Origin of the sequence: Micromonospora sp. CA-248212, from assembly GCF_050948405.1 — a bacterium.
In the GTDB taxonomy this organism is placed as follows: Bacteria; Actinomycetota; Actinomycetes; order Mycobacteriales; family Micromonosporaceae; genus Micromonospora.
In genome coordinates, this window is the sequence record NZ_CP192023.1 from 4243570 (window position 1) to 4358912 (window position 115343).

General features: G+C 72.0%; 99 protein-coding genes and 3 pseudogenes (2 of these 102 only partly in view). 29 read left to right on the top strand and 73 right to left on the bottom strand.

Features of this window, described 5'->3' with window-relative positions; genetic code table 11:
• The 3 genes from ACQP03_RS20190 to ACQP03_RS20200 form a co-directional block, all read left to right on the top strand.
• A protein-coding gene (locus ACQP03_RS20190; protein ID WP_433457948.1) for a cellulose binding domain-containing protein crosses the window boundary here: on the top strand, positions 1-843 show its 3' end. 906 nt of this gene lie to the left of the window's left edge; 843 of the gene's 1749 nt are visible here — the last part of the coding sequence; its start codon lies beyond the left edge, outside the window; the stop codon is at positions 841-843.
• A gap of 102 nt (positions 844-945) precedes the next feature.
• Complete coding sequence (locus ACQP03_RS20195) at positions 946-1614, top strand: hypothetical protein (RefSeq protein WP_433457950.1); 669 nt, start codon at positions 946-948, stop codon at positions 1612-1614.
• The gene (locus ACQP03_RS20200) at positions 1550-1882 is read left to right on the top strand and encodes a hypothetical protein (protein ID WP_433457952.1); all 333 of its coding nucleotides are present in this window, start codon (positions 1550-1552) and stop codon (positions 1880-1882) included. Before ACQP03_RS20195 ends, ACQP03_RS20200 begins: the two co-directional genes overlap by 65 nt.
• Positions 1883-1904: 22 nt before the next feature.
• Here the strand turns inward: ACQP03_RS20200 and ACQP03_RS20205 are convergent, their stop codons facing one another.
• From ACQP03_RS20205 to ACQP03_RS20215, 3 genes are all read right to left on the bottom strand, one after another.
• On the bottom strand, positions 1905-2978 hold the full coding sequence (locus ACQP03_RS20205) for a glycosyltransferase family 2 protein (protein ID WP_357169177.1): 1074 nt from the start codon (positions 2976-2978) through the stop codon (positions 1905-1907).
• 39 nt (positions 2979-3017) lie between these two features.
• The gene (locus tag ACQP03_RS20210; protein WP_357169174.1) at positions 3018-4802 is read right to left on the bottom strand and encodes a hypothetical protein; all 1785 of its coding nucleotides are present in this window, start codon (positions 4800-4802) and stop codon (positions 3018-3020) included.
• Positions 4803-4969: 167 nt separating this feature from the next.
• Complete coding sequence (locus ACQP03_RS20215; protein ID WP_433457954.1) at positions 4970-6433, bottom strand: endo-1,4-beta-xylanase; 1464 nt, start codon at positions 6431-6433, stop codon at positions 4970-4972.
• Positions 6434-7028: 595 nt separating this feature from the next.
• Between ACQP03_RS20215 and ACQP03_RS20220 the strand changes: the two genes are divergently transcribed.
• Together ACQP03_RS20220 and ACQP03_RS20225 are read left to right on the top strand one after the other, a co-directional pair.
• Positions 7029-7844 carry a hypothetical protein gene (locus ACQP03_RS20220; protein ID WP_433457956.1) on the top strand — a complete coding sequence of 272 codons (816 nt, stop codon included), beginning with the start codon at positions 7029-7031 and terminating at the stop codon, positions 7842-7844.
• A gap of 12 nt (positions 7845-7856) precedes the next feature.
• The gene (locus ACQP03_RS20225) at positions 7857-8138 is read left to right on the top strand and encodes a hypothetical protein (protein ID WP_357125482.1); all 282 of its coding nucleotides are present in this window, start codon (positions 7857-7859) and stop codon (positions 8136-8138) included.
• Positions 8139-8247: 109 nt separating this feature from the next.
• Here ACQP03_RS20225 and ACQP03_RS20230 read toward each other — a convergent pair whose 3' ends face one another.
• From ACQP03_RS20230 to ACQP03_RS20300, 15 genes are all read right to left on the bottom strand, one after another.
• A complete protein-coding gene (locus ACQP03_RS20230) occupies positions 8248-8634 on the bottom strand; it encodes an AtzH-like domain-containing protein (RefSeq protein ID WP_433457958.1) in 387 nt (128 codons plus the stop codon).
• 40 nt (positions 8635-8674) lie between these two features.
• Positions 8675-10294, bottom strand: a complete 1620-nt coding sequence (locus tag ACQP03_RS20235; protein WP_433457960.1) for a regulator — start codon at positions 10292-10294, stop codon at positions 8675-8677.
• Positions 10295-10306: 12 nt separating this feature from the next.
• Positions 10307-10999 (bottom strand): cysteine hydrolase family protein, encoded by a 693-nt coding sequence (locus ACQP03_RS20240; RefSeq protein WP_357125469.1) that lies wholly within the window; start codon positions 10997-10999, stop codon positions 10307-10309.
• Between the two features lie 8 nt (positions 11000-11007).
• On the bottom strand, positions 11008-11697 hold the full coding sequence (biuH, locus tag ACQP03_RS20245; protein WP_357125466.1) for a biuret amidohydrolase: 690 nt from the start codon (positions 11695-11697) through the stop codon (positions 11008-11010).
• A 38-nt stretch (positions 11698-11735) separates the two neighbouring features.
• A complete protein-coding gene (gene atzF, locus ACQP03_RS20250) occupies positions 11736-13541 on the bottom strand; it encodes an allophanate hydrolase (RefSeq protein ID WP_433457963.1) in 1806 nt (601 codons plus the stop codon).
• Positions 13542-13736: 195 nt separating this feature from the next.
• Complete coding sequence (locus tag ACQP03_RS20255; RefSeq protein WP_357125460.1) at positions 13737-14525, bottom strand: Ig domain-containing protein; 789 nt, start codon at positions 14523-14525, stop codon at positions 13737-13739.
• A 48-nt stretch (positions 14526-14573) separates the two neighbouring features.
• Positions 14574-15230 carry a GntR family transcriptional regulator gene (locus ACQP03_RS20260; RefSeq protein WP_357170544.1) on the bottom strand — a complete coding sequence of 219 codons (657 nt, stop codon included), beginning with the start codon at positions 15228-15230 and terminating at the stop codon, positions 14574-14576.
• Between the two features lie 142 nt (positions 15231-15372).
• Positions 15373-16296 (bottom strand): SpoIID/LytB domain-containing protein, encoded by a 924-nt coding sequence (locus tag ACQP03_RS20265; RefSeq protein WP_433457965.1) that lies wholly within the window; start codon positions 16294-16296, stop codon positions 15373-15375.
• A gap of 6 nt (positions 16297-16302) precedes the next feature.
• On the bottom strand, positions 16303-17187 hold the full coding sequence (locus ACQP03_RS20270) for a peptidase inhibitor family I36 protein (RefSeq protein ID WP_355048036.1): 885 nt from the start codon (positions 17185-17187) through the stop codon (positions 16303-16305).
• Between the two features lie 34 nt (positions 17188-17221).
• Positions 17222-18079 carry a peptidoglycan-binding domain-containing protein gene (locus tag ACQP03_RS20275; protein WP_357394444.1) on the bottom strand — a complete coding sequence of 286 codons (858 nt, stop codon included), beginning with the start codon at positions 18077-18079 and terminating at the stop codon, positions 17222-17224.
• Between the two features lie 175 nt (positions 18080-18254).
• Positions 18255-19178 (bottom strand): NBR1-Ig-like domain-containing protein, encoded by a 924-nt coding sequence (locus ACQP03_RS20280; RefSeq protein WP_357125449.1) that lies wholly within the window; start codon positions 19176-19178, stop codon positions 18255-18257.
• Positions 19179-19255: 77 nt separating this feature from the next.
• Positions 19256-19834 (bottom strand): dihydrofolate reductase family protein, encoded by a 579-nt coding sequence (locus ACQP03_RS20285; RefSeq protein WP_357125447.1) that lies wholly within the window; start codon positions 19832-19834, stop codon positions 19256-19258.
• Positions 19831-21030: an RNA polymerase sigma factor gene (locus ACQP03_RS20290; RefSeq protein ID WP_357125444.1), complete on the bottom strand. Its 1200-nt coding sequence runs from the start codon at positions 21028-21030 to the stop codon at positions 19831-19833. The genes ACQP03_RS20285 and ACQP03_RS20290 overlap by 4 nt, the downstream gene beginning before the upstream one ends.
• Positions 21031-21050: 20 nt before the next feature.
• Positions 21051-21404 carry a YciI family protein gene (locus ACQP03_RS20295; RefSeq protein WP_363660865.1) on the bottom strand — a complete coding sequence of 118 codons (354 nt, stop codon included), beginning with the start codon at positions 21402-21404 and terminating at the stop codon, positions 21051-21053.
• A 45-nt stretch (positions 21405-21449) separates the two neighbouring features.
• Entirely contained in the window at positions 21450-21866 is a 417-nt protein-coding gene (locus ACQP03_RS20300; protein WP_433457969.1) for a DUF6069 family protein, read from the bottom strand.
• Between the two features lie 402 nt (positions 21867-22268).
• Here ACQP03_RS20300 and ACQP03_RS20305 point away from each other — a divergent pair, with 402 nt between their 5' ends.
• Both ACQP03_RS20305 and ACQP03_RS20310 read left to right on the top strand, forming a co-directional pair.
• Positions 22269-23783: a DUF1996 domain-containing protein gene (locus tag ACQP03_RS20305; RefSeq protein ID WP_357169145.1), complete on the top strand. Its 1515-nt coding sequence runs from the start codon at positions 22269-22271 to the stop codon at positions 23781-23783.
• Positions 23784-23937: 154 nt separating this feature from the next.
• Positions 23938-25023 (top strand): hypothetical protein, encoded by a 1086-nt coding sequence (locus ACQP03_RS20310; RefSeq protein WP_357125431.1) that lies wholly within the window; start codon positions 23938-23940, stop codon positions 25021-25023.
• A gap of 72 nt (positions 25024-25095) precedes the next feature.
• Here the strand turns inward: ACQP03_RS20310 and ACQP03_RS20315 are convergent, their stop codons facing one another.
• Positions 25096-26697, bottom strand: a complete 1602-nt coding sequence (locus ACQP03_RS20315; RefSeq protein ID WP_433457972.1) for a hypothetical protein — start codon at positions 26695-26697, stop codon at positions 25096-25098.
• Between the two features lie 296 nt (positions 26698-26993).
• Between ACQP03_RS20315 and ACQP03_RS20320 the strand changes: the two genes are divergently transcribed.
• Both ACQP03_RS20320 and ACQP03_RS20325 read left to right on the top strand, forming a co-directional pair.
• On the top strand, positions 26994-27410 hold the full coding sequence (locus ACQP03_RS20320) for a hypothetical protein (RefSeq protein WP_433457974.1): 417 nt from the start codon (positions 26994-26996) through the stop codon (positions 27408-27410).
• A 157-nt stretch (positions 27411-27567) separates the two neighbouring features.
• A complete protein-coding gene (locus tag ACQP03_RS20325) occupies positions 27568-28140 on the top strand; it encodes a TetR family transcriptional regulator (protein ID WP_357125422.1) in 573 nt (190 codons plus the stop codon).
• A 27-nt stretch (positions 28141-28167) separates the two neighbouring features.
• Here ACQP03_RS20325 and ACQP03_RS20330 read toward each other — a convergent pair whose 3' ends face one another.
• On the bottom strand, positions 28168-29565 hold the full coding sequence (locus ACQP03_RS20330; RefSeq protein WP_357392561.1) for an acyl-CoA synthetase: 1398 nt from the start codon (positions 29563-29565) through the stop codon (positions 28168-28170).
• A gap of 134 nt (positions 29566-29699) precedes the next feature.
• Positions 29700-30248, bottom strand: coding sequence for a glutaredoxin domain-containing protein (locus tag ACQP03_RS20335; RefSeq protein WP_357392562.1), 549 nt, complete (start codon positions 30246-30248; stop codon positions 29700-29702).
• Between the two features lie 72 nt (positions 30249-30320).
• Between ACQP03_RS20335 and ACQP03_RS20340 the strand changes: the two genes are divergently transcribed.
• The 3 genes from ACQP03_RS20340 to ACQP03_RS20350 all read left to right on the top strand — a co-directional run bounded on the left by ACQP03_RS20340 (position 30321) and on the right by ACQP03_RS20350 (position 33009).
• Positions 30321-31505 carry a hypothetical protein gene (locus tag ACQP03_RS20340; RefSeq protein WP_357392563.1) on the top strand — a complete coding sequence of 395 codons (1185 nt, stop codon included), beginning with the start codon at positions 30321-30323 and terminating at the stop codon, positions 31503-31505.
• Positions 31506-31708: 203 nt separating this feature from the next.
• Positions 31709-32314 carry a response regulator transcription factor gene (locus ACQP03_RS20345; protein WP_357125411.1) on the top strand — a complete coding sequence of 202 codons (606 nt, stop codon included), beginning with the start codon at positions 31709-31711 and terminating at the stop codon, positions 32312-32314.
• Positions 32315-32424: 110 nt separating this feature from the next.
• Positions 32425-33009, top strand: a complete 585-nt coding sequence (locus ACQP03_RS20350) for a response regulator transcription factor (RefSeq protein WP_357125408.1) — start codon at positions 32425-32427, stop codon at positions 33007-33009.
• A gap of 10 nt (positions 33010-33019) precedes the next feature.
• Here ACQP03_RS20350 and ACQP03_RS20355 read toward each other — a convergent pair whose 3' ends face one another.
• The 6 genes from ACQP03_RS20355 to ACQP03_RS20380 all read right to left on the bottom strand — a co-directional run bounded on the left by ACQP03_RS20355 (position 33020) and on the right by ACQP03_RS20380 (position 41778).
• Positions 33020-34426 (bottom strand): ATP-binding cassette domain-containing protein, encoded by a 1407-nt coding sequence (locus ACQP03_RS20355; RefSeq protein WP_433461193.1) that lies wholly within the window; start codon positions 34424-34426, stop codon positions 33020-33022.
• Between the two features lie 347 nt (positions 34427-34773).
• Positions 34774-36501 (bottom strand): ATP-binding cassette domain-containing protein, encoded by a 1728-nt coding sequence (locus tag ACQP03_RS20360; RefSeq protein ID WP_433457978.1) that lies wholly within the window; start codon positions 36499-36501, stop codon positions 34774-34776.
• 76 nt (positions 36502-36577) lie between these two features.
• Positions 36578-36697: a SapB/AmfS family lanthipeptide gene (locus tag ACQP03_RS20365; protein ID WP_013734295.1), complete on the bottom strand. Its 120-nt coding sequence runs from the start codon at positions 36695-36697 to the stop codon at positions 36578-36580.
• 5 nt (positions 36698-36702) lie between these two features.
• Positions 36703-39279 (bottom strand): class III lanthionine synthetase LanKC, encoded by a 2577-nt coding sequence (gene lanKC, locus ACQP03_RS20370; RefSeq protein ID WP_357125398.1) that lies wholly within the window; start codon positions 39277-39279, stop codon positions 36703-36705.
• A 215-nt stretch (positions 39280-39494) separates the two neighbouring features.
• Positions 39495-40949, bottom strand: coding sequence for an alkaline phosphatase PhoX (locus ACQP03_RS20375; RefSeq protein WP_357169121.1), 1455 nt, complete (start codon positions 40947-40949; stop codon positions 39495-39497).
• Positions 40950-41061: 112 nt separating this feature from the next.
• Positions 41062-41778, bottom strand: coding sequence for a TetR/AcrR family transcriptional regulator (locus ACQP03_RS20380; protein WP_357125392.1), 717 nt, complete (start codon positions 41776-41778; stop codon positions 41062-41064).
• A 103-nt stretch (positions 41779-41881) separates the two neighbouring features.
• On the opposite strand from ACQP03_RS20380, the gene ACQP03_RS20385 reads away from it, so the two are divergent.
• Complete coding sequence (locus ACQP03_RS20385; protein ID WP_357125389.1) at positions 41882-42865, top strand: NAD(P)-dependent alcohol dehydrogenase; 984 nt, start codon at positions 41882-41884, stop codon at positions 42863-42865.
• A 111-nt stretch (positions 42866-42976) separates the two neighbouring features.
• Here ACQP03_RS20385 and ACQP03_RS20390 read toward each other — a convergent pair.
• The 3 genes and pseudogenes from ACQP03_RS20390 to ACQP03_RS20400 form a co-directional block, all read right to left on the bottom strand.
• Positions 42977-43435: pseudogene (locus ACQP03_RS20390) on the bottom strand (VanZ family protein); the annotation flags it as partial.
• A 2-nt stretch (positions 43436-43437) separates the two neighbouring features.
• Positions 43438-44544 carry a Gfo/Idh/MocA family protein gene (locus ACQP03_RS20395; protein ID WP_357125386.1) on the bottom strand — a complete coding sequence of 369 codons (1107 nt, stop codon included), beginning with the start codon at positions 44542-44544 and terminating at the stop codon, positions 43438-43440.
• The gene (locus tag ACQP03_RS20400; RefSeq protein ID WP_357125382.1) at positions 44514-45224 is read right to left on the bottom strand and encodes a ThuA domain-containing protein; all 711 of its coding nucleotides are present in this window, start codon (positions 45222-45224) and stop codon (positions 44514-44516) included. The genes ACQP03_RS20395 and ACQP03_RS20400 overlap by 31 nt, the downstream gene beginning before the upstream one ends.
• Positions 45225-45394: 170 nt before the next feature.
• Between ACQP03_RS20400 and ACQP03_RS20405 the strand changes: the two genes are divergently transcribed.
• On the top strand, positions 45395-47632 hold the full coding sequence (locus ACQP03_RS20405) for an ATP-binding protein (protein ID WP_357169115.1): 2238 nt from the start codon (positions 45395-45397) through the stop codon (positions 47630-47632).
• 25 nt (positions 47633-47657) lie between these two features.
• On the opposite strand, the gene ACQP03_RS20410 is transcribed toward ACQP03_RS20405, so the two are convergent.
• Positions 47658-48611 (bottom strand): cyclase family protein, encoded by a 954-nt coding sequence (locus ACQP03_RS20410; RefSeq protein WP_433457982.1) that lies wholly within the window; start codon positions 48609-48611, stop codon positions 47658-47660.
• A 199-nt stretch (positions 48612-48810) separates the two neighbouring features.
• On the opposite strand from ACQP03_RS20410, the pseudogene ACQP03_RS20415 reads away from it, so the two are divergent.
• The 3 genes and pseudogenes from ACQP03_RS20415 to ACQP03_RS20425 all read left to right on the top strand — a co-directional run.
• Positions 48811-48927: pseudogene (locus ACQP03_RS20415) on the top strand (TetR family transcriptional regulator); the annotation flags it as partial.
• Between the two features lie 218 nt (positions 48928-49145).
• Complete coding sequence (locus ACQP03_RS20420; RefSeq protein WP_433457984.1) at positions 49146-49430, top strand: hypothetical protein; 285 nt, start codon at positions 49146-49148, stop codon at positions 49428-49430.
• Between the two features lie 122 nt (positions 49431-49552).
• The gene (locus tag ACQP03_RS20425) at positions 49553-51052 is read left to right on the top strand and encodes an FAD-dependent monooxygenase (protein WP_433457986.1); all 1500 of its coding nucleotides are present in this window, start codon (positions 49553-49555) and stop codon (positions 51050-51052) included.
• A gap of 57 nt (positions 51053-51109) precedes the next feature.
• Here ACQP03_RS20425 and ACQP03_RS20430 read toward each other — a convergent pair whose 3' ends face one another.
• The 5 genes from ACQP03_RS20430 to ACQP03_RS20450 all read right to left on the bottom strand — a co-directional run bounded on the left by ACQP03_RS20430 (position 51110) and on the right by ACQP03_RS20450 (position 54386).
• Positions 51110-51256, bottom strand: coding sequence for a hypothetical protein (locus tag ACQP03_RS20430; RefSeq protein ID WP_355048005.1), 147 nt, complete (start codon positions 51254-51256; stop codon positions 51110-51112).
• Positions 51257-51291: 35 nt separating this feature from the next.
• The gene (locus ACQP03_RS20435; protein ID WP_355048247.1) at positions 51292-51675 is read right to left on the bottom strand and encodes a hypothetical protein; all 384 of its coding nucleotides are present in this window, start codon (positions 51673-51675) and stop codon (positions 51292-51294) included.
• 103 nt (positions 51676-51778) lie between these two features.
• Positions 51779-52348: a GerMN domain-containing protein gene (locus ACQP03_RS20440; RefSeq protein WP_357125359.1), complete on the bottom strand. Its 570-nt coding sequence runs from the start codon at positions 52346-52348 to the stop codon at positions 51779-51781.
• Positions 52345-53700 carry a sensor histidine kinase gene (locus ACQP03_RS20445; protein WP_357125356.1) on the bottom strand — a complete coding sequence of 452 codons (1356 nt, stop codon included), beginning with the start codon at positions 53698-53700 and terminating at the stop codon, positions 52345-52347. The genes ACQP03_RS20440 and ACQP03_RS20445 overlap by 4 nt, the downstream gene beginning before the upstream one ends.
• Positions 53697-54386, bottom strand: a complete 690-nt coding sequence (locus tag ACQP03_RS20450) for a response regulator transcription factor (RefSeq protein WP_355048002.1) — start codon at positions 54384-54386, stop codon at positions 53697-53699. The genes ACQP03_RS20445 and ACQP03_RS20450 overlap by 4 nt, the downstream gene beginning before the upstream one ends.
• 150 nt (positions 54387-54536) lie before the next feature.
• On the opposite strand from ACQP03_RS20450, the gene ACQP03_RS20455 reads away from it, so the two are divergent.
• Both ACQP03_RS20455 and ACQP03_RS20460 read left to right on the top strand, forming a co-directional pair.
• Positions 54537-54950, top strand: coding sequence for an STAS domain-containing protein (locus ACQP03_RS20455; protein WP_357125352.1), 414 nt, complete (start codon positions 54537-54539; stop codon positions 54948-54950).
• Positions 54947-55549 (top strand): STAS domain-containing protein, encoded by a 603-nt coding sequence (locus ACQP03_RS20460; protein WP_433457990.1) that lies wholly within the window; start codon positions 54947-54949, stop codon positions 55547-55549. Before ACQP03_RS20455 ends, ACQP03_RS20460 begins: the two co-directional genes overlap by 4 nt.
• Positions 55550-55609: 60 nt before the next feature.
• Here ACQP03_RS20460 and alc read toward each other — a convergent pair whose 3' ends face one another.
• Genes alc through uraD form a run of 8 tightly spaced genes read right to left on the bottom strand, consistent with a single transcriptional unit; the run spans position 55610 to position 63752 of the window.
• A complete protein-coding gene (alc, locus tag ACQP03_RS20465; RefSeq protein WP_433457992.1) occupies positions 55610-56602 on the bottom strand; it encodes an allantoicase in 993 nt (330 codons plus the stop codon).
• A complete protein-coding gene (gene allB, locus ACQP03_RS20470) occupies positions 56599-57915 on the bottom strand; it encodes an allantoinase AllB (RefSeq protein ID WP_357125343.1) in 1317 nt (438 codons plus the stop codon). Before allB ends, alc begins: the two co-directional genes overlap by 4 nt.
• Positions 57912-59084, bottom strand: a complete 1173-nt coding sequence (locus ACQP03_RS20475; RefSeq protein ID WP_357125340.1) for a DUF6986 family protein — start codon at positions 59082-59084, stop codon at positions 57912-57914. The genes allB and ACQP03_RS20475 overlap by 4 nt, the downstream gene beginning before the upstream one ends.
• Positions 59084-60637, bottom strand: a complete 1554-nt coding sequence (gene aceB, locus ACQP03_RS20480; RefSeq protein ID WP_433457995.1) for a malate synthase A — start codon at positions 60635-60637, stop codon at positions 59084-59086. Before aceB ends, ACQP03_RS20475 begins: the two co-directional genes overlap by 1 nt.
• Before the next feature lie 41 nt (positions 60638-60678).
• Positions 60679-62058: an 8-oxoguanine deaminase gene (locus ACQP03_RS20485; RefSeq protein WP_433457997.1), complete on the bottom strand. Its 1380-nt coding sequence runs from the start codon at positions 62056-62058 to the stop codon at positions 60679-60681.
• On the bottom strand, positions 62055-62921 hold the full coding sequence (pucL, locus tag ACQP03_RS20490) for a factor-independent urate hydroxylase (protein WP_357125334.1): 867 nt from the start codon (positions 62919-62921) through the stop codon (positions 62055-62057). The genes ACQP03_RS20485 and pucL overlap by 4 nt, the downstream gene beginning before the upstream one ends.
• Before the next feature lie 4 nt (positions 62922-62925).
• On the bottom strand, positions 62926-63252 hold the full coding sequence (gene uraH / locus ACQP03_RS20495) for a hydroxyisourate hydrolase (RefSeq protein ID WP_355047963.1): 327 nt from the start codon (positions 63250-63252) through the stop codon (positions 62926-62928).
• Positions 63249-63752, bottom strand: a complete 504-nt coding sequence (uraD, locus tag ACQP03_RS20500) for a 2-oxo-4-hydroxy-4-carboxy-5-ureidoimidazoline decarboxylase (protein WP_357125330.1) — start codon at positions 63750-63752, stop codon at positions 63249-63251. Before uraD ends, uraH begins: the two co-directional genes overlap by 4 nt.
• A gap of 134 nt (positions 63753-63886) precedes the next feature.
• Between uraD and ACQP03_RS20505 the strand changes: the two genes are divergently transcribed.
• The 4 genes from ACQP03_RS20505 to ACQP03_RS20520 all read left to right on the top strand — a co-directional run bounded on the left by ACQP03_RS20505 (position 63887) and on the right by ACQP03_RS20520 (position 71351).
• Positions 63887-65440: a helix-turn-helix domain-containing protein gene (locus ACQP03_RS20505; RefSeq protein ID WP_357125327.1), complete on the top strand. Its 1554-nt coding sequence runs from the start codon at positions 63887-63889 to the stop codon at positions 65438-65440.
• Between the two features lie 385 nt (positions 65441-65825).
• A complete protein-coding gene (locus ACQP03_RS20510) occupies positions 65826-66644 on the top strand; it encodes an FAD binding domain-containing protein (RefSeq protein ID WP_433458000.1) in 819 nt (272 codons plus the stop codon).
• Positions 66641-69376: a molybdopterin-dependent oxidoreductase gene (locus ACQP03_RS20515; RefSeq protein ID WP_433458002.1), complete on the top strand. Its 2736-nt coding sequence runs from the start codon at positions 66641-66643 to the stop codon at positions 69374-69376. Before ACQP03_RS20510 ends, ACQP03_RS20515 begins: the two co-directional genes overlap by 4 nt.
• A 127-nt stretch (positions 69377-69503) precedes the next feature.
• Entirely contained in the window at positions 69504-71351 is a 1848-nt protein-coding gene (locus ACQP03_RS20520) for a bifunctional metallophosphatase/5'-nucleotidase (protein WP_433458004.1), read from the top strand.
• 66 nt (positions 71352-71417) lie between these two features.
• Here ACQP03_RS20520 and ACQP03_RS20525 read toward each other — a convergent pair whose 3' ends face one another.
• The 7 genes from ACQP03_RS20525 to ACQP03_RS20555 are packed head-to-tail and all read right to left on the bottom strand — an operon-like array spanning position 71418 to position 80309.
• Entirely contained in the window at positions 71418-72413 is a 996-nt protein-coding gene (locus tag ACQP03_RS20525; RefSeq protein ID WP_363661068.1) for a DUF2156 domain-containing protein, read from the bottom strand.
• Between the two features lie 18 nt (positions 72414-72431).
• On the bottom strand, positions 72432-75356 hold the full coding sequence (locus tag ACQP03_RS20530) for an FAD-dependent oxidoreductase (protein WP_433458007.1): 2925 nt from the start codon (positions 75354-75356) through the stop codon (positions 72432-72434).
• Entirely contained in the window at positions 75356-75871 is a 516-nt protein-coding gene (locus ACQP03_RS20535) for a hypothetical protein (protein WP_357125308.1), read from the bottom strand. The genes ACQP03_RS20530 and ACQP03_RS20535 overlap by 1 nt, the downstream gene beginning before the upstream one ends.
• 2 nt (positions 75872-75873) lie before the next feature.
• The gene (locus ACQP03_RS20540) at positions 75874-76362 is read right to left on the bottom strand and encodes an SRPBCC family protein (protein ID WP_357125305.1); all 489 of its coding nucleotides are present in this window, start codon (positions 76360-76362) and stop codon (positions 75874-75876) included.
• Position 76363: 1 nt separating this feature from the next.
• Positions 76364-77647, bottom strand: coding sequence for an aspartate aminotransferase family protein (locus tag ACQP03_RS20545; RefSeq protein WP_357125302.1), 1284 nt, complete (start codon positions 77645-77647; stop codon positions 76364-76366).
• 8 nt (positions 77648-77655) lie between these two features.
• The gene (locus tag ACQP03_RS20550) at positions 77656-78786 is read right to left on the bottom strand and encodes an acyl-CoA dehydrogenase family protein (RefSeq protein ID WP_357125299.1); all 1131 of its coding nucleotides are present in this window, start codon (positions 78784-78786) and stop codon (positions 77656-77658) included.
• A complete protein-coding gene (locus ACQP03_RS20555) occupies positions 78783-80309 on the bottom strand; it encodes an aldehyde dehydrogenase family protein (protein ID WP_357169077.1) in 1527 nt (508 codons plus the stop codon). Before ACQP03_RS20555 ends, ACQP03_RS20550 begins: the two co-directional genes overlap by 4 nt.
• 243 nt (positions 80310-80552) lie before the next feature.
• Here ACQP03_RS20555 and ACQP03_RS20560 point away from each other — a divergent pair, with 243 nt between their 5' ends.
• Entirely contained in the window at positions 80553-81002 is a 450-nt protein-coding gene (locus ACQP03_RS20560; protein ID WP_357169074.1) for a hypothetical protein, read from the top strand.
• A 38-nt stretch (positions 81003-81040) separates the two neighbouring features.
• On the opposite strand, the gene ACQP03_RS20565 is transcribed toward ACQP03_RS20560, so the two are convergent.
• The 5 genes from ACQP03_RS20565 to ACQP03_RS20585 form a co-directional block, all read right to left on the bottom strand.
• Positions 81041-81967, bottom strand: a complete 927-nt coding sequence (locus tag ACQP03_RS20565; protein ID WP_357125290.1) for a lysophospholipid acyltransferase family protein — start codon at positions 81965-81967, stop codon at positions 81041-81043.
• Positions 81968-81980: 13 nt separating this feature from the next.
• Positions 81981-83558, bottom strand: coding sequence for a lactate racemase domain-containing protein (locus tag ACQP03_RS20570; protein ID WP_357125287.1), 1578 nt, complete (start codon positions 83556-83558; stop codon positions 81981-81983).
• 50 nt (positions 83559-83608) lie between these two features.
• On the bottom strand, positions 83609-84862 hold the full coding sequence (locus tag ACQP03_RS20575) for a zinc-dependent alcohol dehydrogenase (RefSeq protein ID WP_433458012.1): 1254 nt from the start codon (positions 84860-84862) through the stop codon (positions 83609-83611).
• The gene (locus ACQP03_RS20580; RefSeq protein ID WP_357125281.1) at positions 84859-87183 is read right to left on the bottom strand and encodes an HAD-IB family hydrolase; all 2325 of its coding nucleotides are present in this window, start codon (positions 87181-87183) and stop codon (positions 84859-84861) included. Before ACQP03_RS20580 ends, ACQP03_RS20575 begins: the two co-directional genes overlap by 4 nt.
• Before the next feature lie 68 nt (positions 87184-87251).
• Positions 87252-88004, bottom strand: a complete 753-nt coding sequence (locus ACQP03_RS20585; protein ID WP_433458014.1) for an ATP-binding protein — start codon at positions 88002-88004, stop codon at positions 87252-87254.
• 121 nt (positions 88005-88125) lie between these two features.
• Between ACQP03_RS20585 and larB the strand changes: the two genes are divergently transcribed.
• From larB to ACQP03_RS20600, 3 genes are read left to right on the top strand one after another with little or no spacing between them, the layout of a single operon-like run.
• Complete coding sequence (larB, locus tag ACQP03_RS20590; protein WP_357392585.1) at positions 88126-88821, top strand: nickel pincer cofactor biosynthesis protein LarB; 696 nt, start codon at positions 88126-88128, stop codon at positions 88819-88821.
• Positions 88814-90160, top strand: coding sequence for a nickel pincer cofactor biosynthesis protein LarC (gene larC / locus ACQP03_RS20595; RefSeq protein ID WP_433458016.1), 1347 nt, complete (start codon positions 88814-88816; stop codon positions 90158-90160). The genes larB and larC overlap by 8 nt, the downstream gene beginning before the upstream one ends.
• On the top strand, positions 90157-91455 hold the full coding sequence (locus ACQP03_RS20600) for a glycosyltransferase (protein WP_433458018.1): 1299 nt from the start codon (positions 90157-90159) through the stop codon (positions 91453-91455). Before larC ends, ACQP03_RS20600 begins: the two co-directional genes overlap by 4 nt.
• Positions 91456-91472: 17 nt before the next feature.
• Here the strand turns inward: ACQP03_RS20600 and ACQP03_RS20605 are convergent, their stop codons facing one another.
• From ACQP03_RS20605 to ACQP03_RS20635, 7 genes and pseudogenes are all read right to left on the bottom strand, one after another.
• A complete protein-coding gene (locus ACQP03_RS20605; protein WP_357125263.1) occupies positions 91473-92825 on the bottom strand; it encodes a cation:proton antiporter in 1353 nt (450 codons plus the stop codon).
• A complete protein-coding gene (locus ACQP03_RS20610; protein ID WP_433458021.1) occupies positions 92822-94153 on the bottom strand; it encodes a PLP-dependent aminotransferase family protein in 1332 nt (443 codons plus the stop codon). Before ACQP03_RS20610 ends, ACQP03_RS20605 begins: the two co-directional genes overlap by 4 nt.
• Positions 94154-94233: 80 nt before the next feature.
• A pseudogene (locus tag ACQP03_RS20615) lies at positions 94234-95304 on the bottom strand (alpha-hydroxy acid oxidase); the annotation flags it as partial.
• Positions 95305-95309: 5 nt separating this feature from the next.
• Positions 95310-96389, bottom strand: a complete 1080-nt coding sequence (gene hppD, locus ACQP03_RS20620) for a 4-hydroxyphenylpyruvate dioxygenase (RefSeq protein ID WP_357125260.1) — start codon at positions 96387-96389, stop codon at positions 95310-95312.
• A 45-nt stretch (positions 96390-96434) separates the two neighbouring features.
• Positions 96435-97790, bottom strand: a complete 1356-nt coding sequence (locus ACQP03_RS20625; RefSeq protein WP_357125257.1) for an NAD(P)/FAD-dependent oxidoreductase — start codon at positions 97788-97790, stop codon at positions 96435-96437.
• Positions 97791-97811: 21 nt separating this feature from the next.
• Entirely contained in the window at positions 97812-98090 is a 279-nt protein-coding gene (locus tag ACQP03_RS20630) for a phosphopantetheine-binding protein (protein WP_355047938.1), read from the bottom strand.
• A gap of 208 nt (positions 98091-98298) precedes the next feature.
• Positions 98299-98853, bottom strand: a complete 555-nt coding sequence (locus ACQP03_RS20635; RefSeq protein ID WP_357125254.1) for a TetR family transcriptional regulator — start codon at positions 98851-98853, stop codon at positions 98299-98301.
• A gap of 332 nt (positions 98854-99185) precedes the next feature.
• On the opposite strand from ACQP03_RS20635, the gene ACQP03_RS20640 reads away from it, so the two are divergent.
• Positions 99186-99608, top strand: a complete 423-nt coding sequence (locus ACQP03_RS20640) for a methyltransferase family protein (protein WP_357125250.1) — start codon at positions 99186-99188, stop codon at positions 99606-99608.
• A gap of 125 nt (positions 99609-99733) precedes the next feature.
• Here the strand turns inward: ACQP03_RS20640 and ACQP03_RS20645 are convergent, their stop codons facing one another.
• The 5 genes from ACQP03_RS20645 to ACQP03_RS20665 form a co-directional block, all read right to left on the bottom strand.
• Complete coding sequence (locus tag ACQP03_RS20645) at positions 99734-99937, bottom strand: hypothetical protein (RefSeq protein ID WP_357125247.1); 204 nt, start codon at positions 99935-99937, stop codon at positions 99734-99736.
• Between the two features lie 722 nt (positions 99938-100659).
• Positions 100660-102096, bottom strand: a complete 1437-nt coding sequence (locus tag ACQP03_RS20650; protein ID WP_357125244.1) for an MFS transporter — start codon at positions 102094-102096, stop codon at positions 100660-100662.
• 9 nt (positions 102097-102105) lie between these two features.
• Entirely contained in the window at positions 102106-102651 is a 546-nt protein-coding gene (locus ACQP03_RS20655) for a flavin reductase family protein (protein WP_357125241.1), read from the bottom strand.
• A 5-nt stretch (positions 102652-102656) separates the two neighbouring features.
• Positions 102657-104216: an amino acid adenylation domain-containing protein gene (locus ACQP03_RS20660; protein WP_433458025.1), complete on the bottom strand. Its 1560-nt coding sequence runs from the start codon at positions 104214-104216 to the stop codon at positions 102657-102659.
• A gap of 31 nt (positions 104217-104247) precedes the next feature.
• Positions 104248-105384 (bottom strand): acyl-CoA dehydrogenase family protein, encoded by a 1137-nt coding sequence (locus tag ACQP03_RS20665; protein ID WP_357125234.1) that lies wholly within the window; start codon positions 105382-105384, stop codon positions 104248-104250.
• A 151-nt stretch (positions 105385-105535) separates the two neighbouring features.
• Here ACQP03_RS20665 and ACQP03_RS20670 point away from each other — a divergent pair, with 151 nt between their 5' ends.
• Positions 105536-106126 carry a TetR family transcriptional regulator gene (locus ACQP03_RS20670; RefSeq protein ID WP_357125231.1) on the top strand — a complete coding sequence of 197 codons (591 nt, stop codon included), beginning with the start codon at positions 105536-105538 and terminating at the stop codon, positions 106124-106126.
• On the opposite strand, the gene ACQP03_RS20675 is transcribed toward ACQP03_RS20670, so the two are convergent.
• The 5 genes in view from ACQP03_RS20675 to ACQP03_RS20695 are tightly spaced (at most 21 nt apart) and all read right to left on the bottom strand, a layout consistent with a single transcriptional unit that may run on beyond the window.
• On the bottom strand, positions 106104-107852 hold the full coding sequence (locus tag ACQP03_RS20675) for a hypothetical protein (RefSeq protein WP_433458028.1): 1749 nt from the start codon (positions 107850-107852) through the stop codon (positions 106104-106106). The genes ACQP03_RS20670 and ACQP03_RS20675 overlap by 23 nt on opposite strands.
• Before the next feature lie 8 nt (positions 107853-107860).
• Positions 107861-109528: an NAD(P)/FAD-dependent oxidoreductase gene (locus ACQP03_RS20680; protein ID WP_355047928.1), complete on the bottom strand. Its 1668-nt coding sequence runs from the start codon at positions 109526-109528 to the stop codon at positions 107861-107863.
• Between the two features lie 21 nt (positions 109529-109549).
• Positions 109550-111313, bottom strand: coding sequence for an NAD(P)/FAD-dependent oxidoreductase (locus tag ACQP03_RS20685; protein WP_433458030.1), 1764 nt, complete (start codon positions 111311-111313; stop codon positions 109550-109552).
• Between the two features lie 20 nt (positions 111314-111333).
• Positions 111334-113073: an NAD(P)/FAD-dependent oxidoreductase gene (locus ACQP03_RS20690; RefSeq protein ID WP_357392591.1), complete on the bottom strand. Its 1740-nt coding sequence runs from the start codon at positions 113071-113073 to the stop codon at positions 111334-111336.
• A gap of 5 nt (positions 113074-113078) precedes the next feature.
• A protein-coding gene (locus tag ACQP03_RS20695; RefSeq protein WP_433458032.1) for a thioester reductase domain-containing protein crosses the window boundary here: on the bottom strand, positions 113079-115343 show its 3' end. It continues 4413 nt past the right edge of the window; the window shows 2265 of its 6678 coding nt (coding positions 4414-6678); its start codon lies beyond the right edge, outside the window — the gene reads right to left on this strand; its stop codon occupies positions 113079-113081.

Genomic DNA, 115343 nt, shown 5'->3' on the forward strand with positions numbered 1-115343 from the left:
ATCGACGTCACGTCCGTGCAGAACGAGCCGGACTGGCACCCCGACTACGACTCGATGGACTGGAGCGGCACCGAACTGCGCACCTTCGTCCGCGACCAGGGTTCGAAGGTGCAGAACAGCAAGCTGATGGTCGCCGAGGCGGTCAACCTGAACTACGGCTACACCGACCCGACCCTGAACGACGCGACCGCTCGGAACAACATCGGTTACATCGGCGGGCACCTGTACGGCACCGAGTCCGCAGGACGGCTGGCGCCGTACAACCTGGCCGCCCAGTACAACAAGCCGGTGTGGATGACCGAGTGGAACCTGCACGCGGCGGACGGCGGCGGCTCGAACATCTGGGGCAACCCCAGCAACCTGGCCGTCTGGAACGAGACGCTCGACGACATCATGCGGACGGTGCACAGGTCGATGGAGGCCAACTGGGCCGCCTACATCTGGTGGTACGGCAAGCGCTACTACTCCTTCATCGGTGACGGCGAGGCGGCCTACGGCACCACGGCCGGCGCCCCGCTCAAGCGCGGGTACGCGTTTTCCCAGTACGCCAAGTACGTCCGGCCGGGCTACCAGCGGGTGGCCCTGACCAAGAGTTCCAAGGCGTCCCCGCTGGAGGTGACGGCCTACCAGGGGGACGGCAAGATCACGCTGGTCATCCTCAACCGGTCAAACAGCGCGGTCAACAACGCCGTGATCCAGGCCCCGCAGAACGTCAGCAGGGCGGAGTACTACCTGACCTCGCAGAACGCCAACGCGGCGAGCCAGCCGACAAGCGTGAACGGAGGCCAGGCCACCATCAACGTCGGCGCGCGGAGCATCTCGACCCTCGTGTTCACGCTCTGACCGCCGGGAGGCGGCGGGCGTGAGCCAGATCCCTCCGGTCGGGGAGCGCCATCCCTGGCCGGAGGGAAGCCCGGCGGCGGAGACGCCGCGAGGATCACAGGCATGACGACGACGGCACCCCGCACCCGTGGCAGCGGCCACGGCCTGACGTACGCCATGCTCGGCTGGGCCGTGGCCTACGGCGGCCTACGCCTGGTGTGGACGGTCGGCCCGCCGCCGGAATTCCCACCGTTCGGGTCCGACCTGCTCGGCTTCACGGGCTGGCGGTCGGTGGCGTTGTGCCTGGTCGCGGGCGCGGTGACGGTCGCCCTGGACCGCACGGCGACCTGGCGACCGGCGCTCGCGGGGCTGGCCTGGATCGTCGCCGGCGCGCTGGTCGCGGCGGCGGCGATCCTACTGCCGGAGCTGGTGAGCCTCCTGCTGTTCGCGCCCGGCCCGTCGTTCGACCCGGTGGCGTTCGCCAGCCGGCTCGGCTGCGCCACCGGAGCGGCGCTCCTCGGCCTGGCCGTCTTCGACTATCAGCGCCGCACCCGAGGCGACTGCCCCCGCCTGCTGCCGCACCGTCCGACCCGGCCACCGACGCTCGACGCCCGCGCCGTGGGCACGCTGGGCGGCGTACGTGGCGGTGGCCGGGCTCGTCACCCGCTTCGCCGCGCAGGCCGTGGTGGGCTTCGACAACGTGGCGCAGGACGCCTCCATCATCGGGTTGGAGATCGGTCTGGTGCTGGCCGGTGTGCTGTTGCCGCTGGCGCTGGTGCACCACTGGGGTGAGGTCTGGCCGGGATGGGTTCCCCTGCTCGCCGGTCGTCGGATTCCCCGCCGGCTGTTGCTGGTGCCGGGATTCGGGCTCGGGGCGGCCATCGTCGCCTACTTCGGCATGGGGATGGCGCAGGTGGCGTCCGGGTCGGCCAGCGAATTCTCCGACGCGTTCCTCTGGGTGGCCATGTCGGCGTACTGCCTCCTGGGGCTCGGCCTCCTCACCGCGTCCAGCGACTACCACCTCCGTACCCGCACAGCGTGCCGGGCCTGCGGGCGCTGACCGCCCGCAGGCCCCGCTCAGCTCAGCTCCGGTCGCGGTCGCCGACGTCGGGCCGCGCCGGCCGGGAGAGGGGATTCTCCCGGGCCAACGTCACCCGCTGGCCCCGTACCGGAGAGCGCGGCGCGGGCGGCACCGGCCGCCGCGACGCCTCGCCGGTCTCGGCCAGGAGGTACTCGGTCTCCTGCACCAGGTAGTGCGGTCGACGTTTGGTCTCGTAGTAGATCCGGCCGATGTACTCGCCGATCACGCCGAGGATGGTCATCTGGATGCCGCCGAGCCCGATCACACTGACGATGATCGTCGTGTACCCGGGGACGTCGATGCCCTTCTCGACGGCGTCGGCGACCACCCACGCCATGTAGGCCAGCGCGATGAGGGTGAGGAACAGGCCGCCGTAGATGGCCAGGCGCAGGGGCCGGTTGTTGAACGACAACAGACCGTCGAACGCGTAGTTGAAGAGCTTGCTGAGCGTCCACCTGCTCCGCCCGGCCTGCCTGGTCTCGTTGGGGTGGGCGACGACGGCCGTACGGAAGCCGATCCAGGAGAACAGGCCCTTGGAGAAGCGGTTGTACTCGGGCATCGCCAGTATCGCGTCCACCGCGAGCCGGGACAGCAGGCGGAAGTCGCCCGCGCCGTCCTGGAGGCGCACGTCGATCCACCAGTTGATCACCCGGTAGAAGGACCGGGAGGCGACCATGCGCACGAACCGGTCGCCGCGCCGGTCCCGCCGGGCGATCACCTGGTCGAAGCCCTGCTGGTACAGCGTCACCATCTCCGGCAGCAGCCGGGGCGGATGCTGCAGGTCGGCGTCCATGATGACGACCGCGTCACCGGTGGCGCGCTGCAACCCGGCGAGCATCGCCGCCTCCTTGCCGAAGTTGCGGCTCAGCGACGTGTAGCAGACGGTCGGATCGGCGGCGGCGAGCCGACGCAGCGCCTCGAGAGTGCCGTCCTCGCTGCCGTCGTCGACGTACACCACCTCGACCTCGACGTCGGGCAGCTCGGCGAGGGCGGCGCACACGGTCTCGTGCAGCCGCTCGACCGACGCCTCCTCGTTGAAGCAGGGCACCACGACGGACAGTCGCATGCTCGTCACCTCACCCCGCCCGCACCCGGGCATCCGCCGTTCACGCGGTCAGAGGTGGTAGACCAGCGTGCCATCGAGATCCTCCCGGGTGATGCCCAACCCGTCGATGGGTCGGGTCGCGATGCTCTCCCACGGCGTTCCCACGGCACGGCTCGGCACGACGACCACCGACCGCACGCCGATCCCCCGTAGGTGCGCGACGCTGACCGGATCGGGGAACGACGCCACCGCCGTCCGGGTCTGCGCCTGACTGACCGGCTCGAAGCCGGCGAGACCGTTCGTCACGCGGGGGAACCCGTCGGTCGTCCACAACATGTACGTCAGGTCGCCCACCCCGCCGGCCGGCAGCACGAGGATCGGGTCCTGCACCGTCCGCATCGCGGCCGGCGGCGGCGGCACGGTCAGGTGGGGCGTGGAGTTGACGCCTTCCAGGGTGACCACCGTCAGGGGAATCAACAGGACCAGCGGCGTGAGGGTCCGCGCCCACTGGCGGGGCGTGGACTGTCGCAGCGACTCGGCCAGTGCGGTCACCGCGCCGGCCGCCAGCACCGCGAGCAGCAGGCTCGTCCAGTGCATCATCCGGCCGGGCGTCCGCAACGCGTCCCAGCCCGGCAGGAGCGTGGACAGGGTCAGGTAGCCCGGGTCCCCGTCACCGCCGAGGGTGGCGCCCAGCCCCAACAGCACGGTGCCGACCACGCCGAGCCCCAGCGCGACCCGGTGCCGCAGCGGGTACGCCGAGAGGAACAGACCCGCCGCGGCCAGCCCGATCACCATCATGCCCGGCAGCAGCGCCATCTCCGGCGGCCAGGAGAGCTGCTCGCGCGCGCCGGCGTGCCGCTCCCCCCACAGCCACGAGTCGGCGGGCGCGGTGACGAACCCGATCAGCGGGGGCGAGAACATCTTCGTCCAGTCCAGCGTCCGCTCGGCCTGCGGGTTGAGGTCGACGACGCGCAGGTAGACCATGCCCAGCAGCAGGGTCACCAGGCCGAACACCCCGCCGCCGACGAGATCCGCGATCAGCAGCCGCCGGCCGAACGGGGGCCGTTCCCGCTTGCGCCACCAGGACCAGCCGTAGCAGCCGGCCGCCACCAGGACCGTGGCCAGCAGGAAGTAGACAAGCGGCAGGCCGATGCCGAACCCGAGGCTGACCTGCCAGGCGGCGACGAGCCACCCGGCCACCGCCCAGCCCGGCTTGCGCAGCTCGGGCCGGTACCCGTGGCGCAGCGACCAGCCGTGGCCACGGGCCAACATGGCCAGCGACAGCGCGATCGCCCCGCTGGACAGGATGTTCAGGTGCCCCGAGTGCGCCAGCCGCCAGGGCGCGTACGCCCAGGCGACGGCGGCGACCGCGCCGCCCCACCGGTTCGAGCCGAGCTGCCGTGCCAGGGCGTACGCCCCGAACGACGCCAGCGCGTGCAGCAGCACGTACAGCAGGTTGTAGTGGATCACGGCGGCCGTGAAACCGGAGCCCAGCATCCCCATCGGGGCGTACCCGAGCAGGGTGTCGCTGTAGGCGTACGTGTACGTCTCGGGGTAGAACGTGTTCGAGTTCCAGAGGTCACCCGGGCTGTTCAGCAGGGCATGCCCCGACCAGGCGACCTGCCACGCCTGCAACAGCGGATCACCCAGGTCGCCGGGGATCGTGGTCGCCGGGTGGCGCAGGGTCGGCCAGGTCAGCACCACCGCCAGCAGCAGGCTCGCCGCCACCGCCACGGTCCATTCGGAACGCGCCCAGTTCCAACGACCCCAGTCGGCCGGCGGCCGATCCTCGGGGATCTCCTCGGGGGGCACGTCTTCCGAGGTTGGTGGCGGGGTGGCGGACCGGATAATCATGAAATTGATGCTCTCCAATAGTGCCGGGCTTGTCCATCTGCTGTCCGAAGCGTGGCGTGTTCTCGCGCACGACGCAACGGCCGCATACCAATAGACGCTGCGGGGAGCGGAAACGGTGGCGCGGACGACGAGCGTCCGCGCCACCGCGCCGACTCGATCGACGGATGTCAGCCGATTTTGACCAACTGCCACTGCTGGTTGTTGCCGCCCCAGTCCGCGTACTGCACGACGTTGCCGCCGTCGGCGGTGGACGCGCCCTGCACCTCGACGGCCTTGCCGCTGTTGCGGTTGATGAGGCGCACGTAGCCCCCGGAATCGGCCAGCCGGAACTGCTGGTTGGTGCCGTTGCCGTCGGTCCACTGCACGACCGCTGCGGAGTCGGCGGTCGAGCGGTTGTAGACGTCCAGCACCTTGCCGGAGTTACGGGACTTCAGTCGGTAGTAGCCGCTACCCGAGTCGACGAACTGCCACTGCTGCCACGCGCCGTCGTTGCGGGTCCACTGGTCGATCCGGGCGCCGTCGGTGGTCGCCCGCTCGTACACGTCCAGGGCCTTGCCGCTGTTGCGGTTGATCAGGACGTACCAGGCGGTGGTGTCGACCCCGGAGCCCGGCGGCGGGGTGGTCGGGGTGCCGCTGCCCGCGTTGAGAGCGTTGAGGACGGAGGTGTACGCCGCCTTCTTGTTGCCCGACCGGTCGAACAGCAGGGCGTTGTCGGAGCCGCGCCAGGAGTCGCTGTCCCGCACGCCCCAGGTGGTGATGCCGGTGCAGCGTGCCACGGCGAGGCAGGCGCGGGTCACGGAGGCGTAGATGTTGGCCTGGTTTGAGCCGGTCATCACGTCCAGCTCGGTGATCTGCACGTCGACGCCCAGGTCGGCGAAGCGCTGCAGGTTGGCCTGGTAGTCGCTCGCCAGCGTGGTGCCGAGGTGGGACTGGAAGCCGACGCAGTCGATCGGGACGCCGCGGGACTTGAAGTCGCGGACCATGTTGTAGATGCCGGTGGACTTCGCGTTGATGCCGTCGGTGTTGTAGTCGTTGTAGCAGAGCTTGGCGCCCGGGTCGGCGGCGCGGGCGGCCCGGAACGCCACCTCGATCCAGTCGTTGCCGGTGCGCTGCAGGTTCGAGTCGCGTCGACCGCCGCTGCCGCCGTCGGCGAACGCCTCGTTCACCACGTCCCACGCGTAGATCTTGCCCCGGAAGTGGGTGGCGACCTGGGTGACGTGGTTGATGGCGGCGTTGCGCAGCGCGGTGCCGGACATGCCCTGCGCCCAACTCGGCTGCTGGGCGTGCCACAGCAGCGCGTGTCCGCGCACGCTCATGCCGTTGGCCTGGGCGTGGCTGACGAGACGGTCACCGCCTGTGTAGCTGAACCGACCCTGCTGGGGCTCGGTGGCGTCCCACTTCATCTCGTTCTCGGGGGTGACGCTGTTGAACTCGCCGTTCAGGATGCTGACGTACTGGCTGTCGGAGAGCTTGCCCGTCGCGACGGCGGCGCCGAAGTAGCGGCCCTTCTCGGCCGCCGACGCCTTCAACGTCGTTCCGGCGCTGGCCATGGGTGCCAGCGCGACCGTCATACCCGCGGTCAGCGCGACCGCGAGGGTCGCCGTCGCCAGCAGAGCTTTTCTAGGTCTCATGTCGATCCTTCTGTAGGTGCATCGGCGGTGGTGAGGTGCCACTTCGCTCAGGACGACCTGTTCCCGGCGGCGCGCGCCGGCTGGGCCAAGGAATCCGGGACGGTCATCCTGGGCCACCTCGCACCGGCACACGCGGAATCGGCCGGCGTTCGCCGGGAACCGCACGAGTCCTGAGACGGCGTCCGTTGCCCGGAGGGACGCCGCGCGTCGAGGCGCGACCACGGGACTCGCCCGGTGAGCCACCGACGCCGCGGACCTCTGCATCGAGGGTGAGCGATAACATGCTGTTCGTCAAGATGTAACGAGCCGGACATACGCCGCGGTGGCCGCAGTGACTCACGACGATGCTGCTACGGGGTCACAGCGGCCGGACCGTGCGGCGGTATCGATGGAAGCGATCCTTGTTATCGCTCACAGGGCCAGCCCGCCCCGCCCCTTCACCGCGCGCGACGTCGATCGGCCGGCGACAGGTGTAGCCCGCGTTCCCGAGGGGCAACAATCCGCCCATGGGTGGGACGCCGCGGGTCGACGAGCGACCGCTCGGGCGGCGGCGACGGGCCGGGGCCGATCCGACCCGGCGGTCGGCGGCAGCCGCGTGACGCCGCCGAAGCACTGCCCGCCGCCGGTAGCCCTCGGCGCGGTGGCACTCGGCGCGGCCGCGCTCGCGGCCGCCCTGGGCGCCGAGCCCGCCTCCGCCGAGCCGACGCCGATCCCGACGCCGACGACCAGCGGACCGGTGGAGACCGCCACCGCTGGCGGCATCGTCGGATCGCTGGCGCGGGACCTGCTCGACACTCCATCGCACCTCGACCTGCCCCTGCCGACGGCGCTCCCCCTGCCGACGGCAGTCCCGGTGCCGACGGCGCTCCCCCTGCCGACGGCAGTCCCGCTGCCGACCACCGGCTCCCTGCCGTTGCCGCTGGTGACCACGCCACCGGCGTCGACGGACGGACCTACCGCTCCCACGCCCACCCGGGCACCCCGTACCCGGCGATCGTCCCCGCCACCGGAGGCGGGGACGCCGCTCACCTCGTCGACAACGCGCGCCACCCCGCCGTCGTCGGCACCGGTGACGGTGCGGGCATCCCGCGCCGACGCCGCCGACCGTCGCAGGCCGGCGCGCGGGCGGGCGGCGATGACCGCCGAACCGTCACCACCGCCGATCCCGACCCCCCGTCCGCTACCGGCGCAACCCGCGCTGGCACTGGCATTCGTGTCCGCGCCCACCAGCACCGGTGCCGGGGGCGCCGACCTGACAGCATCGGCGACCGACACGCCGCCGTCCGTCGGGCCGCTGCGTCGAGGGGGCGCCGTCGGTCCCTTCGACAGTCGGGCCACCAGTCGACCCGTCCAGCGGGGTCCCCCGCCGCCCCGGCAGCTCCTGATCACCCATCCACGTCCACGACGTTGATCAGGAGAGATCATGGAGCTAGCCATCATCTGGGTACCCGCCGACATGGAGCCGTCGGAACACGCCATCGCGACGTGTCTGAACCACCTGCGCCGACATGACTACCGGCTGAACGGGATCATCCGCGCACCGTGGGAGACCGTCGAGCAGAAGATGGTCGACGGCGAGGTGGACGTGGTCGTCATCGCCGACCTCGCGCACCTTCCGCCGGACCGGTCACCCCGGATCGAGGTGGCCACGCCGCCGCCCCGTGGCGACGAGGACCGTCCGACGCCCGGCACGCCGTCCGGCTGACGCCACGAAGCGCCCCGTCCACGGCGGACGGGGCGCTTCGTCGTGCGGTCGACCGCCGGGCCGCACCGGGGCTGCGACCACGTCCGGCCGGTGCCGGCCCGTCGACCGGTCAGTCGAGGTTCGGCGCGGGCTCGGAGACGTGGGCGGTGACGATCCGCCAACCGACGGGCAGGCGTACCCAGGTCTGGGTCTGCCGTCCCGTGGCGGAGCTGTCGGCGTACCCGAATCGGGTCGTCACCACCGCGAGGTCCGCGCCGAACGTGCTGACCCTCGTCTCGACCAGCCGGCGGCCGGCCGGCAGCGGTGGCTGCGCGGCCCGCCACTTGCGCTGCTCCTCCAGCCCGTACTGATGGTCGGCGAGGCCGAACCGCACCGTCCGGTCGGAGTCCCAGAAGTACCCGCAGATCGCCTCGGCGTCACCGTCGACGAGCGCCCGTTCGTATCCGGCGAAGGCCGCCGCCACCTCGGCGACCACGTCCGCGCGATCGATCTCCATCCGGTCCGTCCTCTCCATCCGGTCGGGTCGGCCCGGCGGCTCAGCCACGCGCCGCCGCGGTCTGCTGCTCGTCGGCCGCCCGATCGGCGGCCGGCGCGGACGCCTCGTCCAACTCGGCCTCCTCCGGGTCCGGTTCGCGTGGCGTGGGACGACCGAGCGCGAAGACCGCGCAGATCACCGCGACGAAGAGGTAGCCGAGCGCCACCTGGCCGTTGGCGTTCCACTCGACCCGCTCGCCGTGGATCAGCCCGACGAACGACAGCACCGCGCCCGAGCCGGCGAAGATCGCGGCGCGGACGAACCGCTTGTCGATGACGAAGACCACCACCGCGCCGAGCACCAGCCCGGCAAGGATGGCGCCCTGCCCCAGCACCAGCAGCCCGTCGTACACGACACCGGCGCCGTTGAGCGCCTCGTCGCCCACCGCGGCGGCGCTGGTGCCGGCCGCCGCCAGCGCGTTGTCGATCTGCCCGGTCGCCCAGGCCGCGATGTTCGGCACCAGTGCGGCGACCACGGCCGCGGCGTGCGCCCGCGGCGTCGCCTGGAACGCCTGCGCCCCGATCAGCAGGCCGATGTAGAGCAGGATCGGCACGATGGCCGCCGTCGGGAAGATCGCCGCGAGCAGTCCGAACATGCCGAGGAAGCAGAGCACGGCGATCACCACGCCGGTCGCCATCGAGTAACCGCTGCGGCCACCCGCGGCCTTCCAGCCCGGGTGGCCGACGTAGACGGCGGGCGGGAACGGCGAGCCGAGCGCCGCGCCGATCACCGCGCCCGCGCCGTCGGCGAGCAGCACGCTGCGCAGGTTGTAGTTGTCCCCGGCGGTCGCCGCGCTCTCCACGTTCGTCATGCCCTCGGTGAAGTTGTAGACGCCGAGGGGGATGGCCGTCGCCAGCAGCGGCGCCATGTCGGACAGCCCGGTGAACAACAGGTCCAGCTTGAACGAGGGTACGGCGACCGCGATGTCCCGGGCGGCCGCCGTCACGTCCGGCACCGACATCGCCCCGCCGGCCCAGCCGATCGCGGTGCCCACCAGCAGGGCCGCGAGCCCGATCGGGAAGTTGAACGGCAGCTTGGTGTCGGTGAGCAGGCCGATCAGCAGCAGCGCGAAGACCGGCAGGGCGACCCAGGCCATCCGCCACATCTGCCCGGCCGGGTTCATCGAGATGAAGGTGATCGAGATCCCGGCGAGCGTGCCGAGCAGCGCCGCCCGGGGCGCGTACCGGCGGATGTAGGGGCCGACGAACGCGCCGATCAGCACGATCACGCCGATGATGAAGGCCCAGGCCAGCCCGGCCTCCCAGGCCCGGAGCGGGTCCTGGGTGCGCAGGTAGATCGGGAGCATGATGACGAAGATGACGATGAACATGTGCGGCACGCTCGGCCCGTACGGCAGGGCCGTCACGTCGGTGCGGTTCTCCCGACGGGCCAGGCGGCGGGCCAGGTAGGTGTAGTAGATGTTGCCGGCGACCAGGGCGATGCCGAGCGCCGGCAGGATGGTGCCGAACACCTCCCCCTCGGGCAGCTTCACCACCCCGATGCAGAGCCCGGTCAGAGTGAGCACGTTGACCAGGACGTTGACGCCGAAACCGAAGAACGCGTTGGTGTCACCACGCACCCAGAACGGGAGCGGGACGACGGTGGACTTCGAGGAGACCATGGCTGCTCCCGGTCAGGAGGAGGGTTGCAACGCGGACGTGGTGGGCAGCACGGCTCGGACCTGCGTCGAGTCGGCGACCCACCCGAAGATCCCGCCCTGGGCGGCGATCATGTCGAGCCCGACCCGGTGGAACTCGGGAAAGTAGGACCCGACGCAGTCGGCGAGTACGAGACACTCGTACCCCCGGTCGTTGGCCTCCCGGACGCTGGTGTGCACGCACACCTCGGTGGTGACTCCGGCGACCAGGAGGCTGCGGATGCCCCGCTCGGCGAGCAGGACGTCCAGGTCGGTGGCGTGGAACGCGCCCTTGCCGGGCTTGTCGACGACCGGCTCGCCGGGCAGTGGCGCGAGCTCGTCGATGATGTCGTGGCCGTACTCGCCACGGACCAGGATCCGGCCGGTGGGCCCGGGATCGCCGATCCGCTTGCTCGGGGCGCCCCGGTTCAGCTTGGCCGGCGGGCAGTCGGACAGGTCGGGCAGGTGCCCCTCGCGGGTGTGCACGACGGCCAGGCCGACGGCGCGGGCGTCGGCCAGCAGGGCCGCGAGCGGCGCGATGGTACGGCGGAGCTGGCTCACGTCGTTGCCGAGGCTCTCACCGAATCCGCCGGGCTCCAGGAAGTCCCGCTGCATGTCGATGACGAGCAGCGCGGTGGTCGAGATGTCGAAGGAGTAGGGGCCGGGTCGCGCGGTGGCGATGGTCGGCATGGCTCACCTCACTTCGCCGTGGCGGCGATGACGTCGTCGGATGTGGCGACGCAGCCGAAGACGCCGCCCTGCATGGTGACCATGTGCAGGGCGGCCTCGTGGTTGGCCTTGTCGGTGGCGCCGGTGCAGTCGGACAGGATCAGGCACTCGTAACCCCGGTCGTTCGCCTCGCGCATCGTCGTGTGCACGCAGACGTCGGTGGTGATGCCGGTGAGGATCAGGTGGGTGATGCCCCGGGTCCGGAGCACGAGGTCGAGGTTGGTGGCGTAGAAGGCGCCCTTGCCGGGCTTGTCGATGATCACCTCGCCGGGCAGCGCGGCGACCTCGGGCACGATCTCCCACCCGGGCTCGCCCCGGACCAGGATCCGGCCGGCCGGACCGGCCCCGCCGATCTCGGCGCCGATGCGGGCCGAACGCCAGCGCTTGTTCGCCGGCAGGTCGGACAGGTCGGGGTCGTGCCCCTCGCGGGTGTGCACGATCAGCATCCCGAGCGACCGGGCGTGCTCCAGCAGCCGGGCGGTGGCCGGCAGGCCGGCCCGGGTGAGGCCGATGTCGTAGCCCATGGCGTCGACGTAACCGCCCGGCCCGCAGAAATCGGTCTGCCAGTCGATGCAGAGCAGCGCGGTCCGCGCGGTGTCGACCACACCGTCGTACGGCCACGGGTAGGGGTTGGCCGGTACCGGCCCGATGCTTCCCATCCTCTCGCCTCCTGTCGTGATCGCTGGTGCGGCCCGCTTCACCGCCGGGTGGCGGCGGATTGGCGGTAGGCCCGCCACCCACCACTGGCGCTGATGTCCTCGGCCGGCGGGCTGGCGGCGTACGCCTCGCAGAGGAAGCCGAGCACGTCCCGCCCGTCGTGCAGCCGGATCCAACCGAGCGAGAGGGGCGCCGGCACGCCGGCCAGCAGCCCACCGAGGGCGGCGCTGGGCAGCCGCCACAGCTCGACCTCGATCGGGTGACCGGCCGAGGTGTCCGGCGCGACCCGGACCAGCCCCGGCAGCCCCTCTCCGTCGGCGGTGTCCATCCGGTAGAGCCGGTAGAGCGGCGCGGTACGGGCGGCGCCCGCGAAGGCCCCGCCGTAGCCGAGCAGCTCGCCGTTGCGGGACTCGCCCCTCAGGTGCCGGCCGACCACGGCGATCAGCACGTCCGTCGGCCGTGGAGCCGGCGGCGGAACGGGCTCGACGTCCGGGTTGGCCGCGCCGCCCGTGCTGAGGGTGGCGGCGAGCCGGGCCAGGGTGGTGTCGCTGAACGCCGGACCGAGCAGGGTGAGACTCGCCGGCCGGCCGGTGGCGGTGAAGCCGTTGGGCACGCTCACCGCGGCCAGGTCGAGCAGGTTCGCGAACTGGGTGTAGCGGCCCAGCATGGCGTTCCGCCCGATCGGGTCCTCGGCGATCTCGTCGAGCGTGAAGGTGGTGCCGACGGTGGGCACGACGAGCACGTCGACGTCCTGCCAGAGCGTGTCGACCTGGGCGCGCAGCTCACGCAGCCGGTGGTGCCCCCGGAAGGCGGCGACCGCGTCGTAGCGCCAGCCGGTCTCCAGCACGGCCCGGGTGACCGCCAACACCGACTCCGGGTTCGACCGCAGGAAGTCGCCCAGGCCGACGAGCCGCTCGGCCACCCAGGGACCCTGGTAGAGCAGGTCACCCGCCGCGAAGAAGGCGCCGAGCGGCACCGACCGCAGAGATCCGACGAGGGTACGCAGCAGTTGCACTCCGGCGGCGAAGCGGGCTTCCTGCCCGGTGTCACCGAAGAACTCGAGGTCTTCTGCCCAGGGCACCCCGAGGCGTAGCGTGCCCGGCATGCGGGCGACCACCCGCTCCGCCGGTAACGGACGGCCCCACGGGTCGGCCGCGGTGACACCACGGGCGGCGTGCAGCACGTCGACGGCGCCCGCCACGTCGGGCGTGAAGACCGACACGCAGTCGAGCGAGCGGCAGGCCGGCACCACGCCGGCAGTGCTGAGCAGGCCACGGGTGGGCTTGAGGCCGACGATCCCGTTGAGCGCCGCCGGCACCCGGCCGGAGCCCGCGGTGTCCGTACCGAGAGCGAAGCTGACCTGGCCGGCGGCCACCGCGACGGCGGATCCGGAGCTGGAGCCGCCGGAGATGAGGCCGCCGCCGAAGACGCTCTCGCAACTGCCGTATGGCGAGCGGGCGCCGGTCAGGCCGGTGGCGAACTGGTCCAGATTGGTCTTGCCGACGAGCAGCGCGCCGGCGTCGAGGAGCCGCCGCACGACCGGCGCGTCCTGCGCGGCCTCGTATCCGAAGTCGGGGCAGCCGGCCGTGGTGACCAGGCCGGCCACGTCGATGTTGTCCTTGACCGCGAACGGGATCCCGTACAGCGGGGAGGTGGGGTCACCGTGGCGGGTCAGCGACTCGGCACGGGCCCGTAGCTCGTCGGCCGGCACGGTGCTGATCCAGACCGGGCCCGCACCGCCTCCGGCCAGCCCGTCGAGGACGCGTTCGACCTGGTCCGCCGGCGTCAGACGACCGTCGCGGTACGCCGTCCGCAGGTCCGAGATGGATCCGACTGGCTCTGGCATACAGTCGATTGTCGACCGTTCTGTTACAGCGGGCGGCGCGTTCTGTAACGGGGACATGACGGCCGATTGGCCGCCGGCTGGGCCTGTTCCATGGGGGCGGCCGAGCCGAGGCGAAGTCGGGGCGGCGATCCGGCAAGGCGCGACGGCGCGGCCAGGTGGCGCCCGTCCGGGCCGGACGGGCGCCGCGGGCGTTGATCAGCAGCGCGGGCAGGGAGATTCCTTGCGGACGCTCCAGGTGAAGGTGGTGCTGCCCAGGCTGCCGAATCCGTCGTCGGCGGTGACGGTGACGTTGTAGGAGCCGATCTGGGTGAGCGTGCCGCTGATCCGGCCGGTCCCGGGTTCGATGGTCAGCCCGGGCGGTAGGTTGACCGCCGTCCAGGTGTACGAGTAACTGCCGCCGGTGGCCTGCATCTGCAGCCCTCCGTTGTCCCCCTTGAGCGAGCTCTGGGTGCCTGGGTTAGTGACCGTCACCGTGCTGGGACTCGGGCCGGTGGGCGGAATTTCCGGAAACGAGCAGTTCAGCGATACCTGCTGCGACGCGATCGATCTGGTGATGTACTCCGGTTCGCCCGAGCGGTACTGGACGGTGGCGGTCGCTCGACCCGAGTAGAAGCCCGAGTCGCAGAGCGTGTTCGGGGTGGTGACGCCGAGCGCGACCACGGGGATCGAGGTGCCGTCGGTCCACAGCGTCGTCCGGCCGTTCACGGTCGTGCCGGCACCCCCGCTCGTCCCGTGGTACAGCAACTCCACCGCGAGGTCGACGCGCCGCACCGCGCCGTCGCACGTGACCGTCGCGGTGTAGTTGACGATGTTGTTGGCCGGCTTCCACGGCACCTTGTCCGGCAGGACGTACCAGCAGTAGTGGCCGTCGGGGGTCGCGGCGGCGGCCGGCGTGCTGAGGCCCAGGGACGCGATGGACATGGCCGCCGCGGCCACGGTCAGCAACAGGCGGGACCTGTTGCGACGTAAGAGATTTACCCTCATCGATGCATGTTCGCACGGGCGAGTCGGGGGCGGCAATGGCTCGTACAGCTAGTCCAGGTAGGAGCGCGCGCCGTGCCCGGACAGCACGGCGAGGACCTCCTCCGGGTCTCCCCCGGCGACCGCCTCGAACAACCGCTCGTGCCGGTGGACCCCGTCCAAGGGCTGCGCCACCTCCGCCTCACGCCGCAGGTTGATCGCCATGTAGAGCTGCAACTTCACCAGGATCGAGCCGTACACGGCGGACAGCTGGCGGTTGCCGGCGAGCGCGACGAGCGCGACGTGGAACGCCCGGTGCGACTCGGCGACCGCCATCCGGTCGCCGGCCCGGGTCGCCTCCCGCATCTCGTCGAGCGTCGCCCGCAACCCCGCCAGGTCGCTCTCGCGGCCGACCGGGATCCCCGCCCGCACCGCGAATCGTTCGAGGACGTCCCGCAGCTCGTACAGCTCCCGCACGTCACGATCGGAGAGGGTGGCCACCCGTACGCCGCGCCGGGGCACGTGCTCGACCAGCCCCTGCTGGGCCAGCAACCGCAGCGCCTCCCGCAGCGGCGCCCGGCTGATCCCGAGCCGACGGGTGAGCTGCTCCTCGACGAGGCGTTCCCCCGGATCGCTCCTGCCGCTGAGGATCTCCCGGGTCAACCGGGCGACGGCGAGGTCCACCAGACTGACGCTCTCCAGCTCACCGTCCATCGTCGGTGCGGCCATGTCGTTCACTCCGCCGAGTCTGCCACCTGTCGCCGTGGGATCGACGTCGGCGCGTCCCCACGGCCCGGCGACCCGTCCGGGCTGCCCACGACAGTGCCGCCCGCCGCGGATGTGCGGCGGGCGGCACGGTTGACGCGGGACGTCAGGAGATGACCACGTCACGGTAGTAGTGACGCAGGATCGCCTGGTAGCTACTACCCGAGTTGGCGAGATCACGCGAGCCGTACTGGGACATCCAGTCGCCGTCCACCCAGCCACCGCACGCGGTGGTGGTCGCGCAGTAGTGCGCCCGCAGGATATTGCCGCTGCGGGTCAGCCGGTTCGACCAGGTCCGGTCCACCGCCGCCGACGTCGAGGTCTGCGCCGACGACGGCCGGTAGACCTGGTCGCCCGTGTCGTCCCGGACGTCATAGCACTGGCCGCCGGAGGTCTTCCGGGTCGAGTGCAGCGCCCAGTACCAGGCGTAGCTCTTCACGGCCATCGCACCGGCGTCCAGCGAGGCGGCCGGCCAGCTCGTCACCCACTCGTTCGGGAGGACGTTCTTGACGTACGTCTTGAAGTCGACCCGGTCGACGCGCCCGAGACCGACCCGGTAGACGAGGATGGTGCTCGGCAGCTTGCTGTTGGTGCCATCGGTGCTGCAGCCCGTCGGCCCGCTCAGCAGTTCGTGCGAGGCGTTGTTGTTCTTCAACGTGGCGTTGAGGTTGCCCTTCGCCCCGGCCGCGAAGTCCTGCGTCGTACCGGCGAAGTTGCTGTTGAAGTAGACCCGCACGGTCTTGCCGGTCCGGTTCCACACCGACGCCGCGTTGTTCTTGACGCACAGGCCCTTGCCGGCGCCCGCGCCCTTGAAGTCGTAGCAGGTCGGCTGGGTCGTGCCGTAGTCGTCCAGCGAGTCGGTGAAGTCGGAGACCGAGCCGGCCTGGTTGCTGTTGTAGTAGTAGCAGAACTCGCCGCTGTCGCAGGTCCCGTCCCGTTCGGCCGCCGCTGCCGGCGAGGCGACGCTCAGGACGGAGGTGGACATGGCCAGGACGGCACCGACGATGGCGAGGCCCTTGCGGATTCTCATGACGTCCTACTTCTCGTTGTAGCCCTGGGAGTTCCAGAACGCGGTCGGGTCGGCGTTGTCCAGGGTGGGGTCGCCGACGCTGACGGCCGCGTGGGTCTGCCGACCGGCCCGGACCTCGACGTGGGTGTGCGCGCCCGAGCTGGAGGACACCCCGTGCCACGACTCGTCGGCGATGACCTGGCCCTTGCTGATGGCGTCACCCACGCTCACCCCGGACCTCGGCGCGGTGTGCAGGTAGATCACGGTCTTGTTGGACGAGGAGTTGTAGACCGAGATCGTGGACAGGCCACCGCTGCCGGTGCTGCCCTGCGCGACGTAGGTGACCGTTCCGGAGACCAGGGCGCGCACGTCCGAACCGACGCTGCGGGCGATGTCGATGCCCTCGTGCCGGCCGGGCGTGGTGGTGTAACCGTCGAAGCCGCACGTGACACTGCCGCCACTGGCCTGGTACAGGGCGTACGACAGGTTCGTGCGCGTCGACGGCGAGAACTGGTGCGAGGCGTTGTTGTTCTTCAGCGTGGCGTTGAGGTTGGTCTTCGCACCGGCCGCGAAGTCCTGGTAGGAACCGGCGTAGCCGCTGTTGTAGTAGACGCGGACCGTCTTGGTGCTGCGGTTCCAGACCGAGGCGGCCTCGTTCTTGATGCACAGGCCCTTGCCGGCGCCAGCGCCCTTGAAGTCGTAGCAGGAGGGCTGCTCGGTGCCGTAGTCGTCGAGCGATCCGGTGAAGTCAGAGATCGATCCCGCGTTGTCGCTGTTGTAGTAGTAGCAGAACTCGCCGCTGTCGCAGATCCCGTCCCGGGCCGCCGCCGAGGCGGGCGATGCGACGCTGAGGATCGAGGTGGTCGCGGCCAGCGCGACGCCGACGGCGGCCAGGCTCTTCCGGATGTTCATGGGTGTCCTTTCGAGGGTGGTGAGGGGGTGCGGGTCACTGCCCGCGCTGGTACTGCTCCCAGGTCTTGATCGGGATCTGGGGTCCGTCGTCCGGGCCCTGGTTGGCCAGACCGTTCATACCGAGGTAGTAGTCGCCGACCTGGTGCTGCGCCTGGCTGGACAGGTCCGTGTCGCTGATCGCCACGGCGTGGATGTGCCACGGCCAGTCGCCCTGGTTCGGGTTGCGGACCCAGGCGGCGAAGCCCACCTGGCGCAGGGCACGGGCGACGGCGGTGCGCCGGGTCGCGGTCATGCCGGTGACCGCGATGTCGACCACACCCCCGCCGTCATGCGTGCCGGCCGAGGTCGGGTCACCCCCGGGGTTGTACGAGCCCTGTTCGAGCACCAGGGTCTGGCCCAGCAGACGCTGCGCCTCGGCCAGCATCGCCTGGGTCCGGGCGTTGACGACGTACCCGTCGCGCGAGACCTTCGCGCCCGGACCGATCGTGTTGGCGACCGTGTAGCGGTCCAGCCCGAGCTTCGTCAGCGACGTCGTGCCGGGCAGCCCGTTCGCGGCGAGCCCGGTGTAGCCGAGCGAGCGTTGGTACGCCGCGTACGCCGAGACGGTGACCGTGCCGAAATAGCCGTCGACCCACTGCGCGTTCAGCAGGCCCCGCGCCTGCAACGCCTGCTCCACGGCGAGCACCGAGCTCTTCGCACCGGGGGTCAGTGTGTTGTCCGCCCGACGGGGGTCGATCTGGGCGGCCAGGACGGTGGCCTCCATGTCCACGATCGGCCGCGCGGCCGCGGTGGCGGTCCGCTGCGGTGTGGCGCCGGATGCCGCCGCGTGGGCCGGGACGCCGACGGCCACGCAGAGCGCGGCGAGTCCGACGGTCAACCAGGGACGTCGCAAGATGGGTCCTCCTCGTAGCCGGTGAGTCGTTCTCGGTTCGACATCACCCTGCGAGAAGCGCCCTGCTGTTCGGTACCCCCGGCGGCCTGTCAGATCCGTCAGACCGTCACCGACCTCGATGAATGCGGTGTTGTCAGCTTGGCTTGGAGCCCGTGCCTGACATCGCGGCCGGACCTCAGGCGGTCACGGTGACCATGAAGTACACCGGCCGCCGGGTCGGGAAGTACTCCCGGCCGGCCTCGTCGACCATCTTCCAACTGACCCAGCACCTGCCCGGGCGGCTCGGCGCGGTGACCCGAACACGGATCATCACCTGTTCGCCGGGCGGCGTGTCGCCGATCGGCACCCGATCCGGTGTCCGGCAGCCGGCACCGTCGGCGGCGGGGTCCATCCGCGCCAGGTACCGGTTGTGCCAGTCGACCTTTCCCACGTTCGCGAGAGACCACACCTTGTCGAACTGGGCGTTCACCTTCACCTGGGTGCCGTCGGGGATGGTGACGTCGGCGACGAACCTGCTCGAGTCTCCGGGGATCAGGGAGTCCGAGAACGCCGTCGCGTTCGGTGACGCGGACGGTGACGGTGACGCCGTCGGTGCGCTGGAGCCGTCGGCGCCCGACCGGCCACGAACGGTCGCGCCCAGGACACCGGCCACCGCCACCACCAGCACCACCGCCGCGATGTTCAGCCACGGCAGACGGCGTCGCCGCGTCGTCACGACGCGATCCTCGGCCCCCGGATGCTCCACGACCTGCACCACGCCCTGTTCCGCCGGCGCGGACGCGGCGACGACCGGCGCGGGGTCACCGTCCCCGCTGGACCGGGCGGCCGTCACCGGGCGCTGCGCCTCCTCCCATCGACGCCGCCACAGGGCCTCGTCCGCCTCGCAGGCTCGGACGAACTCCCGCGTGGTCTCCCACGAGGGAAACCGGGTGCCGGCGGCGGCCTCGTGCAGGGTCGTGTGCGAGATCCGTCCTGATCGCCCCGCCATCTTGCGGAACGAGGGGTCTCCCGCGGCGCCGCGCAGCGCCCGTAACTGCTCGGCGAACCTCTGGGCGGGCCGTCCGTCCTGACCAGACTCCCCGGCACGCTGGTCCTTCATCAGTCCCCCATGTCAGACGACTTTGTCAGACGTTGTCAGAGCGTGTCAGAGGCTACCGAACGACCGACGGGGAGGGTTCAGGTGTGCGGGGTGGGTCGGTAGACGAGTTCCTGAGTCCGGCCGTCGAGCGTGCGACCCTCGACCAGCTCCAGGTCGAAGTCGGCCGCACCGTGGAAGATCGGCTCGGTCCCGGTCTGACCGGTGACCACCGGGAAGAGCGTCACCTGGATGAAGTCGACCAGGCCGGCGGCCAGCAGTGCCCGGTTCATCGAGAGGCTGCCGTGCGACCGCAGCGGCACCTCGGACTCCTCCTTGAGCCGGGCGACGACGTCGACGGCGTCACCGCGTACCAGGGTGGCGTCCGGCCAGTCGAGCGGTTCCTCGATGGTGTTCGACACGACGATGGCCGGAAGGCTGATCATGCGGGTGACCCAGGCGTCGCGGACGCCGGACTCCTCGACGCTGTCGGCCAGCATCTGTCGGAACAGCGCGAACGTGCGGGCGCCGAAGACCATGCGGTGGTCATCCGTGTACGTGGCAAGGCGACGTTCCAGCAGCTCGGGACCCTGCTTGCCCCAGTAGCCTCCCCAGTTGCCGGTGGTGCTTCCGAAGCCGTCGAGGCTGGTGAAGACGTCGAAGGTGTAGGTGGCGCTCACGCCGGTCTCCTCCTGTGGGTGAGTTCGCTACGCCGCGCCTTCAGGAAGGCGCGCTCAGTATCGTTGCCGGTCAGCGCGATGGCCTCGTCGTAGGCGGCGCGGGCCTGCGTGTCGCGTCCGAGCCGAGCCAGCAGCTCGGCCCGGGTGGCGGGCAGCCTGTGGTACCCGGGAAGCTCGACCGTCTCCAGCGCGGCGAGAGCCGCGTCGGGACCGTGCGCCTCGGCCACCGCGACCGCCCTGTTGAGGGCCACGACGGGGTTCGGCGTGAGTACGAGAAGCTGGTCGTACAGCGCCAGGACCTGCCGCCAGTCGGTGGCCACGCCGTCGGTGTGCACCGCGTTGATCGCGGCCTGGATCTGGTACGGGCCGGGCCGGTTGCGTCGCAGACACCGCCGGACCAGGTCGTGTCCCTCGGCGATCAACGTGTCGTTCCACAGTGACCGGTCCTGCTCGCCCAGGAGAACCAGCTCACCGTTCGGGCCGAGCCGGGCCGGGCGACGTGCCTCGATCAGCAGCAGCAGGGCGAGCAGGCCGAGCACCTCGGGCTCGTCGGGCATCAGCGCGGCCAGCTCGCGGGCGAGCCGGATCGCCTCGGCGCACAGGTCGGTCCTGATCAACGGTCCGGCGGTGGACGTGTAGCCCTCGTTGAACATCAGGTAGAGCACGGTGAGCACGGGCGGCAGCCGGTCCGGCAGCTCGTGGTCGGCGGGTACCCGGTAGGGAATGGCGGCTTCCCGGATCTTCTTCTTCGCGCGCACGATCCGCTGGGCGATGGTCGTCTCCCGGACCAGGTAGGCCCGGGCGATCTCGGGGACCTCGAGGCCACCGAGCAGGCGCAGCGTGAGGGCTGTGCGCGCCTGGAGGGCGAGCGCCGGGTGGCAGCAGGTGAAGATGAGTCGTAACTGGTCGTCCCGCACGGGTCCCACCTCCTGGGGCGCGTCCTGGTGCTGGAGCAGCAGGGCCTGGGCGTGCCGGGCCTCGCGGGTCGACTCGCGGCGGAGCCGGTCGATCGCCCGGTTGCGGGCGGTCGTCACGATCCAGCCACCCGGGTTGGGTGGCGGCGTCCGCCACTTCTCGAGCGCCGTGGCGAAGGCGTCCTGGACCGCCTCCTCGGCGAGGTTGATGTCGCCAAGGAGACGGGCCAGGGTGGCGACGCAGCGGCCGTACTCCGCGCGGTAGATGCTCGCCAGATCCATGTCGGCCGGCCGGCTCCGGGTCAGGCCTGGGACAGGTCGTCGAAGGGGCGTACCTCGATCGGTCCGCAGGCCGCCGCGCACTTCTCGGCCCAGGCGAGCGCCTGGTCCAGGTCGGCGCACTTGAGGACCCAGAAGCCGACGAGGTGCTCCTTCGTTTCGGCGAAGGGTCCGTCGCTCATGGTGCTGGACCCGTTCTCGATCCGCACGACGGTGGCACTCTCCGGAGACACGAGCCCGCCGCCGAAGACCCAGACGCCCGCCGCCCGCATCTCGTCGTTGATGCGGCCGGTCTCGGCGAACATGACCTCGGTCTCCTCGTCGGACATGGCGGGCGCGCCCTCGACGGCGTGCACGGACAGCAGATACTGCTTCATGACGATCCTTCCGGTAGCTCGACAGCGGGATGGGGTGGTGACGGCTCAGGCGGCCAGGCGGCGCGCGACGACGGGGATCACGATCGCGGCAGCGACCAGGTGGGTGAGCATCAGCAGCGCCTTGGTGGTCGTGTCGGCGTCGGCGATCACGTCCGGCACCAGGGACAGGACCGTCAGCGCCACCGTCGTACGGACGAACACGTGCCGCGGGCGTCGCGCGAACCGGGACAGCAGCACGGCCAGGACCACGCCGACCAGGGAGAAGACGGCCGTCAGCATCCCGAACCCGGCGACCGGGATCGGAGCGCCGCTCACGTCGAGGCTGACTCCCGCCGCGCGGCCGGCGGCGGCGACGACCATGGTGGCGGCGCTCGCGGCGACCGTGGCGACGGCACCGGCCCAGATCAGCGCGCCGCGCGTCGACGTGGTGGCGCGGGTGGTGTTCGCGGTGGTGGTCATCATGCCCTCCAGCGGGTGGGTGCCCGTCTCGATGCCGGGCTCTCACCATGGCTACGAACAGAGCCGGTCCCGATCGACAGCCCCACCCACGATATTTTGGCGGCCTCGCCGCCGGTGTGCGCCGAGCCGTTCTCCGGGCCGTCGGGTCGGGTTCAGTCGGGACGGTGCGCGGCCCCGGCTGACGCGCGAGCCGGAGAAGCCGGTCCGGGAAGACATGCCATCAGGATTAATAGAAACTTAAGGGTACGAGGGCAAAAAATTGTTATCCGGAGCCGGCTCGACGGCCACCAGGACAGTTCTCCACGGCCCTCCTTAATTCTTTTTCCGCAGATTGCCGCGCGCCTCCGACGTGCACATACTTCATCCGACAGAGCGTTATCGTCGACTCGAAGGAAATCACTGGTAATGCGGACTCCTCCCCCCGCGCACGTCGCACCGCCGGACCGGGCGCGCAAGCGCCGCCGCATCGCTCGCATCACGCTCGCCTCGGGGGTCGCCGCCGCCCTGGTGGGCAGTGGCATCTACATCGCCGGCGCCCAGGCCGAAGAGGTCGCCGTGTCGGGCCGGATCCAGGCTGAGGCCTTCGCGGCCCAGTCCGGCGCGCAGACCGAGAGCACCGGCGACGCCGACGGCGGCCGGAACGTCGGCTGGCTCGGCAACGGAGACTGGCTGCGGTACGACGGCGTCTCGATCACCGGCGCCGAGCTGAAGGCCCGGGTGGCGGCGAACAACACCGACGGCGGCGCCGTCGAGCTGCGCCTCGGTACGCAGACCGGCGCCCTGCTGGCCAGCTTCCCGATCGCCCACACCGGCGGCTGGCAGAAGTGGACGACGGTGACCGCCACGGCGGCCAGCGTGCCGTCCGGCCCGCAGACCGTCTTCGCCGTCATGAAGAGCAGCTCCCGGTCGGACTTCGTGAACCTGAACTGGTTCACGTTCGGCTCCGCGACGGGTACGACGCCGAGCGCGTCGACCACGCCGAGCGCCAGCCCGGCGACGCCGACCACCCCGGGCACCACCCCGACCACCCCGGGCGCCACGCCCACCACGCCGGGCACCGCGCCCGCGGCTGGCTGGGTACCGGTCGACCAGGCCAGGTGGGACCGGGAACTGGCTGCCTTCAACGCGATCACGCCGAAGCCGGTGACGCCGGGAACGACCCGCGTTCCCGAGTTCCACACGGACTGCGAGCTGGCCAACTCGGCGCCGGATGACCCGATCGTCGTCCCCGGCCTGCCGGGCGCGTCGCACATGCACACCTTCTTCGGCCCGAAGATCGACGCGTTCACCACGACCGACAAGCTGCTCTCCTCGACGACCACCTGCAACGCCCCCGGTGACCTGAGCGCCTACTGGACCCCGGAGCTGCGCAAGGACGGCAAGCCCGTACCGATGAAGAGTTTCCGGGTCTACTACGGCTCACGGGTGAAGGACCCGTCGACCGTCAAGCCCTTCCCGCCGGGCCTGCGGATGGTCGAGGGCGACGCCAAGAAGCAGGTCGACACGCCGAAGAACGCCGGTAGCAACCAGTTCTGGTGCGCCGGCAGCGCCGAGACCGGCCGCAGCGCCGACGGCAACTGGCCGGTCTGCGCCTCCGGCGGCAACCTCATCTTCCAGCTCGTCTTCAAGGACTGCTGGGACGGCAAGAACATCGACTCACCCGACCACAAGTCGCACATGGGCGACCCGGTCAACGGCGTCTGCACCGGCAAGTACCCGGTGGCGGTGCCGAACCTGTCCTTCATGGTCAACTACCAGTCGCTGGGTGGCAACGGCCTGAGCCTCTCCTCCGGCAAGCCGTCCTCCATGCACGGCGACTTCATGAACGCCTGGGACCCGGCCCACATCGGACCCCTGGTGAAGTCCTGCCTGAACCAGAAGGCCAAGTGCGGCACCGAGGTGACCTTCGCCGGCGGCTGACCCCACACGCAACCCGAGAGGCGGCCCCACGCGCAGGCGTGGGCCGCCTCTCGTTGGCCGACACCCGACACCAAAGCGTGCGGTAGCCGACTGTGACCAGGTCATCACGCAAAGCACACTCCTCCCCGACACGTCCCTGTCGAGTGGAGGAACCATGCGTCTCCGAACGTTCGTCACCGCCGCGCTGGCCGCCGTCCTGGCCGCCAGCGCGCTCGCACCACCGGCGCCGGCCGCCGCCGCCACCGCCGACCGCTGGGGCTTCGCGTACGTCAAGGACCCCACCGTGGCGGTCTGGACCGTGCTGGACACCAGCCGGCAGTGGGGTAGCTGGAAGACGGCGTTCCCGGCCGCCTGGGCCGACGGCGTCAAGCTCGCGCCCGGTCGCTTCCAGGTGCGCTTCCCGCAGGTGGGCGCCGGCGCGCGGGGCGTGCCCCACGTGACGCCGGTGAACCGGACCGGGCACTACTGCGAGGTGGTCCGCTGGTTCCAGTCCGGCACCGACGAGATCGTCGACGTGCAGTGCCACCGGCCCGGCGGCACCCGCGAGGACACCCCGTTCACCGTGCTCTGGACGACCAGCTCGGGCGTCGTGGCGGCCGGCACCTCCCACGCGTACGTGCAGTGGACCAGCGGCGTGCTGGCGCAGTCGTACAACTCGACGGGCGCGGTGAACACCGCCGGGCCGGTGGGCGTCGGGCAGTACCTGGTGCGGCTGCCCGCTGTCGGACTGGCCGGCGTGCTCGCCGGTGACGTGCAGGTCACCGCCGTACAGCCGAACGCCGGACCCCGCCGCTGCAAGGTCAACTCCTGGAGCGCGGTCGGGACCGGGGTGCAGGTCTACGTGTTCTGTTACGACCAGGCCGGGGCCGCCGTCAACACCGACTTCGTCCTCTCGTACCACCGTCGCCGGCCGGTGATCGGCTCCCTCGGCCCGCCGTCGTACTTCGGTTACCTGGGTACCGCCGTGGGCGGGCCCACCAACGACAACTCGGTGCTCGGCGTCGGTGCGAACACCGTCGCGGCGATCGCGCCCGCCGGCCGCTACCTCGCGACGTTTCCGCAGATCGGTCTCAAGGAGACGCACGCGCAGGTGGTGGCGCAGGGCGCCGGCAACAACTACTGCCACCTGACCCAACCGTGGACGTACACCACCAACGCCGACGTCGACGTGATCTGCTTCGACAACGCCGGCGTCGTCACCCCGCACCGCTTCCTGGCCACCTTCACCTCCCGGCTCTGACCGCACGCGGCAAGTCCCGCCCACGGTTCGATCTGGTGATCGGACCGTGGGCGGGACCAGGTGCCGCGGTGGTCAGCCGAAGCAGTTGGGTACGGGTGGTGCGCTGGGCGTGCAGTTGGTGGGTCGGTTGCCGCTGATGGCCGACTTGTCGTCCACGGTGACCTGACCACCGTCGTTGAACACCCCGCCCGGCGCCACGACGGAGACGTTCTCCGTCACCTTGGTCTGGGTGAGGGTGAGGGTGGCGTTGTTGTAGATTCCGCCGCCGCGCGAGTTCGTGCCGAAGGCCTTGTTGCGGGCCACGACGGTGCGACGCAGCACGACCACACCGCTGCCGTTGTAGACGCCGCCGCCGTTCTCGATGGTGCTTCTCGTGCTGGCGGCGTTCTCACTGATCTGGCTGTCCTCGGCCACGAACTGGCCGATCTGGTTGAACACACCGCCGCCGCGTTGGCCGGCGTCATTACGAACGATCTTGCCGTGCTGGAGCTGGAAGGTGCCGTCGGTGAAGATGCCGCCGCCCTCGCTACCGGCCGTGTTCTCGGTGACCTCGATGTTCCTGGCCGTGGTGGTGCCGTTGATCCCGGTGCGGATGCCACCGCCGCGGAAGCCGGCGCTGTTGTGGTGCACGCGGACGTCGTCGAGCACGGCGACGCTGGAGTTCGACAGGCCACCGCCCGCGCCGCCGATCGGCAGGATGACGACGGTCCCGATCGTGCTGTTGTCGCTGAGCCTGGTGTTCCGCACCGTGAGGTTGCCGTTGTTGTAGACGCCACCGCCGTCGAACAACGCGCCGTTGTCGCTGATCCGGCTCTCGTCGTCGCCGTACCGCTCCCGGTCCTTGCCGTCCTTGCCGTCCTTGCCGTCCTTGCCGTCCTTGCCGTCCTTGTCATTGCCACCGTGGTCGCCGCGGCCGAGGATCCTGGTGTCGCCGAAGTTGGCGATCCCACCGCCGGTGCCGTTGGAGTGGTTGAAGACGACGTCGATGTTCTCCAGGGTGGCCCGACCGCCGACGTCGACGCGGATGCCACCACCGCCACCGCCGATCCCGCTGGTGTCGTCGCCGCCCTTGATGGTGGCGTCGCGCAGTTTCAGGTCACCGCCGGCCCCCACCTCGAGGATCCGGAACGGCGTCGCGGCGGCCGCCCGGACGATCGTGGAACCGTTGCCGTCGATCGTGATCGGCTGGGTGACGATGGGAAGTCCGACGGGGCCGAACGGCACGGGCGGCTGGGGCGCGGACGCGTTGAGGGTGTAGGTGCACCCCTTGGCGAGCCGGAGCTTCGCCCCGTTGCCGGCGTTCGCGCGGACGATCGCCGCGATCAGCTCGTTGGCGCCGCACGGCACGTCCCAGGCGTCCCGGCCGCCACCGCTCCAGTCGTCGTCCCCGCGCTCCTTGTCGCCCCCGTGCTCCTTGTCGCGACCGCCCGGATCGTGCTTGCCGCTGTCGTCGTCCGCCGCCCGGCTGCTGCCGGCGAGGACCTGTTTCCCGAGCAGTCCTCCGCCCGCTCCGAGCGCTCCGGTCAGGCCTCCGGGCACGCCGACGGCCGCCAGACCGGCGACCCCGGTCAGTCCGGCCACCCCGGCGACGAGCCAGCGGGCCCGGCGCCTCTTGGCCGGACGTGGCTGGTCTGCCGCCGCATCGCTGACGTTCGGGTGTCGATGGTTGGACATATCTGGCCCTTCTCCGTACACCGTGTCTCTGCACGCCACAGTCGGCGCAGACAGCGACAAATCGGTTGTCGCTCCCACGGGGAACGTAGCCGAGTCGAACTCACATCAACCGGACTTATACGAAGAAGTCCTACGTTCGACGCAGGAGTGCGCATGACGGCCCCTTGCCTCCGCCACGCCGAAAGGTTATCCTCTAACATGTTAGTCGCTAACTTTAAGGGGTCGTAGCCGATGCCAGCGGGTACGGGTCGCTGGCGATCGGCCTCGCCGGCTGCGGGTTCGGCGTCGGCGCCGTGATGGCCACCTCCCTGGAGGCGGCGGTCGGTTCGGTTGGTGACGACGACGCCGGCAGCGGCTCGGCGGTGGTCAACACGTTGCGGCAGGCCGGTAGCGCCGTGGCGGTGGCCGCGATGGGCAGCGTGCTCTCCGGCGTCTACCAGCGGGACCTTGATCCGGCGCTCGGCGGTCTCCCGTCCACAGCGGCCGACGCGGCCAGGGAGTCGGTGTTCGGCGCGGCCGCCGTCGCCGAGAAGCTCGGACCAACCGGTTCCGCGCTGTTGCGCTCCGCCCAACTGGCGTACGTCGATGGAATGTCGGCGGTCATGTGGTGCTGCTTCGGACTCGCCGTGGTCGGCGCCGCGCTCTGCCTGGCCCTCCTGCCGAAACGCGAATCGTTCGCATCGGTGACACCGCACCGGCCGGGTGCCGGGTGAGCGGCATCGCGCAGAGCGGCGGTTAGGCTGCCACGGTATTCAGACGAATCCGCAGAATGAGGCCCCTGTGAGCAGTGCCGATGCTTCCCGGGCACCGGGATCCGACTGGCGCCGCGAGAAGAGAGAACGCACGCGCCGGCAGCTTCAGCAGAATGCCATGCGGCTGTTCCTGGAGAAGGGTTTCGACGCCACCACTGTCGAGGAGATCGCCGCCGCCAGCGGCGTCTCGCACATGACGTTCTTCCGCTACTTTCCCACCAAGGAGGACGCGGCACTCGAGGACGGCTACGACCCGATGATCGCCGACCTGATCGCCGAGCGTCCGGCCGACGAGCCCGCCATCGACAAGATCCGGCACGCTCTCACGCACGGGCTCAACCAGCTGTACGACAGCGAACGCGAGGTGCTGCTGTCCCGGATGCGACTGGTCTACCAGACGCCGGCGCTGCGGGCCGGCACCGGACAGCGACGCGACGCCGACCAGCAACTGCTCATCAAGGCGCTGGCGCCGACCGCCAGCGGATCCCGGGACAGGCTGCGCCTGCGGGTTCTGGTCGCGGCCGCGCTGGCGGCCACCACGGAGGCCATCCGTTACTGGGCGGAGAGCAACGGCGCCGACGACCTGCGCCACCTCATCAACGAGGCCTTCGACGCGCTGCGCGCGGAGGTGACCCAGGGCGCTTCGGGCGACGAACCCCGCACCGACGCCGCCGCGCCGCGATCGCGATGAACGGCCGGGACCGGCTGGGACTGGTCGTCACTCGGCGAGCAGGTGCTTCTGCACCTTGCCCATCGCATTTCGGGGCAGCGTGTCGAGAAACCTGATCTGGCGCGGCCGTTTGTGGACGGACAGCGTCCGCGCCACGAAGTCGACGAGCTCGGCCGCGCTCACCTGGTCCGCGACGACGAAGGCGGTGACCTCCTGGCCGAGGTCGTCGTTCGGCGTGCCGACGACCGCGGCCTCGCGAACACCCGGGTGGGCCAACAGCGCATCCTCAACCTCACCAGCGCCGATCCGGTAACCACCGCTCTTGATCAGGTCGGTCGACCGACGACCGACCAGTCGATGCACACCATCGGGCGACACGCTCGCGATGTCCCCGGTGCGGAACCACCCGTCCCCGTCGAGCAGCCGGGCGGTCACGTCGGGCTTGCCCAGGTAACCGTCGAAGAGCATCGGTCCGCGAACCCACAGCTCCCCGATGGCCGTCCCGTCGGCGGGTACCGGCCGCCCGTCCTCGTCGAGCACCCGCGTCTCCGCGCCCGGCACGGGAGTGCCGACCATGCCGGGCCGACGGTGCGGGTCATCGGCGCGATTGCTCAACGTGATCAACGTTTCGGTCATGCCGTAACGCTCGACCGGCTGGTGACCGGTGAGCTGGCGCATCCGCTCGAACGACGGCGCGGGCAGGGCAGCGCTGCCGGAGACCAGCAGCCGCGCCGAACTGAGGCGCGCGGCGGCCGTCGGCTGGGCGCAGATCCGCGACCACACCGTCGGCACTCCGAAGTAGAGCGTGCCGCCCGCCTCGGCGTACGCCTCGGGCGTCGGCCGTCCGGTGTGGTGCAGCCGGCAGCCCACCCGCAGCGCGCCGAGCACGCCGAGGACGAGACCGTGGACGTGGAACAGGGGCAGACCGTGCACCAGGAGGTCGTCAGGGGTCCAGGCCCAGGCGTCGGCGAGCGCGTCGATGCCGGCCTCGACGGCACGGTGCGACAGGACCGCCCCCTTGGGCGCTCCCGTGGTGCCGCTCGTGTACATGATCAGAGCAGTGCGTTCGGGGGCCGGCGTCGGGTGCCGGGTGTCCGAGGTACGGCCCAGGTCGACCCGACGGACACCGATCCGCGCAGGTTCGTCCCCGGTGCCGCCGAGCAGCAGTGTCGCGCCGGAATCGCGCAGGATGTGCGCCCTCTCCCGAGGACCGGAGTCGGGCGGCACCGGGACGACGGCGGCTCCACCGAGCAGCGCGCCCACCATCCCCACCACGGTCTCGGCGGTCGCGCTGGCGTGCACGGCGACGACCGGTTCGCCGCGCAGGTCGTCTGCCACCGCGGCGGCGCATTCCCGCAGGCGCTCGGCGGACATCGTCACCGGCCCGAGGCGGATCAGATCATCGACGGTCGGGCTGGAGCGGTCGAGACCGTCGAGCAGGCGCATGGACCGAGGCTACGCCGAATGTCACGCGTACCTGACCGTCAGTATCTCCGGGGCTCACCCGGCGAGCGCGACGCAGCGGACGGACGTCGGTCGCGGCGGTGCGAGCAGTCCGCCCCCGACCGGCGGCGGGCGGGTCAGAGCCGGCGGAGCCGCTCGCGGAGCCAGCCGCGGTCGGGGTTCACCACGGCCTGAGCGTCGAACACGACCGTGGGCACCGTCTCGTTGCCGCCGGTGATCGCCCGAACGGCCGCGGCACCCTCCGGGTCGTGCCATATGTCGACCCAGTGTGCCTGCCGAGCGAGCCGGCCAAGTGAGAAGCGGAGCTGGAGGCAGTAACGGCAGCCGGGGCGCCAGTACACGATCGGCAGCCCGTCCGCCGCGCTGGCCCGCTGCGCTTCGGCGGCCCCCATCGAGCGGGGGAAGGCCCACGGCGACACCCCGAACGCCACCACCAGAAAGATCAGAAACTCGACACCGCCGACCACTGGCGACCCGGCGGCCAGTTGCGAAGCCAGGACCAGCACGCCGAAGGTCGCCGTCAACACCGTCAGGGCCCACCGCCGCACCACGCTGGGGACACTACCGTCGACGACCGGCTGCGCCCGCGCCACCCCGGTGGAGACCGGCCCGACACCCAGCGTCGCCCGGCGTCCATCGCACCCGCCGGGGGGCGCGCCCGACATCCATTGACTGATGCGAATACGTAAGCGCATCGCTACTATGGGTCAGTCTCGAGGCAAGGGGGTAGTGCCCGCGTGCGAAGTCCCGTCAACGGAACCGCGCCGACGTCCGCGCCCGGTCGACCCGCGCCCGTCGTGGCCGACCGACCGCGCGGGCTCGTCCGGCGTCTGGCGCTGTTGGCGGTGGCCGTCGGGGGCGGCTTCGTCCTGGCCCTCCTGTTCCAGGGGCCGGCCAGCGCCGACGACACGCGCGGCGGTTCCGGCGGCGCGCTTCATCGGCAGCTCGGCGCTCTGGTGGAGCCGGTCCGGCAGGTCACCATCACCGAACGCTCCGACCCCGACCCCCGCGGCGGCGTACGCGCCGACGACCCCCGCCGTGGCGGGCGCCACGCTCCGCTGACCGGCGCGATAGCCGGTGTCGTCGGCGCACGCGACGTGCCGTCCCCGACCGCGTCCCGCCGCCCGACGGCGGCCGCGCGGACCTCCGTGCCGCCGTCCCGGACGGCCACCTCCGTCCGGTCCGACGCCACACGGTACGAACGGCTGCGCTCCTCGACCGCGGCCCGCGCGACTCATCGTTCCGCCCACCGCGCCCGCCCACCTCGATCGGCGGCAGATTTCGCACGGCAGCCGGCGACCGCCGCGCCCGATCACCGAGAGCTGCCCGAAGCGCTCGCCTCGCCCGCCGTGGCGGGCCTGCTCACCCCGGTCCTGCGGCCCGCCGTCGACGTCGTGCGCGCCCTGCCGATCGCGCCCGTCGTCCCGGCGCTGCTGCGCGTCGTCGACGCCGTCCTGCCGCCCGCTCTCGGCGCGGTGGTCGTACCCGCGCCGCGTTCACCGGTCGCTCCCCCGGCGCTCGAACCGACCGCCGCGTCGCCCGCCGCCTCGCCCGGCGCGGCGCCCGCACCGGCCCCGCCAACCCCGCCGCCGGTTCCGGCGCTGCCGCCGATACACGCCGCGGCGACGCCAGCACCGGTCACACCGCCGCCGACACCCGTGGCCGCGTACCCACCTGCCATGGCCCCACCGGGCCACCTCGCCGCGCGCCCGGCGCCGCCGGCCGTCGCGGCCTACCCTCCGGGTCAGCCCGTCACCCCGGTCGACCAGGACGCCGCCGGCACCGACGAGGGCTCGGCGCCCGCGCCGGGCCTGATCCGGCCGGCTCACCGGCAGTCACACCCCGGCATCGCCGCGCTCTGCCACCTCGTGCCGCTCTCCGTCGAGAGCCGAACTCCGTCTGGGATCGCCCGCCCGGGCTGAAGCCGGCCGCCGACCGCCGGGCTGCTCGCCCGCGCGGTCGGTCCCACCCCGCTGGCCTGGTCAATGGTGCCCGCGCCCACGCGCCCTGACGGCGTGGTGGGCCCATGGCCGCCCGACTTCTCGCGTACGACGATCGCTGCCAACCCGTGGACACACCGGGTTCGGTGACCGTCGTGACGTGCACCTGAGATCGGAGAAACACGGTGATCCACGTTGTTGTCGCCGAGGACATGGGTTTGCTGCGCGGAGCGCTCTGCGCCGCGCTGTCCCGTGAGGAGGACATGGAGGTGGTCGCCGACGTCGAGGGCGTCGGCGAACTGTTGACGGCGGTCCGCCGGTGCAGGCCGCAGGTGGTGGTGCTGGCGCTGACACCGGAGCTGCCCGACCCGGTGGAGGTGGTCGCCCGGATCAGCGCCGAGGCGCCGCACGCCGCCGTGTTGGCGATGAGCCCCCGGTGGAGCCCGGCCCTCGTGGAGGCGGCGCTGGCGGCCGGCGCACGCGGCCTGGTCGGCAAGGACAGCCCGCTGGTCGAGTTGGTGCGGTCGATCCGCGCGCTCGCGGCCGGGGAGCGGGCGATCGACCCGGCGGCCGCGGTGGCGGTGCTCAGTCCGTCGGAGATGCCGTTGACGCCCCGGGAGTTGGACGTGCTGCGGATGGCCGCCGAGGGTCTGCCACTCAAGGAGATCGCCGGTCGCCTCTTCCTGGCCCACGGGACGGTGCGTAACCACCTGTCGGCGATCCTGCGCAAGATCGGGGCCCGCAACCGGTTGGAAGCGGTGTGGCACGCCCGGCGCAACGGCTGGTTGTAGCCATCGGGGCGGGTCCGTCACGGGCCCGCCCCGTCGCCGTGCGGCCCCAACGAATGCGTGTTTGAATATTGACGTTGAGTGATCGTCATGCAAGCGCGGGAAGGTTCGTCGTGATCCGTACCCTGCTCGCTCTGGACGGGGCCCTGGTGTTGGGGGCGCTGTCGTTCGTCCTCGCCGCCGAGGACGACATCCGTGTCGTGGCGGAGGTGGATCGCGGCGACGCGGTCCGCGCGGCCGTCCATGCCCAGCGCCCGGACGTGGTGGTGGCCGACCTCGATCTGGTCGAGGAGGAGGTGCCCGGTCGCCTGGGCCTGTGCCCCATCCTGATGCTGGTCCACCCGCACCGGGCCCGCCGACTGCGGGGGATGCTCAGCCCGTCCCGGACGGTCGGCATCCTGCGCAACGACGCCGCCCCCCAGCGGGTCGTCGACGGGATCCGCCGGCTCGCCCGCCGGGAGCCCGTCCTCGACGCGGACCTCGTCGTCGCGGCCCTGCACTCGGACGACCCGCTGACCGAGCGGGAGCGGGAGGTGTTGACGCTGACGGCGGCGGGGGCACCGGTCGCCGAGGTCGCGGCGTCGCTCGGGCTCAGCCGTGGGACCGTCCGCAACCACCTCGCTCGGATCGCCCGCAAGGTGGGTGCGCGCACCCGGGTCGAGGCGGTGCGGTTGGCGGGCGAGGCGGGCTGGATCTGACCGGCGGAGGTCAGGCCGGCCGGGTCGCCGGGGACGGCGTCACCGGCTCCTCCCAGCAGCCGACGAGCGCCCGGTAGGTGGCCGAGCGGGTCAGCAACTGCTCGTGCGTCCCCACGGTTGGCGCGTCACCGTCGAGGACCAGCACCCGATCGGCGCGCAGGGCGGAGCTGATCCGGTGGGCGACCACGACGAGGCTGCCGGGCCGTCGAGCGAAGGCGGCCTCGACGGTCGCCTCCAGCGCCGGGTCGAGATGGCAGGTCGCCTCGTCCAGGACCGCCAGCGGGGCGGGCGCGAGCCAGGCCCGGACCGCCGCGACGAGCTGCCGCTCACCGGCGGAGAGCTGGGCCGGTACGACCGGCGCGTCCAGGCCACCCAGGCGGGTCGCCAGGGGGCGTGCGCCCAGCTCGTCGACGGCGACCGCCAGGGTGTCGTCGTCGGCGTCGGGCCGGAGGTAGCGGAGGTTGTCGGCCAGCGTGCCGGTGAAGACGTACGCCTGCTGGGGCAGCAGCACCCGCATCCGGGCCAGGACGGCCGGCGCGGTGTCGGCGACCGGAGCACCGGCCAGGTGGACCGTGCCCTCCTGCGGTGGCACGAGCCCGGCCAGCAGAGCGGCCAGCGTGGACTTGCCCGCGCCGCTGGGTCCCACCACGGCAAGGTGATCGCCGTTGGCCAGCGTCAGCGAGAAGTTCCGCAGGATCGGCTCGGCGCTCGGGCCGTACCGGAAGGTCAGTCCCCGGACCTCGGCGGCCGGTGACCCCCCGACCGGCCTGGTCGACCGGCGCGGGCCGGGAGTCTCCCCCGTGGGCGCCGGCCGGTGGGGATAGACGCGCAGGATGTTCTCCAGAGTGACCGCGTAGCGCAGCCCGCCGCCGCCGAGGCCCTGCACGAGGGTGTGCACGGCGGGTTGCAGCCCGGTGGACACGTAGATCAGCGCCCCCAGCACCGCGCCCGCCGTCATTCCGCGCTCGACCAGCCACGGAGTGGCCACGAGCAGCACCACCAGCGGTGACCATCCGCCGATGCCGAGGCTGAGGCTACGGATCACCGCCATTCGGGCGAGGGTGCGCTCGGCGGCGGCCTGCGCCGACACGTGCTGCTCCACCTCGGACGCCACGCGCGCCTGGGCGCCACAGGCCAGCACGTCGCGGTGACCGGCCAGCGCCGTCGCGGCCGACTGGCCCAACCGCTCGCCCGCGCGGACGTACGCCCGCTGGTGCGCGACCATGGCCGGCAGAGCGGCGAGAAACACGGCCAGGCCGGCGACCAGCGGCGCGGCGGCCAGCGCCGCCGCCACCGGCGCGAGGGCGAGGAGGCCGAGCAGGGCAGCGCCAGCGGAGAAGAGGAAACCACGCGTGACCATCAGCAGGCCGGCGAAGGTGTCCCGGACGATCTCCATCTGGTGGGTCAGCCGGGTCATCGCCGCGCTGTCCGGGCGACCACCCGCGCGGGTGGCGTCCCGGAGCGCGCCCCGCACCACCTGGGCGGCCACCTCGTCGCGGAACGGCTCGACCACCGCGCCGAGGCTCCGGTACGTCCGGCCGGTCGCCGCCGCGCCGACCAGCACGGCCACGGCGAGGACCCCCAACCACGCCAGCCCGTCGACGAGACGCCCGGCCAGGAAGCCGTGGTCCACGGCACGGGCGACCAGCAGGCCGGCGAGCAGCGCCGGCAACGCCTCGACGAGCGACCACCCGCAGAGACGGGCGAGGTCAGCTCGGCGGGCCCGCAGCGCCCGCCAGGTCACCCGGCGCACGGTCAGCGGGGTCACGATCCACCGCCGGCCGGCTCGAACACGGCCCGGTAGTCCGGCTCGGCCCAGAGTCGCCGGTGCGGCGCCAGCGCGCGCAGCCGACCGCCGTCCAGCCAGGCGACCAGGTCGGCGCGGGCCGCCGCCGCCGCCCGGTGGGTGACCACCAGTCGGGTCCGCTCGCCGGGGCGCCCGACGATCGCTTCGGTGATCCGGTGTTCGGTCGCCGTGTCCAGGCTGGACGTCGCGTCGTCCAGGATGAGCAGCCGCTCGGCGGCGAACGCCCGGGCCAGGCCGAGGCGTTGGGTCTCACCACCGGAGAGCGGCGCGTCCACCAGCGGTGTGCGGTACCCCTCGGGCAGCCGGTCGATGACGTCGGCGACCGCCGCCAGACGGGCCGCCCGCAGAACCGCCGGCGTGGCGGGGCGCGCGTCGGCCGGTGGCACCGCGACGGCGCCCGGCAACGCCAGGCCGACCGCGTCGTGGACCGTCGCGCCGATCAGCACCGGCTGGTCGAAGGCGTAGCCGACGGCTCGGCGCAGCGCCGACGCGTCGAGGTCACGCAGCGGCACGCCGTCGAGGAGCGCCGTACCGTGATCCGGGTCGTGCAGCCGTCCCGCCACGGCCGCGAGGGTCGACTTGCCGGCACCGGACGCGCCGACGACGGCCACGGTCGCGCCGGCCGGCACGTCCAGGTCGATGCCGTCCAGGATGGGCCGGCCGTCATCGCCGTACACGCGCACGCCCCGCAGTCGCAGCGCGCCGCCGCCGGGCGGTAGGGGCCGGTCGCCGCTCGTCATGGCGGGCTGTCGCAGCGGTTCGGCGACCCGGTGCGCCCCGGCGCGGCTGCGCACCAGGTGGTTGAGCGTGGCGAGGACCGCACCGAGGCCGGCGCCCATGGCCGCGTACCGGACGGCGGCGACCAGTTCACCGGGCGTGAGCCAACCGGCCGTCAGGGCGTACCCGCCGACCGCGACGACGCTCAGGTGCAGCAGCGGCGCCACGGCGGCGGTACGCGCGCTCGCCCGGGCCAGCAGGTCCCAGGTACGTCGGCCGTGCCGGCCCAGCTCCGGCAGGGCCGCCAGCACGCGGGCCTCCTCGCGGTGGACCGTGGCGGCGGCGGCGATGGTCCGGGCGCCGGTCAGCGACTCCAGCAGTCGGCCGGCGATGACGCCGAGCACCCGTTGGTAGCCGGCCGTCGCGGCGGAGGCGTCGGCCACGAAGGCGCGCATGAGGACGGCGAGCAGGCCGAGGCCGGCGAGCAGGGTGATCCCCAGGATCGGTTCCAGGAGGGCGAGCGCGACGACGCTGCCGAGGGGCGGCAGCACCGCCACGGCGGCCAGGACCACGGCGTTGCCGGCCTGCCCCGCGTCGGCGGACTGGCCGACCAGGCGACCGACGAGATCGCCCACCGGGTACCGGCGGGTGGCACGCACGTCCAGCGCGAACAGGTGGCGCAGCAGGTGGCGGCGCAGTCCGGCGGTGGCGCGGGCGGCGCCGAATCCGCTGGCCAGGTCGGTCAGGGCGTCGACGCAGACGAGGGCGACGACCAGGCCGCCGGCGGCCACCGCCCACCAGAGCGGGCCTCCGGTGAGGGCGGCGTCGACGGCGCGGCCCAGGGCCGCGGGAAGCAACAGTTCGGCGGCCGCGCCCAGGAGCGCGACCGCCGCGAGCCCGGCGGTCCAGCCGCCGCCAGCCAGGACCGTTCGCCGCAGCAACCGGTCCCCCGCGTCGAACGTCGACATCGCTCCTCCCGGTGCCACGCGGTCGCCCTGGGTGGGCACGTCTACCCACCCAGGGCGATCACGTTCGTGCGACGGATCAGTTGCAGGTCGTGACGGAGAGCGAGCTGTCGCCGCAGAGCAGCAGGCTCGCCCGGCTACCGCCACCCGTGCGGTCGGCCGGAGCCATCTCCAGGCCCTGGAGGTCCAGAAGCGCCATGTCGTTCACCTCCCTTCCATTCCTTCGTCGATCCGGTCGCCCCCGCTGTCGCGGGGGAGTCTCTGCGCGCCCGGCAGGGGCGCGAGGAAGGGCAGCACCGGCGGGTTGTCGTCCCGCGCGCAGGTCAGCGCGTACAGCACGCCGGCGGTGCCGGTGCCGAAGTCCATCGAGAGCCGGAGCAGCTGCTCACCGGGGAAGGCGGTCCCCTCCCGGTACGGCAGCGCGTGCCAGGCCAGCCGGTCCACCTGCGCGTCGAGCTCCCGGCGGTCGCCGTCGTGAACTGAGGCGGCGAGGTAGGTGATGATGCCGGCCCGGCCGGCGAAGAGCCCGGTCTGCGCGTAGAACGGTGACCGTGCCGCACGGCGGATCCCCGCGCTGGCCTGTGCGAACCCGTCGTCGTCGCGATGGCGCAGGTACTGATCGAGAACCAGTCCGATGCCGACGCTGCCGTGTGCCAGGTACGGCATGGTCCGCCAGCCCTCGTTGACCTCCAGGGCGCCGTCCGGGCGCAGCACGCACCGGCGCAGATCCTGGCGCAACGCCGTGGCGGCGTGCCCCAACAGGTCCTCGTCGCCGCTGAGCTCGTAGAGCCGCAGCAGCGTCAACGCCGGTCCGGTCCGGCCGCGCAGCAGCCCGGCGTACGGGTGGCGTCCGCCGCTGATGTCCGGGCCGGGATCGTCGGGCAGCTGCCCGATCAGCCGCTCGGCGGCCCGCCACGCGGCATCGCGCAACGACACCTCCCCGGTACGGGCGGCCAACTCGGCCAGGTTGAGCGCGATCCCGGACAGTCCGCTCGCCAGGCTGTGGTCGAGTCCGTCCAGCGGCTCGCGCAGGCAGATGTCGAGCACGTCCAGCGCGTCCTGCCGGCGGCCGAGGCTCTCGAGGGCGTGGGCGACACCGTGCAGGCCGTCGTAGAAGCCGCAGCGGGTGCCGGACGGGGGCGCGGTCGCCCGTCGTACCAGCCAGTCCTCGTGTTCGGGCCACCGTCCGACGCCGCTGGTGTGCAGCGCGTACAGCACTCCCGCCGCCCCGTGGGCGAGGTTGAGGCCGCCGCTGCGGAACTGCTCGATGTCGCCGGGGAAGAGCCGGTCGGCGCGTGTCGGGGTGGCGCTGGCCAGGATGGCGCTCGCCAGCCTGTCCCGGGTGACGGGTGCGTCGTGCGCGGCCGTCACCTGCGGGCCGCCGGTTATCTCCTCGACCGCCGGGTCGAGGAAGGACCTCGGCACTGGAAAGTTCGCGGCGATGACGTCGGCCAGGTGCGCCGCCTTCGCCGGGGCGAGCCGCACCAGCTGGGTCAGCGGCAGGAACAGCGCCAACCGCAGGCAGGCCAGGGCGTACCTGTCGACCGCCGGTCCGGTCCGGTCGCGGGGAGCCGCGAAGCCCTGGTTGCGCAGCCCCGGTCGGCGGTGCCCGTCGATCGGCGCGGCCACCTCGAAGTCGACGAGGGCGACCCGGTCGTCCGGACGGATCATGATGTTGAACAGGTGCAGGTCGCCGTAGACCAGGCCGCGTTCGTGGATCGCCGCGATGAGGGACTCGACCTGCTCGTGGACGTGCCGGGCCCAGCGGGCGTACGCCGCCCGGTCCTCGTCCGTCGCGTCCGCGTCGATCAGCGGATACCTGTCGACCAGCATCTTGTTCAACGGTCGACCCTCGATGAACTCCAGCGCGAGGAACCGGTGCTCGCCCAGCTCGAACTCGTCGTGCACCCGGGGCACCTGCGGCAGGTCGGCGAGTTGCCGCAGGGCGTCGGCCTCGCGGGCCAGCCGGGCGACGGCGTCGGCGCCGTCGGCGTCCAGGCCGGCGTGCGGCCGGGCCTCCTTCAGCACGACCTCGGTGTCGGTGCGCAGGTCGCGGCCCACGTACAGGCCACCGCCGTTGGAGAAGTGGATCACCCGTTCGATCCGGTACGGCACCTGGTCGGTGCTGGTGCCGCTGCGCGCCGCGAGGTGCGGGCCGAGGAAGTCGGGCAGGGTGACCCAGGACGGCACGTGGAAGACGGGATCGCGCCGGTCCGGCACCAGCGTGCCGGAGTCGTCCTCGATCGCCGGCACCACCTGACCGTCGGGCGAGTGGCAGTAGCGGGCGGCGAAGCCGCCGTAGCGCACGTGGATCGGGCCGGCGCCATAGCGCAGGTCGCTGAGGATGTACGGCCCGGACTCGCCGGTGAGCAGCTCGTCGAGCTCCTTGCAGACCAGCTCCAGCTCCGCCTCGTCGCGCGGGTAGACGGTGACGAACTTGCCGCTGGCGGCCCGGGAGGCGTACTTGGAGTTGCGCAGCAGCAGTGTGCGGGGCCCTCGGAGGAACTTGAAGGACAGGCCCCGGGGTACGCAGTAGTCCCAGACGGCGTCCAACACGCGCTCGGCGTTCGCCAGACCCGCCGACACGTGGATCTTCCAGCCCTGCTGCGGCAGCGAACCGCCGTCCGGGGCGTAGATCAGCCAGTCGTCGAGCGGCTCACGACGCCAGCCGGTCGGGATGTCCCGCTCGGCGGCCGGAAAGACCGGCTGCGCGACGGCGCTGCCGAGCGAGTCGTAGAACAGGCGATCCGCGGCGCAGTAGCTGTCGTAGCGTTCGTCCACTGTCCCGCCGCCTCTCGATTCCGGCCGGCTGCTGTCGTCCGGCGTTGCATCGAGTCTCATCGACGGGGCCCGGTGGGCTCCAGTGCGCTAAGTCACCGACCGTGATGCGAGGTGCACACGAACTCGTGACAATAGTCAGGCACTGCCGAGGTTTGAAAAGACGACAGGTGGGCACCGGGCCGTCGCCCGATCCCCACCTGTCGTCGCGCACGTCGTCAGCCCAGGTACTTCTCCCACGGGCCGGTGATCGCCAGGGTCAGGCCCGGGTCCTGCATGTTGACGAACAGCACCTTCCCGTCGGCGCTGAAGGTCGGGCCGCAGAACTCCGAGTCGTTGAGCTGGTTGCGGGCGATCGCGTACGTCGGCCCGCCCGGGATGGTGCTGAGCACGTGCGAGGCGCCCTTGCCGTCCTCGGCGAGCACGAGGCTCCCCCACGGGGTGACCGTCACGTTGTCCGGGCCGTCGAAGGTGATGTCGGTGTACTTGACCGGCGTCCCCTCCTCGGCGGCGGCCTGGTGCGGGAAGTACGTCACGAGCTGGATGGTCTGGTCCTTGAAGCTGTAGAACCAGACCATGCCGTCGTGCGGCGCCGCGTCGGCCGGCAGGTCGCCCTCGTCCCAGGCGTAGGAGTTGACGACGTATACGCCCTCGTCGGTGCTCCAGACGCCCTCGAACTTGCGGCCACGGGTGACCTGACCGTCGGCGAACTGCTCGCGTACGGAGGTGTGCCGCGCGTCGCGGTCCGGCACCTCGATCCACCGGACCGGGAACGGGCGGCCGAGCTGGGCGGAGGTCAGGTAGGCGACGTCCGGCAGCACGGAACCGTCGTCCATGATGATCTGCATGGCGGCGAGGACACCGGCGTCCGGCGCGAGGCGGGTCAGCACACCCGGGCCCAGCTTCACGCCGCGCGGCGCGGACCAGCGGTAGAAGAGGCCGTTGGGCTCGTCGGCGTCCTCGGAGAGGTAGACGTGGGTGCGGTCCCGGTCGATCGCCAGCGCCTCGTGGGAGTAGCGACCCAGACACTTGATCGGCCGCGGGTCAGCGCTGCCGTCGGCCCAGACCTCGAAGACGTACCCGTGGTCCTTGGCGTAGACGCCGGAGCGGTCGCCCTCCTCCCACCTGTCGCCGGCGCGGTCCTCGGTCTCCTCGCAGGTCAGCCAGGTGCCCCACGGGGTCGGGCCGCCGGCGCAGTTGGAGATGGTGCCGGAGAGGGCGACGAACTCGCCCAGGTTGCGGCCCGCGAGATCGGTCGTGATCACCGTGCAGCCACCGGCGTCGACGGCGCCCGGGTCGTAGACGGTGCCCTTGACGTGCGGTACGCCGAACTCAGCGCCCGGGTCGATCTCGTGGTTCTGGATCAGGGTGTAGCGGCCGCGTCCGGCGTCGTAGACGGCCATGCCGTCGTGGTCCGCCGGGGTCACGCCCTGACCACGGTCGAGGCGGGTGACGCCGGTACGGGTGACGATCGTGTAGCGGAAGCCCTTGGGCAGGGCCAGGATCCCCTTGGGGTCGTCCACCAGCGGCGGGAAGGGAACGCGACCAGCCCCGCCCGGCGAGTGCGGTCGGGCGGGGCTGGCCTGCGCCAGGGACGGCAGGCCACCGGCGACGGCGAGGCCCACACCGGCGGCGGCGCCGCCGGCGAGGAAGGTACGACGGGAGGAAGGCACGGGGATCAGCTCCTGATCAAGACAGTGCGACGGCCGAAAGCCAACCCGCACCGATGAACACCGAAGCGTCAGCTGTGGGCTCCACCGGTGACATCGGGGTGAAGAAACGGCGTCACCGGGGTCGTCGCGGTGACGCCCAGCCCTGCTCGTGCAGCCGTTCGATGCCGTCCAGCAGCAGGTCGAGCGCGAACTCGAACTCGAACTGGTCATCGCAGCCCTGCCCCACGACCGACTCGTCGTCGTGGGACGCCGCGGTGGCGATCTCCGCCAGGTGTGGGAACCGGGCGGCGAACTCCGGCGGCATCGCCGCGGCGGGTTCGGGGCTGGCCGCTCCGGACCGACCGGCGCGGCGGGAGTCGTCGAACAGCTCCTGGCTGAAGCCCAGCACCCGGCTGCCCATCGTGTGCATGACGTGGTGTGCGAGGTTCGCGGAGAACCCACCGGCCCGGAGGGTGCCGACCACCGAGTCGAGGTAGGCCAGGACGGCCGGCGTCGCCATGGTCCGCGACTCGATGGCCAGCGGCGCCCAGGGGTGCCGGCGCAGCACCGCCCGCGCCGAGAGGATGCGCCGGCGGATGGCGTCCTTCCAGGTGGTGTCGCGCTCGGGTGGGTCGATCTGGCCGACGACCACGTCGATCATGCCGTCGAGCAGTTCGTCCTTGTTGGCCACGTGCTTGTAGAGAGCCATCGGCACGACGCCCAGGTCCTGGGCGAGGTTGCGCATGCTGAGTGATTCGATGCCGGTCTCGTCGGCGAGCGCGACGGCCGCCCGCAGGATGCGGTCCCTGCTCAACGGCGTACGGCGCAGCGTCTCAGCCTGCTCGACCATCTCGTCCTCGTCCTGTCCGGCGGTTGTTGAACGATAACCACCATTGACAGGTGTACGGCGTACACTTACCGTTGGTGTACGCCGTACACCCCAGGGAGGGGCCATGAAGGCGATCGTGCAGGACCGGTACGGCGGCCCGGAAACACTCGTTCTCGGCGACGTCGACACGCCGACACCCGCCCCGAACGACGTGCTCGTGCGGGTGCGGGCCGCCTCGCTCAACGCGTACGACTGGCACGCCATGCGCGGCGATCCCCGGATGGCGCGGTTGGCGATGGGCCTGTCGCGGCCCCGCGCACGCATCCGCGGCCGGGACATCGCCGGCCGCGTCGAGGCCGTCGGGGCCGACGTACGCGACATCCGGGTGGGCGACGCGGTCTTCGGCGACCTCGGCGACGCCAACGGCGCGTTCGCCGAGTACGCGTGCGTGCCCCAGACGCAGGTCGCACAGCTGCCGACGAACCTGACCCCCCAGCAGGCGGCGGCCCTGCCACTGGCCGGCACCACGGCGCTCCTGGGACTCTGCGACGTCGGGCGGGTCGAGCCCGGTCAGCGCCTGCTCGTCAACGGCGCCTCGGGCGGCGTCGGCACCCTCGCGGTGCAACTGGGCAAGGCGCTCGGCGCGACCGTGACCGGGGTCTGCAGCACCCGCAACGTCGACCTGGTCCGCTCCCTCGGCGCCGACGACGTCGTCGACTACCGCCGGGACGACTTCGCCGACGGCTCACGCCGCCACGACGTCGTGCTCGACCTGGTCGGCAACCGCTCCCTCACCGACCTGCGGCGCGCGCTGACACCGACCGGGACGCTGGTGCTCTCCGGCGGCGGCGTGTACGGCGGCGGCAGCCTCGTCGGGCCGGTGTGGCTGATCGCGCGCGGACGACTACTCGCGCCGCTGGTCCGGCAGCGCATCGTCACGCTCACCACGACGCCGGGCCGGCAGCACCTCGACACGCTCCGCGCCCACGTCGAGGCCGGCCGCCTCACCCCGGTCGTCGACCGGACGTACCCGCTGCACGAGGTGCCCGACGCCATCCGGTACGTCGAGGGCGAACACGCGCGGGCCAAGGTCGTCATCACCATCTGACGTCCGCCGCGCGACCGCATCCGCCGGTACGGACGTCCACCAGCGTCGCGACGCCAGCGCGGCCAGACCCGCACCGGCGGCGTTGAGCAGCACGTCGTCCACCGAGGACACCCGGTCGAGCCGCAGGACGTACTGCGCGGCCTCCACCAGGACCGAGCAGCCCGCCCCGAGCAGCAGAACCCGGCGCACCGACGTCAACGCCGCGAACCGCAGCGGGGCGAAGAACCCCAGCGCCGCGAACACCAGCAGATTGCCGACGATCTGGCCCGTCGCCCTCGACGGGCCACCATCGACGACGATCGTGATCAGATCGCGTAGCGGCACGAGGTTCACCCGACCGGCGACGACGCCGGCCGCCGACCCCGGCAGGAGGATCATCCACACCCACGGCACCGTCCCGTAGGCGATGCCGACCTCCGCCGCCGACTTGCGCCACGCGTGCGGGTCACCGGCGGCCCGCCGACGACGCGCCAGGGCCCACACCGCCAGCGCGGCCAGCGGCAGGACGACCACCGTGACGAGGGCGACGCCGGTGAAGGTGCCGAACCAGCCGTGCCAGCCCCGGAGCATGGCTATCCGACGCCCTTCCACTGCGTCGCCGGGGTGAGCGGCACGGGCACGGGTCGGCGCGGCGTCGTCGTCAGCTCGATCCGGCGGCCCTGCGCCGCCGACTCCAGCAGCGCGGTCATCGTCTCAAGGACGTGCAGGGCGACGTCGCCACCGGCGCGGGGCGCACGCTGGTCATCGGCCAGGACGAAGTCGAGCAGGCCGATCCCCCGGCCGCTCTCGGCGTACCCGGCGCGCGCCTGGAGGGCACGCCACTCGTCGCCACCGAGCGCGAAGTGGCGGACCTCGCCGTCGAAGTAGTTCGGGTCCGGCACGGCGAGCGTGCCGGTCTCCCCGTGGACCTCGATGGGCGCGGCGGTCGTCGCGATGCCGTCGAAGCTCGTGGTGATCGTGGACAGCGCGCCGTCGACGTGTTCGAGGACGCCGGTGACGTGGGTGTCCACCCGCACCGGGATGTGCTCACCGGCGCGTGGGCCCGAACCGATGACGCGCTCGGAGCGCAGGCGGCTGGCGGCCCCGACCACCGCGCGGACCGGCCCGAGCAGGTGCACGAGCGCCGAGATGTAGTACGGCCCCATGTCGAACAGGGGGCCACCGCCGGGGGTGTAGTAGAAGTCCGGGTGCGGGTGCCAGCGCTCGTGACCGGCCGTGACCATGACGGCCGTCGCGGACATCGGGCGGCCGATCAGGCCGTCGTCGATCGCCGCACGCGCCGTCTGCGTGCCCGTGCCCAGGACGGTGTCCGGCGCGCATCCGATGTGGACGCCCGCCGAGGCGGCGCGGTCGACGATCGAGCGGCCGTCCGGGAACGTCACGGCGAGCGGCTTCTCGACGTACACGTTCTTGCCGGCGTCGATCGCGGCGCGTGAGACGTCGGCGTGCGCCGCGGGGATCGTCAGGTTGAGCACCGTGTGCACGTCCGGGTGGGCGAGCAGGCGCTCGACGCTCATCGCCGCACTGCCGGGGACCGTGGCCGCCGCCGCGGCCGACCGGGACTCGTCGAGGTCGGCCAGCGCGGCGATCCGCACCGCGGGGTGGTGCGCGAGGGTGTCCAGGTACGCGCGGGAGATGACCCCGAGACCTACGATGCCGACGCCGTGCGGGTCGCCCACACCATCCCCCTCTCGATGACGGTACGTACCGACGGGTGCTCCAGCACGTCGAGGTTGTGGCCCGGAGTTGTCACGACGACGCGGCCCGCGCCCCAGCGGCGGGTCCAGATCGCCGGCGAGGTGACCGACCGGTGCCACGGATGCCACTCCCGCGTGGGGTGGGTGGTGACGGCCAGGACGTCGATCAGGTCGTCGTGCAGCACCCAGTACTGCTCGCTGACCAGGTCGAAGTCCTCGATGCCGGCGGTGATCGGGTGTTCCCGGCCGAGGTCGGTGACGCGCACGGTGTGCGGCAGGAAGTTGTCCTCCTCCCCACCGTGGCGCTCGCACGGCTCCTTGCCCGGGTGGGTGGCGAACTGGCCGCCCACCAGGTGCAGGTACTCCGCCGAGGCACGGAACGCGTCCACCATGCCGCCGTGCCAGCCGGTGAAGCCCGTGCCGGCGACGACCGCCGCGGCGAGTCCGGCCACCTGGGCCGAGGTGATCTCCGACATCGTCATGCACTGCACGATCAGGTCGGTGCCGGCCAACTCGTCGGCATCGGCGTAGATCTCCGTCGACTCCTCGACCCGTACCGCGTAGCCGTTGCGTTCGAGGAAGGGGATGAACAACTCGGTCGCCTTGACCGGCTGGTGCCCTTCCCATCCGCCTCGGACCACAAGTGCTCTCAGCTGCGTCACCGTCGCTCCTTCCACCGTCCGTCGCCACCGGGCCGACCGCTGCCGCCCCGGCGTTTGTCGGGCATCGAAACCGTACCCGTGCGGCCGTGTCACGGCACGGCGCGGTGCGTGCCGGATCGTACGTCGGATGGCCGATTGTCCACGCTCAGCGCCGTCGATACGGTGATTCCGTGTTCGGGGAGGCCGTGCAGGAGCTTCGGCGCAGCAGCGCGTTGACCCAGGAGGATCTGGCCGCGAAGACCGGGCTGTCGGTCCGTCACCTGCGGGACCTGGAGGCCGGGCGGATCGCCCGACCGCGTCCCGCGACGATGCTGTTGCTCGCCGACGCCTTCGGTCTACAGGGGTCGAGACGGGACCGTTTCCTCGCCGGGGCCCCCACCCCACCCCCGTCCAGTGGCGTTCCGGCGCAGTTGCCGGCGGACGGTTTCGGCTTCGTCGGCCGCGAGGGCGCGCTGGCCCGCCTCGACGAGATCCTGGCCCGGTCGGTGGATCAGCCGACCGCGATGGGGCTCGCGATCGTCTCCGGCACCGCCGGGGTGGGCAAGACCGCGCTCGCGGCGCACTGGGCGCACCGCGTCGCCGCGCACTTCCCCGACGGCCAGCTCTACGTCAACCTGCGCGGCTTCGACCCGGGCGGCGTCCCGCTCAGTCCGAGCACGGCGCTCGCCGGGTTCGTCAACGCTCTCGCGGGACCGGCGGCCCGCCCGTCGACCGGGCTGGACGAGCAGGTCGCCCGGTACCGGAGCCTGCTGGCCGGCCGACGGGTGCTCGTCGTGCTGGACAATGCCGGCGACGCCGACCAGGTACGCCCGCTGCTGCCGGGAGCGCCGGGCTGCTTCGTCCTCGTCACCAGCCGCCACCAGTTCCTGGGCCTGGTCAGCGTGAACGGCGCCCATCCGGTCACCCTGGACGTCATGTCCGGGGCCGAGTCCCGCGCGCTGCTGACCCGACGCCTCGGCGCGGAACGCGTGGCCGCCGAGCCCGAGGCCGTCGACGCCATCGTCGGCGCTTCCGCCGGGCTGCCGCTGGCGCTGTCGGTCGTGGCCGCCCGCGCGGCGATCCACAGTGGGTTCCGGTTGACGGACCTGGCCGCGCACCTGCGCCCGGAGGCCGATCGCCTCGACGCCTTCGACGGCGGTGAACCCGTCACCGACCTGCGGCTGGTCATGTCCTGGTCGTACCGGACGCTCGACCCGGCCACCGCCGGGCTGTTCCGGCTGCTGAGCGTGCATCCGGGCCCGGACTTCGCCGTCGCGGCGGCGGCCAGCCTCGCCGGGATCACGCCCGCGCGGGCCCACCGCCACCTGACCGAGCTGACCCGGGCCCACCTGCTCAACGAGCACCGGCCCGGCCGGTTCACGTACCACGACCTGCTGCGCGCTTACGCCGCCGAGCTGACGGCGGTCGAGGACGGCGAGGCGGACCGTCACGCGGCCCGTACCCGCCTGCTCGACCACTACCTCGGCGTCGCGTACGCCGCCGACGAACTGCTCTATTCGCAGCGGGACCGACTGCCGATCGACCCGCCGGGGCCGGGGGTCGCGCCGGTGCCACTGGCCGACCGGGACGCGGCGCTGGCGTGGTTCACCGACGAGCACCCGGTGCTGCTCTCGGCGCTGCGGCTGGCCGCCGACCACGGTTTCGACCGTCACACGTGCCACCTGGCCTGGGCGATCACCACCTATCTCAACCAGCGCGGCTACTGGGAAGACTGGACCGGCAGCCTGCGGGCGGCGTTGTCGGCGGCCGTCCGGCTGGCCGACGACCGGGCCGAGGCGTACGCCCACGGGGTGCTCGGCTTCGCCGGCATCGCGCTGCACCGGTACGCGGACGCGCAGCGCCACCTGGAGCTGGCGTACGACCGGTACCGGCGGCTGGACGACCTCGCCGGGCAGGCCCGCGCCGAGCTGAACCTCGGCTGGATCCGCGACCAGACGGGCGAGCCCGAGTTGGCCCTCGGCCACGCCCGGGAGGCGCTGCGGCTGCACCGGCAGGCCGGCCACGTCACCGGCCAGGCCTTCGCGCTGAACGCGGTGGGCTGGTCCCAGGGCCAGCTCGGCGACCACCACGCCGCGATCGAGAGCTGCCAGCAGGCGCTGGCCCTGTTCACGTCGGCGGAGAACGTGCTCGGGCAGGCGATCACCTGGGGCAGCCTCGGGCAGTCGCACCTTCAGCTCGACGCGTTCACCGACGCGGTCACCTGCTACGGGCACGCTGTCCGCCTGCGCCGCGAGATCGGTCACCGCCGGTTGGAGGCGGACGCGTTGGTGAGTCTCGGCGACGCTCACCTGGCCGCCGGCGACGCCCCGTCGGCCCACCTGGCGTGGCAGCGGGCGCGGGACATCCTCTCCTCGCTCGGCGAGGCCGACACCGGGGCGCTCGACGCCAAACTCGCGCAGCCGCGCTGAGGGCCCCAGGTGCCCCGCGTACCGGTCAGAACGTGGCGATCGGGTTGACCGGGCTGCCGGACGTGCCGGCGAAGCGGACCGGTGCGACGGCGAGCTGGAAGTCCCACTGGCCGAGTTCGGCGGCGGTCGTCGCGCACGCCTCCAGGTCGCAGTTGTCGAGCAGCCAGAGACCCATCGCGACGAGACCGACGGCGTGCACGGGCATCAACACGTCGTCGTACCCCGAGGGCTGGACGTCCTGCGGGGAGTCGGCGGCGATCAGCGCGACGCCGCGCTCGTGGAGCCACGGCAGGCAGGACGCGTGCCAACCGGTCTGCGCGAAACCGGTGGCCGAGCGCCCCTCGCGCCGGAAGCGCCCGTGGCCGGTACGCAGGAGCACCGCGTCGCCGACGCCCACCCGTACGCCCTGGCGGCGCTCGGCCTCTTCGAGGTCGTCGGGGAACACCCCCTGGCCCGGTTCCCACCAGGGGACGTCGCGGGCTCCGGCGACGTCCAGCAGGACACCGCGGGTGATGATGCCGTCCGCCGCCGCCGTGACGGCCGCCCACGCCGAGCCCGCCGCCTCGTCGACCAGCGAGTGGGACCGCCCGTTGTACATCGCGCCGTCCCAGAAGAGGTGGCACGGCGAATCGAGGTGGGTGATGGTGTTGCCGTGGAACGTGATGCCCAGTCGCTCGGACGAGAAGCCCCAACGCCGGTCGGCGTGGAAGGCGGCCGGCATGTTCTCGGCGCCCGGCATCTCCACGGCGTACGGGCACGTCGTCGTCGACCGTTCCATCTCCCCCGGTACGGCGACCTCCCACGCGCAGGACACACTCCTGCCGTGGCGTACGGCCCGCGCCGCCGCCAGTCGGACGTCGTCGGTGATGTGGTTCAGCGTGCCGCGCTCGTCGTCGTCGCCCCACCGGCCCCAGTTCGACAGCTTGTCGAAGTATCCGAGCACGTCCTCCTGCGTCGGCAACGCCCGCTCTGCCGTCATCGCTTCGGCTCCTTCATCCACGCCGCCGGGACACCCCGGGCAGGGTATCGCGTGGGCCCCGGTGAGCCGACCGGTCAGGTTCGGATGGTGAACGTGGCGACGACGCACACGCTCACCCATCGAGAGTGAGCGCGGGAGCCCAGCTTCCTTGCGTGGCACGCATCTTTGCGTGGCACGCAAGAAGTGCTAGGGTGGTGGCATGACGGGGCTGCGGGAGCGCAAGAAGGCCGAGACGCGGGCGGCGCTCGGCTGGGCCGCGATCCACCTCACCGCCGAGCGCGGCTACGACAACGTCCGCGTCGAGGACATCGCCGAGGCGGCCGGCGTCTCCCCGCGTACCTTCAACAACTACTTCTCCAGCAAGGCCGAGGCCATCGCCTCCCGCCACCTCGACCGCAGCCTGCGCACCGCCGCCGCGCTGCGCGAACGCCCCGCCGACGAGCCGCTGTGGGCCGCGCTCACCCAGGCCGCGCTGGCGCAGTTCACGCGCGGCCCCGAGGTCGAGGCGATGCCCTCCCCGCGCACGCCCAGTGGGTGGCCGGCGTCCGCACCATGCTCGCCGAGCCCGCCCTCCAGGGCGAGCGCCTGCGCGCCGTCGCGACCGCCGAGGCCGAGTTGGCCAACGCGGTCGCCGAACGCACCGGGACCGACCTCGCCACCGACATGTACCCGAGGCTCGTCGCGGCCGCTGCCAGCGCGGCCGTCGCCGTCGCCATGCAGCACTACCTCGACAGCGCCGACCCGCCCACTCCGATCGAACACCTCATCACCGACGCCTTCGCCCAGGTCGCCGCCGGCCTCCCCGCGCCGCCCCGCTGACGCGCCGGCCCGCACCCGGGCACCCCTCACCCACCATCCTCAGCCGCGTCACACCCCGCGGCGGGCCGGTCGTACGCCGCGCCCGCCGTGGCGACGACGCACGCCCCGAAGGGATCACGACCGTGATCGACGTCCTCATCGTCGGCGCCGGCCCCAACGGCCTGATGCTCGCCTGCGAACTGGCTCTCGCCGGTGTCCACCCCGTCGTCCTCGAACGCCACCCGACGCCCGGCGGCGAGCCCCGCGCCAACGGCCTCGTCGGCCAGGTCGTCCGCCTCCTCGACCGGCGCGGCCTGTACGCGCGCCTCAGCGGCGACAGCAACCCGCCGTCCCCGCAACCCGCCTTCACCTTCGGCGCGTTCCCGCTGGACCTCACGGTGCTCACGGACAACCCGCACTACGTGCTCGGCGTGCCGCAGGCCCAGCTCGAAGCCGCCCTCGCCGCCCGCGCCGCCGAACTCGGCGTCGACCTGCGCCGCGGCCACGAGGTCGTCGACCTGCGCCAACGGCCCGACGCGGTCGAGGTCGACCTCGCCGACGGTACGCGGCTCACCGCCCGCTTCGTCGTCGGCGCGGACGGCGGCCGCAGCCGGGTACGCCGTACCGCCGGCATCGACTTCCCCGGCGTCACCAACGACCGGTCGGTCTCCCGTACCGCGACGGTGACCGTCCCCGCGTCGTTCCTCGACCCCGAGACCGGCGGCCTGCTCGCCCCCGGCTACGGGGTCGTGCCGCCGTTCCTGCACACCCGCACGCCGCGCGGCCTGATCGCCTGGGCCCCGTTCCCCGGCCGGCCGGCGCTGGTCAGCACCACGGAGTGGCCCGACGCGCCGACGAGCGACGAGACCCCGATGAGCCTGGCCGAGCTGCGCGCCAGCGTCACCCGGGTGCTCGGCGTCGACGTGCCTCTCGGTCCACCCGACGGCCCCGGCCTGCTCCGCCGGCTGACCGGTCGCAACACCCGGATCGCCGCCCGCTACCGCGCCGGTCGGGTGCTGCTGGTCGGCGACGCCGCGCACGTGCACCCCGCCATCGGTGGCCCCGGCCTCAACCTCGGCCTGCAGGACGCCGTGAACCTGGGGTGGAAGCTCGCCGCCACCGTGCGCGGCTGGGCGCCGGAGGGTCTGCTCGACACGTACGAGACCGAACGTCGTCCGGTCGCCGAGCGGGTCGTCATGTCCACCGAGGCACAGTCGGCGCTGATCGGTCCCGGCGAGGAGATCACCGGGCTGCGGGAACTCTTCGGCGAACTACTGCGGATACCGGAGGTGACCGGGCACATCGCGGCGCTGATGTCCGGCGCGGACATCCGCTACCCCGCCGATCCCGCCGACCCGATGGCCGGCCGGTCCGCCCCCGACGTGGTCGTGCACGGCGACCGGGGCGTCGTACGACTCGCCGAGCTGACCCGCGGCGCCCGGCCGCTGCTGCTGGACTCCACGGGCGCCTGGGCCGAGGTCGCCGCACCCTGGCGGGACCGGGTGGACGTGGTCACCGGCCACCTGGAGGGCAGGACCGCAACCGGGCTGCTGGTCCGCCCCGACTGCTTCGTCGCCTGGTCGGCCGGGGACGCCGACACGTTGCGCGCCGCGCTCACCCGCCACTTCGGCCGGCCGCTCTGACCATCGGTGGCCGGGAACGCCTCGCGCTCCCGGCCACCGGCTGTCCACAGCGCGGGATCAGTTGGTGATCACCGGCCAGGCGTAGGCGAGCAGCGCGCAGGCGGCGCCGAGCAGCGCGAACGAGATGCCCCGGGTGGGCAGGGGCAGGGCCGCGAGCACGATCAGGATGACGGCGATGATGTAGAGAAATGCCTGGGCGGACATGGAGGTCTCCTCAGTAAGGGGGGTAAGAAAAACGATCAGCCGTCCGGGGTGAACAGCCCCTGGATGCCGACGACAATCGCGATCAGGCCAAAGATCGCGAGCAACAGGCGGACTCCGGTCGCGCCGTCCGACTGCTCCACGCCCGACGCCGGACGACCGGTCAGACGGCCCCACAACAGGGCCAGGCCGACACCGATCCCGACCACCTCGAAGTGGAACACCCGGGGGCCGGACACCAGGTGGACGATCAGGTAGTAGCCGCCGGTCACCAGCGCCACGAGCCCGACCACCCACGCGATCGGCGCCACCCGACCGGCGAGGCGGCCCAGGTCGTCACCGACGCGCGGCAGCAACCGCAGCACGGCGATGGCGAGCAGGAAGCCGCCGACGATGTTGGCGAGGTCGAGCAGCAAAGCCATGATCACGAGGGTCTCCGTCGATCGGACGATCAGCCGGCGGGCAGATACCCATGGACCTGACCGGTTGAAACGACATTCGGCGATCGACCTTGAGCCGGAGCGCTCACTGTGGAGCGATGAGGGGGGCGTAGTCGGCACGGCCGAGCGGCTGTGCCGACAGCAACCCGTCGGCGCGCGGCACTCCCAGCGGCCGTTCGTCGCGCACGAACGTCACGGTGCTGACGTCGGGACGGCTGGTGAGCGTGCAGACGATCTGCCCGAAGGCGAGCACCTCGTCGCTGCGACCGGCGTCGTCACCAGGTTCGTCGACCATGACCCGGGCCTGGCTGGCGCTCAGCGTCACACCGGCCGCGTTGACCGCCCCCGGCAGGGCACTGGTGAGGTCGGTGTCGCGTTCGGCCGTGGTGGGACCGGCGAACAGGTGCCGCAGGTGCTCCTCGATGGTGGGTGGACGGTCGACGCTCCGCAGCACCGGGACGATCCGGTTGTCGCGTACGAGGCAGAGGGTCTCGGTGGCCGGACCGGCCGGCGCGGTGTCGGCGGATGCGGTGTCGGCGGTGGTCGGGAACGGCCCGCGCGGCGGCGACACCGGGCGGGGCGCGTCGTCGGCGGGGATGCCGCAGCCGACCAGCAGCGCGACGAGACCCAGACCGAGCAGGCGCCGACGACTCATGCCAGGCTCTCCGGCAGGGTCACGCGGAACCGGGCGCCGCCGCCGGGATGGTCGGTGACGGTGACGGTCCCACCGTGCGCGCTCGCGTGCTGGGCGACCAGGGCGAGACCGAGCCCGGTGCCGTCGCCCGCGCCACGCGTGTGGGCGGCACGTCCACGCACGAAGCGGTCGAAGATGGCCTCCCGGTCCTCGACGGGTACGCCCGGGCCGTCGTCCTCGACCTCGATCACGGCGGCGCTGCCGTCGCGGTCGAGCAGGACGGACGTCGGACCGCCCCCGTAGGTCACGGCGTTGTCCAGCAGGTTCGCCAGGATCTGCGCGACGCGCCGACGCTCGACCCGCCACGTCGCGGGCGCCCCGGGCGCGAGCCGCACGATCGACACCGGCAGGTCCAGGGCTTCGCAGGCGGCGCGGGCCAGCGCCACCGGGTCCACCGGCGCGCGGTGCGCGGGCTGGTCGCTACGGGCCAGGTCGATCAGGTCGTTGACGAGCCGCTGAAAGCGGTCGATCTCGTCGGCGACCAACCCCGCCGCGATCGCCGTCCGCTCGTCCTGGTGTTCCCGGCGACGGGCCAGCACGCTCGCCGCGGCGGCGAGGGTCTGCAACGGCGACCGCAGTTCGTGGCTGACGTCGGCGGCGAAGCGGCGGTCGCGCTCGATGCGGTGGGCGAGCCGGTCGACCATCTGGTTGAACGAGGAGGACAACCGGGTCAGGTCGGGGTCGGTGGCCGGGTCCAGGCGGGCCGTGAAGTCACCGGCCGCGATCTTCTCCGCCGCGTCGGCGACCGCCGTCAACGGGCGCAGCCCGTGCCGGGTGGCGTGCCACCCCAGCGCGGCGCCGGACCCGGCGATCATGATGGCCACGGTGGTCAACGCGAGCGCCAGGACCTGAAACGTCTGCTCCAACTCGCGCAGGGAATTGACCTCGAAGTACGTCGCCGTCGCGGACAGGGGCACGCCGACCACGAGAACCGACTGACCGTCCACCCGTACCCGTTGCACCGCCGGCTGCCCGGACGCCACGACGCGGCGCAGGTCCTGGGGGATGGCGGTGGTGGGGCCGGGATCGGCCGTGCGGGCGTACCACTCGCCGTTGAGGTGCAGCACCGGGCGACGTCCGCCGCCGGTGTCCAGCGACCGCAGCACCTCCACGACATTGGGGGTGTCGGTGTCGATCCCGGCGCGCACGACCGTCGCGTCGAAGTACGCGGCGCGCAGGGCGGTGCGTTCCCGCTCTCCGATCAGGGATCGGCGGGTCAGCTCGTAGGAGACCAGGGCCATCGAGGCGGCGAGCAGGAGCGCGCCGACGGCGAACGCGGCGGTGACCCGGGTACGCAGTCCGAGGCGTCTCATCGCTGCAACTTGTAACCCATACCCCGCAGGGTGACCAGGTGCCGCGGGGTCGCCGGGTCGGGTTCGATCTTCTGCCGCAACCGGCCGACGTGCACGTCGACAAGCCGCTCGTCGCCGATGTCGTAGCCCCAGACCCGCTGCAGCAACTGTTGGCGTGACAGCACCCGGCCCGCGTGCTCGGCCAGCTCGCACAGCAACCGGAACTCGGTACGGGTCACCGCCACCGGCCGGCCGCCACGACGCACCTCGCCCGCGTCGGGACTGATCTCCAACTCGCCGAACGCCAGCACGGGCACCGGCTCCGCCGCCGGCCCGCCGACCACGGCGCGGGCACGGCGACGCAGCGCCCGCAGCCGCGCGGTCAGTTCCTTGATCGCGACCGGCTTGACCAGGTAGTCGTCCGCGCCGGCCTCCAGGGCGGCGACGATGTCATGGGTGTCGTCCCGGGCGCTGACCACCACGATCGGCACGTCGTCGTCGCGACGGAGCTGCCGGATGCACTCGAAGCCGTCGAGGCCGGGAAGCATCAGGTCGACGAGCACATAGTCCGCCGGATCACGGCGCTGCGCGCGCAGCCCCTCCTCGGCGGTGGCCGCGCCCACCGCGTCGTACCCCTCGTCCTGGAGGGCGAGCAGCAGCGCCAGTCGGATCCGGTCGTCGTCCTCGATCACCAGTACGGCCGTCATAACCGCATCATCCCCAGGCCACGACGACACGGCCAATCGCGTCCGCCGGCCTGCGGATTTGTCACCCAACTGTCATAGATCCGCGCGACGCCCGCCACGCCGGACCGGCACGGTGGCAGGCGACCAGAGCACGAGGAAAGGGGTACGACAGTGACGGGACCACTCAAACCTCCGTCGTACGCGCTGCCGCTGGTGGAGGTCAGCATCACCCAACTGGACCTGAGCTGCCTGGCCGAGAGCGGCGCCGTGTTCGACCGGCTGCTGGCGCTGCGCCCCGGGCAGGTCGTCGTCGACCTGTCGGAGTGCCGTTACCTCGACGCCGCCGCCATCGGGCTGCTGCTGGACATCCACCGACGGCTGGCCCGCGCCGACGGGACCCTCGTCGTACGCAACCCCAACCGGCGTATCCAGCGCATCCTGCACCACGCCCGGCTGGACCAGGTCCTGCCGATCGTCACCGAACCGCCGTCGGCGTCGCCCGGCGATCCGGCGACGCGGGACGAGTCACGGCCGGTCGAGCCGGCGCTCGCCGCTCGCGGCGGACAGAAAGGATCAGCGGCATGACCGTCGTCCCGGACGACAACCTGATGACCCTCATCTGTGACACCTGCGGCGACAGTCTCACCGCCACCGCCTGCGTGCTGCCCGACGCCGAGGTCGTCTGGACGCTCGTGTCCGAGCACGGCTGGAGCGGCTCGCCGTTCGCCACCGGACCGCACCGCTGCCCCCACTGCAGCCTGCTCCCGCCCGCGAACCCCCGGCAGGCCTCGATCGAGGGCCACGGTCCCGGCGGGATTCTCGGCATCGACCACCTCGACGACGCCACCATCGTCACCGCCAGCGGCGACATCGACGTCGCCACGGGCGACGCGCTGCGTGCCGCGCTGCGGCAGGCGGCCGAGGCGGGCGCACCCGTGCTGGTCGACCTGAGTCGTGTACACGCCATCGACTCCACCGGCCTCGGCCTGCTGGTCCGGGCCCACCTCGACGCCCGCGAGCGGGGACTGACGCTCTGCCTCGCCGCGCCGTCGCGGTTCATCCGGACCGTCCTGCACACGATGCGCCTGGACGGCGTCTTCCCGATCTTCGACAGTCGCGAGGACGCCCTGGACCGGATGGCCCGGCCGGCGCTGTCCGTGGCCGCGCCCACGGCCGAGACGTAACGCCGACGGCCGTGGCGGCAGCTCAGACGCCCATCGTCACGAGATCCGCGGACGCCAGGTTCACGCCGATGACCAACGGTTTCGCAGGGTGGCCAGGCCGGCCGGGGTTATCTCACCGAGGACGCGGAGCCGGGCCATCCCGCCGTCCGGGTACGCGTCGAGGCGTACCCAGGTCACCGCGTCCGCGTCGGTGACCAGGAAGCGGTGCCGGGTGTCGGGTTGCAGGCGGGTCACCGGCAGCAGGTCGACCCAGCCGTCCGGGTCGTCCGGGTCGGTCCGGCAGCCGCGCACCGCCGCCGCCCCGGGCGCGTTGCCCTTGAAGTGGCTGGTGTCCAACTCGACGAGCCGAACGACGCCGGGTGCGGCGAGGCGCAGCAGGACCCAGTCGTTGCCGTCGTCGCGGCGGCGGGCCGTCTCCCAGCCCTCCCCCATCGTGCGGGCCCGGCCGGGGGCGATCAGGTTGTGGGGCGTGCCGTAGAACATGTCGCTGCATCCCACGACGAGGCCCCCGTGTTCCAGGGCCGCCAGGTCGACCAGGCCACCGGCGAGGAACCGGGGGTCGGGGGTGGCCTCGCCGTGCACCCGCAACCGGGCGACACCGCCGTCCGGAAAGATCGACAGGCGTACGTGGGTGACCCGGTGTCCCGGTTCGACGGAGAAGACGTTGCGGGTGTCGCCAGCGAGCGCCACCCGGGGCACCAGGGGCGTCCAGGTCGCCTCGGCGAGGTCCTCGGGTGCCGGATGCCCGTCCAGGCGGCAGGCGTCGACCGCCGCGTACGGCGGGTAGTTGCCGGTGAAGTGGCTGGTGTCCACGACGACGGTGTGCACGATCCCGGGCACGCCGAGCCGCACGATGGCGTGATCGTGCCCGGGGGTACGCCGACGGCGGGTCTCCCACCCCTCGTACACCTGGCCCTTGGCCCCGAAGGTGGCTGGGGCGAACGTCGGCGGCTTCGGGTCGACGAGGTGGTCGGCGGGGGCGAAGAACTCGTCGTTGGCGTGGACGACGCCACCGGACAGCGCCCGGGAGGCGAGGTCGGGAAGTGTGCTCATCGGCTGCTCCCGGAGATGAGGCGTCCCCGTGGCGGTCCGTCCGGCGAGACCGGCTGGCCACGCAGCCACACGTCGCGTACGACGCCGTGCAGCGTCCGCCCGGCGTACGGGGTGACGGGATGGCGGTGCCGCAGCGTCGCCGGGTCGACCACGAACGGCTCGTCCGGTGCGAAGGCGACGAGGTCGGCGTCGGAACCGGGAGCGATGCGCCCCTTGGTGCCCAGTCCGGCGATCTCGGCGGGCCGCTGCGCCATCCACCGGACGACGTCGATCAGCCGGTACCCGCGCCGCCGGGCACTGCTCCAGATGGCCGGCAGGCCGATCTGCAACGACGAGATGCCTCCCCACGCGGCGGCGAAGTCACCGCTCGGCGGTCTCTTCAGAGCCGGTGTGCTGGGTGAGTGGTCGGAGACGACGCAGTCGATGACCCCGGCGACCAGACCCGCCCAGAGCCGGTCCTGGTTGGCGCGGTCCCGGATCGGCGGACAGCACTTGTACTCGGTGGCGCCGTCGGGCACCTCCTCGGCGCTCAGGCAGAGGTAGTGCGGGCAGGTCTCGACGGTGACGCTGACGCCCGCGTCCCGCGCGGCGGCGATCAGCGGCAGGGCGTCGGCCGACGACAGGTGCAGGATGTGGACGCGTGCGGCGGCGCGTCGGGCGGCGTCCAGCACCCGGGCGATGGCCGTTGTCTCGGCGTTCGGTGGCCGGGACGCCACGAAGTCGGCGTAGCGGCGCGACGGTGGTGCGGCGCTGATGTCGTCGGGGTTCTCGGCGTGCACGATGAACAGGGCGTCGACCGCGCGGAGCGCGGTGTCGAGCGCCGGTGGGTCCAGCGGCGGGAACTCCGGCACACCGGAGTCGACGAGGAAACATTTGAAGCCGAGGACACCGGCGCGGTGCAGCGCCGCGAGGTCTCCGGCGTTGCCGGGCACAGCTCCGCCCCAGAAACCGACGTCCGTGTGCACCGCGCCGTCGGCGGCGCGGCGCTTCACGTCGAGGGCCGGCACCGACACGGTCGGCGGGAGGGAGTTGAGCGGCATGTCGACGATCGTCGTCACGCCGCCGGCTATCGCGGCGCGGGTGGCCGAGGCGAAGCCCTCCCATTCGGTACGCCCGGGTTCGTTCACGTGCACATGGGTGTCGACGAGGCCGGGCAGCAGGGCCAGGTCGCCGAGGTCGGTGACCGGCCCGTCGGGCGTGGCGTCGTGGTCGGTCACCGCCATGATGCGTCCGTCGGTGACGCAGACCGTCGCCGGCCGTTCGCCCCGCGGGGTGACGACCCGCGTCGAGCGCAGGACGAGGTCGTAGCTCACAGCGCCTCCAGGGTGGCTCGGTCGACGCCGACCTCGTCCGGGTCGAGCGCGCCGCAGTCGAGGCCACGGCGCAGGAACCCGGCGAGCGCGTGTGCGGTCGCCGGTTCGTCCAGCACGCCCCCGGCGCGGCGGTCCAGGTACGCGGTGAGGCGTTCCACGGTGGCCGCACGGCTCTCGCGGAAGAAGGCGTAGGTGGCGGCGTACCGGGTGGGCAACTGCGCGGGATGCAGGTCCCAACCCTGGTAGAAGCCGCGCGCGAGGGACCGCCGGACCAGGCTCGTGTGCAGCCGCCAGGCCCGGTGTACGGCCGTCGCGTCGCCGACCGGGAGCACGTTCGACGAGCCGTCGCTGAGGCGTACGCCGGTGCCGGCCGCCGCCGCCTGCATGACGGCCTTGGCGTGGTCGGCGACGGGATGGTCGAGCGACTGGTGGGCGGCCGCGACGCCGCAGGCGGCGCTGTAGTCGTACGTGCCGTAGTGCAGCCCGACGCAGCGGCCCTGGGCGGCGGTGATCATGCGGGCGACGGTGGCGGTGCCGTCCGCGCCCAGCACCGCCTCCGGGGTCTCGATCTGCAGCTCGAAGCGCAGGCTCGCGGCCGGCAGCGCGTACGCGGCCTCCAACGCCGCGCACAGCAGGGACATCGCCGCGACCTGCTCGACGGCCCGGACCTTCGGCAGGGTGACGACGAAACCGGGTGGGGGTGGGCCGAGCGCGTCGAGGAACACGTCGAGGGTACGGATCGCCCGGTCCCGGCTGTCGGCGTCGAGGCTCTTGCAGCGCAGCCCGACGAACGCGGGGCGCGGGCCGTTCCGCAGCGCCGTCGCGGCGACGCGGGCGCTCTCGTCCTCCTCGTCGTCGTCGCGTACGCCGTAGCCGTCCTCGAAGTCGAGACGGAGATCCTCGATGGGCTCGGTGGACAGCTTCGCCAGCACGCGGTCGCGCAGCTCCACCGGGAACGGCAGGGGTGGGCACCCGTTCAGCGTGTCGAGGGCCTGCTCGCCCCAGCGCCGGCACAGGTCCGGGGTGTACCGGTCCGCCGGGACGTACACGGTGTGCACCGGCTGCCGGCCGGGGGCCGCACCCGGGTAGCGCCGCCGCAGCGCCTCGTCGACCGGCGCGAGCCGGCGGTCCAGTTCGAGGCCGGTCCGCTCGTGCAGTCGCCGGCCCATCAGTCGACGACCTCGTACGCGGGCACCGTGAGGAAGTCGACGAACTCGTCGTCCAGCGCGCCCCGCTCGACGAGGGCCCGTGCGTCCGGCCACCGCCCGGCCGCGTAGGCGGTCTCCCCCACGGCGTGCCGAATCCCGGCCAGCTCCTCCCCCACGACGCGTCGGACGAGGTCCGCGGAGACCGTCTCGCCGGTGTCGGCCAGCCGGACAGCCTGGTGCGCCCACTGCCAGACCTGGGCGCGGGAGATCTCGGCGGTGGCCGCGTCCTCCATGAGGTTGTTGATGGCGACGGCCCCGACGCCCCGGAGCCAGGCCTCCAGGTAGCGCAGCGCGACCGAGACGTTGGTCCGCAACCCGGCCGAGGTGACCTCGCCGCCTGCGACCGTGAAGTCGAGCAGCCGGTCGGCGGGCACGCGCACGTCGTCGCGGATGCGGTCCAGTTGGTTGTCGCGCTGCCCGAGGACGCCGTCGAAGACCTCGCGGCAGACCGGCACCAGCGCCGGGTGGGCCACCCAGGAGCCGTCGAAGCCGTCGTTCGCCTCGCGCTCCTTGTCCGCGCGGACCTGCGCGAAGGCCGCCGCGTTCCGCTGCGCGTCACCGCCGGGCACGAAGGCCGACATGCCGCCGATGGCGACCGCGCCACGGCGGTGACAGGTCGCGACGAGCAGATCGGTGTACGCGCGCAGGAACGGCGCGGTCATCGTGATCGCGGCACGGTCGGGCAGCACGGTCCGCTCGCGGAAGTTCTTGATGATGGAGAACAGGTAGTCCCAGCGCCCCGCGTTGAGCCCGGCGGCGTGCGGCCCCAGCGCGTGCAGGATCTCGTCCATCTCGAACGCCGCCGTGATGGTCTCGATGAGCACGGTCGCGCGGATCGCGCCGCGTCCGATGCCGAGCGTGTCCTCGGCGTACGCGAACACGTCGTGCCAGAGCCGCGCCTCCCGGTGGCTCTCCAGCTTTGGCAGGTAGTAGTACGGGCCGACGCCCCGCGCGATCGACTCCCGCGCGTTGTGGAAGGCGTGCAGGCCGAAGTCGACGAGCGCGCCGGCGGCCGGCACGCCGTCGACCAGCACGTGACGCTCGTCGAGATGCCAGCCCCGTGGTCGTACGACGATGGTGGCGAGCGGCCCGTCCCCGCGCAGGGCGTAGTGCCGCCCGTCCGGCGCGTCGTGGGTGATCGTGGCGCGTACGGCGTCGTACAGGTTGATCTGCCCGGCCGTGACGTTCGCCCAGTGCGGCGTGTTGGCGTCCTCCAGGTCGGCGAGCCAGACCTGCGCGCCGGAGTTCAGCGCGTTGATGGCCATCTTGCGGTCGGTGGGTCCGGTGATCTCCACGCGCCGGTCGACGAGACCGGGTGGTGGCGGGGGTACCCGCCACTCGGATTCGCGAATGTCCTTCGTCTCGGTCAGGAAGTCGAGTCGGCCGGTCCGGGCGATCTCCGCGCGTCGCCGGGCGCGACGGGCGAGCAGTTCCGCCCGGCGGGCGTCGAAGCGCCGGTGCAGCTCGCTGACGAACCCCAGCGCCTCGGGGCTGAGGATTTCCCGTTCGGTCATCGTCGGCACGTGCACTCCTGTCCTCGCTGTCGGGTGGGCCGTCACCGGGTTGCGTCGCGCAGCCGACCCGCTGCCCGTCGGGCCCGCAGGAGCAGGTCCCGTTCGTCGACGGTGCTCAGACGGCCGCCCTCAACGACCGGTCGACCGCCGACGAGCAGCAGCTCCACCGGCGCCGGCGCGCCGAGGACGAGGGCGGCGACCGGATCGGCGATGTCGGCGTGGCCGAGCCCGTCGAGACGCCAGAGCGCGACGTCGGCCAGCTTGCCCACCTCCAGTGAGCCGATCTCGTCCGCGCGGCCGAGGCAGCGGGCGCCGCCACGGGTGGCGAGGGTGAGCGCCTCGCGCGCGGTCAGGGCGGTCGGCCCACCCCGCAGACGGGCCACCAGCAGGGCCTGGCGTACCTCCGCGACCAGCTGTCCGGCCTCCTGGGAGGCGGCGCCGTCGACGCCGAGGCCGACGGACGCGCCGGCGTCGAGCAGGTCCCGCACGGGGGCGATACCCGCGCCGAGCCGGGCGTTCGAGCTGGGACAGTGCGCCAACGACGTGCCGGTCGCCGCGATCCGCCCGATGGCGTCGGCGTCCAGGTGCACGCCGTGCGCAAGCCAGACGTCGTCGCCGAGCCAGCCGAGCCGCTCGGCGTACTCGGCGGGCGCGCAGCCGTGCGTGGCCCGGCAGTAGTCCTCCTCGTCCACGGTCTCGGCCAGGTGGGTGTGCAGCCGGACGCCCCGGTCCCGCGCCAACGCGGCGGCGTCCCGCATCAACCGTTCACTCGCGGAGAACGGGGAGCAGGGACCCACCGCGACCCGGACCATCGCGTCCGGTGCGGGGTCGGAGAAGCGGTCGATCGCCTCGGCCGTCGCGGCCAGCGCGGCGTCGGTGTCCTCCACGAGGTGGTCCGGCGGCAGACCACCGGCGGACGCGCCGAGGTCCATGGAGCCGCGGACGGGGTGAAAGCGCAGCCCCACCCGGCCCGCCTCGGCCACCTCGGCGGCGAACAGGTCGCCGGCCCCCGCCGGGAACACGTAGTGGTGGTCGGTGGTCGTGGTGCAGCCGGACAGCGCGAGCCAGCCCAGCCCCGCGCCGACGGCCGCCGAGACGTCCTCCTCGCCGATGCGCGCCCACACCGGATACAGGTCGGTGAGCCAGCCGAACAGGTCGGCCTGCTGCGCGAGGCCCCGGGTGACCCACTGGTAGAGGTGGTGGTGGGTGTTGACCAGCCCCGGCGTGGCGAGGCAGCCGGTGCCGTCGACGCGCCGGACGGGCCCCGCCTGGTCCGTGGCGGCCGCCGGACCGGGCCCGACGGCGACGATCCGTCCACCCTCAACGACCAGGTGACCGCGCTCGTACTCGCGGCCCGTGCCGTCGACGGTCGCGACCGCGCAGCCCTCGATGACGATGCGCTCCGGCCGGGGCGGGGTCACACGTCCCACCACGACTCGACCCACCGTGGCGCGTCGTCGCGACGCACGGCGCCCTCGATCAGCCCGTACGGGCGGTCGGGGGCGTGGAAGACCTCGTTGGGGTTGTCGAGCCCGAAGGGTGCGAGGTCGACGAGGAAGTGGTGCTTGTTGGGCAGCGACATCCGCACCTCGGTGATCTCCGGCCGATTTTCGAGGACCCGCTGACCCATCGCGTGGAGGGTCTGTTGCAGGGAGAGGCTGTGCGTGTCGACGAACGCCTCGACGAGGTGCCGCCGTGCCTCGCCGAACGAGAGCGCCCAGTCGTCGCTCCCGCTCGTCGCGTGTCGCCAACGAGCGTCCACCGCCGTGGCCAGGATCCGGTCGTGCGCCTCGGGCAACGTCGTGTACGCGTCCCGCACGAAGCCGAAGAACTCCGAGTCGGTGGTGTTCAGCAGCACCATCCCGGTCAGCCCGGAGACGACGACGGCGTCCGACCCGTCGACGGTGACCGTCGCCGTCCGCGTCTCGGCCCCCGAGCGGGCGAACGAGTGCGGGCCCTGGCGTCCCCAGGCGTGCTCGTGGATGTCGACGGTCGCCCGGGTGACGGCGGGCTGCGACTCGACGAAGTGCCGGGCCAGGCGCAGCCCGAAGTCCTCGATCGCGCCGACGCCGTGTTGGCGGGCGAAGGCGTACACCGTGTTCTTCTGGCTGTCGGTCGGCAGGACCTTGCTGTTGTCGCCGGTCAGGTGGGTGTCGGCCAGGTCGCCGGCGAGCGCGACGCCGACCGTCAGGTCGGTCAGGTCGTGCCGTTCGCCGTGGCGGACGACGTGGACCAGCCGCACTTCGGCCTTGCCGTACTGGTGGGGGCCGAGAACAACGTCCAACGGGTCAACTCCCTCGATACGTCGAATAGCCGTACGGGCTCAGCAGCAGGGGCACGTGCACGTGCCGCCAGACATCCGTGACCACGAACACCACCGACACCTCCGGGAAGAACGCCCCGAGGCCGAGGTAGCCGGCGGTGTCGAAGCAGAGTCGGTACGTCCCCCGGGCCCAGCGCCGCTTGGGCACCCAGTCGCGCAGCCGCCCGTCGGGGTCCGTACGCCCCGTGGCGACGTCGATCCACCGGTCGCCGGCCCAGCGGTACAGGTGCACGGCCACTCCCTGGGCCGGTTCCCCGCGGGCGGTGTCGAGGACGTGCGTGGAGAGGCTCACTCGTCCATCAGCCTCGTCAGTCGCAGCGCCGTGATCCGGGTCAGCTCGGCCCGGACCACCTCCCGCTCCGCCGCCGCGCCGTTGGCGAGCCGGGCGGTGGCGGCGGCGACGATCTCCGCGGGCGACCGTCCGTTCGCGAAGATCAGGAAGAGGTGTCCGAAGCGGGCCTCGTAGGCGCGGTTGACCTCGCGCAGGGCGAGCCGGGTGCGCTCGTCGCTGTCGGCGACGCCGGCCTGCTCGCGGCGGGACCAGGTCGCGTCACGCCCGTCGCCGTCGGCCCGTTGCCCGATCCGGGGATGCGCCGCCAGCGCCTCGGCGATGTCGGGCCAGGGCAGGGCGGCGAGCGTCGCGGATCCCGTGGTGACGAGCGCCGCCGGGGTGGCGTAGGGACGGGCGGCGGCCATGGCCCGCGCCCACGACGGCGACGCGCAGCACGCCGACAGCTCCCGCTCGGCGTCGGCCGCCGGCAGCGCGTTGAACCACGTCAGACGCTCGTGCACCGGACCTCCCCTCCACTTCGCGGTGGCGGTAGTCAAACAGCGACATCGAGCCGGGTGCATTGGGCGAGCGAACCGAACTTGAAACATTGCCGCCCTACGGTCTCTGGAGCTTCCTCCAAGGCAAGGAGTTGTCGATGCGCCTCAACGACCTCCTGGGCCAGGCTGGCCTCAAACTGACGTTGCTCAGCGGCCACAGCCAGGGCGAGCGGGTGATCCAGCAGTTCTTCACCACCGACCTGCTCGACCCGAGCCGTTACCTGTCCGGCGGCGAGGTGGTGCTCACCGGTCTCATGTGGAGACGCGGTCCGACGGACTCCGAGGTGTTCGCGGCGGCCGTCGCGCGGGCGGGCGTCAGCGCGGTCGGGGCCGGCGCGGCGGCGTTCGGCACCGTCCCGGCCGATGTCGTCGAGGCGTGCGCACGTCACGACGTCCCCGTGTTCGAGGTACCCGTCGAGGTGTCCTTCACCGTCATCAGCGATGCCATCGGCACTGCCCTGCGGGTCGAGAGAGCCACCGGACTGGCCGCGACCGTGCACCGGCACCAGGGTCTGATCGCGGCGCTCACCGAGGACGCGCACCTCGCCGACCTGTTGCCGTCGGCCGCCGCCGAGACCCCCTGCTGGGTCCTGTCGCCCACCGGCCGGCTCGTCGCGGGCACCGCCCCGATCGACGGCGACCTGTGCGCCCGGCTGGCGCGTACGTTCCTGACCGCCCCTCGGCTGCCCCACGTCCTCGGCGTCGGCCGGGACCGGCGCGTCTCGCTCTTCGGCGCGAGCGCCCACCCGGGCCGGCGGGTCGGCACGTGGTTCCTGGCCTGCGCGGGCGACCTGACCACCTGGGAGCCCGAGCGCCGCCAGGCCGTCGAAGGGCTGGTCACCCTGCTCACCCTCGAACGCGCCCACCTCGACCGGCACCTGCACGTCGAGCGTCGCCTCGCCGCGCTCCTGCTGCGACCGCTGGTCGGCGGCGCCGCGCCCGCCGAGATCGCGGCGCGTCTCGAAGCGTGTCGCCTGGCCCCGGACGCCACCTTCCTCGCCCTCACCGCCGGCACCGCAACGGCGGCGCCCGACGACCTGCCGCTCAGCGTCGTCGAGGAGGTCGTGCGGCCGCTGGCGCCCACGTCGGCCATCGCGACCGTCGGCGACGAGGTCCATGCGCTCATCCCCGTCGACTCCCCCGGCGACGTCAGCCCGGCCGACCTCGTGCAGGGGATCCGCCAGGCGACGCGGGCACTGACACCGGCTCTGGGCGCAGCGCGGTTCGCCATCGGGATCAGCGCAGCGGCATCGGGGGCCGACGCGCTGGACACGGCGGTCGAGGAGGCCCGCCACGCCTACCGGTACGCCGTCACCGGGCAGGAGCGGGTGGCGGTGGTGTCCAGCGGAGACCTGTCCTCGCACGCGCTGCTGCTGGCCGGCGTCCCGACCGAGGCCCGGCGGGCGTTCCACCGCCGGCTGTTGCGCCCCCTCGCCGAGTACGACCGCGCGCACGACGCCCGCCTCGTGCACACCCTCGACATGTTCCTGCGCTGCGACGGCTCGTGGACCCGCACGGCGAAGGAGCTGCACGTCCACGTCAACACCCTGCGCTACCGCATCCAGCGCATCGAGCAGCTCACCGGCCGCAAGCTGCACCGCTTCGACGACCGCGTCGACCTGTACCTCGCGCTGCAACTGCAACGCCACTAGGCCGTGTGTCAAAGCCCCTGGCCGGCCTGCGGAGGCCGAGCGGACCGGCCGTTTCGGCCGCTGGTGAACCGCCGCTCGCGGGCCCGTGGTCCGACCGGATCGGAGCCACCCGCTCCATTGAGCGTGATGCCTGTGGGTCATCAAGATGACTCACCGGCATCACGCTCATTCTGGTGTCCGCCGTCCGCCCCTCGGCTCGACCGAGGACCTTGACACCCGGCCTGGACGAGTACGTGTCCAGGTGGCTGCCCGCTGTGCGAAAGCCCAACTCGCGGCGGCGAGCACCCGGCAGCCTTCGTGCCCTGAGCCAATGGGCTGCGACCCTCCGCACTGCTGAGATGGCTGTCAGGTGAGCCGACCGGGTTCGCGGGACGGGGTGTGCGGGGTGGATCTGAACTCGGTACGGACCGTGGTGCCCGCGGCGGCGGCCGGTCGCTGGCAGCCGGGCGACGCCTGGCTCGCCGGTGGCACATACCTGTTCTCCGAACCCCATCGGCACCTCCGCCGGCTCCGCGACCTGACCGGCGAGGACTGGCCGCCGGTGACCGACACACCGCGCGGCCTGGACATCGCCGCGACGTGCACGATCGCGGAGCTGGCCCGGTCCACGACGGTGCGGCCCACGGCACTGCGGGAGCTGGTCCGGCGCTGCTGCGAGGCGTTCCTCGCCTCGTTCAAGATCTGGAACACGGCGACCGTCGGCGGGAACCTGTGCACGGCGCTGCCGGCGGGCCCGATGATCTCGCTGGGCGCGGCCCTGGACGGCACCTGCCTGCTGCTGACCGCCGAGGGCGGCCGGCGTGAGCTGGCGGTCGCGGATTTCGTGACGGGCGAGGGCACGACCGCCCTCGTACCCGGGGAGTTTCTGCGGTCGATGACCCTGCCCGCCGCCTCCCTGCGCAGTCCGACCGCGTTGCGCCGGGGATCCCTGTTCGTCGGCGGCCGGTCCGCCGCGCTGCTGGTCGGCCGCACCGACCCGGACGGGTCGTTCGTGCTCACCGTGACCGCGTCCACGGTACGGCCGGTGCAGCTCCGGTTCGACGCCCTGCCCACGGCCGGGACGCTGCGGCAGGCCGTCACCGACGGCATCCCCGCCGAGCGGTACGTCGACGACGTGCACGGTCTGCCGCGGTGGCGACGCCACCTCACCCTGCTGTTCGCCGAGCAGATCCGCGCCGAACTCGCCGGAAGGAGCCCGCGGTGACCGCCGGCGGAATCGTGGTTGACGGGACGGCGTGCAACCAGGCCCCCCGGCCCGGCCAGTGCCTGCGCACCTACCTGCGCGAACGCGGTCGCTTCGGGGTCAAGAAGGGCTGCGACACGGGCGACTGCGGCGCCTGCACGGTGCACGTCGACGGTCAACCCGTGCACAGCTGCGTCTACCCGGCGGTCCGGGCCCGGGGTCGTCAGGTCACCACCATCGGCGGCCTGGCCACGCCCGACGGCCTGCACCCCGTGCAGCAGCGCTTCCTGGACGCGCAGGGCTTCCAGTGCGGTTTCTGCACTGCCGGGTTCATCATGACGGCCGCCGCGCTCGACGAGCGCCAACTCGACGCGCTCCCGCAGGCGTTGAAGGGCAACCTGTGCCGCTGCACCGGCTACCGGGCGATCGAGGACGCCGTTCGCGGTGACCGCCACGTCCACGAGCCGGCCTCGGGCGCGGCGGTCGGGGCCAACGTGGCGGCGCCGGCCGGCCGGGAGGTGGTCACCGGCGCGGCCCGGTACACGTTCGACGTCGACGTGCCCGGTCTGCTGCACCTGAAGGTGCTGCGCTCGCCCCACCCGCACGCGCGGATCCTGGCCGTCGACACCACCGCGGCGCTCGCCCTACCGGGCGTCCACGCGGTGCTCACCCACGCGGACGCCCCCGACCGTCGCTACTCGACCGCGCAGCACGAGCACCCGAGCGACGACCCGGCCGACACCCGGCTCCTGGACGACGTGGTGCGCCACGTGGGCCAGCGGGTCGCCGCCGTCGTCGCGGACACCGAGGCCGCCGCCGAGGAGGGCTGCCGACGCGTCGTCGTGCGCTACGAGGTGCTACCGGCGGTCGTCGACCCGGAGGCGGCGATGGCACCCGGCGCGCCGGTCCTGCACGGCGACCGGGGCGCCGAGGCCGGCATCGCCCGACCGGCCGACAACGTGGTCGGCGAGATCCACGCCGAGGTCGGCGACGTGGACGCCGGGCTCGCGGCCGCCGACCTGGTCCATCGGCAGACGTTCCGCACCCAACGTGTGCAGCACGCCAGCCTGGAGACGCACGGGGCGCTGGCCTGGGTCGACGCCGACGGACGGGTGACCGTACGCTCCAGCACCCAGACGCCGTTCCTCACCCGCCGCGCGCTGTGCCGGCTGTTCGACCTGCCGCTGGACCGGGTGCGGGTGCTCACCGGCCGGGTCGGCGGCGGGTTCGGCGGCAAGCAGGAAATGCTCGTCGAGGACCTCGTCGTCCTCGCCGTGCTGAAGACCGGCCGCCCGGTGAAACTCGAACACACCCGCGCGGAGCAGTTCACCGCCACCACCACCCGGCACCCCTTCACCGTCGAGGTGACCGCCGGCGCCCGTCGGGACGGCACCCTGACCGGCATCCGCCTGCGGGTCGTCTCCAACACCGGGGCGTACGGCAACCACGGGCCCGGTGTGCTGTTCCACGGCTGCCACGAATCCCTGTCGGTGTACCGGTGCCCGAACAAGAGAGTCGACGGGTACGCGGTCTACACCAACACCGTCCCCGCCGGCGCGTTCCGCGGCTACGGCCTCGGGCAGGTCAGCTTCGCCGTCGAGTCGGTCCTCGACGAGCTGGCGCGACGCCTCGACCTCGACCCGGTCGACCTGCGCGCCCGCAACGTCGTACGCCCCGGTGAACGACTCGTCCCCCCGGCCGGCCACGACGACGACCTGACCGTCGGCAGCTACGGCCTCGACCAGTGTCTGGACGTCGTCGCCGCCGCCGCGCGGGACGCGGGACCGCCCGCACCGCCCGGCTGGCTCACCGGGCACGGCATGGCCCTGTCGATGATCGCCACCGCGCCACCCGGTGGGCACCACGCGGACGCCCGGGTGACGCTGCTGCCCGACGGGCGTTTCGAGGTCGCCGTCGGCACCGCCGAGTTCGGTAACGGCAGCACCACCGTGCACCAGCAGCTCGCCGCCGAGACGCTGGGCACGACGCCCGACCGGATCGCCATCCGCCAGTCCGACACGGACCTGGTCGGGCACGACACCGGGGCGTTCGGCAGCACCGGCACGATCGTCGCGGGCACCGCCGTCCTGCGCGCCTGTCGGGCGCTGCGTGACCGCCTGCTCGCGTTCGCGTCCGGGCACACCGGCGTACCGGTCGCGCACTGCCGACTCGACGCCGACGCCCTCGACTGCGCCGGCGACCGGCTGTCCCTGCCGGACCTGTGGGAACTCGCCCAGTCGGCCGGCGAGCAGACGGCCGCCGACGGGCACTGCGCGGGCACGCCACGGTCGGTGGCCTTCAACACGCAGTGGTTCCGGGTCGCGGTCGACCCGGACACGGGCGAGATCCGCATCCTGCGCAGCGTCCACGCCGCCGACGCCGGCACGGTCGTGAACCCCATGCAGTGCCGGGGCCAGGTCGAGGGCGGGGTCGCCCAGGCCATCGGGGCCGCCCTGTGCGAGGAGGTACGCGTCGACGCGGGCGGCACCGTCACCACGGCCGCGTTCCGCCAGTACCACCTGCCGACCCTCGCCGATATTCCGCGAACGGAGGTCCACTTCGCCCGGACGCGCGACGCCGTCGGCCCGCTGGGCGCGAAGTCGATGAGTGAGAGCCCGTTCAATCCGGTCGCGGCGGCGCTGGCGAACGCCCTACGCGACGCGACCGGCATCCGCTTCACCGATCTGCCACTCACCGCCGACCGGGTCTGGCTCGCTCTGCACGAGCAACGTTCAGCACCGACAATTACCTGATGGTCACGTGAACGGGTACGTTACTCGCCATTCACACGGATGACTGACCATGAGCGCGAAGATCAAGCAATCTCCTTCGAGGGCGCCCGAATGGCGCTTCCACCGATGGTCCGATGAGGAGTATCCCTTGCGTTCCCTTCCTATGCGCGCGGCTCTGGCCACGGCCGCGGCGACACTCGTCGTGCTGGGCACCGCGCCGGCCCCGGCGCAGGCCGCGCCGACCGAGGTGCAGATCCTCGGCTTCAACGACTTCCACGGCCGCCTGGAGGCGCCCACGGCGGGAGTCGGTGGCGCCGCGCAGATGGCCGGCATGATCGAGCAGTTGCGGGCGGCCAACAACAACACGCTGGTCCTGTCCGCCGGTGACAGCATCGGCGCGTCCCCGTTCATCTCGCTCGTGCAGAAGGACGAGCCGACGATCGACTTCCTCAAGATGATCGGCGTCGACGCGTCGAGCGTCGGCAACCACGAGCTCGACCGCGGGTTCGACGACCTCGACGACCGGGTAATCCCCCGCTCCGGCTTCCCGTACCTGGCCGCGAACGTGTACCGGGGCACCGAGGCCGCTCCCGGCCGCCTGGCGGAGTCCACCGTGCTGACGGTCGGCGGCGTCCGCATCGGCGTCGTCGGCGCGGTCACCCTGGAGACCCCGTCGCTGGTGTCACCGGCCGGCATCCCGGGCCTGACCTTCAAGGACCCGACCGCCGAGGCGAACCGCGTCGCGGCGAAGCTGAAGGCCGACGACGACGTGGACGCCGTCGTGCTCCTCGTGCACGAGGGCTCGGAGGCGAGCGGCACGGACGCCGCCGCCTGCGCCGCCGTGGCGGACCCGAGCACTCCCTTCGGCAAGATCGTGGCCGGCGCCAGCGCCGACATCAACGTCATCATCTCGGGTCACACCCACGTCCCGTACAACTGCTCGTACGACGTGCCGAAGCTGGGGCACAAGCGGCCGGTCCTGCAGACCGGCCGGTACGGGGACGCCCTGGACCAGGTCAAGCTCACCGTCGCCGACGGTAAGGTGACCGCCGCCGAAGGCGCCGTCCACCCGATCAAGGGCTACCCGGCGGACCCGGCGGTCGCGCAGTTCGTCGCCGACACCAAGGCCGAGGCCGACGTGCAGGGCAAGGTGAAGATCGGCGAGATCACCGCCGACATCAAGCGCGCCGTCACCGCCGAGGGCGTCGAGGACCGTGGCAGCGAGTCGACCCTCGGCAACTTCATCGCCGACGTCCAGCTGGAGGGCACCCGCGCGGCCAACCGGGGCGGAGCGCAGATCGCCTTCATGAACCCGGGCGGCCTGCGCGCCGACTTCGTCAAGAGCCCCGACGGCACGGTCACCTTCGCCGACGCCGCCACCGTCCAGCCGTTCGCCAACGACGTGATCACCAAGACCTACACCGGTGCGGAGATCAAGGAGACGCTGGAGCAGCAGTGGCAACCGGCGGGCGCGTCGCGGCCCTTCCTGCACCTGGGCGTCTCCAAGGGCTTCAGCTACGTCTACGACCCGAACGGTCCGGCCGGCAACCGGGTCATCGCCGACCGCATCTTCCTCAACGGCACGGTCATCGACCCGAAGGGCACCTACCGGGTGACGGTCAACTCGTTCCTGGCCTCCGGCGGTGACAACTTCAAGGCGCTCGCCGGCGGCGTCGACCCGCTCGCGACCGGCGACAACGACCTCACCGTGCTCGTCGACTACCTCCGGGCGAAGTCCCCGGTCACCGCCGACACGGTGGAGCGCGCGTACACCGTGGACCAGCCGGGCGCCCCGGTCGGCGGCGGCCCCAGCGGTGAGCCCACCGGCAGCCCCAGCGGCGGCACCGGCAACGGCGGCGGAGCCGGCGAACCCGGTCTGCCGATCACCGGCGTCAAGGCCCTCACGATCGCCGGCGCCGGCATCCTGCTGTTGCTGGCCGGCGCCGTCGCGCTCGTCGCGGCCCGGCGGCGGCGCATTCGCGTGACCGTCGAGTGACGCGAAGCTGAAACGAACTGTCGTCTCCGGAAGCCCGCGCGGCTTCCGGAGACGACCGTCGGTCTGTCACACCGCCCGGGTCAGCCGCAGCAACCGCCAGACGGTACGCAGTGACACGCTCGGATAGAAGCCGACGTACTCGGGCGTCACCCGCGGCTGCCACTTCTCCTTGAACTCGGCCTGGCTGCGGGCCGGGTAGATCCAGTCCCCGTGCTCGGCGATGAACCCGATCAGCCGGTCCGTGCCCCGATGGCTGCCACCGGCCGGCTGGTGCCGGGGCGACAGCTCCCGGAACGGCGTGAGGCCCAGGTGCAGCCACCGCGCACCCTCGGCCTGGAAACGCTGCGACGCGACCACGAACGCCAGGTCGACCGCCCCGGGTGGCGCGTCGGGCTCACGCCGCGTGATGTCGTACAGCCAGCCGCCCTCGCGGCCGAACGCCGGGGAGTACGACACGTACGCCACCGGCTCACCGTCGGACAACGCGAGGAACAGCCGGCGTACGGGATCGTCCTGGCGGGCACGTTCACCGACCAGGAACTCGATCTGCTTGACGTGCCGGCCCTTGTCCGCGAGCCAACGGGCGTCCAGGGCGTCCAGGCGCGCGGCGAGCGCCGCGTCGTACGGCACGTCCCGGCCGGCCTCGACCACGGTGACCCCGGCCCGCCGGGAGCGCGCCAACTTGTTGCGCACCTTCTCGAACTTGCGGCCGCGCAGGCTGAAGCTGTCCAGGTCGATCGAGTACGCCGCGCCGAGCTGACTGAGCTGGTAACCGAACTCGGCGTACAGATCGAGGTCGTCCGGGGTGAGCTGGACCGCGCAGAGCCGCCGGCCCTCCTGCTGCGCCCAGCCGTGGAACGCCCCGAGCAGCCGCTTGCGATCCTCCGGGTCGGCGTAGACGCTGCCCAGCTGCACGGCGTGCCGCCGCCCGGCCGGCCGGTACGCGATGAACCCGTCGAGACCGGTCACCGTGAAGTGCCGCGTCTCCCTGTTCAGCGCCAGCGCGGCGCTGGAGTGCTGCGCGTGCCGGCGCAGGACGGCCAGGGCGGTCATCGGTTCCATGGCGGTGGCCTCCACCTGTCAGGGAGCGGACGGGTCGTGGCGGGTCGCCGCGCGCCGGCGTGCCCACGCGAGCTGGACAAGGTCCACGGCCTCACGCCCGACGGCCGAGGCGGGTTCGCCGCCGGTGACACGGTGGGCGACGGCACCCACCAGCCGGGGCAGGGTGAGCAGTCGGTCGGCGTCGAGCCGGTCACCCATCACGTCATCGAGCCGACCCACGGCCCGGGAGTTGCGCTGGAGGCCGGCGAGGAACGCGTGCTCCATCGCGGTGACCGTGCCGCCCCGGCCGATGTCCTGGCCGTACCAGTAGTTCGGCAACTCGGCCCGGTCCCGGTCCCGGGCCCACCGGGCCAGCCCCGACGACAGCGCCGCCGGCTGCTCCCAGTGCGCGGTGAGCACCGCCGCGAGCGCGCGGGCGTTGCGCAGCGCGTCGTTGATCCCGTGTCCCAGGGTGGCGTCCTTGGCGTGCCCGGCGTCGCCCACCAGGGCCCAGCCCGGCCCGAACGGCTGCCGGAAGAAGGACGGGTACCGCACCACGCGGTGCAGGTCCCCCACCGGCTCGCCGGCGGCGGCGAGGTGGCCCACCTGCGGGCTGACCGACTCGACGTGCCGCAGGAACCCGGCCACCTTCTGACCGGCCAGCTCGCCCTGTAGGCGCTCCGGAGGTTGCGCGATGACCACGAAATCCTCGGGACCGGTGGGCAGGATCGAGACGATGTGCACCCCGATGCGGTGCCACAGCAGCGCCGGCGGGATCCGTGCGCCGGTGAAGTACCGCCAGAGCAGGGCCCGTTCGCTGCGCGCCGTCAGGTACTGGCGGGCACCCACCCACCGGGCCACCGACGAGTTACGGCCGTCCGCTCCCACCACCAGCCGCGCCGACACGTCCCGGACCGAACCGTCGGCACGCTGCACGGTCACGCCGCGCACCGCGCCGTCCGCGCCGTGCCGCAGACCGACGACGGCGGTGCCGGTGGAGGTCTTGGCGCCGGCGGCGACCGCGCGGTCCAGCAGAACCTGGTCGAGGACGTCCCGAGGTGGACACAGCCCCGGGTCGTCCGGGTGGCGGAAGTGCAGCTTCACGTCGTCCAGCCGGACCCACACGTCGTGCAGCGGCGGCACGCCCTGTGCGACGACGGTGTCGTACACGCCCTCGATCCGCAGGTCCTCGGTGCCGTGCAGGATGTGCGTGGACAGGGTCGGCGCGGGCAGGTCACCGCGGTCGAACACGGCCACCGACAGACCGGCTGCCGCGAGCCGGGCCGCCAGCGCCGAACCGGCCACCCGCGCCCCCACGATCACGACGTCGACCTGCTGCTCCATCGCCCGGTTGCCGGCCACGACCGCGCCGCCCGTCGCCGCCGCCGGCAATCCGGTGGCCGGGCCCGTTGGTTCCGCGGCCGCACCGACCGGCGGCACCGTCGCGGTGGCCGCTGGCTCTGGGGCCGCGGCGACCGGCAGGTCTGGCGTTGTGGCCGGCCCGGACGCCGCGGAGACTGGCAGCTCCGCCGCCACAGCGACCGGGGGCCGAGTTGGCTCGACGGCCGACGACGGGTCGGTCGGCGCGACAGGGGTCACGAGGGCGGGTGGGATTGGCGAGCGGCGGGCAGGGGCGATCTTGTCGGCCGCGTCCAGCCCGCGCAGGTAGCCGGCCAGCAGCAGGTTGCCGATCCGGCCCGTCGGCATCAGGCCCGCGGTGCCGCGCAGCCAGGGCAGCTCCGGCAGCGGCGCGGTCGGGTCGGCCGCCGTCGGATCCGAGCGGTCGACCAGCCGGGGGGCGAGCACCTCGGCCGTCAGCGCCGAGAGGGCCAGGCCGTGCCCACACCACGCGCCCGCGAACCACACCCCCGGCCGGCCCGGAACCGGACCGACGATCGGCAGCCGGTCGAACGTGGACGCCGTGACGCCGGACCAGAAGTCGGTCACCGGCACGTCCGCCAGCGCCGGAAAGGTCGCGGCGAGTTCGCGGACCAGCCGGTCCCGAACGGCGGCGATACCGCGCTCGTCGACGCGCGGCTCCAGCAGGGCGGGACCACCGCCGAACAGCAGCCGGCCGCGAGCGGTCATCCGCAGGTAGTTGAAGAACGACCGGCTGTCGATGGCCGCGCCGCGCCCCTCCCAACCGGTCCGCGCCAGCAGGTCGGCGGGTACGGGGCCGGTGCGCAGGACATGGGTACGGATCACCGCGACGTTCCGGGTGAACAGTCCCAGCCCGGTGGTGAAGCCGTCCGTGGTCAGGGCCACCCGTCTGGCGCGTACCCGATGTCCCCCGGCCGTCACCGTGACCGGGTCGCCGCCGGTGATCGCGGTGACCGGCGTGTTCTCGGCGATGCGCACCCCGGCGGTGAGCAGCGCCGCCCGGAGTGCCTGGACCAGCAGCCACGGGTTGACCAGCGCCACGTCGGGGTAGCACAACGCGCCGTGGTAACGGGTGCTGCCCAGGCGCTCGGTGGCGCCGTCGCGGTCCAGGTAGGAGGCGTCGAAGCCGAGGTCGCGCAGGGTCTGCGCCTGACGTCGGAGCGATCCGGCGTGTGCGGGCGCCGACGCGGCCACGAGCTGGAAGCCGTCGGTCAGCTCGCAGCCGTCGGGCAGACCCCGGGCCAGCCGCCGCAGCGCGGCGATCCCGTCGAGCGTGGCGGCGAACATGGTCCGGGCCCGGTCCCGTCCGTACCGTCTGACCAGTGTCGTGATCGGGCCGCCGACCCCGGGGCCGACGATGCCGGTGCTGTGTCCGCTGGCGCCGGAGCCGACCTCGGTGGCCTCCAGGACCAGGATGTCGCGGGCGGGCAGGTGGTTCGTCAACTGGTACGCCAGCGCGAGCCCGGCCAGCCCTCCTCCGACGATGGCGACGGACGCCTCCTCGTCGCCGGCGAGGGCCGGCAGTCGCGCGGCCCGCGGGTCGTCGCGTTGCCAACCGCTCGCCGCGGAGACCGGCCGGCTCATCAGGCCACCGAGGTGGGTCTCGACGTGGCCGTCGGGACCGGTGAGTCGGCTCGCCCGGCAGGGGCCGGCGACGGACCGCCGGTCACCTCGCGCAGCAGCGCGTCGAAGGCGGGCAGACGCTTCGGCTCGAACGGCACGCCGAAGGGCTTGAGCTGGTTGCCGAAGAGCGAGCGGTCACCGAAGAGGTGGATCGGCACCGCCAGCAGCGCCCATTCCGGCCCGATCAGCCAGGCCCAGAGCGCCACCACCAGTCCAGCGCTGAGCAGGCTGTGCATGCTGTTGTAGAGGACGTAGTACGCCTTCGGAATCCGCCCGTCCGGGCTGCGATGGTAGGCGATCGCCCCGGGGATGTAGCCGATCAGGTCGATGTAGAGGAACAGCCCGATCGCCGGCAGCCACCGGATCTCGTCCCAGTGCGCGATGAACAGGCCACTCGCCAGCGCGAGCCCGGCGAACCACTCCGCGCGGTGCAGCCGGGCGGTGGTCGGCGTGTCGAACGTGTTCAGCTGGTCCATCGTCAGGCCTTCCCGCTGACGCCGACCGACGCGGTCGCCAGGACGCCGTCCGGGATGGTCACCGCCGGGAACAGTCCCCGGAGAACGTGGTGGATCGTCTCGGTGAGGACCCGCTCCGCGACCGGATCGATGATGCTGGCGAGACTGGGCACGCCGAAGTCGAAGCTCGCCACGAACGTCATCGCCACCCCGTCCGGGTCCTGGCGCAGCGTCCACGCGCCGGAGAACTCGTCGAAGTCACCGTCGATCTGGTCGAACTCGATGGTGAGACGATCGCGGTCCAGGTCGTCGGCCTCCGTCCAGGCCAGGATCCCGTTGCGGAACAGGACCTCCCACGAGCTGACGACCCGTCGCGCGTCGGCCGGCGACTGCACGGTCACCCTCTGGACCACGTCGACCAGGTGCGGGTAGCGCTCGAAGTCGACCAGCTGGTCGAACACCGCGCCGCCGTCCCCACCGGAAAGGAATGCCTGGATCTCGACCCGTCGCATGTCAGTGGACCCCCAGCCGGTCTGCTGTCGGATAGCGGTGGCCGAGCGTGCGCAGCGCGCCGTCGAACGCGTCGACCAGGAGGGCGACCTCGTCGCCGGAGAGCACCGCGGGTGGAGTGAGGCGCAGCACGGCGCTGGCGTTCAGCGAGTGGTTCACGATCACCCGGGCGTTGAGGAGTTCGAGGATGGCCTCGCCGGCCAGCCCCGGACCGGCGAACTCCACGCCGATCAGCAGCCCGACGCCGCGTACCTCACGAACCAGGTGCGGATACCCGGCCGCCGCCGCCCGCAGGCGGGCCAGCAACTCGTCACCGAGCGTCGCCGAGCGCTCGACCAACCGTTCCTCGGTGGCGACCGTGATCGCGGCACGGGTGGCGGCCATCGCGATCGGCGCGCCGGAGAACGTAGACGTGTGCAGGAACGGGTCCTTGTCGAAGGCCTGGAACGCCTCGGCGGTGGCGACCACGGCGGAGACCGGCACGATGCCGCCGGACAGGCTCTTGCCGGCCAGCAGCACGTCCGGTGTCACGCCCTCGCGAAGGGCGCCCCACCAGTGACCGAGGCGGCCGACGCCGGTGAGGATCTCGTCGAGCACCAGGAACGCGCCGTGCTCCCGGCACAGTCGGGACACCTCGCGCAGGTAGCCGGGCGGCGGGATGACCACCCCGCCCTCGCCCTGCACCGGTTCCATGATCACGCAGGCCGGCGGCCCGGCCGCCAGCACGGCGGCCAGCGCCTCGGCGTCTCCGTACGGAACGTGCGAGGCGTCCGGCAACAGCGGGCGGAACGGACGCTGGTAGAGGTCCTGCCCGGTGACGGAGAGCGCCCCCATGGTCTTGCCGTGGTATCCGTTGACGGTCGAGACGAGCCTGCGCCGGCCCTGGACACGGGCCATCTTGATGGCCGCCTCCACAGCCTCCGCGCCGGAGCCCGCGAAGTGCACCCGGGTCAACCCGGGCGGCGCCACCGCGACGAGCGCCGCCGCGGCCTCGGCCACCGACGGCTCCAGCATCAGTCGGGTGGCAATCGGATGGCTCTGGATCTGCGCGATGACCGCGGCGACCACGGCCGGGTGCCGGGCGCCATGCAGGAACACGCCGTAGCCGCCCACGTTGAGGAAACGGTTGCCGTCCGAGGTGTACACCCAGGCGCCCTCGGAACCGACCTCGACGTGCCCGCCGAACATGTCGCCGAGCTTGGCGCGGCCCCGGGACAGGAACCGACGGTAGTTGTTCCGGACCTGCTCCCGTACCTGCTGATCGGTCTCTACGCTGCTGGCTGTCACCACTCCTCCTAGCTCACCACGAGCGGCTGGCCGCCGAACCAGGCCGTCAGTTCCGCGGCGGTGCTCACCCGCGACGGTGGATGGAAGGCGACCGCGTGCGACGTGGCGGCGAGATAGGCCACCTCGGGCGAGGAGATGAACGCCATCCCACCGAGCAGATCCACCGACCCGCGCACCGCCGTGGCGATCGCGTTCGCGGCGGCGAAGCGCACCACGAGCGCCCGGCCGAGGGCGTCGTTGCCGCCGTCGCCGTCGTCGAGACTCCGTGCCGCGCCGTCCAACATGATCGCCGCGCCCTGCACGGCGGTCGCCACGTCCGCCCGCTCGGTGACCGGTCCCCGGCCGCTGGTGATCGCGCGCTCGACCAGCGCGGACGCCACCCCCAGGTAACACGCGGTCACCAGGAGCTGGAACCAGACGAACCCGATGGTCTGCAGGTCGTCGAGCTGGCCGTCGAGCGCGACCTCCGGGTAGACGAACAGGTCTGGATGCACCTCGACGTCGTTGAGCAGCACGGCGTCGGACTCGGCGCCGGTGAGCACCGGCGACGCCCAGAAGGGCTCGATCGTGATGCCCGGCGACTCCGCCGGGATGAGCGCCACACCCAGGCGGGTGCCGCCGTCGTCGGTGGGCACCGCCACGCTGGCGGTCAGCAGGTCCATCGAGGCGGAGAGGCTGCACGGGCGCTTCGCACCGGTGACCCGCCAGTTCTTGCCGTCCCGCCGGGCCGTCATGGTGGGCGTCAGGATGCCGCGACCGGCATGCCCCTCGGCGAAGCCGGAGGCCACCAGCCGGCGATCGGTGGCCACCGCCTCCAGCAGCATCCACTCGAACCCGACGTTCGCCCGGGCCAGGGCCACCAGGCCGGCGACCGAGAACTGGTGCATCGTGGTGGCGACCGCCAGCGACGGCGCCTGCGCGGCCAGGGCGCGGGTGACCCGCACGGCCTGGAGGGCGGACGCGCCGAGCCCCTGGTAGGTCTTGGGCACCACCAGACCCGCGCCCCCCGCCTCCCGGAAGAGGGCGACGCCCGGCCCACCCGGGCGCTCCAACTCCATCAGGGGAACCTCGCCGAGCCTCTTGAGCAGGCCGGGAAGCAGCATGTCGCAGGTGTCCCGCTCGGTGTCGAGAAAGCTCATGCCGCCAGACCCTCCCGCTCGGCACGCAGCGGGGAGGCAAGTGCCGCCCGCCGGGGCTGGACGTCGCGACCGATGCTGATGCCCTGCAGGTGCGACGTACGCAGCATTGGATAGTTGCTCTCGCCCCCCGGGCCGCCGGTCAGGCCGGCGCCACCGTGGGTGGACAGGTACGGGACGAACCCGATGTGCGAGTCGTTGATCTTGAGTAGGCCCCCGTTGTGCACCCGGGCCACGAACTGCTCGACCATGGACTCGTCACCGGTCCAGACCGAGTTGCGCAGGGCGTACTCGTTGGCGTTCAGGAAGTCGATGACGTCGTCGAGCAGGCCGTCGCCGTGGTCCGGGTCGGGCACCACCACCGGCAGCAGCGGGAAGAAGGTCTCCCGGGCCACCGCCCACACCGCCCGGGCGTCGGTCAGGCCGTTGACCCGCAGAACGGTCGGCTCGACGAACACCCCGGTGGACGAGATCGAGCCGTCCAGCTCCATCCGGTTCCCACCGGCGAGCACCTCGGCGCCGCACTCCGTGGCCTGCTCGACGTACCGGGCGAACTGGTCGCTCTTGAGCACCGGCGACAGCAGCACGTCCGGATCCTCGGGATGACCGGGCCGGATCTTGCGGGCGTGGCTGATCAGGCGGGCCAGCAGACGGTCCGCGATCGCCGGGTGGGCCACCACGTAGTTGGGAACCATGCAGATCTGCCCGGACCCGAAGAAGCTCTCGGTGAGCGCCTCGGCGGCACGGTCGAGATCGGCGTCGTGCCACACCACGCAACCGTCGTTGCCGGCCAACTCCAGGATCGGCTTCTTGCCCCGGCGTACCGCCTCCACTCCGAGCGGGATGCCGAGTTCGCTGCTGCCGAAGTAGAAGATGTCGTCGACGAGCGGGCTGGCCAGGAACTGGTCGAGGATCCGCTTGGGCGGGCCGCAGACCACGTTCAGGGTGCCGGGTGGGGCACCGACCTCGTCGAGGATCGGCGCCACGATCTCGCGCAGCACGAACATCACGCCGTAGGGGCTCCCCCGCGGCGCCTTCACGACGAGCGCGTTGCCGGCGGCGAGCGCGGGAACGCCGAGCAGCGAGTTGACCGCCGCCGCGTTCTGCGGTGGGCTCAGCGCGACCACGCCGTCGGGCTTGCGTACCACCAGTAGACGCCGGTTCGCGTCGTCGTACTCCCGGTGCATCTGCTCCGCGCACAGCCCGATCGTCTCGGGGCTCGTCCCGTGCAGGCACCCGGCCAGCTCCCACTCGGCGAGCGCGCGGGGGTGCCCCTCCTGGACGAGGACCTCCACCACCTCGTCGTGCCGCCGGCGCAGCTCCTCGTGGAGTCGGTGCGCCACCTGGAGCCGTACCCGAAGAGGCATCGCGCCCCAGACGGGCGCCGCCGCCGCGGCGGCCTGGATGGCCTGCTCGACGACGGCGTCGTCGGCCACCGCGCAGCGGGCCAGGACGCTCGCGTGGTCGTCGCCGTCGTGGCGACGGCCGCGGTCCAGGTCACGCTTGAGGGAAAGCTGGGGCAGCATGTCGTCGAGCACCGCCGAGGCGCGCAGGCAATGTACCCACTTGTCCGCTGGAACGTCCTGACCTGCGATGTAGGACCCGTACGATCGCAACGTCGCAGCCCCCTCCCATAAGCGAGTCTGTGCTACTAATTCATTAGTCGAGGAACGGTCGAACCATAGATGCCCTCGTTGAAGGGTGTCAACGAACCTTTGAGCAGAGGCAAGATGCCGACACACGACGCGCAAGCGCCCAGGAAAAGCCCCATGCGGTGGATTCGGATCGGATCGGCATTACTGGCCGCGCAGATGCTCGCCCTCGGCGTGCCGGCGTCCGTCGCGCCACGGTGGTTCTTCGACTGGTTCCCGTTCGGCGCGGGCTGGGTCGCCGCCGGTGGCCCGTACAACGAGCACCTGCTGTCCGACCTGGGCTACGCCTACCTGGCGTTGGCGGTCGTCCTCGGGTGGGCGGCCGCGCGGCCGGTGCGGGAGTTGTGTCTCGCCGCAGCGGCCGCGTCGGTCGTCGCGAACACGCCACACCTGCTGTTCCATCTGGCCCACGCGGGGGCGCTGCCAACCGCCGACAGCGTCGCGGAGAACGCCCTGCTGGTGCTCACCGTCGTGGTGGGACTGGCGGTCTTCTTCGCCGGCTACCGTCTCCCGGCCGGCAACGCCGCCGGGCAGCCAACCGCCGATCTCCCGCGCGAGCGGCCGTAGCCCGCACGCCGACCGCCCGAACGGGAGTCGTCCGACGGTCAGGAACGGCTGGTCGGCCAGATACGGCGGGCCGGGCGGCCGTCGGCCGCGGGAAGCGGACGCGTCGACTCCCACAACCGCCGCCACTCGGCGGCCTGCGGCCCGGTGGTGGACGCGACGGCGGCGGCCGGCGCGGTCCGCAGTGAGCGGTACCAGCCGACCTCCTCCTCCACCCACAACCGGCCGATCGCGGCGGACATCCGCTCGTGGAACGCCCGCGCCCCCTCGCCCTCGCGGGGCCACAGTGGCCGGCCGTAGCGCACCACGACCGTGCGCCGGCCGGGCACCGGCCAGTTCCGGCCGCGCGGCATGGCGCCGAACGTGCCCCGCAGCGCGACCGGCACCGCCGGAACGTTGTGCGTGCAGCACAGGTGCGCGGCGCCCAACCGCATGCCGCTCATCCAGCCGTCGGTGGACCTGCTGCTCTCCGGAAAGAGCAGCAGGCTCCAACCGTCGCCGAGCAGCTTGGTGGCGAGGCTGCGTAGCCGCCGGTCACCCTGCCGCTCGATCGGGAAGGCGTTGAACACCAGCGACGTCACGACGGCCCGCCAGCGCGCGTCGAAGAAGTAGTCGGCGGCGGCCCCGACGGCCAGCCGCCGCGCGAACCGACGGGGCACCGAGCCGAGAATCAACGGCGTGTCCAGGTGACTCGCGTGATTGGAGACGAAGACGGCGGGCCCCTGCAAGCCGTCGAGGTACTCCGTGCCGCGAACGACCGGATGGGTCTGGGTCCAGGCCACCGACTTGAGCACGCCCCGCTGCAGGCCGAAGCGGACCGCCCCCGCCGCCCGGGTGCGGGCCCAGGCGGTGGGGAACTCGGAGCGCTCGCGGCGGATCTCGTACGGCTCGGCGGAGCGAGGAGTCGTCGCCCGGCCACGCCAGTCGCGGCGGCCGCGCAGCAGCCTCACCTCGTCGATCAGGCGCACGTCGCCTCCCGGGTCATCGGACGTCCGCCAGGGTCACGGGCGGGGCGTGCAGGTAGGTGATGCTCGGGCTCGACCCGACCGTGTCACGCGCCATCTCCAGCGCGTCGGCGAGCGAAGAGGCCGCCCGGAAGCCCATCACCGCCGCCGTCTTCCGGTCGGCGCCGACGAAGATCACGTCGCCCAGGTGCTCCATCGCGTGCGCCCCCCAGTACCACATGTAGAACGGGTGCACGCCGTGGTACGCGTAGCTGGTCCGGTACAGGTGCCGGTACCAGGGGTCCTGCGCGTACTGCTGCTCGTACTTCGCCTCGATCGCCGCCGGGTCGGTGGTCTGCGGCAGGACCTCCTCGAAGAAGTCGATGTAGCTGGGGTGGTGCACCGGGTGGAACTCCTTGGGCATCGGGTGGTAGAAGATGCCGACCCCGCCGCGCCGCACGATGGGCTGGTTGCGGTAGAGGTTGAAGAAGTACCCCAGGCCCAGCGACATCACCAGGATCGGGTTCATGATCGAGTTGACGTTGTACGGGCAGATGAAGGGCAGGCCCCACACGCCGATGTCACTCTGACCCTGCACCTCGGTGAGCTGCTGACGGTGCACGTTGGCGAGCGTGAGCGGGTGGACCGAGTCCGGACGGCCCGCGTTGACCCCGGTCACCCCGTACGGCGCGTCGTTGTTCTGCCAGACGCGTCGGCGCAGCTTGGGCGGCGTCAGGTCGTTGGCCCGCTTGGCGGCCAGGTAGGAGAGCTGGTCGCCGATCCCCCACTCCCATTCGCGCTTGTTCAGGAAGCCGACCTGGCTGGGGAACGAGTCGAGGTTGAGGGTGGTCTCGACCGTGAAGACCTTGACCGCCTCGCCCAGCACGTCGGCCATCCGGTCGTACGAGTGGTGCATCGCCGAGTTCGGCGGGTCGTTGAAGGAGCGCGAGTGGCGCAGCGTGTGGACGTTGTGGTGGTGGCGAAGACTCCGGTAGGAGCCGAGACCCACGGTCACCGACTTGCTGCCGCCGCTCATCGCGGTGAGGTTGATGTTGGCGTACACGATGAGATCACTCTCGGCCGCCCGCCGGTTGATCTCCACGTCCTCGCCGTGCGGCGTGGTGCCGAGGTGGACCAGACCGTCCGGGTCCTCGGCGTCATGATTCTTCAGGTGCTTGGGGAAGAACGCCCGGAAGACCCGCTCGCCGACGATCCGCTTCAGCTCGGCCGGCGTCATCCGCCGGTGCAGCGAGTTCGCCGCGATCAGCTCGACGTCGTCCACACCCGCCTCGGCGGCGAGCTCCAGCACGTTCTCGATCACCCGCTGCCGGACGTCCGGTGGGCGCATCTGCGGCAACGGGAGGGACAGGTCGTCGAAGACGATCGTCAGTCGCATCCCGGGGCGGAGCAGGTCGGGTAGCGGCGGCGAGTCCACCGGGTGCAGCAGCGCGCGCTGGATGGCGGCGTCGACGTTGGCGATCGGCGGAAGCGAATCCGGCGGGTACACCACCCGTGTGCCGAGCGGGAACCGCTCGAGGAGGAAACCCTCCCCCTGGTGGACGAGCAGCGGCGGCGTACGCTCGTCGACCTCGAGCACGAAGCCAGGTCTGCTCATGAATTGTCCTTTCGTCGTTCCGGCTCGTGCGGGTGCGTCGGGCTGCTTGGTCAGTTGCGGCTGGGGTCGAAGGCGACCTTGACGGCGCCCAACTGCCCGGCCTTGGCGGCGTGGCCGAGCGCCTCGCGCCACCGCGACAGCGGGTAGATCGCGTCGACGTAACCGTCCAGGGGCGCCTCGGCGGCCAGCGCCATCGCCTCGGCGAACGTGCCCCCGACGGGCTCGTCGGCCTCCGGCGCGTCGGCCTCGGTGGTCGGGCTCGCCGCCGCGCTGCCGCTGGAGGCGTACGACCCGACGAGGTTCAGCTCCCGGAACCAGACGGGTGTCAGGTCCACCCCGCCGGAAGGCATCCCGGACAGCAGCACCGTGCCACCGGCCCGGACCAGCCGCAGCGCCATGTCCAGGCCGGCCCCGGCACCGGTGCACTCGAAGGCCACGTCCGCCCCACCGAGGAGGAAGTCGCCGCCGATCATGGGTTGCTCCAGCGTGCCGCCACAGGCCCGGCGTACCGCGCGAGCCGCACGGGACGGCTGGAAAACCTCGGTGGCCCCGAGCTCGCGGGCCCGGGCGTGCTGGTGCGCGTGCTTGGCCACCACGTAGATGGGGCCGGCCTTGGTCAGGGCACGCAGCGCCAGCAGGGTCAGCAGGCCGACCGTGCCGGCGCCGACGATCAACACGGCCGCCCCGGCCGGCACCTGCGCCCGATGGACCGAGTGCACCGCGCAGGCCAGCGGCTCGACGAGCACCGCCCGGCGGTCGTCCATCGTGTCGGGTACGGGATGCAGCTGGGCCGCGTGCGCGACCATCTGCCGACCCCAGCCGCCGCCGGTGTCGGTGCAGTAGCCGGTCTGCAGGCCGGCGGAGACACGACCGGCGGTGACCCGGTCGCACCGGCTGTGCTGCCCCGCGACACACCATCGGCAGGGCTCCCCGCCGCGTACGGCGCAGGACAGCACCGGGTCGACCACGACGCGGCTGCCCTTGGGCAGGTTGGGTAGGTCGTCCAGGGTCTCCGCGACCACCTCGTGCCCGGGCACGAAGGGCATCGACACGACCGCTCCGAAGTACGGCGACGAGCGACCCGTCAGCAGGCTGACGTCCGAGCCGCAGATGCCGGAGAGCAGCGGTCGCAGCCGGGCCCAGTCGCCCGACGGCAGGCTGGGCTCGGCCCGGTGCACCAGGCGCAGGGGCGCCACGTTGCTGGCGAGCACGCCGGACATCCGGCCGCCGAGTTTGGTGGAGCTGGCGCCCCGGGCGGCGAGGAAGCGGGGAGTCGACTGGCGGTATTCCAGGGCCGGCATCATCGGGCCGCTCCCCGCGCGCCGGGGCCGGCGGCCGAGGTGGTCAGCTCGACCATGTTCTCGACCGCGCCGACCGTGTGCCCGCCCCACTCCTCGATGCGCCAGTTCTGGCGCTTCGCGTGGCGGTACAGCTTGGGATCGGGGTTGACGGCCACCGGGTTGCCCACCCCCTCGAGAAGTGATCGGTCGGAGAAGCTGTCGCCGTACGCGTACGAGCTGCGCAGGTCTGCGCCGATGTCGTCGGCGTGGTGGCGGAGCCAGGCCAGGCGGGCCTCGCCCACCAACGGCGGTGAGGCCAAAAAGCCGGTCAGGACGCCGTCGCGCACGTGCAACCGGCTCGCGACCACGTCGTCGAAGAGCGGGCGCAGCGATTCGATGAGGATGTCCGCGGTGCCGGTGATCAGGATGGTGCGGTGGCCGGCCGCACGGTGGGCGCGGATCTGCCGGATCGCCTCCGGCAGCGCCCGCCGCAGCAGCGCGTCACCCATCCGGTCACGGATCAGGTCGCGCAGCGCCTCCTCGGAGGCGCCGGCGTACCGCCGCATGAAGGTCCGGATGAACTCACCCCGGCTGCGCTGCTCGGCGCGCAGGTAGCGCGGCGCGGCTCCGGCGAGCGCGGCGAACTCCTTGGCCCAGCCGCCCTTCGGCCGGTCGGACAGGCGGGCCCACAGGAAGGTCTCGATGAGGTTGGACGCCACCACCGTGCCCTCCAGGTCGAAGACCGCCACCGTGTCGCGGCCCTCGGGCAGCGGCCCGCGCCCGCTGGAACGGGGACGCCGGGTCACCGACTGCCGCAGCAGCGCGGTGATGGCCGGGCAGTGCACCTCCTGGAGGTAGTGCGGCCAGTCCACCTCGGCGACGTCGAAGCTGCCCCGGCTGACCATCTCCTCGGGCACCTGGCGGTGCAGCGCCAGCACGTTGCCGTCGGTGTAGATGGCCTCGACCTCGGTGTAAACGCCGTACAGGTCGGACAGTCGACGCAGCGACTCGATCCGCTTGGTCTCCTTGTGCACCTTCGTCATCCAGTCGCGGGTGCGCGGCGAGGCCGGCAGCCGCAGCAGCGCCCGTTCGGCGAGCGACACGGCGCGCTCGCCGGTCCGCAGCTTGCGCTCGATCTGGCTCGCGCCCGGAAAGCGCCAGGTCGGCACCGCGATGTGACCGCGACCGGCCTCGGGCAGCGGGTGACGGCGGAAGTAGTTGCGGATGTTCTCGTCGAGCTGGCGTTGGGTCAGCGGGTTCCGCGCGCCGGTGCCGACGTGGTAGTAGACCGGCGCGGCGGGCTCCGGCTCGACGGCCGCGACCGCCAGCAGGGCGTTGGTGACCAGGTCGATGGGGACGATGTCCACCACCGCGTCGGGCAGGCCGGGAAAGTCCGGAAGCGTGCCGCGCCCGTACGACAGGATGATCGGGTCCACCATCTTGAAGGAGTCGAACCACCCGGGGAACGGATGACGCAGCGCGCTCTGCACGATCGCCGGGCGCACCACGGAGAGGCGCAGCCCCTCGTCGCGGGCGTACTGCTCGGCGACCCGCTCCCCCAGCGCCTTGGTGAACGTGTAGACGTCCGGCCAGCCGACGCTGTGCGCGCGCAGCCGGCCGTAGTCGATGAGTCGCTCGGTCACCTTGCGACGCCGCGCCTCCTCGGCGGCCCGCGCCGTCGCCTGCGGGCCGGCCTTGCCGTGCTCGGCGCGGGCCTCGGCCAACAGCGCGCGCAGCGCCTCGGGGCGGCGGGAAGCGCGCTCCACCTCGGCGCGGGCGGCCCGCGCGGCGGTCAGCTCGGCCTGCCAGTCGACGTCGTGGTCCAGCGGGGCCTCGGGCACCACGCCCTTGCGGGCGCCGGCCACGTACGCCGTGGAGACGTGGACCACGTGCGGACGTCGCGGCAGCGCGACGACCGCGTCGTAGAGGTTGACCAGACCGCCGACGTTGACCTCGAACGCCTCGTCGATCGGCGGGTCGAAGGACACGGTGGACGCGCAGTGCAGGACGGCGGTCAGGTCGTCCGGCAGCGCCGGGACCGAGCCGGTGAGGTCGCCCTCGAGGACGCTGACCCGCTCGGCCAGCAACTGCGTGAGGGCGGGCCCGCCGATCCTGCGGCGCAGCGTGCGGAACACCGGCTTGCGCCCCAGTCCGGCGACGCGGTCGGCGCCCGACGTCGCGCCGCGCCCGCGCACCAGCACCGTCACCCGGGTGTTGGGGTAGTCGGCGAGCAGCCGCTCCAGCGCCGCCTGCCCGAGGAACCCGGTCACCCCGGTGAGCAGGACGTGGGCACCATCGAGAGACCAGTTCGGCGTGGCGGGTCGGTCACCCGGGTTGTAATTCACCAGATGAGGATAGCGTCAAACGGGCCGCGCGTCAGCCCACCGATTCGCGGAAAAAACGACGCCGACGGTCAGCGCCAGCGGTCCGGATCGTCGAGCAGTTCGTTCATCGATCCGGACCGGAACGCCTCCACGGTGAGCGGCAGGTCGGGGAATCCGGCCGCGCGGATGGCCGCGGCGAGCCGCTGGTCGGCACGGGCCCGCTCCACGATGGGCGCGTCGACCTCGAGGCGGACGCCGTCGCCCAGGTCACGGACCCGCAGGTCGACCACCCCGTGCGGGTCCAGCAGGCGGCGGGCGGCCAGCTCGGCCAGCTCCACCCGGGCCAGCCGGGCCGGCGAGATGGGCACCCCGAACGCGATCCGGCTGGCCAGACAGGCGGCGGCCGGTTTGGCGGCCGTGTCGAGGCCCCAGAGCTCCGCTATCGCGCGTACCGCCGGCTTGTCGAGCCCGAGGTCCGCGAGCGGCGTGCGGGCCGCGCGCTCGGCCGCGGCGGCGATCCCCGGTCGGAAGCCGGCGGCCAGGTCCGAGGCGTTGGTGCCCGTCACCACCGTCGTGAAGCCGAGCCGGTCGGCCAGCTCACGCACGGTGTCGATGAGCGTGCTCTTGCAGAAGTAGCACCGGCGCGGGCCGTTCTCGCGGTAGCCCTCGACCTCCAGCTCGCGGGTGCCGAGCACGTGGTGCGCCACGCCGAGCCGGGCGCAGAAGTCGCGGGCGGCGGCGACCTCGGCGGCGGGGACAGCGGCCGAAACCGCCGTCACCGCGGCGACATCGGCCGGATCCAGAGCCCGCACCGCCGCCGCTACGGCGACGCTGGAGTCCACGCCACCGGAGAATGCGACGAGCGTTTTGCCGTATCGTGTGAATTCCGCGACGAGCTGATCCGCGGCCCCCCAGGCCCATCCATCAGGTCTCACAGCTCGACAGTACTGGAAGGAGCGTGAGGTGTCCGCACCGGAATTCATCGACCTAGGATTCGCACGGATGGACGTGGACCGTCTGTCGCGCACCGGCGACCCCGAAGTGGTGTACGGCGCGGGCAAAACTCCTGAACAGGTGACGGGAGCGATGCACGCGCTACGCGTCGCCCATCCGGACACTCCGATCCTCGCCACCCGGCTCACCGACGCCGCCATGGCCCGGTGCGCCGACGAGTTCGGCGCCGACGTGGTGGATCCGGTGTCCCGGACCGCGGTGGTGGGCCCCGAGCGCACGCCGGTGGGCACGGTCGCCATCGCCTGCGGCGGCACGAGCGACCTGCCGGTCGCCCGTGAGTGCGCGGCCACCGTGGCCGTCTTCGGGTCCCGGGCGGATCTCGTGGTGGACGTCGGGGTGGCCGGCCTGCACCGGTTACTGGCCGAGCGGGACCGGATCGCCCGCGCCGACGTGGTGGTGGCCATCGCCGGGATGGAGGCCGCGTTGCCGTCGGTCCTCGGTGGACTGGTCGGCAGCCCGCTGATCGCGGTGCCCACCAGCGTCGGGTACGGCTGGCACCTGGACGGCCTGACGGCCTGGCTCGGCATGCTCAACTCGTGCGCCCCGGGCGTGCTCACCGTCAACGTGGACAACGGCTTCGGCGCGGGCGTCGCCGCCGCCAGGATCGCCCGCCGCACGCCGAGCTGCGCAGACGCGAATGGCTGAGCCGCGGACGATGACCGAGGACAGCGCGGCGGCCCCGTCGAGCACCGCCCTGTGGGTCGACCCCAGCAACGGCGCGGCCGGCGACATGCTGCTGGCGGCGTTGCTCGACGCGGGCGCGAGCCTGTCCGTCGTCGAGCAGGGCGTGGCGCGACTCGCGGTGGAGCCGGTGTCGCTGAAGCTGGAGAGCGTACGCCGACACGGCCTGCGCGCCGCCCATCTCGTCGTCACGGCACCCGACAGCGGCACCCACCGCGACCTGGCCGCGGTGACCGCGATCATCGCGCGGGCGGCGCTCCCGTCGGCGGTGCACGACTTCGCGGTCGCCGCCTTCACCACCCTCGCGCGGGCCGAGGCGCGGGTGCACGGCGTACCCCTGGCGGACATCCACTTCCACGAGGTCGGCGCCCTCGACGCGGTGGTCGACCTGGTCGGATGCGCGCTCGCGCTCGCCGACCTGGGGCTGCTCGACGCGCCGATCCGGGTGGTCGGCCCGGTCGCGGTCGGCTCCGGCGTGGTCCGCACCGAGCACGGCCCGATGCCGGTACCCGTGCCTGCCGTTCTGGAGATCCTCTCCGGCGCGGGCGCACCGATCGCCGCCCATCCGGCCGCGATGGAGCTGTGCACGCCGTCGGGCGCCGCCCTGCTCGCCACCCTGGCCACCGGCTGGGGGCCGCCACCGGCGTTGGTGCCGCACGCGGTCGGGGTCGGCGCCGGCACCCGCGACCCGGCCGGCCACCCGAACATCCTGCGGGTGCTGGTGGGCGCCTCGGCGGCCCCGGACTCCGACGCCACACCCTGGCAGGGCGAACCGCTGCACCGGGTCGACACCACCATCGACGACCTGGACCCGCGAATCTGGCCGGATCTGCTGGAGCGGTTGCGGGCCGTGGGCGCGGCGGACGCCTGGTGCACGCCGGTGCTGATGCGCAAGGGCCGACCGGGGCAACTGCTCAGCGTGCTGGCCGCACCGGCGCAGCTCGACCTGGTCTGCCGGCTGGTCTTCACCTACACCGGCACGCTCGGCGTACGGGTGTCCACCGTGCAGCGCCGCCGGCTGCGCCGCGACCAGATCGCCATGCCGTACGGCGACACCGCCGTACGGGTCAAGCGCGGCTACCTGGGTGACCGTCTGGTCAGCGTGCAACCGGAGTACGACGACGCCCTGGCGGTCGCCCAGCGCGCCGACGTGCCGGTCGCCCGGGTGCTGGACGAGGTACGCGCGGTGGCTCGCGGCGTCGGACCGTCACCGCAGGCCGAACCGCTCCCGGAGGCCGGCCCGCTCCCGGAGGCCGGTCCGCTCCCGGAGGCCGGCCCGCTCCCGGAGGCGACGACCGCGTGATCTGTCTGATGCCGCACTGCGGCTTCCTCTCCGCCACCTCGCGCATGTTGGAGATCTACCGCGCGCTGCGCCAGCGCGGGGTGACCGCCCGCATCGCCACGCACGGCGGCACCTACGAGCACGTGCTCCGCGACGTCGGCGTCCCGTACGACATCGTCGGTGAACGGATGACGCCGCAGCGGTGCGAACGGTTCATCCGCGACGAGATCGGCATGGGCTACGTCGGTCAGAGCATGTACACCGACCGGGAGATGCGCGACTACGTCACCGCCGAGACCGAGTACTTCCGCCAACACGACATCCGTACGGTGGTCACCGGCTTCACGCTGACCACCCTGCTGTCGACCCGGCTGGCCGGTGCCCGGCTGGTCACCGAGCACGCCGGCAGTTGGGTACCGCCGCTGTTCGAGCGCGGGATGCTGCCGGCGCCGAGTCAGGCGCACTTCGGCCTGCTGCCGTCGCCGCTGCTGCGGTGGTTGTCGAACTCCCTGCCGTCCCGGGTCGGCTTCTACTGCGGCGGGTTCAACCGGCTGGCAGCCGACCTGGGCGTACCGCGCGTACCCAGCCTCGCCGCGCTCGTCCTCGGCGACCTGGCGCTCATCCCGGAGGTGCCGGAGGTGCTGGGCGTGTCCGCCACGGAGGTGGCCGACTGGCGGCCGGACGGCCGGTCGGGCTATCGGGCGGGCACCCGGCTGCGCTGCGTCGGGCCGCTCTACGCCCGGCTCGACCTGCCGTTGCCCGAGCGGGTCGCCCGTTTCCTCGCCGAGCCGGGGCCGGTCGTCTACGTGGCGGTCAACTCGGCCGAGGTCGGCTTCGTGCGGCGCGTGGTGACGACCATCGCCACCCTCCCGGTGCGCGTACTGGTCGCCGGCACCCACCACGACCTGCACGACATGGCCGGCGACCGGGTCATGGTCGGCGGCGTGCTGCCGAGCCACCTGATCATGCCGGAGGTGGACCTGGCGATCACCGCGGGCGGACAGGGCAGCGTGCAGACGGCGATGGCCGGCGGCACGCCGGTGCTCGGTTTTCCGCTCCAACCGGAGCAGGACCTGAACCTCGCGCTGCTGGAACGGATCGGCGCGGCACGCCTGCTGGCGCCGAGACACGTGGGCGCGAGACTGGCCACGCTCGCCGCGGAGATGCTGGCCGACCGGTCCTACCGCGAGGCGGCCGAGCGGGTCCAGCGCTGGTACGCGGCCACTGACGGACCCGCGAACGCGGCCGAGGCCATCCTCGCCCTGCACGATTCCGGGGAGGCCGACCCCATCGGCCCCGCCGGCGTCCTGGGTTGATCCGCTGGGTCGGCCCGCTACGCGGCCGGCGGGGCGCCCGTGCCCGCCGGTCGGACGACCGGTCCGGTCGCCCACTGCTCCTCGTGGTCGGCCTTGCGCAGGAGTTCGTCGGCGCTGTGCGCGACCCGGGACATCGCCAGGCGTAGCAGCGGGGGCGCCATCATCGACGTGACGATGGCGACGAGGGCGATGATCGTGAAGGTGGCGATGTCCAGGACGCCGAGCCGCAACCCCACCATGGCGACGACGATCTCGACGACGCCCCGGGCGTTCATGCCGGCGCCGACGGCCAGGGACTCCCAGTGGCCGAGCCGGCTGGATCGCGCACCGAGGTACGCGCCCGTGAACTTGCCGAGGATCGCCGCCGCGAGGACCACGAAGGCGGCGATCGCCACGTCGCGGTCGAGCAGCACGCCGAGGTCCATCCGTAGGCCGGCGGAGGCCAGGAAGATCGGTGCCAGCACGGTGAGCACGACGGTCCGCAGGGGGGCCAGCACCGCCCGCCGATCCCGGATCGCCTGGCCGACGAGAATGCCGGCGACGAACGCGCCGAACACCGCCTCCATGTGCAGCGACTGGGTGATCGCCGCGCCGACGAGGACGATGATCACGGCCGTGACGATGGTCGGCCCGCTCTCGGTGGACCGGCCGGCGAGCCGCAACGCTCCACTCACCAGCGGCCGGCCGACGACGATCGCGGCGACCACGAACGCCACCAGCAGCAGCAGGGACAGCGCGACCTGACCCGCGCGTACGCCGACGGTCGCCATGGCCGACACGACCGACAACAGGAACCAGCCCACGGCGTCGTCGACCATGCCGGAAGTCATGATCAACTGCCCGACGTCGCGGTGGATGAGCTTCATGTCCGCCAGCGTCTTGGCGATCACGGGGATCGCCGTCACGCACATGGCAACGGCGAGGAACAGCGCGAACACCGGGCGTTCGGTGGTGTCCGGCACGAGGACGGCCGGGGCCAGGTACCCGATCAGGATGCCGAAGCCGATCGGGATGAGCAGACCACCCAGACTGATCCGGAGCGCCGAGGTGCCACGGCGGCGGACGATCCGGGTGTCCAACTCGATGCCGGCCACCCCCACCAGCAGCAGGACGCCGATCTGGGCGACCGCGTCCAGCAGGTGCATCTGCGCCGGGTCGGCGGGGAACAGCCAGTCGTGGACCGCCGGAGCGGCGTGGCCGAGCAGCGACGGCCCGAGCACCACGCCGGCCATCAGCTCGCCGACGATCTGGGGCAGGCCGAACCGCGCCGCCAACCGGCCCAGGCCGAGGCCGAGCAGGAGCAGGGACGCGATCTGGACGAGCAGGATCACGACCTGTCCGCCGGCCAGCGGCATGATGGGTGCGTTCATACCGGCCTCATCTCCCTGATCAGGGCCGCCAGTCGGTCGAGCCCCTGCTCGATCTGCGGTGGCTGCAGCAGGCTGACCGACAGACGGAGCTGGTGGCGTCCACCTCCGTCGGCGTAGAAGTGGTGCATCGGCGTCCACAACACACCGAAGTCGCGGGCGGAGCGCTCCAGCAGCGCGTCGTCCACCACGAACGGCACCGTCACCACGAGGAAGAAGCCCCCACCGGGGGTGTTCCAGGAAACGCCGGTACCCGGCCCGAAGCGCGCGGCCAGGCCGTCCAGCACGTGCCGCAGATTGCGCCGGTACGCGCCGGCCTCGCGCTCGTTGGCGCGGACGAGACTGCAGTCGTGCTCCAGCAACTTGCCGGCGATGATCGCCTGCGCCAGCGGTGAGGTGTTGACGGTCACCATGCTCTTGATCTTGGAAAGCTCGTCGGCCAGCAGGCCCGTTCCCCCGGGGCCGGCCACCGGCTGGTCAGCGACCACGTAACCCACCCGGGCGCCGGGCATCCCGGTCTTGGCGAACGAGCCGAGATAGACGACCCGACGGTCGTCGTCCATGGCCTTGAGCGTGGCCGGGCGGTCGCCACCGGCGTGGAACAGCCCGTACGGGTTGTCCTCGATGATCAGCAGATCGTGTTCGGCGGCCGCGCGCAGCACCGCCACCCGGGTCTCGGTGTCCAGGCTCGCCCCGGCCGGGTTGGCGAAGTCGGGCACGAGGTACAGCGCGCGGGGGCGCTGCCCCGCCGCCCGGGCGTCGCGCACCACCCGGGCGAGGTCGGCCAGGTCGATGCCGCGCGAGCCGTCCCGCACCGGCAGCGTGGTCATGTCCACGAGCGACGCGGCCCCGCGAATGCCCACGTAGTTCGGCGAGACGGCCAGCAGCACGTCGCGGGGGTCGGTCCGCAACGCCCGCAACACGAGGAACATGCCCTCCTGCGCGCCCACCGTCACCACGACCGACTCCGGGTCGACGTCCATCCCCTCGTCGACGGACAGGTTGCGGGCCACCAGGTCGTGCACGATGCCCTTGGTCCGCCCGTACTGCAACAGCGTGCGGTTGACCTGACGTTCGCTCAACCCGTGCTCGTCACGCAGATGGTCGCAGTAGCGGCGCAGGTAGCGATGCACCGCCTCGACCTCGAAGAACTCCTCGTAGGGCCGGCCGGCGGCGAACGACACCGCGTCCGGGAAGCGACCGGCGATCTCGTTGAGGAAGGTCATCGAGTCGAGCACCGGGTCGGCCAGCGAACCGTGCAGGTCGGCCAGGGCGATCGGCGCGCGGGCGCCCACCGTGGTCGTCCCCGACCGGCCGGTCACGGGGACCATCCCGCGAGGGCATCACCCGACGCCCGGCCCCGCCCCGTCGACACCGGCCCGCCACCGGCCACGGTGGTGCCGTGGCCCAGCGCCCGCAGGTCGGCGCAGCCCATCATCGCCATCGCATCCTCCAACTCGGCCCGCAGCAACGAGAGCACCCGGCGGGCCCCGGCCCGGCCACCCACCGCCAACCCCCAGAGAGCGGGCCGACCCACCAGCACCGCGGACGCGCCGAGGGCCAGCGCCCGCGCCACGTCCACGCCGCTACGGACGCCGCTGTCCAGGAGCACCGCGCACCGGTCGGCCACGGCCGCGACCACCGGCTCCAGCGCCGCGATGCTGGGCACCGCGCCGTCGAGCTGGCGGCCGCCGTGGTTGGACACCACGACCGCGTCCGCCCCGAGGTCCGTCGCGCGCACCGCGTCGTCCGCGTGCAGGACGCCCTTCACGACGATCGGCAGCCGCGTCCGTCGCCGCAGCCAGTCCAGATCCCGCCAGGACAGCCTCGGGTCGAAAGCGAGACCGGTGTGCACCATCAGCGCCGAACTGTGCAGACCGCCGGAGTGCGCTGCCGCGCCGACCTCCGGCGGCAGGTTGGCGGCCACCACGTCGTCGGGCAGCGTGAACCCGGACCGCATGTCCCGCAGGCGGCGACCCATTCGGGGCACGTCGACCGTCAGCATGAGAGCCCGGCAGCCAGCGGCCTCGGCGCGTGCCACCAGATCGGCGACCAGCCCGCGGTCGCGCAGCCAGTAGAGCTGCATCCAGACCTCCGCCTGGGTGGCGGCGATCCGCTCGACCGGCTCGCTGCTGAGCATGCTGGCGACGAAGACCGCGCCCTCGTCCCGGGCCGCCTCGGCGAGCGCCACCTCGCCGTCCGGGTGCAGGAGCCGCTGGTAGGCCATCGGCGCCACCCCGACGGGCAGACCCATCGGCGTGCCCAGCAACTCCGTGCCGAGGTCGCAGGTGTCCGTACCCACCAGCACCCGGGGGACCAGGTGCACCCGGTCGAACGCGTCCCGGTTGTCGCGCAGCGTCGACTCGGTGCCGCTGCCCCCGGCCACGTAGTCCCAGACGGGCTCGGTCAGCACCCGCCGCGCCGCCAACGCCACGTCGTCGAGGCAGAGCAGGCCGGCGAGGTCGGTGCCCTGGGCCGCGATGGTGGTCACAGGACGTCGTGGGTCTTGGTCCGCTCCGCCTCGACCGCCTCGTACAGCGCCCGGATGTTCCCGCTGCCGAAGGTACGCGCACCCAGCCGCTCGATGACCTCGAAGAAGAACGTCCGGCGCGGATGGGTGGACCTGGCGAAGATCTGGAAGAGCTGGCCGTCGTGGTCCTCGTCGACGAGGATGTTGCGGGACCGCAGCTGGTTCACGTCGTACCGGGCGAGGTCGAGTCGCTGGCCGAGCAGGTCGTAGTAGGTCTCCGGCGTGCGCAGGAACTCCACGCCCCGATCGGTCAACGCCGAGATCGCCGACACGATGTCCGGTGAGCACAGCGCCACGTGCTGCACACCGGGGCCACCGTGCCCCTTGAGGAAGTCGTCGATCTGCCCGGCGGCGGCCGAGGCGTCCGGCTCGATGAGCGTGAGCGTGACCAACCGCGACGGGCTCTGCACCACCTTGGAGAACATCGCCTGGCTGCCGACGAGGATGTGCTCCTCGAACGTCATGTCGAAATCCAGCACCGTGCGGTAAAAGTCGACGGTCGGGTCGAGCGTGCCCGCCTCGAGGCAGACGGCGAGGTGGTCGACCACCCCCAGCCCCAGAGCCGGCCCCGCCTCCGGCAGGTGCCCGTCCGGAAGACCGGGCGTCAGGCCGGGCAGCACCGGGCCGGCCGACCCCTCGGGTGGCTGGACGAAGGTGTGCGTCACGTCGCCGAAGCCGCCGACCGTGGCCGTGACGAACCCGTCGCGGACGGTGGGTTCCACCACCGTCCGCGCGCCGCGGGACACCGCGACCTCGAACGCCGCCGCCGCGTCCGCGGTACGCATCGCCAGGTCGGCCACGCCGTCGCCGTGCTGCTGCACGTACAGGCTGGCCGGGTGCGCGTCGGTGAGCCCCTCGGTGACCACGAGAACCGTCGAACCCTGCCGCAGTGCCACCGACACGTGGTCCTCGTCGCGGCGCGAACCGACGACGGCGAAGCCGTACTGTGCGGCGAGCTCGCGTGCGGCCCAGACCGCGTCGGTCACATGGAATTCGACGTGGTGCACAGCCAGGTCGCTGAACACACTGCTGCCCACGCTCACTGATGTCCCCCCTACCGGGGCCGCACGGCCCCCTTGTGGTCAGAAGATGGGAGCCGCCGTCGGAGCGGACAGCTCACCGAGATACGGATGCCAGAGGTGTTCGGGGTCCTGCTCAACGGCCCGGATGACGTTCCGCATCTCGACGAGCGCCTTGGGCTCGGCCTCGTCGTACATGTTGCCCTGCAACATCTTCAGCACGTCGAGGCGATACCGCGGGTCCTGGACGAACGCGGTGAACAGGATGTTGAGCCGGTAGTAGGCCGAGATGAACTCGTACCAGTTGCGGACGCCGCGCCGCAGCAGCATCTCGTAGGTGGCGAACCGCTCGCGCTTGAAGTCGCCCGCCTCGGCGGCGGCGATGATGTCGTTACAGGCCAGCCGAGCGCTGTTGAGCGCGATGCTGACGCCGGTGGAGAAGATGGGATCCACGAAGCGGGCGGCGTCCCCGATCATGACGAAGTTGTCGCCGCAGATCTGCTTCATCGCGTAGCTGTAGTCGCCCTCGGCCTTGAACGGCCGCACCTGCTTCGAGCTGCGCAGGGCTGCCTCCAGCTCGGGCCGGCTGCCCACGCACTCCCAGAAGAACCCTTCGAGATCCTCCCGGGCCGCCTCGGCGAACCGGCTTTTCTGGGTGACGACGCCGATCGACGTGACCGTCTCGGTGATGGGGATCTGCCACACCCAGCTGTCGGTCAGCGGCAGGAAGTGGATGAAGATGAAGTCCGACTTCGCCTGCTCGGCCGAGAGCGCCTGTCGATCGAAGCCGTCGAACCAGGTGTGGATCGCGTACTGGTTGAAGACCGAGTCGGCCACCTTCACCTTGAGCTGGCTGCCCAACGTGGTGTTCCGGCCACTGGCGTCGATCACCATGCGCACCGGCACCTCGCGTTGCCCGTCCGCGGACCGGGTGTGCAGCACGGGGTGTTCGCCCTCGAAGTCGACGCGGTTGACCCGCACGCCGTGGTGGACCTCCGCGCCGAGACTCGCCGCGTTCTCCAGCAGGATCTGGTCGAACTTGCCCCGGTCGACGTGGAACGTGTAATCGCGGTCGACGCCGGCCTGATCCCGCTCGTTGAACATGACCTCGGCGAGCCGGAAGTCGTGGGTGAGGTTGGAGAAGCCCATGTGGCTCACCGGCCGCGACTCGGCCGACGTCCACGCCGCGCCGAACTTGCGCGGGAAGCCGGCCGCCTCGACGGCTGCCATCGCCCCGGTCTCCAACAGCACCGGCGTGGTGGCCGGGACCAACGACTCGCCCACGTGCTCGCGGGGGAAGTGGGCGCTCTCGAAGACCACGACGGACAGCCCCGCCTTGGCCAGGTAGGCGGCGGCCGTGGACCCGGCGGGTCCGCCTCCGATGATGCCGATGTCCCACTCTGCTGGCTTGGTGTTCATGGCGCCTCCTCGGCAGGCCTGTCAGGCGCGGGGCAACGACAGGATCAGATCGGTGATGGTGTCGAGACTCCGGAAGTGCCGTCCCGTGATGTGCGAAGGCGGCACGTCGACGTCGAGCTCCGCCCGGACGAACGCGATGAGCCGAGCTGTGTTCAGTGAGTTCAGAACGCCCCACTCCAGCAGTGGCGAGTCGGGGCGCAGGTCAACCCCGGTGACCGCCTCGTCCTGGTCGCCAATCAGCTCGTGGCGCACGTACACCATCAGTTGGCCGAGTATCTCGTCGCGTTGGTCTGTCGGCACAAACCCCTCCCAGGTCGCCGGACGTGGTCTCCCCCGTGGGGCGTCACCCGGGAGGCCGGGAAACCCACCGGCGCTTCCCCCTCTGATGACATCCCTGTTCGATGAATTCTAGAAGCCCACGCGGGTTCGTCAAGGGGGATGCCGCGCAGGGATCGACGTCGGCCACTGGCGCGACGACGGTGAAGCCCGCCCACCGAGGGCGGACCGATCAGGCCAGGACGCCCGTGAGGTAGGTCTGGATGGCCTTGCCCGTGCCCGCGGCCAGAGCGGCGGCGGTGAGCTCGGCGATCGCCGGGACGCGGAAGACGTACCGGGTGGTGGCGAGACCGATCAGGTGCGAGCCGACCATGGCGGCGCGCAGCTCCGGCTGGGAGTGACCCAGGGCCCGGGCCAGCGGGAGGATCACCTGGTCGCCGAGGAAGTTACGGACGGCGTCCGCCGCCATGTCGTTGGCCGTCATCGACCGGAGGATGCCGCCGAGTCGCGCCGCCGTGTCGGGCTCGTCCCAGTGACTGAAGAACAGCTCGACAGCACGTCGGCCGACCTGGCCACGAGGGCCCTTCATCGCCCGCTCCACCAGATCCGGCGGCTGCAGGGCACCACGCACCGCCGCCTCGAACAGGCCTTCCTTGGTGAGGAAGAAGTGGTGCACCAGCGCGCTGTCGACGCCCGCCTCCTGGGCGATGGTGCGGACCGTGGTGCCCTCGTAGCCCCGCTCCGCGAACTGGCCACGAGCGATCTCGAGGATGAGCTGATGGCTCACCGTCGGCCCGACACGTCGCCCCGTCCGCCGTCGTGGAGCACCGTTCGGGGACACCTCCGCGCCCACAAGTTCACCTTTCCCAGTTCATCGCATGCCCTATTCATCGTATGGGGGCAAACGCCATAGTATCGCCTTCCTACGTGCGGAAATACGGAGGTTCTGCGGACAGGCAACGACAACAGTACGTAACGATGCCTTGACATGGTGCCCCGCACGCGCCGTAGCATGGCGCAGTGCTACGAACACGGGCCGTCGTCGGAAGTCTTGTCTTCTTTTGCGCCGCGCCGGGTGTGGTCGCCGGCTTCGGTCCATGGTGGATTTCCGACTGGGAGGTGGAAACACCGTTCGCCTACTACCAGCCGGTTCGAGTCCTCGGCGCGCTGATGCTGGTCGCCGCGGTGGCGTTTCTCCTACAGTCGTTCGTGCGCTTCGTCGTGGAGGGGCTGGGCACTCCGGCCCCGGTGGCGCCGACCGAACACCTGGTGATCGGCGGCCCCTACCGGTACGTCCGCAACCCGATGTACGTCGCGGTGGTGACGGCCATCCTCGGCCAGGCACTGATCTTCGGCCAGGCCTCGCTCCTGTGGTACGGGTTGGCCATCGCCCTCATCCAGGCCGCGTTCGTGCGGTTCTACGAGGAACCCGGTCTGCGCCGACGATACGGCGCCGCGTACGACACGTACCGCGCCGCGGTCCCGGCGTGGATTCCCCGCCTACGGCCGTGGCAGCAGGGGGCCAGCTCACCGCAGGCGTGATCCGATAGCCCGCCTCACCAGCCGTGCGGCCGATCTGACGAGCCGCTGACCCGCGAAGGGACTGCCATGTCGCCTACCCCCGAGGGCTGGCTGCCCTCCGCCCACGACGGAGGGCAGCCAGCCCGCTAGGCGACCCGCTGCCGGGTGGGCAGTTCCGCCTGCGTCACCGATGCCTGGCAACTGGCCGTCAACACCGGCAGCCGCCCGGAGACCTCGGCGATCAACTCCCCCCGCAACAGGTCCTCGCCGGCGGGTTCCCCCCAGATGACGAGCCGGCAGTTCACCTGCTCCGCGCGCACCGATGCCGAGGCCGTCCAGATAATGGGCATACGGTGTCGTGCCGCTCCCAGCAATTCCACCGTGACGAACTCGGGAGCCGTCTTGTCGGTGCCGTCGCACTGTTGGAAGCCGACGTGCGCCGTAATCTCACCAGTGCCCAGGTAACTTAATTGAAACATTACGCGGAACTCGTGCCCGCCTACGTCCGCCGGCAATAGTCCCGCTGTCAATAAAAGCCCTTCTGGCTCGTAGAAGAGTACCTGGACATCCGTAACCGCCAGTGCTGATGACTTCATATCCCTGGTGGCCCCATCCCCCATTAGCGTACCGCCAGTTCATCGATGGATGTTATCCTGCCGACGGCCGCGCTGTCCCCCCCTAAATGGGTGGGCGATCACGCGGCACCGGTCGGGTTGCAGACCGTTACGGCCCGAATAGGTCTCATCGGGCATCAGGCGCCGGGCAGAGATGTCGCACACGAATGCGAGCACGGCAATCGCCCGCCACCGGCCAACCCGGTTGACGTGCGCCAATGCCGATGTAGCCCGCCACGACCCTGCGGTCCGCGCCGTGACGTCCCGGACCGGGCACGTCGAGCCGGCGCCCGCCGCCTCCGCGACGCAACCAGCTCCCACCATCGCGCCTGCCGACATTGCGACACGAGCTACCGGTGGTCAGCCACCTCACCATCGATGGATTCGATCGCGCCAAGCCCCCCTGGCGCGATCGAGGCCCCGACCGCAGGGCCGGGGCCTCGATTCCCGTGGACCGCTCAGGTCGGGGCGCCCGCCGCGAGGACCTCCTCCTCGTCCTCCTCGACCGCGTGGCCGTGACCCTGGGTGCGCAGGTGCGGAATGAACAGCGCGATGACCGCGCCCGCGGCAAGCGCACAGGCGGCCACCAGGTGGGCCTCCTCCAGGCCGTTGACGAACGTGGTCACGGACTCGTAGCCGCCGTTCGCGCCGAGGATCGCGCCACCCACCGACACGCCCATCACGGTGCCGGTCTGGCGGATCGCGTTGGACACACCGGACGCCACGCCCTCCAGCTCGGCGGGCGCGAACCCGAAGGCCAGGCGGCCGATCGGCGCGAGGAAGATGCCCAGGCCGAGCCCGGTGATGACGAACGGCACGACCAGCTTCGAGTACGTCAGGTCGCCGACGACCGAGCCGATCCAGCCCACGCCGATGGCCTGCATCGTCAGGCCCAGGATCACCAGCGGCTTACCGCCGATCTTGTCGGTCAGGATGCCCGAGATCGGTGCCGCGATCATCGGCATGGCCGTCCACGGCAGCGTGCGAACGCCAGCCTCCAGTGGCGAGTAGCCGAGGACGCTCTGCAGGTACTGGGTGCCGAGGAAGACGGCGCCGAAGACGCCGAACGGCATGATGATGGTCGCCACCATGGTGAGACTGAAGCCGCGGCTGCGGAACAACGACAGCGGCACCATCGGCGTGCGTGCCCGCGACTGCCAGAAGATGAACACGAGCACGAGGAGACCGCCGACGATGAACCCCGCCAGGATGGAGGGGCTGTCCCAGCCGGCGCTGTTGCCCCGCACGAGGCTGGACACGATGCCGAGCATGCCGGCGGTGACCAGGACGACGCCCACCGGGTCCAGGCGACCGTAGCCGCCACGGCTCTCGCGAACCCGCGTCATCACCGGCAGCAGCAGCAGACCGATGGGCACGTTGACCCAGAAGATCCACTGCCAGGACCAGGCTTCGGTCACCGCGCCGCCGATGACCGGCCCGAGGGCGATACCGAGACCCACCATCGCGCCCCACAACCCGAACGCGTGGCCGCGCTGACGTGCCGGCACCACACTGGCCAACAGCGTGAGGGTCAGCGGGAGAACGACCGCCGCGCCCAGGCCCTGCACCGCGCGTGCGGCAATCAGGAACTCGATGTTGTCGGCGAGGCCCGCCAGCCCGGACGCAATGGTGAAGACCAGCAGCGCGATGGTGAAGACCTTGCGCCGGCCGAAGCGGTCACCGAGCGCCGCGCCGGTCAACAGAAAGACGGCGAAGGTGAGCGTGTACGCGTTGACGATCCATTCAAGATCTTCAAGGCTCGCGCCGAGCTCGGTACGGATGACCGGTAGCGTCGTCGTGACGACGAGGGTGTCGATTGCGACCATGAACACCGCGACCAGGGCCGCGACCCATGTCCATGCGGCGCTGTGGGTCGCTGGTTGGTTCTTGTCCACTCTGTTTCCCTACTCGAGATGGATTGACTGGGAAGGATCGCTGGGACGCTGCCCGTTGCGCTCCTCTCGTCGGTAATGGGGGCGAGAGACCCGGACATATGTCCCGCGCCAATACCCCAGCGGGAATCGGTCCGGCGCCGTCGCCCCACCGACGAGACGGCCGAGCACGATGGCGTGATCACCAGCGGTGATCACGTCATGCAGCGCGCACTCGGTGAAGGCGACGGTCGGTTCCAGCCGTGGCATGCCGGCCACGTCGCCGGGACGCCAGGCCACATTGGCGAACTTGTCGCTGCTGTAGCTGGCGAACAGTTCGGAGACCTCGTGGCCGTCGGCGTCGAGGAAGTTGACGGCGAATCCGCCGGTCTCCCGGATGGCGTCCAGGGTCGAACTCACCTGCCGCACGCAGAACAGCAGCAGTGGCGGGTCCTTGGAGACGCTGCAGACCGACGACGAGGTCAGGCCGTGCGGCCGACCGGACGCGTCGATCGCGGTCACCACGCTGACGCCGCTGGCCAGCGAGCCCATGATCGCCAGGAACGCACTCGGTTCCACGTTGACTAGTTCGGTGCCAGTAATGGTCCACCTCCTTCGATCGCCGCCAGCAGCGCGGCTCGATCGGTCTTTCCGTTCGGGGTGAGCGGTAGGCTCGTGGCCGCCTGGACGGAGTCGACGATCATGTAGGTCGGCAGCTGTCCGGCGCACCAGCGCTTGATCTCCAGCAGGCCGGGCCGGCGGTCGCCCGCCGGCACCACGACCGCGTGCAGCCGCGCGGCGAGCCCGGCGCCGGCGACGACCACCGCGGCCGCCGCGACGTCCGGATGCGCGGCGAGGACGGCCTCGATCTCGCCGGGCTCCACCCGGTTGCCGCGCACCTTGGCCATGTCGTCGCGGCGGCCCAGGTATTCCAGCGTGCCGTCGGACGACATCCGCCCGAGATCACCCGTTCGGTACGGTCCACGCTGCGGCTCCCACCCCCAGTAGCCGAGCATCACCGTGGGCCCGTCCGCCACGATCTCGCCCTCCGGGCAGTCGCCGCCACCAGCGGCACCTGCGCCGTCAAGGCTCGGCGGGACCAGGGTCAACACCGCGCCGCTGGCCGGTCGGCCGATCGGCAACGGGCGGTCGCGCCCCTCGTCGGCGTCGGTCACCTCGTACGACGCGCAGACGTTGGTCTCGGTGGGCCCGTACCAGTTGAGCAGCCGCACGCCCGGCCAGGCGGCACGGAGTTCGTGCACGTACCGGATCGGCATCACCTCGCCGGCGAAGACGCAGGCCCGCAGGGCCGGCGGCGGCGGGCCGTCCAGCAACCCGCCGTCCCGGATCATCAGGGTCAGCGCGGACGGCACGGAGTACCAGATGGTGATGCCCTCGTCGCGCACGAACCGCGCCAACTGCACCGGCGCGTAGGCCAGCTCGGCCGGGACCAGGTGCACCGACGCGCCCGCGCGGAACGCCGCGTAGAGGTCGAAGACCGACAGGTCGAAGTTGAACGGGGCGTGGTTGGCCAGCCGGTCCCGTGGCGACACGGCGAGCAGGTCACCGGCCCACTCGACGAACGCCGCCGCGTTGCGGTGGCTCAGGCTGACGCCCTTCGGGGCGCCCGTCGACCCGGAGGTGTAGAGGATGTACGCGGGCTCGTCCGGGGCCGGTCGGTGCACCGGCGGCAGGTCACTCTCGGCCCCCAACCGCTGCAACTCGTCCAGCGACACCAGCGGTGGCCCGTCCGGAACACCGCCTTCGCGGGCGACCCGGTCGGCGGCCGGACCGTCCGCCACGACGACGGTCGCCGCGCAGTCGGCCGCGATGCGCCACACCCGGGCGGGCGGGTTCGCCGCGGACACCGGAACGTACGGCGCCCCCAACGACAGCGCCGCCTGCATGACGGCCACCGCGTCGGCCCGTTTGTCGGACCACAGCACCACCCGGTCGCCCGGGGACACCCCCGCACGCGCCAGCCCCGCCGCCAGGCGCCGCGCGGCCGTCGTCAGCTCCGCGTACGTGAGCTGGCCGTCGTCCGCGATCACCGCCGGCGCGTCCGGTGTACGCCGGGCCCACTCGGCCACGTAGCCGTGGATTCCCGCGCCACCCGGCGTGTCGGACTGGTCCACGTCCCGCACGGTCGACACCTCCCTGGTCAAGCCGCGGCCCTCACAGGCCCAGTTCGCGGGCGATGAGCAGACGCTGGACGTCCGACGTGCCGGAGAAGATCGTGCTGGGGACGGCGTCGCGCAGCATGGTCTCGATCCCGGTGTCGCGCAGGTATCCGAGTCCACCGAACAGGCGCACCGCGTCGAGCGCCCCGGCGACCGCCGCCTCCGAGACGGCCAGCTTCGACAACGCCACGTTGAGTTCCGAGCCGCCGCCGTTGTCCATCTCCCAGCAGCAGCGATAGAGCAGCAGCCGCGCCGACTCCGTCCGCAGCTTCATCTCGACGATCCGGTTCGCGACCGCCTGGAAGTCGCTGATGCGCCGGCCGAACTGGCGGCGCGAGGTCACGTGCTCGACGCAGCGCTCCACCAGGCGGTCCAGCAGGCCGACGTATCCGGCGAACAGGCAGGCCCGCTCCCAGCGCATCGAGTGCTGGAAGATCGCGGCGCCCTGGCCCGGCTCGCCGAGCACCCGCTGCGCCGGCACGAGGCAGTCCTGAAAGGACACCCGGCCGGCCGGCGCCGACACGAGGCCCATCTTGTCGAACGGCTCGCTGACCGTCAGGCCGGGGGTGTCCCGGTCCAGCACGAACGCGGTGACACCGAGATGGGCGGCCGCCGGATCGGTGGTCGCGTAGGTCACCAGCACGTCGGCCACCGGTCCGTTGGTCACGAACGTCTTCTCGCCGTTGAGCAGGTAGCCGTCCGCCGTCTCCGTCGCGGTGACGGCGAGCCGCGAGACGTCGGAGCCCGCGCCCGCCTCGGTCATCGCGTTGCCGGCCACCACCTCGCCCGAGCAGATCCGCGGTAGGAGGCCCTTCTTCACCTCCGGTGTGCCGAACCCGGCGATCGGCACCGCGCACGCGAACTGGTGCGCGCTGGCCGCGAACACCAGACCGGTGTCCGCGCACCCCCGACCGAACGCCTCGACACGCAACGCGGTGTCCAGGGCGCCCAGCCCGCCGCCGCCGTACTCGGCGGGAATGCAGAGGCCGAGCAGCCCCAACCGACCGAGACGCCGCCAGGCCTCGCGGTCGTGCAGCCGGCTGGCGTCGGCGGTGGGCGGGAAAGCCCGCTCGGCGCTCGCGCGCACCTCGTCGTAAGCGTCCCGCTGTTCAGGCGTCCAGGCGAAGTCCACGGTGCCCCCTCGGCCGCGCGGTGAACCGGCGCGACGGAATGACCGGCTTGCAGGAGCAACCCGGACCGGACTGACATATCCTCAAAGGTCTAGACTCAGGCATTTGATCGGGCCGTGCGCTCGGGCGTACGGGAACTCGTAAGAGGTTGCCTTGACGACGCAGCAGGGATTCGACGGTGGCAGCGGCATCCGGCAGGCGATCCTCGACGTCACCCGGCGGGAGATCTCCGAGTGCGGCCTGACCGGGGTGAGCATCCGCAGCGTCGCCCGGCGCGTAGGTGTCGACCCGCGGCTCGTGCGGCACTACTACGGCTCCAAGGAGCAGCTCCTGCGGCACGCGGTGCAGGTCGACGGCAACCCCGTTGAGCTGGCCGAACAGCTGCTGGCCGGCAGCCGTCGCCGGCTGGGTCGGGCCACCGCGACGGCCCTGCTCACCCACTGGGACAGCCCTCGTACGACGATCTCCTACCGGGCCCGGCTGTCCGCCTCGCTGACCAGTGAGGAGATCGCCGAGCTGATGCGCGACGAGTTCGTACGGGCGTTCTTCGGCACGTTGGCCGAGGGCGTCAGCCCCGACCGACACGAGCTGCGGGCGGCGCTCGCCGCGTCCCAGGTGATCGGCCTGGCCCTGTGCCGCTACCTGATCGACGGCACCGAGCTGTCCCGGCACGACCGCGACGATCTGGCCCGGATGATGGGTCGCACGATCCAGCACTACCTCACCGCCGACCTGGCTGAGTGACGCCGGGCGCGTCGGCGGCCGAGCCGTCCGCGCGTTCGACGTCGTGGGCCGCCGCCCGCCCGTCGTCGACCGACGCCCGCCCCCGGGTCGGCGACGGCGCGTCATCCCGCCGGCCGGTCACGTTGTCCTTGGTGAGCAGCCGCTTGAAGTCCGCGGGCGCCACCGTCATGACCCAGGCCACCATGAGGAGCCGACGGGGCATCGTGAAGTGGTAGTACCGCGCGTTCGGGTCGCCGAACCGGTACAGCGGCGGCACGAACCGCGCCCGGCGCAGCTCGCGGAAGATCATGTCCGCCGCCTCGGACTGCCGCAGCCCACCGGCCCGGACCCGGGCGAACACCTCGAAGAACCAGTCCAACATCTGGCGCAGACCGTCCGGGGTGCGGAACCACAGCCCGCCGTCGGCGAACCGCTCGACCGGATCCCACGTCCCGGCGGCCAGGGCATCGTTGGTGGCCCGCTTCAACGACAGGTGGCCCAGGATCTGCCAGAGCAGCCAGACCCGGCTGTACGCGTTCCACAACGCGAAGCTGCCGGCGGCCGTGCGGGCAGCGGCCAGGATCTGGTCGTTGAACTCGATCAGGGCGTCCTGGAAGGCCGCCGCCTCGGCCAGCACGACACCCGTCGCCGGCTCGTCGCGCAGCGCTCGCGGCAGCGCGGCCCCGAGCGCGTGGACCATCTCCGCCGTCATCGTCACGTCCCGGGACAGGAACTCGTCGGTACGGCAGGCCGACCGCTCCATGGCGAACCACCGTGGCCCGTGGGTCACCGCCGCCCGGCGCTGCCAGTGGGGCGAGGTGGTCCAGCCGCCCTCTGCCGTGGCGGACGCGAACTGCTCCGCCAGGCTCGGGAAGGGCGCGACCAGTGCCCGGAACGCGGCGTCCGGGTCCGCCGGCAGGTCGTCGAACCGGTCGTGGTCCAGCCCCACCGTCACGCTGCACAGGTCGCTGGCCGCGTCGTCGTGGTTGCGGAAGTCCACCACCTGGATCCAGCCGCCGTCGAAGAGGTGGTGCACGGTCCCCCGCGACCAGGTCGTCGCCCGGTGGTAGTCGGCGAGCCGGCTGCACTCCTCGAACGGCCGGACGCCGCGCAGGTGGGCGTGCATCATCTTCGACCGCAGCAACAGCGGTCTCGGATCACCCTCGGCGGTCGCCGCCCGCAGGGGCGACTCCTGGTCGCGGGCGTCCACCACGAACCGCGCGGTCACCGTCTGTCCGGAGCCGAAGGTCAGGTGTGCGGCCTCCGGCGCCAGCCGGACCTCGGTGGTGGACGCCCGTTCCGGCAGCACCGACGCGCCGTACCGCACGGCCAGCTCCCGGGCGTACCCGTCGACGACCGGCCGGTAGAGGTGCCACTCGCTGTGCTCGCCCGGCACGTGGAACTGCACGGCGTGCGCCGGGTCGTGCCGGCGGCCCGCCGTGTGGTGCAGGAAGGCGAGGCTCTTCTTGATCCCGCTGGTCCGGCGCACCGCGTCCGGCAGGTCCTCGAAGTGCGCGAAGGAGGCGATCTCCGGCACGTCGAACCGCTCGGCCAGCAGGTGCAGCACAGCGGTCGTGTACGGCACGGTGCTGTCGCCGGACGGCAGCACCGTGTCGTCGGGCGAGCCGACGAGCAGGACCCGCAGGTCCTGCTTGGCCAGTACCGTGGCGAGCAGGCCGGTCGCCAGATGGCTGCCCAGGATCACGACGTCGTACGACACCGGGGCGTCGGGTTCGATGGTGGTCATCCGGTCTCCTAGAAGATCTTCCGGCCCATGAGCTGCTCCTTGCCGGCCTCGCGCAGGAAGCCGAGCATCAGCCGCCGCACGTCCGGCGGCGCCTTGGTCGCCGCCCAGAGCATCGTCCGGCCGATCTTGAGCGGGGTCGGGTTGATGAACCGCAGGTGGCGGTCCTTCCAGCCCCAGTGGTCCGGCACGAAGGGCGCCCGGTTGAGGTGGTCGTAGAGGGCATCCGCCGCCTCGTCGCCGGTGATCTTGCCGGCCTCGAAGTCACCGCACTGCTTGACCATGTCCTCGAACAGCTCGCCGTAGCCCTCGTGGTCGGACCAGTGCAGACCCGGGTTCTTCACCTCTTCCAGCTCGTTCAGATGCCGCTCGTCGCCGGTGGAGCGCCACCGGCGGTACGCCTCGTGGGCCCGGAACGTGCCGGCGTTCGAGCCCCACGCCCAGATCCGGAACACGGCCGTCCACAGCGAGTAGTGCTCGAACGAGGCGTACGCGGCGTTGACCAGCTTGTCGTTGCCGTCGAACAGCGCCTGCTGGCGGGTGTTCACCCCCTCGAACCGGTCGGCCGAGAAGTCGTCGTCACCCACCGCCCGCAGGATCCGCCAGGCCAGCACGTTGACCGCCTCGCAGGTGTTGGACAGACCACGGGAGAACAGCGGGTCGATGAACGCCGCGGCGTGGGCCAGCAGCACCCAGCGGTCGCCGACGGTGGTCTTGGACGAGTACTGCACCCGGTCCGTGCCCACCCACTCCCGCATCGGCCGGGCGCCCTCGAACTGCGCCGCCATGCCCGGGAACCGCTGCATGTGCTTCCAGAAGTCCTCCTCCGGCGACATGCCGGGAGTCTTCGGGTACATCCGCGGGTCCATCGTGAGGCCCACGCTGCACAGCGGGTTCTTCGAGTCCTTGTGGTTGTTGAACGCGATCACCCACGACCAGCCGCGCGGGAACAGGTGGTGGACGGTGCCCTCGTAGAACGGCACCGGCGGCTTGTCCGCGCCGGTGCGCTGGAACACCTCGTCGGTGGTCTTGAGGTCGATCATGTGGTTCCACACGGCCCGCGAGTGGTGCTTGTACCGGCAGGGGTCCTCGCGCAGCCCGAACTTCTCGGCCAGCGGCGAGCGGTAGCCGCTGGCGTCCACCACGTACCGGCTGCGGAACTGCTCGCCCCGGGTCGAACTGACCGTGACGCCGGAGTCGTCGAAGTCGACGTCGGCGATCGTGAAGTTCACCCGCGCCGTGCAGCCGTACTTGATCGCCGCGTGGAACAGGTACGCGTCGGTGTCCTGCCGGTACATATGCGGCGTCTCGTGCAGCAGGCTCGGGAAGTTGAACATCGTGACCTGCTTCGGGTCCTGCGGCTTGCCCTCCTGGTGGTTGAGGAAGGCGAAGTGGTCCTTCTTGCCGTGCCAGGGCGAGATGATCTTCTGGCAGGCGGTCAGCGTCGCCAGGGTCATCAACTCCGGCACCTTGTACCGCTCGGACATGGTGCGCAGCGACACCAGCATGTTGGGGATGGTCGACTCACCGATGGCGAACTTCGGGTGCGCCTTGGCATCGACCAGCAGCACCTTCGCGCCGTTGCGGGCCAGGATCGCGCCGAGCATCGAGCCGGCGAAACCCGCGCCGAGAATGGCGACGTCATATGTGGCCTTCTCGGCCTCGATCAATTCACTCACCGTGCACTCCAATTCCTCGGGTTACTTCGGCTCGGGGACGCGCAGCCGGGAGCCGAGCACCGGCCAGCCAGCGAGTTTCTGTTTGATCTCCTCGACCGGCTCGAACTCGCCCCGGGCGAAGCGCTTGCGCATGAAGAGGGTCAGACCCTCGTAGGTGAGCTCACCGATCGCCGGCGGCGCGTCCCGCTTCGCCCAGCGCAGGGTGCCGAGCACCTTGGCCGCGGACGCGCCGGTGATCCGAATCGCCGGGTCGGCCAGGCCGAACGCCGGCGGCACGAAGCGCGCGCTGGCCAGCTGGTCGCGGATCTGCTTGGCGACGTCCTTCGGCTCCGCCTCCCCCGCGTCGACGGCGCGCATCATCCGGCTGACGCCGGCCAGGAACTCGAGCACCTCGGCGTGGTCCGGGTCGTCGACCTTGGACCGGTCGAACTCGCGCAGCTCCACCCGCCACCACGGCCGTTCCATCCGCCGCAGCACGGCGGGGTCGCGGGTCTTGGAGTAGAGCGCGTAGCCCCGGTTGATCTCGAAGGTGGAGAGGATCTGGGTCAGCGCCCACACCCGGAACCAGGCATCCCACAGGTCCCAGTCCCGGAACGCGATGTACGCGTTGTTGACCAGATCGTCGTTGAAGTCGAGCTGACCCTGCTCGAGCTCCTGCACGTACTCGAACCGCTCGACGGCGAAGTCGTCGTCCTTGAGCGCGTCCAGCAGCCGCTGGGTCAGCGCGTTGATGATCTCCATGGTGTTCGACAGGCCACGCGAGAACAGCGCGTCGACGAAGCCCGCCGCGTGCGACATGAGGCACCAGCGATAGCCCACCGTCTTCTTCGGCGAGTACTGCAGGCGGCCCGTGCGCACCCACTCGCGCACCGGGGTGGCGTTGGTGAACTGCTGCGCGATGCCCGGGTACCGGTCGAGGAACTGGCGGAACTCCTCCTCCGGCGAGCAGTCCGGCACCGGGTACCGGCGCGGGTCGAACTGCACGCCGACGCTGCACAGGTCATTGGTGGACCGGGGGTGGTTGTCGAACGGGATCACCCACATCCAGCCGCCCTCGAAGATGTGGTGCAGCGTTCCCTCGTGCCAGCGGGTCGGGTTGCCGTACGTCTCGCGCGGCGCGAAGTCGTCGTACGGCCGCACACCGACCATGTGCGTGAACAGCGAGCGGGAGTGGTGTTCGAGCCGGGTCGGCTCCTCCCGCAGGTCGAACTGCTCGGCCAGCGCCGAACGGAAGCCGCTGGCGTCCACCAGGTAGCGGGCCCGCACGGGCGCGCCGGGGCCGACGTCGAGCGTCACGCCGTCCTCGTCGACCTGCACACCCGCGATGCGCGTCTGCTGCCGGATCACGGCGCCGTACTTCGCCGCGACCGTGAGCATGAAGTTGTCGATGTCCTGCCGGAAGAAGTGGTTCTCGGTGTTCAGGATCTTCGGGATCTGGAACATGTTCGCTTCTTCGGGCCGCTGCTGCTCGCCCGGGCGCTGGTAGACGAAGCCGAAGTTCCTCTTCACCCCGCCGGTGGTGTTGATGTGCGCGTACACCGACTCGAAGGTGCTCAGGTACTTGATCTCCGGCACGCCGTACCGCTCGCTGATCAGCCGCATCGCCATCGACGTGTACGGGATGGTCGACTCGCCGACGGCGAAGCGGGGGTGCGTGCCGGCGTCGATCACCAGCGTGTGCGCGCCGTTGGCGGCCAGGCACGCCGCCAGGGTCGAGCCGGCGAGCCCGGAGCCGATCACCACCACGTCGAACATCCCGTTGTGCGCGGCAGCACCTTCCATCATGGACTCCTTATCCATCGGATTCACTTCGGCGTCGGGACGCGGAGCCGCTTACCGATCACGGGCCAGCGCGCGAGAAGGTGCTTGAGTTCCTCGCCCACGGCGAACTCGCCGGGCGAGAAGCGCTTCTTCATGAAGAGCGTCAGGCCCTCGTACGTGAGGTCGCCGACGGCCTTCGGCGCCGTCTTGCGGGCCCAGCGCAGGGTCTTGCCGATCTCGAAGAAGTTGGCGTCGGTCCACTGGTTGTCCGGGTCGGCCAGGCCCCACGCGGGCGGCACGAAGTCCGCCTCACGCAGCAGCCGCAGCAGCTCGGCGGCCGTCTCCCCGGAGTCCGCCCGCCCCTCCTGCACGGCCCGGGTCATGTCGTTGACCTGCTGCAACAGGACCATGACCGCGCCGTACGGCGCGTCCTGCGGGATGACCCGTCCCCGCCACCACGGCCGCTCCAGCGGTGCCAGCACCGCCGGGTCGCGGGTGTCCAGGAAGCGGGCGTACGCCCGGTTCACCTCGAAGGTGGCGATGAACTGTCCGAGTGACCAGATGCGGAACCAGGCGTCCCACAGCCGCCAGTCGCCGAACGACGTGTACGCGTTGGCGACCAGGTCGTCGTTGAAGTCGAGCAGACCCTGCTCGAACTCCTGCATGTACTCGAACCGCTCGACCGAGAAGTCGTCGTCCTCGATCGCGGAGAGCAGCCGGTGCACCAGCGCGTGCATCGTCTCCAGCGAGTTCGACAGCCCCCGGGAGAACAGCGGGTCCAGGAAGCCGGCCGCGTGCGAGGTGAGGCACCAGCGGTAGCCGACCGTCTGCCGCGACGAGTACTGCAGCCGGCCGGTGCGGGTCCAGTCCCGCACCGAGCGGGCTTCGGCGAACTGCGGCTCGATGTCCGGGTACTGCGCGATGAACCGGCGGAACTCCTCCTCCGGGGAGCAGTCCGGCACCGGGTGGATCCGCGGGTCGAGCTGGAGGCCGACGCTGCACAGGTCGTTGGTGCCCCGCAGGTGGTTGTCGAACGGGATCACCCACATCCAGCCGCCACGGAACAGGTGGTGCAGCGTGCCGTCGTGCCAGGGGCTGGGATGCCCGTACCGGGACTTGGGGGCCAGCTCGTCGTACGGCCGGATGCCGACCATGTGGGTGAAGAGCGACCGCGACTGGTGTCGGAACCGGGTCGGCTCCTCGCGCAGGCCGAACTGCTCGGCCAGCACCGAGCGGAAGCCGCTGGCGTCGACCACGAACTTGGCCCGGAAGTGACCGCCGGTGTGCTTCAGCGTCGCACCGTCGTCGTCGATCTCCACGCCGGTGATCCGCACCTGCTGGCGCACGGTGGTGCCGTACTTGGCGGCGACCGTGAGCATCCAGTTGTCGATGTCCTGGCGGTAGAAGTGGCTCTCGGTGTGGGTGACCTTGGGAATCGGGAACATGTGGGTCTCGCGCGGGTCCTGGCGCTCGCCCGGCCGGTGGTAGACGAACCCGAAGTTGCGCTTGACCCCGGACGTCGTGTTGATCTTGGACTGGACGCCCTCGAAGGTGGACAGCCACTTGATCTCGGGAACCCCGTACCGCTCGCTGACCAGCCGCATCATCATCGACGTCGCCGGAATGGTCGACTCGCCGATGGCGAACCGCGGATGGGTCGTGCCGTCGACGATCAGCACTTTCGCGCCGTTGCGGGCCAGGCAGGCGGCCAGCATGGTGCCGGACAGGCCGGACCCGATGATCGCGACGTCGTACTCCGGCGTGCTGCGCGGATGATCAGTCATGTCGTTCAAGCTCCTTCATCAGCCGCTGTGGGAGCGGGCAGGTAGCCGGTCCGCACCATCCAGCGCAGGTAGATGTCGAGTAGGTCGTCGTCCAACGGCGGGCACCGGACGTCGGTGCCCCGCAGTTGTTCCTCGGTGTTGTCGACGCCGTAGTGGACGGCCTCCTCGCCGCCGACCACGAACTCCTGGACCACCGGCATGACCGGGTGCAGTTCGTTCGTGCCCACGGCGTAGGTCGCCTTGAGCGCCTGCCACCACTCCTCGACGGGTACGACCTCGACCGCGAAGCCGTGCCGACGCAGCGCGCGCACCACGTCCGCGAAGAGTGCCTTGTACGGGCTCACCAGGTGGTACGTGCCACCCAGGGCCGGGCCGTACCGGGAGATGTGCACCAGCGCGCTCGCCACGTAGTCGACGGGCGTCATCTCCACCTTGATGTCGATGTCCGGCGCCAACCCGAGCTGCACGCAGCCCTTCATGACCCGGGTGGTGAAGTGGGTGGTCAGGCTCGCGCCGGTGCGGGAGTCGCCCAGCACCCGACCCGGCCGGTAGATGTCGGCCGGCACGCCGCGCGCGCGGGCCAGCTCGACCAGCCGCTCCGCGGCCCACTTGGTCTGCACGTATCCGGTCACCAGTCGACCGGCCGAGGCGATGTCGTCGTCCTCGCCGACGACGTCGCGGCCGGGGGCCGGTAGGCCCCAGATGCCGTACGTCGAGACGTGGTGGACCGCGGTCGGCCGCCCACGCGCGGCCAACCGCAGCACCTCCTCGGTGCCCGTGATGTTGTCCGGTCGGAGCTGCTGGTAGTTGTAGCCGAAATGCACCCGGGCGCCGCAGTGGTAGATGCCGTCCAGCAGGTCGGCGAGTTCGTCGAACCGCTCGGCGGACAGGCCCAACCCGGGTCGGGCCAGGTCACCGGGCAGCACCGTGATCCGATCGACGGCGGTGGCCGGCAGGGGGAGGTAGCGCTCCATGTTGTCCAGCAGCCGCCGCAGGCCGGCCCCCTCGTCGGCGCACCGCACCAGGCACCACACCCGGGCCGTGGTCGATTCGAGCAGGGTGTGCAGCAGGTAGCCGCCCACGAAGCCGGTCGCGCCGGTCAGCAGAACGTGCCGGGGATCGCGCACCCGGGCCGGCGGATCACCGACCACCCGGATGTCCGGCGCGAGGGTCACCTCGCCGGCGATCCACGCCGGGTCACTGGCCGGGTCACCCGCCAGGTCTCCGCCGCCCTGGTCACCGGCGGGCGGCACGGCGTCGTCAGCGGACCCGTCGCCGGACCGGTCGGCCAGCAGCCCGGCGAACAGGTCGGCCCACTGTGCCGGGGTGGCGAGGGTGAGCAGGTCACCGGCGCGCACGGTGAGGCCGAGATCCCGCCGGCAACGCCGGACGGCGTCCATGACCATGAGCGAGTCCATGCCGCTGGCCAGCACGTCGCTCTCCTCGTCGAGCGCCCCCGAACCGGCGCCCAGGACGTCCGTCGCCAACTCGACCGCGTACGCGCCGAGCGTCGCCCGCACCCGGCGCGGGTCGCCCTCGGCGCGCAGGCCGGCCAGCAGCGGCGCCTCCGCGACATCGTCCGCGGCCGGTTCGTCGGCGGTGATGCCGCGCAGCATCGGCCGCTCCGTGCGGGCCTGCATGACCGGCTTGAACACCGACCAGTCCACCGCGCACACCACCCGCTGCGTGGCGTCGCCGGCCGCGAGCGCCGTCAGGATCCGGATGCTCTGCTCGGCCGGCAACGGCCGCAAGCCGGTGGCCTTCAGGAACGCCATCACCTCGTCGCCGAAGAGAGCGGACGGCAGGTCCCACGGGCCCCACGCGACGGACAGGGCCGGCAGGCCGGCGGCCTCGCGGTGCCCCGCCAGCGCGTCGAGGAACGCGTTGCCGGCCGCGTAGCTGGCCAGGTGCTGCGAGCCCCAGGTCGCGGCGATCGACGAGAAGCCGATGAAGAAATCCAGCTTCGCGCCGCGCGTGAGCTGGTGCAGCAGCCAGCCGCCGATCACCTTCGGTCGCCACACCCGCCGGTACGCGGCGTCGGTGGCCGTACGGGCGAACTCGGGCTCCGACACGCCGGCCGCGTGGACGACACCGCGCAGCGGCTGGGCGCCGTTCTCCAGCGCGGCGAACACGGCGGTCATCGCCGCCTCGTCGACCACGTCGGCGGCGACCACGTCGACGGTGGTCCCCAGCCGCTCCAGCCGCCGCACCGCGTCGATCCGCCGCGCGGCCTCCCCGGTCGCGTCGGCCCAACCGTCCCGCTCGGGCAA

Excerpts from the sequence above, each read along its gene's own strand:
- ACQP03_RS20625 (WP_357125257.1), bottom strand. The coding sequence starts at position 97,790 with ATGAACACCAAGCCAGCAGAGTGGGACATCGGCATCATCGGAGGCGGA.
- ACQP03_RS20440 (WP_357125359.1), bottom strand. The coding sequence starts at position 52,348 with ATGAGTCGTCGGCGCCTGCTCGGTCTGGGTCTCGTCGCGCTGCTGGTC.
- ACQP03_RS20240 (WP_357125469.1), bottom strand. The coding sequence starts at position 10,999 with ATGCCGACCATCGCCACCGCGCGACCCGGCCCCTACTCCTTCGACATC.
- ACQP03_RS20260 (WP_357170544.1), bottom strand. The coding sequence starts at position 15,230 with ATGGCCGCACCGACGATGGACGGTGAGCTGGAGAGCGTCAGTCTGGTG.
- ACQP03_RS20560 (WP_357169074.1), top strand. The coding sequence starts at position 80,553 with ATGCGGTGGATTCGGATCGGATCGGCATTACTGGCCGCGCAGATGCTC.
- larC (WP_433458016.1), top strand. The coding sequence starts at position 88,814 with ATGGCTGAGCCGCGGACGATGACCGAGGACAGCGCGGCGGCCCCGTCG.
- ACQP03_RS20325 (WP_357125422.1), top strand. The coding sequence starts at position 27,568 with ATGCGGCTGTTCCTGGAGAAGGGTTTCGACGCCACCACTGTCGAGGAG.
- ACQP03_RS20555 (WP_357169077.1), bottom strand. The coding sequence starts at position 80,309 with ATGCTGCCCCAGCTTTCCCTCAAGCGTGACCTGGACCGCGGCCGTCGC.
- ACQP03_RS20505 (WP_357125327.1), top strand. The coding sequence starts at position 63,887 with ATGCGCCTCAACGACCTCCTGGGCCAGGCTGGCCTCAAACTGACGTTG.
- ACQP03_RS20445 (WP_357125356.1), bottom strand. The coding sequence starts at position 53,700 with ATGAGACGCCTCGGACTGCGTACCCGGGTCACCGCCGCGTTCGCCGTC.
- ACQP03_RS20270 (WP_355048036.1), bottom strand. The coding sequence starts at position 17,187 with ATGAACATCCGGAAGAGCCTGGCCGCCGTCGGCGTCGCGCTGGCCGCG.
- ACQP03_RS20255 (WP_357125460.1), bottom strand. The coding sequence starts at position 14,525 with ATGAGGGTAAATCTCTTACGTCGCAACAGGTCCCGCCTGTTGCTGACC.
- ACQP03_RS20550 (WP_357125299.1), bottom strand. The coding sequence starts at position 78,786 with ATGAGCTTTCTCGACACCGAGCGGGACACCTGCGACATGCTGCTTCCC.
- ACQP03_RS20265 (WP_433457965.1), bottom strand. The coding sequence starts at position 16,296 with ATGAGAATCCGCAAGGGCCTCGCCATCGTCGGTGCCGTCCTGGCCATG.
- ACQP03_RS20460 (WP_433457990.1), top strand. The coding sequence starts at position 54,947 with ATGACCGTCGTCCCGGACGACAACCTGATGACCCTCATCTGTGACACC.
- ACQP03_RS20435 (WP_355048247.1), bottom strand. The coding sequence starts at position 51,675 with ATGGCTTTGCTGCTCGACCTCGCCAACATCGTCGGCGGCTTCCTGCTC.
- ACQP03_RS20475 (WP_357125340.1), bottom strand. The coding sequence starts at position 59,084 with ATGGGCCGGCGACTGCACGAGCGGACCGGCCTCGAACTGGACCGCCGG.
- aceB (WP_433457995.1), bottom strand. The coding sequence starts at position 60,637 with ATGACCGAACGGGAAATCCTCAGCCCCGAGGCGCTGGGGTTCGTCAGC.
- ACQP03_RS20535 (WP_357125308.1), bottom strand. The coding sequence starts at position 75,871 with ATGGACCAGCTGAACACGTTCGACACGCCGACCACCGCCCGGCTGCAC.
- ACQP03_RS20330 (WP_357392561.1), bottom strand. The coding sequence starts at position 29,565 with ATGCGCCTGCTCGACGGTCTCGACCGCTCCAGCCCGACCGTCGATGAT.
- ACQP03_RS20430 (WP_355048005.1), bottom strand. The coding sequence starts at position 51,256 with ATGTCCGCCCAGGCATTTCTCTACATCATCGCCGTCATCCTGATCGTG.
- ACQP03_RS20320 (WP_433457974.1), top strand. The coding sequence starts at position 26,994 with ATGGCCACCTCCCTGGAGGCGGCGGTCGGTTCGGTTGGTGACGACGAC.
- ACQP03_RS20605 (WP_357125263.1), bottom strand. The coding sequence starts at position 92,825 with ATGAACGCACCCATCATGCCGCTGGCCGGCGGACAGGTCGTGATCCTG.
- ACQP03_RS20570 (WP_357125287.1), bottom strand. The coding sequence starts at position 83,558 with ATGAGCAGACCTGGCTTCGTGCTCGAGGTCGACGAGCGTACGCCGCCG.
- ACQP03_RS20380 (WP_357125392.1), bottom strand. The coding sequence starts at position 41,778 with ATGGTCGAGCAGGCTGAGACGCTGCGCCGTACGCCGTTGAGCAGGGAC.
- ACQP03_RS20360 (WP_433457978.1), bottom strand. The coding sequence starts at position 36,501 with ATGTCGACGTTCGACGCGGGGGACCGGTTGCTGCGGCGAACGGTCCTG.
- ACQP03_RS20385 (WP_357125389.1), top strand. The coding sequence starts at position 41,882 with ATGAAGGCGATCGTGCAGGACCGGTACGGCGGCCCGGAAACACTCGTT.
- ACQP03_RS20290 (WP_357125444.1), bottom strand. The coding sequence starts at position 21,030 with ATGGATCTGGCGAGCATCTACCGCGCGGAGTACGGCCGCTGCGTCGCC.
- ACQP03_RS20540 (WP_357125305.1), bottom strand. The coding sequence starts at position 76,362 with ATGCGACGGGTCGAGATCCAGGCATTCCTTTCCGGTGGGGACGGCGGC.
- ACQP03_RS20280 (WP_357125449.1), bottom strand. The coding sequence starts at position 19,178 with ATGAAGGACCAGCGTGCCGGGGAGTCTGGTCAGGACGGACGGCCCGCC.
- ACQP03_RS20215 (WP_433457954.1), bottom strand. The coding sequence starts at position 6,433 with ATGAGACCTAGAAAAGCTCTGCTGGCGACGGCGACCCTCGCGGTCGCG.
- ACQP03_RS20685 (WP_433458030.1), bottom strand. The coding sequence starts at position 111,313 with ATGATGGAAGGTGCTGCCGCGCACAACGGGATGTTCGACGTGGTGGTG.
- biuH (WP_357125466.1), bottom strand. The coding sequence starts at position 11,697 with ATGGGAAGCATCGGGCCGGTACCGGCCAACCCCTACCCGTGGCCGTAC.
- ACQP03_RS20230 (WP_433457958.1), bottom strand. The coding sequence starts at position 8,634 with ATGGAGATCGATCGCGCGGACGTGGTCGCCGAGGTGGCGGCGGCCTTC.
- ACQP03_RS20365 (WP_013734295.1), bottom strand. The coding sequence starts at position 36,697 with ATGGCGCTTCTGGACCTCCAGGGCCTGGAGATGGCTCCGGCCGACCGC.
- ACQP03_RS20525 (WP_363661068.1), bottom strand. The coding sequence starts at position 72,413 with ATGGAACCGATGACCGCCCTGGCCGTCCTGCGCCGGCACGCGCAGCAC.
- ACQP03_RS20675 (WP_433458028.1), bottom strand. The coding sequence starts at position 107,852 with ATGACCACCATCGAACCCGACGCCCCGGTGTCGTACGACGTCGTGATC.
- alc (WP_433457992.1), bottom strand. The coding sequence starts at position 56,602 with ATGAGCACACTTCCCGACCTCGCCTCCCGGGCGCTGTCCGGTGGCGTC.
- ACQP03_RS20300 (WP_433457969.1), bottom strand. The coding sequence starts at position 21,866 with ATGATGACCACCACCGCGAACACCACCCGCGCCACCACGTCGACGCGC.
- ACQP03_RS20355 (WP_433461193.1), bottom strand. The coding sequence starts at position 34,426 with ATGACCCGGCTGACCCACCAGATGGAGATCGTCCGGGACACCTTCGCC.
- ACQP03_RS20575 (WP_433458012.1), bottom strand. The coding sequence starts at position 84,862 with ATGATGCCGGCCCTGGAATACCGCCAGTCGACTCCCCGCTTCCTCGCC.
- ACQP03_RS20235 (WP_433457960.1), bottom strand. The coding sequence starts at position 10,294 with ATGGTCTCCTCGAAGTCCACCGTCGTCCCGCTCCCGTTCTGGGTGCGT.
- ACQP03_RS20305 (WP_357169145.1), top strand. The coding sequence starts at position 22,269 with ATGCGGACTCCTCCCCCCGCGCACGTCGCACCGCCGGACCGGGCGCGC.
- atzF (WP_433457963.1), bottom strand. The coding sequence starts at position 13,541 with ATGCCAGAGCCAGTCGGATCCATCTCGGACCTGCGGACGGCGTACCGC.
- ACQP03_RS20530 (WP_433458007.1), bottom strand. The coding sequence starts at position 75,356 with ATGAGCCGGCCGGTCTCCGCGGCGAGCGGTTGGCAACGCGACGACCCG.
- ACQP03_RS20450 (WP_355048002.1), bottom strand. The coding sequence starts at position 54,386 with ATGACGGCCGTACTGGTGATCGAGGACGACGACCGGATCCGACTGGCG.
- ACQP03_RS20610 (WP_433458021.1), bottom strand. The coding sequence starts at position 94,153 with ATGGTCCCCGTGACCGGCCGGTCGGGGACGACCACGGTGGGCGCCCGC.
- ACQP03_RS20690 (WP_357392591.1), bottom strand. The coding sequence starts at position 113,073 with ATGACTGATCATCCGCGCAGCACGCCGGAGTACGACGTCGCGATCATC.
- ACQP03_RS20335 (WP_357392562.1), bottom strand. The coding sequence starts at position 30,248 with ATGTCGGGCGCGCCCCCCGGCGGGTGCGATGGACGCCGGGCGACGCTG.
- ACQP03_RS20315 (WP_433457972.1), bottom strand. The coding sequence starts at position 26,697 with ATGTCCAACCATCGACACCCGAACGTCAGCGATGCGGCGGCAGACCAG.
- ACQP03_RS20210 (WP_357169174.1), bottom strand. The coding sequence starts at position 4,802 with ATGATTATCCGGTCCGCCACCCCGCCACCAACCTCGGAAGACGTGCCC.
- ACQP03_RS20410 (WP_433457982.1), bottom strand. The coding sequence starts at position 48,611 with ATGACGGCAGAGCGGGCGTTGCCGACGCAGGAGGACGTGCTCGGATAC.
- ACQP03_RS20225 (WP_357125482.1), top strand. The coding sequence starts at position 7,857 with ATGGAGCTAGCCATCATCTGGGTACCCGCCGACATGGAGCCGTCGGAA.
- ACQP03_RS20310 (WP_357125431.1), top strand. The coding sequence starts at position 23,938 with ATGCGTCTCCGAACGTTCGTCACCGCCGCGCTGGCCGCCGTCCTGGCC.
- ACQP03_RS20195 (WP_433457950.1), top strand. The coding sequence starts at position 946 with ATGACGACGACGGCACCCCGCACCCGTGGCAGCGGCCACGGCCTGACG.
- ACQP03_RS20645 (WP_357125247.1), bottom strand. The coding sequence starts at position 99,937 with ATGCCCATTATCTGGACGGCCTCGGCATCGGTGCGCGCGGAGCAGGTG.
- ACQP03_RS20295 (WP_363660865.1), bottom strand. The coding sequence starts at position 21,404 with ATGAAGCAGTATCTGCTGTCCGTGCACGCCGTCGAGGGCGCGCCCGCC.